This window comes from Janthinobacterium sp. 13, assembly GCF_002749695.1.
GTDB classification, from domain to species: domain Bacteria; phylum Pseudomonadota; class Gammaproteobacteria; order Burkholderiales; family Burkholderiaceae_D; genus Janthinobacterium; species Janthinobacterium kumbetense.
Map to the genome: position 1 here is coordinate 2,004,847 of NZ_PEEQ01000001.1, position 115,343 is coordinate 2,120,189.

Sequence of the window (115,343 nt, forward strand, 5' to 3'; positions counted from 1 at the left end):
GTCGTCCGTGTGCTGCTGGCACAGCTGCAGGTAGCGGAACAGCACGCGCGCACGCGTCAAGGGCGGCGTTGCAGACCAGGAAGGAAAGGCGGCGGCGGCCGCCTGCACGGCCGCATCCACGTCTTCCACGATGCCCAGCGCCACCCGGGCCACGGGTACGCCCAGGGCCGGGTTATACACGTCGCCATAGCGGCCACTATTCGTGTCGACTTTGGCGCCGTTGATGAAGTGGGTGATGGTGTCGAGATCGTTCATGGTGTTCCTTAGTCGAGATTTTTGAGTACCTTGGCCAGCTTGCCAAACAGCTCGTCGACATGCTGTTTTTCCAGCACCAGCGGCGGCGACAGGGCGATGATGTCGCCCGTCGTGCGTATCAGGACGCCGTCGGCGAAGGCCTGCTTGAAGGCGTTGAAGGCGCGCGCACCGGGTTTGCCGGCGATGGGATCGAGTTCGATGCCGGCGATGAGGCCAATGCTGCGCAGGTCGATCACGTGCGGCAAGCCTTTCAAGGAATGCACGGCGTCGCTCCAATACGCCTGCATGCTTTTAGCGTGGCCCAGGATGTCCTGCTCCTCGAACACTTGCAGGGTCGCCAGCGAGGCGGCGCAAGCCAGCGGGTGACCGGAATACGTGTAACCGTGGAACAGTTCGATGCCGGCCGGCGCATCCATGAAGGCGTCGTGGATATACTTTTTGCTGAAGACGGCCCCCATCGGCACCATGCCGTTGGTCAGGCCCTTGGCCGTCGTCATCAGGTCAGGCTCGACATCGAAATAATCAGCCGCGAACGGCGTCGTCATGCGGCCAAAACCCGTGATGACTTCATCGAAAATCAAGAGGATGCCGTGCTTGGTGCACAGCTCGCGCAAACGTTTCAGATAGCCTTTCGGCGGAATCAGCACGCCCGTGGAGCCGGCCACCGGTTCGACGATGACGGCGGCAATCGTCGAGGCGTCGTGCAGGGCGACGATGCGTTCCAGTTCATCGGCCAGGTGGGTGCCGTATTCGGGCTCGCCCACCGTATAGGCGTTCTTGTCCAGGTTATGCGTGTGCGGCAAATGGTCCACGCCGGGCAACAGCGGGCCAAAGGTCTTGCGGTTGCCGCCGATGCCGCCCACGGAAATGCCGCCGAAGCCCACGCCGTGGTAACCGCGTTCGCGGCCGATCAAGCGCGTACGTGCGCCCTCGCCGCGCGCCCGGTGATATGCCAGAGCGATTTTCAGGGCCGTGTCCACCGCCTCGGAACCGGAGTTGGTGTAGAAGACGTGGCCGAACTTGTGGCCCGTGTAGTCCATCAGTTTTTCCGCCAGGTCGAAGGCGGCCGGATGGCCCATCTGGAAGGTCGGCGCGAAGTCGAGCTGGCCCACCATGTCGCGGATGGCGCCGACGATTTTCGGCTGCGCATGGCCGCATGGCACGCACCACAGGCCGGCCGTGCCATCGAGGATGCTGTTGCCATCGACGTCCTTGTAATACATGCCTTCGGCTGACACGAGCAAGCGCGGGTTGGCCTTGAAATCACGGTTGTTCGTAAACGGCATCCAGAATGCCGACATCGATTCCGGCCTTGTTTCGTTCATGACCTTCTCCTTGGGATGGGCTGGCGCGGGGCCAGGATCGTTTTTGACGAAGCGTAAAATAATTTACCAGTTGGCAAAAAGCTGATGTAATAATAGACAGGCCATCCCCAATGGCACAGATACACAAACGGCAAAGTATCCCAACCGTACAGGTCGGAAAATCAGTACAGTTTTGTGCAGGGCAGCATAAGGAGCCACCGTGAAGCACAGCGACAGCACAGACGATGCCCCCGAACAGACCAGCGGCTGGCCCGTGCTGGACATCGACCGCCAGAAAAAGGGCGGTCTGGTCGAGCAGATCGTCATCGCGATCAGCGTCATGGTGGGCAGCCGCGCCCTGCGCATCGGCACGCGCATGCCGTCCGTGCGCCAGTTCGCCCGCAGCAATGGCGTGTCGACGTTTACCGTCGTCGAATCGTATGACCGCCTGGTCAACCTGGGCTTGCTGTCGTCGCGCCGCGGCTCCGGCTATTTCGTCGCGCGCCACGATATCGCCGCCTCGCCGCAGACGGCCGTGCATACGAGTCCCACCGCCATCGACGCCCTCACGCCGGACCTGTATTCGGGCGTGTCCGACGCCCTGCCCGTGGGCGCGGGCTGGCTGCCGCCCGAAATGTATGGCGAAGTGACCGTGCTCGACGCCGTGCGCCAGGCCATGCGCATTCCCGCCAGCCGGCTGCGCGGCTATGGCCATCCGCTGGGCTTTCCCTCGCTGCGCCAGCACCTGGCGACAAGCCTGTCGGAAGAGCTGTTCCAGGTGGAGCCGGACCAGGTCTTGCTGACGCATGGCGCCACGCACGCTTTTGACCTGGTCCTGCGCAGCCTGACCAAGCCGGGCGACACGGTGCTGGTGGAAGACCCAGGCTACAGCAATCTGCAGTCGCTGATCCGCCATCACGGCTGTATCCCCGTGGGCATTGCGCGCGGCGAGGCGGGCCTGGACCTCGATGCGCTGGCCAGCGAGGCTGCGCGCACGCAGCCCAAGTTGATGTTCGTCAACACGGTGCTGCAAAATCCGCTCGGCACCTCGCTCAGCCAGGCGCAGGCGCACCGCTTGCTGGCACTGGCCGAGCAATTCGATTTCTGGCTGGTGGAAGACGATATCTACCGCGAACTGGCGGCGCGCGGCGACGCGTCGCTGGCGGCCATGGATGGCTTGCGCCGCGTGATCCGCGTGGGCAGTTTTTCCAAGACCCTGTCGCCCGTGCTGCGCGTCGGCTCCATCTGCGCCTCGCCTTCGCTGGTGGCCGAACTGGTGCGCGTGAAAATGCTGGCGGGACTGACGACGTCGGAAATCAACGAGCGCGCCGTCTACCACGCCATCTCCGCGCGGCCCTACAAGCGCATGGTGGAACGGCTGGTGGCGCAGCTCGATGCGGCCCGCGAGCGCAGCATCGATTGCCTGGCGCAGGCGGGCATGGCGCCCGTGGCGCGTCCGCGCGGCGGCATGTTCGTCAGCGCCGGCTGGCCCGATGTGCAAACGCCGGAGTGGAATGGCAAGATCATCGCCGACATGGCCTTGAAGGCCGGCATCCTGCTGTCGCCAAACGAATTTTTCATGCTGCGCGCGCCCGAGACGGTGTGGTTCCGCTTCAACGTGGCCTACACCGATACCCCCGTGCTGCAAGCCTTCCTGCAATCGATCCGCCCACGCTAAAGAATCCGCCATGGCCAGCGACAAATCCCCTGCCCTTTCCGTGAAAAATGCCGGCGGCCGGCGCCTGCAAAACCGCGACCGCCTGGAAGCGGACATCCTGGAGCAAGCCGTGCGCGTGTTCGCGGAAAGCGGCTATGAGGGCGCGTCGATCGCCACCATCGCCGAGCGGGCCGGCCTGTCGAAGCAAAACCTGATGTATTATTTCCCGTCCAAGCAGCTGCTGTACCAGCGCGTGCTCGACGACGTGCTCGACGACTGGCTGGCGCGCATGGAATCGCTGGCCAATGAACACGACGAGCCGCGCGACGTGCTGCGCGCCTACATCGGCGCCAAACTGCGTTTTTCGCGCGAACAGCCGTGGGCTTCGCGCGTATATGCGCTGGAAGTGATCAATGGCGCGCCCCTGTACGGCGCGCAGATACGCGACCGGGTCGTGCCCCTGCTGCGCAAGGATATCGCCGTCTTCGAAGCCTGGATCGCCGCCGGCAGGATCGCGCCCGTCAACGCCACGCACCTGATGTTCGCCATCTGGGCCATGACGCAATCGTATGCGGATTTTTCAGCGCAGATGGCCCTGGTGCTGGAGCGCAAGCAGCTCACGCGCAAGGATTACGAGGATGCCGAAATCCTGCTTACGCACATGGTGCAGGCGGCCATCGCCCTGCCTGGGCCAGTGCCTTGCACGTGATGAAATTTCCAATGAACAATCTGACAGTGATAGCATGGCGCGCTGAAGCGTTTGCAATGGCGGCGCAATATCGACAGGATAAGGAACAGGCATGAAACAATGGTCATCGGCGCGCACCGCGTCATTGCTGGGCAAAGCTGCCTGCGCGACGCTGCTGGCAGTGGCGGGCGCGGCACAGGCGCAGACAGTCGGCATGATAGACAACCAGCCTCTGAGCGAAACCTGGCTCAACGCGGGCTTTTATTCGTATCATTTCCAGCGCGACAAGAACCTGAACGACAGCAATCCGGGCCTGGGCGCCGAATACCGCTTTTCCACCGTCGCCTCGGTCACGGCCGGCCGCTTCTACAATAGCGACCGCGCCTATTCGAACTATCTGGGCGTGTACTACCAGCCCATCAAGGTGGGCCCGCTGCGCGTCGGCGCCGTCGTTGGCGGCTTCAGCGGCTATCCGAAGATGCGCGATGGCGGCTGGTTCCCGGCCCTGGTGCCCACCATCAGCTATGAATACCAGCGCGTGGGCGTGAATATCGCCATCGTGCCATCCTACAAGGACCGCCTGTATGGCGCCCTCAGTTTCCAGCTGAAACTCAAGGTGTTTGAATAACCGTTTGTCCCGACCTGTCGCCGTTCGGTCCGCCATTCCTGCCATTCGTCGCATACGCGATGCCTGGCAGCGGGGTTTTGCCTATAGTGGATCCATCGCCAGCTTGCATACGCAGCGGCACCCACACCACAGGAGAACGGTATGAAAGACCTCAATTCGGCACCGGGCAGCACTTCCTTCAGCACTTTCTGGAGCGAGCTGTGCGCTTACACGCGCCAGGGCATGGCCGCCCTGCGCGCCATGTCCTGGCCCATGCTGCTGGCATGCTGCCTGGGCCTGGCGTTCCTGATCACCATCTTGCCGCTGGCCATCATGCTGTTTGCCCTCGTCATGCTGCTGAGATGGGCAAGCAACAGCGATGACATGGACGCGGACACGAAGGCAGCAAACTCTTCGCAGTCGCCGCAATAAAAATTTGCGTAGTAGCAAGAGTGCAATGATTATTCTATGGCACTATGGATGGGCGCGGCACTGACGGGCATCAAACCCCTCCCGATGGATGGTATTGAGACGGAACGCTACGCAAGATTAACAATCGAAGCTACTCCCCCACAGCCATAGGAGTTTTCTGATGACCTCGACTGCAAAAGCCACAACCGGCACGACCATTCCATGCCTGCGCTACCGCGACGCGCCCGCCGCCATCGAATGGCTGTGCAAGGCGCTCGGCTTTGAAAAACAATTGATTGTGCCTGACGGAAACGGCGGCGTCGCCCATGCGCAACTGAGCTTTGGCAATGGCATGGTCATGGTGGCGCCGGCCATCGACAGCGACTATGGTCGCCTGATGAAACTGCCCGGCGACGTCGGTGGCGCGAACACGCAAAACTGCTATCTGGTCGTCAGCGATGCCGATGCCGTCTACCGCAGCGCGCGCGAAGCGGGCGCCGAAATCGTGCTCGACATCAAGGATGAAGATTACGGCGGACGGGGCTTTACCTGCCGCGACCCGGAAGGCCATATCTGGAGCCTGGGCACCTACGATCCATGGTAAGACGGAGAACAATGATTATCAGTACCCTCGCCGCCGCCAGCCTTGCGCTGATCGGCGGTTTCCTGTCCGCTCCCGTCCTCGTCGACGAGCACCTCAACCGCGTCCATCCTCCATCCGGCAAGGCGCCATCGGCAGCCACTGTGGCCCTGCACCAGAGCCTGTGGATCGCCGACCTGCACGCGGACAGCCTGCTGTGGCAACGCAACCTGAACCGCGACAGCCAGCGCGGCCATGTCGACTTCCCCCGCCTGCAGCGGGCCAACGTGGCGCTGCAAGCCTTTTCCGTCGTCACCAAGACGCCGCGCAAGATGAATATCGAGCGCAATGGCAGCGACACGGACAACATCACGGCGCTGGTGGTGGCGCAAGGCTTGCCGCCTGCCACCTGGAACAGCCTGCTGGCGCGCGCCGCCTACCAGGCCGACGAGCTGCGCCAGCAAGCGGCCAAGAGCCAGGGCAAGGTCAGGGTCATCGGCAGCCGCGCCCAGCTGCGCAGCTTCATCGCCGCGCGCGAGCAAGATCCCTCCCTGCTGGCCGGCTGGCTGACGCTGGAAGGCGCGCATGCGCTCGAAGGCAAGCTGGATAATCTCGATACCCTGTACCGGGCCGGCTACCGCATGGCCGCGCCCACGCACTTCTTCGATACGGAACTGTCCGGCTCCCAGCACGGCTTGAAGAAAGGCGGCTTGACGCCGCTGGGCAAGCAATGGCTGCGCGCCATGGAGCAACGCAAGATGATCGTCGACCTGGCGCACGCCTCGCCGGCCACCATCGACGACGTATTGACGATGGCGAAACGCCCCGTAATGGTGTCGCACACGGGCGTGCGCGGCACTTGCGCCAACGGGCGCAACCTCAGCGACGCACAACTGAAACGCATCGCCGCCCAAGGTGGCCTGGTGGGCATCGGTTTCTGGAATACGGCCGTCTGCGGCAAGGACGTGGCGTCCATCGCGCGCGCCATCAAGTACACGGTAAAACTGATCGGTGCCGAACACGTGGCCTATGGTTCGGACTTCGACGGCGCCGTCACCACGGCCATCGATGCGACGGGCTTGCCGCGCCTGACGCAGGCCCTGCTCGACGCAGGCTTGTCGGAAGCGCAGATCCGCCGCGTGGCGGGCGAAAACGTGCGCGACTTTTTACTGAAAAACCTGCCGGACGATGACGCCTAGGCTAGCCTAGCGCCTGGACCAGGGCCTGGTCCAGCACCTGGCGCGGCCGGATGCGTATCAGCTTGCGGTACAGCGGCGGCATCGACTCGCACAGCGCCAGCAGCGCGTCTTCCGCCATGGCGGGTCGCACGTACTGGAATTGCGCCGGATTATTCTCCGGCAGTGCCCCCTCCATGGTGGAGCCGTAGGCGCCCAGGGTCATGAAACTGGCGGCGCTGTCGTCCGGGCCGATGGCCAGCACGAAGGTACCGTGCTTGGGGTGGCCCAGGTAGCTTTTGAATTCTTCCTGCAGCGCCGGCGCCGCATTCGCCATCAATTCAAAGCGCAGCTGCGCGTACTGGCGCGTGCATTCCATGAACGGCGTGCGGATGGCCGATTGCGCCACGTTTCCCGGCATGCACAGCAGCAGGTTGCCAAAGGAATCGAGCAAGGCGGCCGCGTCGCCTTGGCCGCCATCGCGCACATCCTGCTCCATGGCCGCCTGCAGGAATGGCGCCAGGCCCGCATCGGGCACGTGCGGGTCGCAACGGTAAGTGAGGGCATCGGGATAGCGGCGGCGCAGGGCGCGCACCACGGCATGCTCGGATGGCAAGGTGGCAGGATCACGCAGTTGCACGTCGTCGCCGGCGTTCAGCAGCTGCATCACCTGCGCCGATGTCGACTCGAACACGAGCGAGCACAGTGCCTGCGTCGCCTCGTGGATGCTCTTGCCGATGAAAAAAGATTTGGGCGTGGCGCCGGAAGGCAGGCGCGCATACTCGGTGGCGCCGCGCACGGCCGGATAGCAAAAGCTGCGGCCGGCCTGCACCTGCAACGGCGCCGGCAAGGCCGTAAACGTGGCGCTACCATCGTAATTGATGCCCGCCTTGACATCGGGCGCGGCCACCACCACGTTGAAACCGGCCGCCAGAATCGCCCCCGTGCACATGCAGCAGGGGTCGAGCGAGGTGACGATAGTCAGTTCCCCTGGCGGCGGCAAGGGCGTGCCCTTGGCCCGCTCGGCGAAATACCAGTCCACCAGCTGGCGCTCGCCATGCGCCGTGGGGTCAAACACCAGGCCCTGGCGCACGACGTTGTTGTGCATCGATTGCAGCACGTTGCCGGCGCCATCGAGCAGCACGCCGCCCACGCCGAAGGTGCCCTGCGTCTTGGCCGCCATGGCTTCGGCCGCGGCAATCGCCACGGCGGCCTGGATGTCGATCGTCTTGTTCAAGCGGATCCTGTTACTTCATGTCCAGGTCGGAATTGCCGAAGCCATGCGGCAGCAACCAGCCCGCCGTCACTTCCATGACATCGTTTTTCAAGTTCGTCAGGATCACCGGCAAGTCGGCGCCGCCCATCTCGAAGATCACCTGACGGCAGGCGCCACATGGCGAAATCGGTTCCGCCGTGTCGCCCGTGACGGCCAGCTTGGCGAAGTCGCCCGGTTTGCAGCCATGCGCGATGGCGCTGAAAAACGCCGTGCGCTCGGCGCAATTGCACAGGCCATAGGCGGCGTTTTCCACGTTACAGCCACGGAAGACGCGGCCATCCTTGCACAGCAACGCCGCGCCCACCTTGAAACGCGAGTAGGGTGCGTAGGCCAGTTCACGGCCGGCATTGGCTTCGGCGATCAGTTCTTGGTTGTTCATTTTTTCTGCAATACCCTTGAATTCATAAGACTGGGCTCAGACCACCGCCGGCACATAGCTCAGCGCTATCGCAAGCGGGGGTCTGCCCCTGGTTTTCAACTACGGACGAATGGTACGGTAAATCACCGGATTGGCCGCCAGCGCCACCACGCCGATGGCATACGCGTCCTGGATTTCCTTGACGGCTTGCTGCGCCGCCGCTTCCGTGCGCGCGTGCACCATGGCCAGTGGCTGGCCGACAGCAACCTGCTCGCCCAGGCCCACCAGGTCCGTCAGGCCGACGGCGAAATCGATGCTGTCGGTCGGACGGCGGCGGCCGCCGCCCAAGGCGACCACAGCCAGGCCGATGGCGCGGCAATCGCGCACGTTGGCGTAACCGGACGACAGCGCAGGCGCCGGCACGATGAACGGCGCCTGTTCCAGGTGCTTGTCCGGATGTTCGACCAGGTCGGCAGGGCCGCCCAGTGCGGACACCATGCGCGCAAAGCGCTCGGCCGCTTCGCCCGAATCGAGGGCCGCCATCAATTTCACGCGCGCCTCTTCTTCGGTGGCGGCCAGGCCGCCCAGCACCAGCATCTCGGCGCACAGCGCCAGGGTGACTCCATGCAGGCGCGCGGGACGCGAACGGCCCGTCAGGTAATCCATGGCGCCGCGCACTTCCAGCGCATTGCCGGCGTACGGCGCCAGCGACTCGTTCATGTCCGTCAAAATCGCCGACGTCTGCATGCCCGCGCCATTGCCGACGGCGACGATGCTTTCGGCCAGCTCCACCGACTTGTCGTAGGTCGGCATGAAGGCGCCCGTGCCCACTTTGACATCCATCACCAGCGCGTCCAGCCCGGCCGACAGTTTCTTCGACAGGATGGAGCCGGTAATCATGGCCACCGATTCCACCGTGGCGGTGACGTCGCGGATGCTGTAGAAACGCTTGTCGGCCGGTGCCAGCTGCGCCGTCTGGCCGATGATGGCCACGCCAACTTCCTTGACCACCTTGCGAAACAGTTCATTTTCCGGCACCGTGCAATAGCCTGGAATGGCGTCGAACTTGTCCAAGGTGCCGCCCGTGTGTCCCAGGCCGCGGCCCGAGATCATCGGCACGTAACCGCCGCACGCGGCAACCATGGGGCCCAGCAGCAGGGAGACGACGTCGCCCACGCCGCCCGTCGAATGCTTGTCGACGATGGGGCCCGGCAAGTTCAGCGAGCGCCAGTCCAGCACCTGGCCGGAATCGCGCATGGCCAGGGTGAACGCCACGCGCTCGTCCATGTTCATGTCATTGAAATAGACGGCCATGCCCAGCGCCGCGATCTGGCCTTCGCTGACGCTGCCGTCAGTGATACCGCGCACGAAAAACTGGATTTCCTCGGCGCTCAGCACGCCCTTGTCGCGTTTCTTGCGAATGATTTCCTGGGTTAACAACATGGAATAACTCCAATCATGAGATCTGGGGTCAGTCCCTGCGGATCTGACCCCAGCTTTGTAACGCTAGTGACCTATCAGACGCCGTAAGGAATCCACACGTTTTTCACTTGCGACGCATGCGCCAGCACGGCGCGGCCGCCGCTTTGCGCGGCGCTGTACCAGTCGCGGCCCTTGGCGCCGCCGACCCAGGTGCGCTTCAGGGTGCCGGCCGACAGGCGCTCGACTTCCGCGCAACCTTCGGCGGAACCGTCATGGCGCCAGACGGCGTCGATGTCGGCGTGCGTGGCCAGGGTGCGCGCCAGTTCATCGGCGTTGCCGCTGATGATGTTGACGACGCCGCCCGGCAAGTCGGACGTGTCGAACACCTGGTACAGGTCCAGCGCGGAGAGCGGATGCGCTTCCGACGGCACCACCACCACGCGGTTGCCCAGCGCGATGGCCGGCGCCACCAGCGAAATGAAGCCCAGCAAAGGCGCTTCATTCGGGCAGACGATGCCGATCACGCCGACCGCTTCATTGAGCGCCACGGTGATGCCCTTGGTTGGCGGCTGGTGCGCCAGGCCGTCGTACTTGTCGGCCCAGGCGGCGTAGTAGAACAGGCGTTCGATCGATGCCTGCACTTCCTTCTCAGGATTTTTACTGCCCGTCATGGCAGCGATGCGGGCGGCGAATTCGTCGGCGCGCGCAGCGAGGTTTTCGGCGATGTAGTACAGCACTTGCGCGCGGTTGTGCGCCGTGGCGCTGGTCCAACCGGAAGCCTTGTGAGCCGCTTCGACGGCATTGCGGATGTCCTTGCGGCTGCCCACGCCCACTTCGGCCAGCAGGGCGCCATTCGCGCCGAATACCGGGGTGCTGTAAGCGCTGTCAGGGCGCGCCTGCTTGCCGCCGATGTACATCTTGGCCGTGCGGTCGATGGCGAATGGGTCAGCTGCCGCCGGTTTCACATTACCCTTGGCTTTCGCCTCCACCACCGGCAAGGCCGGACGCGCATCTTCGGCCAGGGCCGTCATGTATTCCAGCATGCCTTCGCGGCCACCCTCACGGCCGAAGCCCGATTCGCGGTAGCCGCCGAAGCCGCACGCCGCGTCGAACTGGTTGGCGCTGTTGATCCACACCACGCCGGCCTTGATGGCAGGCGCGATGTCCAGCGCCAGGCTGATCGACTCGGTCCACACGCTGGCGGCCAGGCCATACACCGTGTTGTTCGCCAGTTGCACCGCTTCAGGCGGCGTGCGGAAGCTCATCGCCACCAGCACGGGGCCGAAGATTTCAGCTTGCGCCACGGCGGCGGAAGTGGACGCGCCCGTGATCAGGGTCGGCGGGAACCACGAACCGTCCGCCGGCAATTCGCACGCGGGCTGCCATACGTCGCAGCCTTCGGCACGGGCCGAATCGACCAGCGCAGCGATGCGCTGGCGCTGCACGGGGTCGACCAGCGCGCCCACGTCCATCGATTTGTCCAGCGGCGAACCGAGGCGCAGGTTTTCCATGCGCGCGCGTACCTTGTTCAGGAAGCGCTCCTGGATCGATTCCTGCACCAGCAGGCGCGAACCGGCGCAGCAGACTTGTCCCTGGTTGAACCAGATCGAATCGACCAGGCCTTCCACGGCGCCATCGAGGTCCGCGTCTTCGAAGACGATGAACGGCGACTTGCCGCCCAATTCGAGGGACAGCTTCTTGCCGCTGCCGGCCGTCGCCTCGCGGATCAGGCGGCCCACTTCCGTGGAACCCGTAAACGCGATCTTGTCGACGCCAGGGTGGTTGACGATGGCCGAGCCCACGCGGCCGTCGCCCGTGACGATGTTGACCACGCCGGCCGGCACGCCCGCCTGCAGGCACAGTTCGGCGAACAGCATGGCCGTCAGCGAGGTGAATTCGGCCGGCTTGAAGACCACCGTGTTACCCGCGGCCAGGGCCGGGGCGATTTTCCACGACAGCATCAGCAGCGGGAAATTCCACGGCACGATCTGCCCCACCACGCCCACGGCGCGGTAGTCGGCGAATTCTTCCGACTGCAGCTGCGCCCAGCCGGCGTGATGGTAGAAATGGCGCGCGGCCAGCGGCAAGTCGATATCGCGCGTTTCGCGGATGGTCTTGCCGTTGTCCAGGGTTTCCAGCACGGCGAACAGGCGCGAATGCTTTTGCAGCAGGCGGGCCAGCGCGTACATGACTTTGGCGCGGCCGTGACCACCCATGCCTTGCCATACGGGCAGCGCGCGGCGCGCCGCTTCCACGGCGCGTTCCACGTCGGCATCGGTGGCTTGCGTCAGCTCGGCCAGTTGCGTGCCGTCGGCAGGATTAGTCGAGGCGAACAGCTCGGCCGGTTCGCTCCAGGCATTGTCGATGAACAAACCGAATGTGCGCTGGTGGCCGTCGAGCCACGCCTGCGCTTCTTTTTGACTTTCGGGAGCAGGGCCGTAGTCCATAGTATTGAGAATCTCGTTAATTGTTGGCATGACGATTGTTCTTTAAGGTTGTGCGTGACGATGATTGGCCGAGTAGCTGCCGGTGACGTAGTGCTCGAGCTGGCGCTCGATGTCGGTCAGCAGGCTGGAAGCGCCGATGCGGAACAGGTGCGGCTGCAGCCATTCGTTGCCCAGTTCTTCCTTCATCAGGGTCAGGTATTGCAGCGCGCTCTTGGCCGAGCTGACGCCGCCGGCCGGCTTGAAGCCCACCTGGAAACCCGTCTGCTCGTGGTATTCGCGGATCGTGCGCACCATCGTCAGGGCCACGGGAATGGTGGCGTTCACGCCTTCCTTGCCGGTGGAAGTCTTGATGAAATCGGCGCCGGCCATCATGCAGACCCACGACGCCTTGGCCACGTTTTCCATGGTCAGCAAGTCGCCCGTGGCAAGAATCGCCTTCACGTGCGCTTCGCCGCAAGCCTTGCGGTAGGCCAGCATTTCGTCATACAGCACTTGCCAGTTACCGTTCAGGACGTGCTGGCGCGTGATGACGATATCGATTTCCGAGGCGCCCGCGGCGACCGACAGTTCGATCTCGCGCAGCTTCGTTTCCATGCTCGTCAAGCCGGCGGGGAAACCCGTCGACACGGCGGCGATGGGCAAGCGGCCCTGGATGACTTTCACGGCCGGCTGGATCATCTCGTGGTACACGCACACGGCGCCGGTGCTCAGTTCCGTCAAGCCCAGTGCCTCCATCAGGTCGGCGCGCAGCGGGCGCATGGCCTTCATGCACAGGCGTTCCACGCGGCCCGGCGTATCGTCGCCGCCCAGGGTGGTCAGGTCGATCATCTGGATGGCTTTCACCAGCCAGGCGGCCTGGTATTCCTTTTTCACCGTACGGCGGTTCGCCAGGCTGGCCGCGCGGCGGTCCGTCGCGGCGCGGTTGACGCGGATCTGGTTGATCCAGCCCAGGTCGAGGCCAACGGCCTCGTTACGCTTGAATTCGGGGTGCATGAGTGTCATAACAAGCTGGTTCCATTAGCAAGTGGTGGTACGCCAAGGTGCTTGGCGAGGGTTTGGCCAATATCGGAGAACGTCTCGGAAATGCCCAGTGCGCGCGGAGCGACGCCGGGGCCGAAGAAGATCATCGGAATGTGTTCGCGGGTGTGGTCGGAGCCGTGCCAGGTAGGGTCGCAGCCATGGTCGGCGGTGATCACGACCAGGTCGCCTTCCTTGAGCTTGGCCATGAATTCCGGCAGGCGCGCATCCATTTCGCACAGCGCGTCGGCATAGCCTTCGACGTTGCGGCGGTGGCCGAACGCCTGGTCGAAATCGACGAAGTTCACAAAAGTGAGCGACTTGTCCTGCACTTCATCGGCCGTCTTCAGCAGCGCTTCGAACAGCGCCATGTTGTCGACGCCCTTCACGACGCGCGAGATGCCCTGGGTGGCGAAAATGTCGCTGATCTTGCCCAGGCCGACGACCTCGCCGCCCGCATCCTTGACGTGGTCGAGCAGGGTCTTGCTTGGCGGCGCGACGGCGTAGTCGTGGCGGTTGGAAGTGCGCGTGTAGTTGCCATTGCTGCCGGTGAACGGGCGGGCGATGACGCGGCCGATGTTGTACGGTTCGACCAGCTTGAAGGCCATTTCGCACACCTGGTACAGGCGTTCGAGGCCGAACGATTCTTCGTGCGCGGCGATCTGCATCACCGAGTCGCCCGAGGTATAGATAATCAGCTTGCCGGTGGCGACGTGCTCGTCGCCATGCTTGTTGATGATGTCCGTGCCCGAGGCATGGCAGTCGCCGAGGAAGCCCGGCACGCCGGACATGGCTTTCAGCTTGTCGGTCAGGTCGGCCGGGAACGATGGCGTCGTGCGGGGGAAGTAGCCCCAGTCGAATTCGACGGGCACGCCGGCGATTTCCCAGTGGCCGCTCTGCGTGTCCTTGCCGGTGGAGCGCTCGCGCGCCGCGCCGTAGGCGCCCGTGAAACCGTCGCGCTGGTCGAAGCCCGTGGCCCATTCGCCGCTGGCCAGGTGCGCCGCGGCGCCCAGGCCCAGGCGTTCCATGTTCGGGAGTTTCAAGGTCTTGCCGCTTTTGGCGACAGTGCTGGCAATATGGCCAAAGGTATTGGCACCTGCGTCGCCATACTTGGCGGCGTCTGGCGTCGCGCCAAGGCCGAAGGAATCAAGCAGGAGGATAAATGCGCGTGACATGATAAGGCTCGCTTTGTGGATGATGCGGACAGTGTAGGCCGGATTTTCCCGGCCTGCCGCGCGGCGGCGCCGGTGGCCGGCGCGCCGCTACTGCATAAAAAAGTGCTTAGGCTTGCGGTTTTTCAGCGACTTTGGAGAGGAAAGCCAGGATCAGCTTGACCAGGTCTTTGGCGCCGATGGCCGCGTATTTCAGGGTTTGTTCGTGCGACAGGGCGAATGGCGACATGCCTTCGGCCAGGTTGGTGATGACGGACACGCCAACCACTTTCAGGTCGCAATGACGGGCCGACACCACTTCCGGCACCACCGACATGCCGACCGTGTCGGCGCCCAGGCGGGCCATCATGCGGATTTCCGCAGCCGTCTCGAAGTTCGGGCCTGGGTAGGCGACGAACACGCCTTCATGCAGGGTGATGCCATTCGTGGCGGCCGTGTCCTTGACCAGGTTGCGCAGGTCCGCATCATAGGCGTTGGCCATGCTGAAGAAGCGCGGGCCGAAGCGGTCGTCGTTCGGGCCGACCATCGGCGTGCCTGGCAACAGGTTGATATGGTCGCTGATGGCCACCAGGCTGCCCGCGTCCACTTCTGGGCGCAGGGAACCGGCGGCATTGGTGACGAACAGCATTTCGCAGCCCAGCAGTTTCAGGGTGCGGATGGCGCTCGTCATGACGCCCATGCCATAGCCTTCGTAGAAGTGGCCACGGCCCTTCATGCAGACGACGGCGACGCCCGACAGGGTGCCGACCACCAGTTCGCCGGCGTGGCCGTGCACGGTGCTGATCGGGAAGCCTGGCAATTCGTCAAAGCTGATGCTGACGGCGTCCGTCATCTGCTCGGCCAACACACCCAGGCCGGAGCCGAGGATCATCGCCACGCGCGGCTTGAAATTTGCAGGAGCGCGGGCACGGATGATTTCGGCGGCGTGGAAAGGGCTGTTGTTCGACATGGTTATCCTCTGATTGACTAATGATGATGGGTTGCTGCCTGCGCGGCCGTGCCCGGTGAAGGACTGCGGCCCAGGTATCGGCTAAGTATGGTGTTACAGGTATATCGAAATGCGTATTGCCACTATTTGCCGCCACTATGCATCAAACGGAATATGTATGGCAAATACCATTTTTCTTGCCCATTTATACAATTCAAATATAAATGGCCGACATTATAGTCCAGGCAAGCCCAGACCTGCCATGCCCCGAAAATGCATGCATACAAGCTCCATACGACCGCTTTTCGCGCACGCCTGACACGGGCTTGACATGGGCTTGACACACTTAAAACAAGTGTTTACAGTAACAGACAAATGTTTAAACCTTCAGCGAAAACCTTGTGACCGACACCAATAAAAAAGACCAGCTGTACACGCTGATCCGCAACAACCCCTTCATCTCGCAGCAAGATCTGGCGAGCGAACTGGGCTTGTCGCGCTCGGCCGTCGCCGGCCACATCGCCGGTTTGATCCGCGAACGACGCCTGCTGGGACGCGCCTACGTGCTGCCCGACAGCCGTCCCGTGCTGTGCATAGGCGCCGCTAACCTCGACCGCAAGATGCGCACGCTGGCGACCTTGCAGATGGGCACCTCGAATCCCGTGCGCTCGGAAGAAGTGTTTGGCGGCGTCGGCCGCAACATCGCGGAAAACCTGGCCCGCCTGTCCATTCCCGTCGCCCTGCTGACGGCGCTGGGCGACGATGCGGCCGGCCACGCGCTGCAGACGCACGCGGAAGACGCGGGCATCGACATGCGCGGCAGCTTGCATTTGAGCAACACCAGCAGCGGCACCTACACGGCCGTGCTCGACGAACATGGCGAAATGCTGCTGGCGATGGCCAATATGCAACTCTACGAACAGCTGACGCCCGCCTTTTTGCACAGCCGCCAGCCGCAGCGCGCCGCCGCCGCCCTCACCGTCTGCGACCTGAACCTGGGCCACGACAGCGTGCAGGCGCTGCTGGCCGACGCGCGCCAGGACGCCGCCCATGCGACGCCGCTGGTCATCGTCGCCGTCTCGCAGCCGAAGATGGCGCACCTGCCGCAAGACCTGACGGGCTTGCATTTGCTGATCCTCAACCGTGGCGAACTGGAAACGCGCGTGGCGCGGGCCTTGCCCACGGCGTTCGAAGTGCGCGCCGCCTGCCGCGAAGTGCAGCGCCAGGGCGCGCGCCAGGTGATCGTCACCTGCGGCGGCGAAGGCGTGTACTTCACGGATGGCGACAGCCTGGACGCGCCTGTCGTGCACCTGGCCGCGCGCGAAGTGGACGCCGTCGACGTGACGGGCGCCGGCGACGCGTTTTCCGCCGCCGTCTGCTGGTCGCTCTACCACGACAGCAGCGATTTGAAACTGGCATGCCGGCGCGGCCTGAAACTGGCCGCCATGACCCTGGAATCGGCGGCCACCGTCTCCCCCCAGATTTCTGCCGGCGCACTCGACAACATTGACGACGCCGACCTGGCGCCGCCTCCCCCTACCCTCTTTCAACAGGACTGACATGACCCAATTACAGAATTTCCTCTTGTTCTCGCAAGAAGTGCTCGACGCGCGCGCCGCCGGCAAGGCCATCGTGGCGCTGGAATCGACCATCATTTCGCACGGCATGCCGTATCCGCAAAACGTGGAAATGGCGCGCGAAGTGGAGCAGATCATCCGTGACGGCGGCGCCGTGCCGGCCACCATCGCCATCATCGGCGGCAAGATCTGCGTGGGCTTGTCGCCCGAGCAACTGGAATTGCTGGGCACCTCGCCCGACGCCATGAAAGTCAGCCGCCGCGACCTGCCGTTCGTCCTGTCGCAAGGCAAGCTGGGCGCCACCACCGTGGCCGCCACCATGATCTGCGCGGAACTGGCGGGTATTTCCGTGTTCGTCACGGGCGGCATCGGCGGCGTGCACCGCGGCGCGGAAACGAGCTTCGACATTTCCGCCGACTTGCAGGAACTGGCGCAAACGTCGGTGGCCGTCGTCTGCGCGGGCGTCAAATCCATCCTCGACATCGGCCTGACCCTGGAATACCTGGAAACCCATGGCGTGCCCGTCATCAGCGTGGGCCAGGAAGGCTTCCCCGCCTTCTTCACGCGCGAAAGCGGTTTCAAGGCCGATTTCCGCCTCGATACGGCCGCCGAACAGGCTGCCTTCATCGGCACCAAGTGGCAACTGGGCTTGAAAGGCGGCGTGATCGTCAGCAACCCCGTGCCGGCCGCGCAAGCCATGCCCAAGGAAGAAATCGATGCGATCACCACGCAAGCACTGCAGGAAGCGGACGCGGGCGGCGTGAAGGGCAAGCAAGTCACGCCATTCCTCTTGTCGCGCATCAAGCAGCTGACGGATGGCCGCAGCCTGGCGACGAATATCGCGCTGGTCAAGCACAATGCCCAGGTCGGCACGGCGCTGGCCATTGCCATGCAGGCAGTCGTGGCACGATAATAGGACTGCTGTAAAGAAAGCGCGCATGCCGGCATCCAGGCCTGCGCGCCGTTCCATCGCCTAGCACCACGCAACGCCAAGGAAAGCATGTCCATCGATCTGAAACAGTTAAAGTATTTTCTTGCCGTTGCCGAGGAGAAAAGCTTCAGCCGCGCCGCCGAGCGCCTGCATATCTCGCAGCCGCCGCTGAGCCAGCAGATCATGAAACTGGAAAGCGAACTGGGCGTACGCCTGTTTGCACGCACCACGCGCACGTTCGAACTGACCGTGGCGGGCAAGGCGCTGATGAACGAGGCGGCCGACCTGCTGGCCAAGATGCGCATGACCATCGACACCATCCGCCAGATCGACCGCGGCGAAGTGGGCCGCTTGCGCGTGGGCATCGTCGGCTCGGCCATGTGGGGCCCCATCCCCAGCCTGCTGGAAGAATTCCAGACCAAATTTCCCCGCGTCAGCTGGACCATCCATGAATTTGGTCCCACGGTGCAATACGAAGCCTTGCGCGCCAAGCAAATCGACGTGGGCTTCTGGCGCGAACCCAAGCTCAACGACGACGACTTGCGTCACGACAATTTACGCCAGGAACTGTGTTTCCGCGAAAACGTCTGCGTGGCCGTCAATGAACACCACCCGCTGGCAAAAAACACGTCCATCGAACTGATCGACATCGCCCACGAACCGATGCTGACCCTGAACCTCGACAAATCCGCGTTTCCCCGCTATCTGGTGCAATGCTGCATCAATGCCGGCTTCGAACCCGTGATCTTCCAGGAAGCGAGCGAACCGCAAACCCTGCTGGCCATGGTGGGCGCGGGCCTGGGCGTGACCCTGGTGCCGGAAACGACGAGCCGCATCGGCTGGCCCGGCGTGGTGTTTCTGCCGATCAAGACCAATCCGCCGTCGGCCAACCTGTATATCAGCTACACCACGCTGGACGACGCGCCCGTCGTGCGGGCCTTCCTGAATATCCTGAATCCCCCCGCCGCCTGAAGCCGCAATTTATATGGCTTTCATATAAATAACTAAACAAAAACGTATTTGTCATACATATCTGGCATGATGCATAGTGATTCGGACGCCCATCGCGGCGCCGGTCCCGTGCTTGCCCTGCCCGTCAACTGACGGCGCATCCCAGCCCGCTCCGGCAGCCCCCTTCGATGTTGTACGTATAAAAGACACGGGGTCGACTGTTGCATGAGCATCACATTGTCGACATAAAAGCACACGAGGTCAGCAATGATCTTGTGCAATACAGTGCAATGTTGATAAGGATTTATCACCTCGTGCATCAAAAACAGGCTAAATCGGCCCCAAATTATATGTTTCACCTATAAAAAATATACAATATCGATCTTCCAGGAGCCAATTCATGAAACTTACACAATTTAGTTTGACGATCGCAGCCGTATTTCTGACTGCTCAAGCGTCCGCGGCTACCCCAAAACTGGGTGTCGTGTATGACGCGGGCGGCAAGTTCGACAAGTCGTTCAACCAATCCGCTTTCGAAGGCGCCTCGCGCTTCAAAAAAGACACAGGCATTTCCTTCATCGAAGTGCAAGCCTCCAGCGATACGCAAGCCGAGCAAGTCATGCGTGGCCTGGCCCGCAAGAAACTCGACATGATCGCGGCCATCGGCTTTGCGCAAACGCAAGCCGTGCAAAAGGTCGCCAAGGAATTTCCGAACGTAAAATTCGTGCTGATCGACGGCCAGGCCGCCGGCAGCAACGTCAATTCCGTCGTCTTCAAGGAAGAAGAAGGCTCCTACCTGGTGGGCGTGGCCGCGGCCATGGCCAGCAAGAGCAAGAAGGTCGGCTTCATCGGCGGCATCGATATTCCCCTGATCCGCAACTTCGCCTGCGGCTACGCGCAAGGCGTCAAGGCCGTGAACACAAAGGCGGAAATCACGCAAAACATGGTCGGCACCACGTCCGGCGCCTGGAATGACCCGGCCAAGGGCGGCGAACTGGCCCGCTCGCAATTCGAACGCGGCGTCGATGTCGTCTTCGCCGTCGCTGGTGGCAGCGGCATGGGTACCCTGCAAATGGCCAAGGAAAAAGGCAAGCTGGCCATCGGCGTCGATTCGAACCAGAATCATCTGTATCCAGGCAGCATCCTGACCTCGATGGTCAAGCGCGTCGACAACACCGTCTATGACAGCTTCATGCAAGTCAAGAACGGCACCTGGAAGGGCGGCGTCAGCTATAAAGGCTTGAAAGAAGGCGGCGTGGATTGGGCGCTCGACGCGAACAACCGCAAGCTGATTACGCCGGAAATCGAAAAGCGCGTGTTGGGTGCGCGTAAGGACATTATCGATGGCAAGATCAAAGTGATCGATTACCGCGTCGGCAGCAGCTGCCCGGTTTAATTTTTCTCCGTATCTTTTAGCGCGCCGCCGGGGCCAGTCTCCGCGCGGCGCGTTTCCATGAAACTATCCAGTTATGAACCTATGCAGCCAGCAGTAGAATTTCGCAGCATTTCCAAGCAGTTTGGACATGTGAAGGCGAACGCCGACGTCAGCTTCTCCATCGCCAAGGGCAGTATCCACGGCCTGGTGGGGGAAAACGGCGCCGGCAAATCGACCTTGATGAGCATCCTGTACGGGTATTACCGTGCCGACGGCGGAGAAATCTTGCTCGACGGAAAAGTACAACCGATCCGCAACAGCCAGGAAGCGATCAACCTCGGCATCGGCATGGTGCACCAGCACTTCATGCTGGTCGAGAACTTCACCGTCCTCGACAATATCATGCTGGGCACGGAAGGCGGTTTTCGCCTGGCCAGCCACCGCACGGAAGCGGAAGCGAAGTTGCGCGAGATTTGCGCCCGCTACCGCCTCGACGTCGACCCGCTGGCGAAGATCGAAGACCTCTCCGTCGGCGCGCAGCAGCGCGTGGAAATCCTCAAGCAGATTTACCGCAGCGCCAATATCCTGATCCTCGACGAGCCGACAGCCGTGCTGACGGCCCAGGAAACGGCTTCGCTGTTTGAAATCTTGCGCCTGTTCAAGGAACAAGGCAAGACCATCATCTTGATCACGCACAAGCTGCAAGAGATCCTGGAAATCACCGACAACGTCACCGTCATGCGCGGCGGCACGGTGGTGGGCGCCGTGGCGACCGCCGGCACCTCGAAAGAGGAACTGGCCAACATGATGGTCGGCCGCCCCATCCAGAGCCACTTGCCGCGCGCACCGTACAATCCGGGCGCCACGGTGCTGGAAGTTGACGGTTTACAACTTGCCGACGACCAGCAAGTCAAATTGCTGGCCGACATAGGTTTTAATCTGCGCGCCGGCGAAATCGTCGCCATCGCGGGCGTGTCGGGCAATGGCCAGAGCGAACTGCTGGAAATCCTGTCCGGCATGCGTTTGCCGACGTCGGGCAAGCTGCGCTTCCTGGACAAGGACTTGCCGTTTGCTAAGCGCCACGATGCCGACGGCTTGCCGCTGGCCTTCCGCGAACTGGGCATCGCCCACATTCCGGAAGACCGCTTGCGCGATGGCGTGGTGAAGAATTTTTCCGTCATGCAAAACACCATCCTCGGTTACCAGGACCACCTGAAAAACCGCTGGGGCTTGTTCAACTTCAAGGCCATCGGCGCCCGCTGCGCGCAATTGCTGAAAACCTTCGACGTGCGTCCGGCCAATCCGGACTTGCGCATCGGCTTGTTGTCGGGCGGTAACCAGCAAAAGGTGGTGATCGCGCGCGAAGTGCTGGCCAAGCCGAAACTGATGCTGGTGGGCCAGCCCACGCGCGGCGTCGACATCGGCACCATCGAAAGCATCCATACGCAATTGCTGGCCCTGCGCGACGCGGGCGTGGCGATCCTGCTGGTGTCCGTCGAACTGGAAGAAGTGCGGGCGCTGGCCGACCGCATCCTCGTCATGTGCGGCGGACGCATCACCGGCGAACTGAAAATTGAAGAATTCGATACCACCCGCATCGGTCTGTTGATGGGGGGAATGCATAAATCATGAATAACGACTTGCCACGCTGGGCGACAGCCTTTGTCATGCCCATGTTAAACCTGCTGTCGGCCTTGCTGGTCTCAGCCCTGGTGATTTATATGCTGGGCGAAGACCCGGCCGAATCGCTGGGTATTCTCGTCAATAGCGCCGTCCTCAATCCGGAAGGCTTGAGCTACACCCTGTTCTACGCCAGTACCTTCATCTTCACGGGCCTGTCGGTCTCGGTGGCGATGCAGGCCGGCCTGTTCAATATCGGTTCCGAAGGCCAGATGTACATCGGCGGCCTGGGTATCACATGCGCCATGCTGGCGTTCGATCAATCGCTATCCGCCTGGGCCTTGATTCCCGTGGCCATGATTAGTGCAGCCGTCTTTGGTGCACTGTGGGGTTTCCTGCCCGGCTATCTGCAAGCCAAGCGGGGCAGCCACATCGTCGTCACCACCATCATGTTCAACTACATTGCATCCTCGCTCATGAATTCTGTGATCGTGCGATACCTGATCCCCACGGGCGAGCAGAACACGGCCAGCCGTGTATTTGCGGAAAGCGGCGAAATGCCACGCCTTTCCACCTGGTTCCCGTCGCTGGGCGACACGCCGCTGAACATCAGCTTTATCCTGGCGATCGTCGCGCTGGCGATCTATGGCGTGATGGTCTGGCGCTCGTCGTGGGGCTTCAAGCTGCGCGCCACGGGCCTCAACAAGCATGCGGCCCACTACGCGGGCGTGTCGATCAGCAAGATGATCATCGTCGTCATGCTGATCTCGGGCGCGCTGGCGGGCCTCGGCGCCGTCAATTCCATCATGGGTTCGACGCACTACCTGTCGCTGAACTTCGTCGGCGGCGCCGGCTTCATCGGCATCGCCATCGCCCTGATGGGCCGCCAGCATCCGGTCGGCATCTTCCTGTCGGCCGTGCTGTTCGGCGCGCTGATACAGGGCGGCTTCGACCTATCGCTGGAAAAACCGAATATCCCGACGGAAACGTTCATTTTCATCCAGGGCTTGATCATCCTGTTCTGCGGCGCCATGGAAAACTTCTATGCACCGGCCATTTCCGCCCTGCTCAAGCGTACCAAAGGCTAAACCATGACACTCGACGACTTTCATTTCGCCAGCATCCTGGTATCGACCGTGCGCAATGCGCCCGTCCTGATCTTTGCCGCCATGGCCGGCCTGTTTGCCGAACGCAGCGGCATGATCGACATCGGCCTGGAAGGCAAGATCCTGGCCAGCGCCTTCGCGTCCGCCGCCGTGGCTTACACGACGCAAAACCCGTATTACGGCATGGCTGCCGGCATGCTCGTCTGCGTCGCCCTGGCCCTGCTGCAAGCGTATGTCAGCATCACGCAAAAAGGCAACCAGCTGGTGGCCGGCATGGCGATCAACATCGCCATGAGCGGACTGACGTTTGTGCTGGCGCAATTCTTCTTCCAGCAAGGCGGCCGCACGCCCGACCTCGGTTCGGCGCGGCTGTTCGACGTGGTCTTGCCGGGTACGCAATACGTGGAACATATCCCCTTCGTCGGCTGGGTGTATGCCCACCTGATCGGCGGCCATTCCATTCTCGTCTACGTGGCATTCCTGCTGATTCCGCTCGTGCACTGGCTGCTGTACCATACGCGTTTCGGCCTGCGCCTGCGCGCCTGCGGCGAAAACCCGCACGCGGCCGACTCGGCCGGCGTCAGCGTGGAAGCGACGCGCTACCTGGCCATGCTGGTGGCCGGCATCCTGTGCTCGTTCTCGGGCGCATATCTTGCCATCGTGCAAAGCGGCTTCTTCCTGCGCGACATGTCGGCCGGCGCCGGCTACCTGGCCCTGACGGCCATGGTGTTCGGCAACTGGCGCCCCGTCTACACCTTCCTCGGCTGTTTGATGTTCGGCTTCTTTGCCGCCATCCAGATCCAGATTGAAGGCGTGGACTTGCCGGTCGTGGGCCGCATCCCCGGCTCGCTGATCCAGATGGTGCCGTATGTCGTCACCGTGATCGTGCTGGCGGGCTTGATGGCGAAATCCATCGCGCCGAAGGCCATCGGTATCCCGTTCGTCAAATCGCGTTAATCGCCCACAACACCGGAAAGCGATCACGCTTTCCGGTGCATTTTCCATCCTGCCTCGTTCTGAGAGCTCAGGAACACAAGTGTCGTTCCATACCTGGCGTGCGGTCCTTAAACCTGGGCACCATCCTTCTCGAATAATGATTCATGAACTTGCCCTGCAACCAGGTGGACGACACGGCTCGCCATTTTGATGGTTTCCGGTCGGTGCGCCACCATGATACGTGTCAGGTTCATCTTGTTTATCGCCAGATTGACCTTGTATTCATTTGCAATGTCGAGATGACTGGTAGCTTCGTCGAGCGCCAATATTTTGGGTTGCTTATACAATGCTCTGGCCAGCAAAATACGCTGTTTCTGCCCTCCTGACAAACTGCTGCCCATATCACCGACCAGTGTTTGATATCCCATGGGCATTCTCGCTATTTCTTCATGTATGGCAGCAAGTTTCGCGCACTCTTCGACCGCAGCATACGACATGCTCGTATCAAAAAAACTGATGTTCTCCATGATGGATCCGGCAAGCAACACATCGTCTTGCATCACGGTGCCCACCAGTGTTCGATAGGCCCTCAGCCCGATCTTCTGAATTGGAATATTGTCGATCAGCACTTCACCAGATGACGGCAACAGCAGACCAGTGATGATTTTGCACATGGTTGTTTTCCCGCAGCCACTTGCTCCAACCAAGGCGACACTTTGGCCGGCCGGTATGTGCAAGTTAACGTCCTTCAAGACCCATGGTTCACCTTCTGCGTAGCGGAAACTCACATTTTTCAATGTAATGGCGGGTTGAATGCCCGTTGTATCCAGTTCGAAATCCATTTCAGGCTCCACCGGTTCGAGCACAATATCGGCCAGACGCTCTGCATGCATACCTAGCATTCTGAAGTTGACAAAGACATCGATCAAGCTGAAGACACGACTGGAAAATGTACTGGAATAACTGACGAAGGCCATGAGCATACCCACCGTCATGCTCCCCCCCATGACGGCCATTGCGCCCAAATAAAGCAGACTCAACCCTTGTACTCCAGAAATCAAACCATTGCCAACCTTGAATACAATGCCAAGTTTTTGGGTCTTGATATCTCTATTGATAACATCAAGTTTTAAATTACGCCAATATGCGCCACGTTCGGATTCACGTCCGAATAGCTTCAACGGAGTGATTGCACGTATGGTTTCCAGAAAGTGCGTATTTTCTTTTGAAGAAAGTAGAATCCTCTCCAAAGAAGCTTCGCGCAGGGGTTGATAAAATACCCACCGCAGCAGTGCGTAACATAATGCGGCGATGACAACGATCGCTGTCAAACGTGGGCTATACATGATCATGATGATCAGGGCAAACGAGGCCATCAACCCATCGATAACACTTTCAACAAAAATATTGGTCAACGTAGATTGAATCGCACTCATGCTCGAAAAACGCGACACTACATCACCGACATGCCTTTTTTCAAAATAGGAAATGGGCAGCCGTGTCAGGTGGGCGAACACTCTATTCCCCCATTGAAAACCAATGTCTATGCTCCAACGCATCAGAAACCAGCTGCGGGCCAGTCCAATCGCAGTCTGCGTCAACAGTAGTAAGGAAAAGCCAAGAACCAGAATTTGCAAAAGATCTTTATCACCAGCAACTATCACTTCGTCAATCACAAATTGGTTGAAAAGTGGCATTACAATCGCAAATAATTCAAGTGTAATTGCGAGTAAGAAAATTTGTATCAAAGCCCGACGCAAACCGGAAATTCTTCCAGTCAATGCACGAATGGAGATCTTTTTCTCTTCCTGCTTTACTTCAAACGCATCGTTTGGCGTCAATTCCAGGGCTACGCCAGTGAAATTCTTCGATACCTCATCTATCGAAACAACTCTTTCCCCAATTGCAGGATCAATGATTTTTATAAGCAATTTACCGAAAAATTTTCGTTTGACACTTTTCAAAACGACAAAATGATTCAAATTCCAATGCAAAATGGCGGGACATTTCAGTTCTGCAAGCTGATCCAACTCCAAGCGCAGGGGACGCGCAGCCATGTGCATCGCTCCCGCATATCGTACGAGTTGCGCTAAGGTTGTCCCCTTCAGGCTTATCGAAAACTTTCGGCGCAACTCAGGCAAGCCGACGTGATAGCCAAAATAATTACAAATCATGGCCAGACTAGCAATGCCACATTCGCTTTTTTCAGTTTGGAGTATAGTTTTCATCAAGTCTATATTTTCGTTTGGCTGCTTCTTTATGATGATTAACCATTCAAACGTGTCAACAATGGTTCAGCGATCCACTCCCATATCTGCCGTTTGTCCTGAATAATGTCCGCTTCCAGCGCCATACCTGGTCGCAAGGACTGCCTCTTCCCATTAACCAGGATATAGGAACGTGCCAGCCTTACCTTAATGCGGTAAAGAGCTTCATTGCTGTTAGAGCCTGGTAAGCTCCTTTCCGAGTTACTTAAAATTGTGCTGGCCAGGTTCACTGGTAATTCACTTGGAGCAAACGGCGTGTTGCTGACACCTGTAATGACGCCAGTCTGAAGGCCGAATTTTTGATAAGGGTACGCTTGCAGGCGCATTAATACATCCTGTCCGACGGCAACAAAACCAGTTGTCCGGCTCGGAGCATACAAGTGGACTTCAAGTCCGTCCGCATCTGTCTGCGGTTCGATGGCATCGGGTACGAGTGTCGCAAGTGCCTGCCCACCACTCACGGTCTGTCCTGCCTGATAGGTAATCGTGGTAATTGTCCCGCTGCTGGGGGCGGTGATGAAATTTAATTTTCGATTCTCATTCTCTGCCGCCTCCTGACCAATACTGGCAACAGCACGATCCAATTGCACTAGTTGACCGGTGAGCTCTCCCGCCAGATTCGTACGCTCTGCATCCAAAGCGTAATTCCTGGCTGCCTGCTGAGCCTTTGTTCGCTGCAGACTGCTCAATCGACTTGAGTAATCAATCAACTCTACCTGCTTCTGCTGAACTTGCGCGTCGGAGACATAGCCACTACGCTGCAACGTTTCGTACTTCGCAACGCTTGACTTCGCCAACTCTTCACGTCGTCCCGCCAGCTCCAATTCCACGTTCAATTGACTAATTTCACTGGCTAAAATTCGCTGCCGTTCGTCAATTTGCTGGCCTTTTTCCTTTATTCTCGTAATAAGAACGCGTCGTTCCGCATCCAGCGTCTGCCGTCGGACCGCCAACTGTTGCGCGATCAACCCTGTGATTTCCCCATCACCCGCCTGCCGGGCTGTTGACAATTCAAACAGAGGATCGCCGATCTGTACATGCTGCCCTTCCTTCACAAAATTTTTTGTCAGAACACCTGCAGCAAGTGCGGCAATTCCAAGGCTGCCACCCTGAGGAACAATAATACCCACGACGCGATTTTTTTTTGTAAAGCTACCAAAAGAAATAAACAGAATCAGCAACAGGCCTACGATAAAAGCAATCCCCGCCACCAGCCAGCGTGAAACGGGCTGCGCCAGACTGATGGCTCCGGCCCACTGGCTGCTTCTCGATAGGTGAACTTCCGGTCGGAACAATGGAAGCGGTTGCGATTCCTCATTTTTTGCGGGTGGCACTGTGGCGTCTATCTTCGTTTCCAGAGGCATGTCATGTATGTTCATTGATACCTATACCTTGAAGTCCATTCCCGGACATAAAGCGAATTTCTGATGAGGTTAAACATGCATAAAGCCTGACGGTATTATTTCTGTTCACTCATACTGCGCAGTAAGACATGTATGTGTCTGAGATACATGACCATATTGTTATGTGATCATCAAGCTATCTCACATGGTTAATTCGACAATAAAAATTGTCGACTTTTAGTAGCTTATCCACGGCTGTTTTGGCACAGTTTTCCTCACACTATCAACGGATCAACGGAAAATAATTGTAGCCGATTTTTTTCCACTTCAATTGAATTCTATTGATTTTTCTAAAAAATCAACTTACATTAGATCAGCGTCAGATGAAACAACGCCATGATGCAACGTGAAAATAATTCATATTTTTAACGTGCACCATGATTCTATCCAAATATTTCGTTTTGATATGTTTCTTAACGAATACCCTCCATATTGGAGAAAACTTTCCAGTTCATCCTGGAATGTCAATTCATCTTTGAAAGGCAGTATTCATGCGTATTTTAAATATTCAAGAATTAGAAGCCGTTGCCGGTGCCGGCTCTAGCGACGAAGGCTGGTGGGATTTGACGGAAGATGAACGCCAACGCATCCTGGCCGATGAAGCAGCAGCAGAAGCTGCACAAAATCGCCTGCCCGATTATCAAGCCGGTGCAGGTGGCGGTGCTGGAGACACTGGCGGCGGCGGCTACTCTGATGGCAGCTATTACAGGGATTTGTGGGATATGCAGTTTTAAATTATCATCATCAATCTGAGAAGTAAATATTTATAGATGCAGGGATGGAAGGAAGGGATAAATACCCTCCTTCCGTTTTACAAAACAAGCAATAAAATTAACATTATTTGATATGTAATTTTAAATTCAATATTTTCATGACAAATAATTTTTTAGAAAATATTCTACCAAAATCTTCTTTTGTTGAATTTTCCGCACAAAAACTCACCTCGGCGAAAATAGTCTGGAGCAATCCCTACGGAATATCACCACCTGACCTTGATGAACATGCTTTTTATATTCCTATTGATGGTGATCATCCCTCTGCCTCGTCTGCGAAAGACATCAAGCTATTTCTTGGCGAAAGATATGGCGGCGTAGGTGTAACTTCAAATGGGGGGGGAGCCCGATGTGGCTTGAGAAACAGCATTCAAATTAAAGGAATAGGCAAAAATCCCTTGGCGGGAAGTGCCACGTCTTTCTGGCATTCCTATGGTGGCGAATCTCTGGCCGGCGGGATCAGGGAAGCCATCTGGAGCGAGATAAGCCACAGCGCGCTACCTCACGGCGCCGTCAGGATACACGGCCTCATTGATACCGGCACCCGGGTTCCAGCCTTTTCGTCAGCGGAAGGGACTTCAGAAACAACCCGTCGAGGACTTACTATCCGTGAGGCGGCACTGAGACCCGGCCATTTTGTCCGATCACTTTACTTTTCGCGCCATGATGAGGCGAGACATGGCATGGTGTCGGATGCAGAAAGAACCCGGGCCGCAGTAGTGGCCTTGGCGCAAGCAAGTGACGCAGCCCCTTTCCTGAGCAATTCCAACCACCAGCTGAATAGCTTGCTAATCGCGATGGTTGAACGTTTTGCCGATCAACATGCGGCGGCAACGGCAAAACGCCTGTCACATGGCTTGCAATCTCCGTCCAACATGTGCATGGATGGACGTTGGATTGATTTTGGCACTGCATCAAGCGTTTCAGATTACGGGAAGATCATAGTCGCCAAACATGGGGTTCCTTTTGGCGAAGATAGTCAAATTAAAAATACCATAAATGAAATAGTTCTTTCCATCCAAAGGTATTTGCCTAACGAGAAGAAGAGATTCTTGGTTCCCCCAAACGATATTCTTTCCATTTTCTCAAAAAAGCTTTCTGATAGCATTCAGCTGGAATTTTTAAAACTAACTGGCATACCCGCATGGGATTTACTATCCATTGACAATCATCTAACAAAATCTGCTTTTTCTTGTTTTAAAAAAATAATACTCAAGGGAAATTCCGAACCGTTCAAGCTGTATCCTGCTTGCGCCGGGCAAGATGCTCTCATGCCAGAGAAAATGGGCAGTTACAGCCTGAACTCTTTAATTCGATTGATCAGCCTATGCAAAAATAAACAACAAGCTGAAATTTCTCTTTTCCCAGAATTAAATGACATCCGCCTGCTACATGAATTCATAGATTCATATTGGAATCTGCGTGATGCCTGTCTATTCAAGAAAAACCCTGCCGAAAGGAATTCCGCTCACCTTTTTATCAAGATTAATTCACTCAGGATAAATCAGGGAACCCCTGATCTATACAGGCATACACTCGACAGAACAATCGATATGCATGTTGCATCTGGCCTGGATAGCAAAGATTTCATCAATAACATCATCAATAAAAACAAAATCTCTCTATCCGACCCAATAGACGGAAATATAGACTTAAGCGCATGGATTGGCAAGGGTTCAATCTTCTCGGAGACTATGGCTCCCTTACTCGTGAAAAATGTCGATCAAGAAAATAAATTAATCAATTATTTTCAAAATCGCACATCCAATGACGATGAAAAAAATTTGATGAAAAAATTATGCGAAACAGTTTTTTGAGAGTGTATGACAGACCTGCACAGAAGATACAAGAAACAGCTGAAATTCTGGGCCACATCATTATCATCATGAAGAACAACCCTGCCCATGCTAATAGGGAAATTTCTTATTTATCAAACAACTTACTCAATGCAATATTGCAGAAAAATATAAAAATTTACTTCAATATTGAAGGATTTCCCGTTGGGTATATTGCATGGGCATACCTGGACAGTTCAACGGAACTACGCATCATGAAAACAAACAATGCCAATATCAGCGCGGAAGAGTGGAATTGTGGAAATTCATTATGGATCATGGATTTTCTGGCGCCGTCTGGAAATTTAATGTATATATTAAATGATTTACGCGATGATGTTTTCATTGCCGAGAAAAAAATTCGTTACTTCAGAATAAGGAACGAAGAACGAATTTACAAAGAAATAACCCGAAATAGAAAAAATTACTTTTTCCTCGCACCGTCGCGTGGAATCGGATCCTGTACTTGCGGGAAGTCCGACTGCCCTGCATTCACAAATCTTATTTAGCTAGAACTGTGCATTTCCAAAAGTTTTTCTAATGAGAAATATACGGGTATGCCCGAATGGCGGGCCATGCTGACCATCTGTTCCGCCCCCTGTGATGGCCCACCGATGCGCAGCACGGCATCGCAATGGCTCAATAAACGCGTCGCATGCGCGTGGAATAATTCCTCATACACGGCGTCGCCCACCCGCGTAGAACCGGCCAGCGCCAGCATGGGCAAGGCCAGCCATTCACCGAGCACGGGCATGTGTCCCTTGGCATACAGCGGCAGGCAGACGGCTTGCATGGCGTCCACATTGCGCTGCATCAAGACGGGGTCGTCGCCCGTGCCGGAACGATACGGGCCAGCTACTAAAATCTGCAGGCCCCGTCGCATCTCTTGCGCTGGCGGCATCAAGTGCAACTGCGCATGCTGCAGCAGCATGATGGTCTTGCCGTCGCAGATGCGGCCATCGGCCACCATCTGCAGCGCTTGCGCCAGGGGCAGTTCCAGCACTTCGATATCCTCGCCCTCGTGCGCCAGGCCGCCGCCATCGCCGATGCGGCTGGCCGGATCGTATTCGGCGACAAAGAAATGCAGGCGCTCCGTCACGGAACCGGGGCTCATGAAAGCCTCGAACACTTTATGCACGGCGCCCACCGCATAGCCCGTTTCTTCTTCCACCTCGGCGCGGATGCGCTGTTCCGCGCTGGCCTCTTCCAGCAAGCCGGCCGCCGATTCGATGAGGAAACCGTCGTGGCCTTCGCGGTAGGTGGGAAAGCGGAACTGGCGGATCAAAATCACCGTGCGCTTGACTTTGTTGTAGAGCAAGATGGTGGCGCCATCGCCCCGGTCATAGGTTTCCCGCGTCTGCGTCTGCCACTGCCCATCGCGGCGCAGATAGTCGAACGTGGTTTTCTGCAATAAATACCAGTCGTGCGACAGGGTCTGCACGCCGTGGATGCGGACCCGTTCCTGCTTGCTATTTTCTTCACGCATAGTGTCTCCTTGTGCTTGTATATGCTTGCCTTTGCCGACTTTATCATGCAAACTCGTGTAATATCAAGAAAATACAAGAAAAATCATGCTGACACATCAACGCAAACAATACCTGCTGGACTTGCTCCAGCGCGAAGGCCAGATCGTCGCCAAGGCCGTCAGCGATAGCCTGGGCTTGTCGGAAGACACGATACGCCGCGACCTGCGCGAACTGGCGAAAGAGGGTTTATTGGAGCGCGTGCACGGCGGTGCGCTGCCGTTGCTGCCCCGTTCGCCCGCGCTGGCGCCGTTCGCGGGGCGCGAACAGATTTCGCTGGAAGCCAAGCCCGCCATCGGTCGCGCGGCGGGTGCCATGATACAAACGGGGCAGGTGGTATTTCTCGATGGCGGCACGACGGCAGTGCAACTGGCGCGCCAGCTGCCGCGGGAGTTGCGCGCCACCATCGTCACGCACAGCCCTTCGATTGCCGTCGAACTGGTGAATCACCCCGGCGTCGAGGTGCTGATGCTGGGCGGGCGCCTGTACAAGCACTCGATCGTGGGCGTCGGCGCGGCCACCGTGGAAGCCATCGGCCGCATCCGCGCCGACCTGTACTTCATGGGTGTGTCCAGCCTGCATCCGCAAGCGGGCATCACTACGGGGGACCATGAAGAAGCGTGCGTGAAACGCGCGCTGAGCGAAGCGTCCAGCCGCACTGTCGTGCTGGCTTCACCGGAAAAGTTCAATACGGCCTCGCCGTTTCAAATCCTCCCCTTGAGCCAGGTCAACGACATCATCGTGCACCGCGACGTGGAAGACGCCCTGGTCGCGCCCTACCGCGAGATGGGGATCAGCATCACCCTGGCATGAAAAAAGCGGCCTTCAGGCCGCTTTCGCATGACACTTTACTGCGGCCAGATCGCCTGCAGCACGGCGGCCAGACGATAGCCCGCCTCGATCAGCTGCTGCTTCGCCAGCGCCGAGCTGGGCACGGGATAATTGTCCGGCACGTTCAAGTTCCACACGTTGTAGACATCGCCCTTGCGGCTGGTCTGCTGCGTGGCCGGGCCGGCCACCACGTCCGTGAAGGCAATCTTTGACGCCGCCAGCGAGGCATCGGCCCATTGATACGGCCAGGTGGCGGGGTCGCCGCTATTGGCGCTGACCACAGGCGCGCTGGCGATCACGGTGCGCGCGAACTGCTGCGGCGTGCGCGTGCTCAGGCGGCGCATGGCGTAATCGACGACGGTCGTGTCCCAATATGAATGCAGGGGCTTGGTGGGCGACTTCGGATACGCGCTGGAGGGCTTGGCCGCGCCATCCTCAGCCGGCAGCGGCGCGGGAATCACGGCATCCGATAGCGCCGTCATCTTCGCATCGTCGAGCAACAAGTCGTTGCCGCCGCGCGCATTGAAAATGGTGACATCGTCAATCTGCGCCTGCGTGGCGGGCACGAAAAACTGGCCATCCTTGCCGACAAACGCATTGCCCACATGCAATGGCTGGTGGATATCGCCCACCAGGTGCGTGATCAAAATCAAAGCTTCGCGCTGGCTGAAGCCGTGCGGATTGCTGGCCGCATCATCCTTGCCTTGCAACACCAGGATCGCCTGCTTGAGCGTCTGCACGATATCGACATCGGCCGTGCCCACGCCATGGTCGTGGTAATGCGCGTTCTGGAACGGCACGTTCGTGTAATGGTATTCGCCATGCTTGGGGTTCGCCGCGACATAGGTCAACATTTCGGGCGATTGCGGACCGCAATACGTGCCCTTCACGCAATCGGGCCAGTTGGCGATCTTTTCCAGGCTTTCGCCCCGCAACAGCAATTTCTCCAGCCGCGCCTGCGCCGCGCTACCCTTGAGCAATTGATCGGCGATGGCGCCCACGGCGCGGTGGCCGTCGTTGCCCCAGGCCAGCGCATTGCCGGAGGAGAAAACCGCGCCCAGCGCCAGCACCGTCAACAGTTTTTTCATGTTCACTCCTTGCCTTGCGGCGCAGCCTTGGCCGGCTTCGGATATTGCTTGTTGATATCGATAGGCTGCGCATACGCCGAGCTCCACGTCTGCTCATGCAGCGCGGCAATACGCTGCGCCATGGCATCGTTGCGCAGCACCACTTCCAGGTTGCGCGACAGGTCGAAATAACCGCCCGCCCAATTGCTCGTGCCGACCCAGGCCAGCTTGCCGTCGATGCTCATGGTCTTGCTGTGGATCACGCGCGCGAACGGGATAAAACCCGTCGACGCCGTGGGTATCGTCACGATGCGGATTTCCACGTTCGGCACCAGGGCCAGGCTTTTCAGGTAAGCGATGGCAGGCGCCTCCGTGTTCCAGGCGGACACCATCAGCTTGATTTTCACGCCGCGCTGGGCGGCCGCGCGCACGGCGTTGTCGATCACGGCGTAATACGGCCGCGTGCGGTTCGGGCCGTAGGACAGGGGCGCGTAGTCGAGCAGCTGGATGCGCACTTCGCTTTTCGCTTCCGCCAGCAAGGCGGGCAAGCCCGTTTCCGAGTCCCCCACGCCGGCTGGGTTGTAGGCATTCGGGCTGGCCAGCAGGAAGGCGTTTTGCGCGTAATTGGCCGGCACGATCTTGCTGTTGAGCACCGTGGCGCGGCTGCCTTGCGACGTCAATGCCTGGGCTTGCCAATCCTGCTCGAAAATCGCTTGCACCTGGCTCACCATGGCCGGCTCCGTGATCTTCAAGCCCGTCTCATGGATGTGCTCGAACGAGCGCCAGTCGAAATTCTGGCTGCCGATGTATGCCACCTGGCCATCGACGGCCAGGTATTTCGCGTGCACGATGCCATTGCCCGTGATTTTATTGAAGTCGATGAGGCGCAGATCAAGGTTGGGTATCGCCTTGATCCGGTCGATGGTCGCCGCTTCCGACAGGCCCACGCCCTTCTGGTCCAGCAGGAAGCGGATTTTCACGCCGCGCTGGCCCGCGGCCGTCAGGCTCGCCAGCACTTTTTCAAAGGCCGTGCCCGGCTTGCTGACGGCATAGAACTGGGCGATGACGATTTCTTTCTTGGCCGAATCAAACAGCTCGCTCCACACGGTGACGGGCTCGCGCAGGTCGGGATTGGTCAAGCTCGTTTCCACGGGCGAGGTGTGTACCAGCTCAAAGCCGGGAATCGTGAAATCGGCGTGGGCCGTGCCCGCGAACAGACTGGAGAGAACGACAGAAACAAATAAGCGACGCATGGTTATTCCTTGTAATGTTATTTGACGCGCACGATGCGGCCGGCCGCCGTGGCGCTGCCAGTCGGCTTGCCGGCGCGAGCGCGGTCGATCAGGTAATTACTGAAGGCGTCGATGTCGCGCACGCCCGTGTCCAGGCGGCGCGTACCGGCCGCCAGCACGGTGAAGCGGTCGCCGCCGCCGGCCAGGAAACTGTTGGCGGCGACTCGGTATTGTTGATTGTCTTCAAGAGGAATGCCATTCAGCATGATGCTGCCAGGCAGCACGCGCCGGCCTTGCGGCTGCGTGCTATCCCAACGGTAGCTAAAACCTTGGGACACTTGCAGCAGATTGCCCTCGCCGGCCTCTTCGCCCGGCCATTGCTGCTCGAGCAAGGTACGGATTTGCGCGCCGGAAAGACTCACGACGATCAGGGTATTGCCAAACGGCACCACGGCCTGGTTCTGGCCCACGTTCGTCATCAGGTCGGCGCCCGCTTCCAGGTCCTTGCGGATGCCGCCATTGTTCATCAGGCCAATTTGCGCGCCGGCTGCGCGCGCGCCAAACAGGGTACTGTCGGCCACCAGGTCGCCCAGCGGGGAAGCGCCGCCGCCCTTGGTGCTGCGGCCCACGGTGGGCACGGCGATGGCGGCCACGGGACGCGACAATTCGGCCGCGCTGCGCTGCTTCACCGATTCCAGGTAGGCTGCCACGGCCGGGTCCGGCTCATACATGCCTGGCAGCATGACCACGTTTTGCGCACTGGCATCGATCAGCGCATTCTTGACGGGATCGACCTTGAGCTTGATGCGCGTCAACATGTGTCCGCCCATCTGCGCTTGCGTCACCAGGCGGCCATCGACACGGCACAGATAACCCTGGTGCGAATGGCCGCTGATGACCAACTGAATCGCCGGATCGAGACGTTTCACGACATCCACCACTTCGCCCTTCAGCTGGCTGCAATCGGGCTGGTCGACGGCTTCCTTCGTCTCGCCGCCCTGGTGCAGCAGCACGACGAACACGCCCACGCCCTGCGCGCGCAGCTGCGGCAAGGTGGCGTTGATGGCGTCCGCTTCGTCGCCGAACTGCAAACCGGCAATGCCGGCGGCCGTCACCACGGACGGCGTATCTTTCAGCACGGCGCCGATCAGGCCCACCTTGACGCCATGCGCCTCTTCGATGCGGTAGGCGGGCAGCAAGGACTTGCCCGTCTGCGTGTCGATGACATTGGCCGCCATATAGGTATAGCTGGCGCCCTTGAAATCGGGTGTGAACTTGCATGCCTTGTCGGCGCGCGACGAGTCGCAACCGCCGCGCTGCTGGCGCAACAATTCCGCCTTGCCCTGGTCAAACTCATGGTTGCCGACGGAACTGGCCTTCATGCCCAGCATGTTCATGGCGACGATGCTCGGCTCGTCCGCCCACAGGGCCGACATGGCGGGGCTGGCGCCGACCAGGTCGCCATTGCCGACAAAAATCAGCTGCGCGTCTTCGCGCCGCCACGCCGTCAATGCGCCGGACAAGGTATCGATGCCACCGGCCTGCACCGTCTTGCGCTCGGCATCGGCGACGCTCGTGTAGCTAAATTTTCTGCGGTCGAGATTGCCGTGAAAATCGTTCAGGGCGACCAGGTTGATATCGACGGGCACCGCGGGATGCGTGGCGCAACCGGTCATCAACAGGGCAAGCATGAGCAGACGTGGCAACCTCGATGGAGGCCGGTGGAGGGAAAGGGATGGGATCATGCGGAGACTCCTGGACGGGGCGGCGCCAATGGCAAAGACGGTGAAACATCCTTACCCATAAAAAAAACAGGCCCGAAGGCCTGTACTCTTGCTATCTCAGCCTAGTTGATACAACTCGACGCCGCCCTAACGGGCAGCGCGGAGTTGACAGCCATGCTTAGAAGTCGACGCGCAAGGTGACCGACGCGAAGCGCGGTGCACCCATGTAGTAGGTTGGTGCGCGACCTGCGAACGTACCGGCAGCCGTAACGATATCATTGGCGCCAATACCCGTACCGGAACTTGGGTTGCGGTACTCGCGGTTCAACAAATTCGATACGTTCAGGGTCAGCTTAGGATTCTTGAACATGCCGAAAGTTGGCAACTGATATGCCGCATCCAGGTCAACCAGGGTGTACGCTGGCACTTCCTCGTCGTTCACCAGCGTAGCGTATTGCGAGGCGGTGTAACGGGCTTTTACGCGAACATACCAGGCGTTGGTTTCATAAGAGGCGCTCAAGCCGGCTTTCAGCTTAGGCGACAGGGAGAAATTCTTGCCAGCGGTTGGTGCATAACCAACAATGGTTTTGCCATTGACGGTTTTGGCGACCACGGCCAGATCATCTTCCATCTTGGTCTTCAGGTAGCCGAGCGAACCATAAACCGACCAGCCGTTGATCGGCGTGTTGCCGACTTCCAGCTCAATACCTTTGTTACGCACTTTGCCTACGTTGGTCGTCAGGCTGGTCAGTGTGTTTGGATCGATTGCGGTTGCCTGGCGATCTTTGAAGTCCGTGTAGAAAGCGGTCAGCGAGGTCGAAATATCCTTGGTTTGATGACGGTAGCCAACGTCCAGGCTCCACGACACTTCAGGCTTGACGTCCTTGACGATGGTGGCAACACCATTCGTCACAGTCACGTACGGCGGATTGTTCGGTGCCAGCACGAAGTTGTTCGGCGCACGCATGTTCTTCGCCAGGCTGGCAAAGATCTGGTCGTCGTTGGTAACACGGTAACGCGCGCCCAATTGTGGCAACACATCCGAGTACGTCTTCGACACGTTGTACGTGGTTTGCGAATTGCTGCCTTCGCTGGCGTTATTGGTGAAATCACGCTTGATGTATGGAGCGCGCACACCGATGTTAAGGTTCAGCTTGTTGTCCATCAACGTGATGGTATCTTGCAGGAACGCCTGGTAAGCCGTGCTGATCGTCTCCCAATCGCGGTTTTGATACAAGGTGCCGTCCGGACGGGTAATCAGGTTGTTGCGCAGCCAGATATCCGGTGCGGAGCCATCTGCATTGACCAGTTGGCCAGGTGCCGTTTGACGGTGATTCGCACGCTCGTACCAGATGCCACCCAGGATCTGGTGATCGCCCACGTTATACGTGATCGAAGTCGTGACGCCAGGACGATGAGTACGGGTCAGACTGCCGCGATAGATCGATACGGTGTCGAGGCTGTCGCCGTCGCCGTTCACATCCTTGCTGGCGGCGATCTTGCCGGTGACGGGATTGAGGAAGCCGCCGGCTTCTTTCAGCGTATTTTGCTGCACGCCGCCAGTGCCGAAACCATACCAGTAGTAAGGCACGACTTTCAGATCCAGATCTTCGGCCAGGCGGAATTTACCGATCGCCGACGCGATGACGTTCTCGAATGGGTTCAGGGCCAGCTTGTAGTAAGCGGCTGGCTGGCCGGTGCCTGCCTGTGGACCGGAAGCGCTTGCCTTGCCTGGGCTGAGTGCAGCCTGGCCAGCATAAGTGGAGCTGTAATCAGCGTCGTAACCTTCGGTGGCCAGCTCTTTCAGCGTAAGCGAGCGGAAGTTGTTATTAATCGCGCGGTTATAACCGATAGAAGCGTGAATGTAATTGAAACGGTTCCAGTCGTAATTGAAGCCAACGTCAACGTGAGTACGATCGGCTTTGCCCTTGCCTTTCCATTTATCCGCTTGCGCATTCGACACCGACATGAATGCCTTCGCTTTGTCATTGGCAAAACGGCCGGTATCGACACGCACATACGACTTTGCCAGATTCAACTGGCCCAGGGTTTGCATGACGCGTACACGGAATTTATCTTCTGGATCGCAGGTAGTAATACCAAAGTTACCGCCAGTTGCACCCACTTGTGGAGAATCAACGTCGGTCGAGCCTTGGGTCACAAATTGCGAGCAGGTGTTTTCCTGGTCTACATATTCTTGTGGAAATACAGCGAAGTTACCGGAGTCATTCACTGGCACGCCATTCACCGTCGCGCCGATCTGATCGCTGTTGAAACCGCGCATGGCCAAGCCGCCACCAAACAGACCAGTCGCATCGTAGCCATAGGTGTTCACCGATGGCAACAGAGTCAGGGCATCGTATGCATTGCCGGTTGGACGCTGTTTTGCCAACTCCTCGGCCGTCACGGTACTGCGTGCCTTTGGCGCATCTTCCTGCACCATCAAGCCCATACCAACTTTTTTCCCGGTAACGGTCACCGTCGATGGCGATACCGTGCCTTCAGCACTTTGCGCATGCGCAGTGGAGATGCCGAAGCAAGCCAGTTGGCATGCCACTGCGATCATACTTAGTCGCAATTTTGGTTGTTGAATGAACTGCATTTGAACCCCCTAGAGTGTGTTGTAACTTACAAGATTTTGACTTGCTTATATTGTGGTGAAACACGGAAACTATCCAACTAGACACGGCAGTATAAAGATCGAATATTTCAAATCCGTTACACGGATATGACCGCAATGTGACAGGAGCCGCTAGACATCCTGAATTGTCACAAAAGCGATATCAAAAATGACTTATTCAATTCTTCGCCGTCCAACTATGCATTAAGGTCTGTAGGCTGACAAATACGTTTTTTTTTAATGATTTATATATAAAAAATATAAATCACCGCTGGAAGCCGCATTTTTTGTATCAACCGAGCAAGCTCACCTCATCGGGGCGAAATTATAGATGAGCGGCAAGACTTGGAAATTGTTTCAGAAAATAATTGCAAGAAAGCACTACCAGCGCGTCATTTTGTGTCGTAAAGGCACAACAAAAAGGCTAAAAAGAGGGTTTTGTAACTATGAAGAAGCGGAGGTTACGCGACCGCTAGTTGCGGTCGCGTGGCAGGCAGGAGAGGTGAAATACTTTTATGGTTTTACAACAGTTGCTTTACGATCACTATTTGCGATCAAGGCTTCGAAACGGGTGAAACGGGCATCGAGTGCTTTCAGCAAACGTTGCTTGTCCGCTTCCGCCAGGAACGAGTACCGCAAGCTGTTATACGACAGCTTTTTGACTTCCGCATAATCGGTCTTGTACTGGCTGGCAAACAGCACGTATTCATTCGACAGGGTATTGCGCGAGACGCCCGCGTCATCGGTGGAGATGACGAAGGGCACGCCATATTTGCGGTACAGGGTGATCGGATGGGCCTGGCCCTTGATGCCGAGAATGTAATCGTTGCTGGTCAGGTTCACTTCCACGGGGATGCCCCGTTCGCGCATCTTTTGCATGGTCGCCAGCGCATTGTGCTCGTAGGCGATATCCATGCCGTGACCGATACGGTCGGCGCCCGCCACATCGACGGCTTCGGCGATATGGAAAGCCATGCCTTCCGGCGGCACCATGCCCAGCACCAGCTCGCCGGCGTGCAGGGCGATCTTGACGTTCGGATATTTTGCCTTGAGGAACTTGAACATTTCCATGTGCAGGCTGTAATCGCGCATCGACACGTTCACGCTTTCCTGGCCCACGATGTTCACGCCCACCAGCAAGGGATTCAGGCTCGCTGCCTTGAACGCGGCCACCATCGAGGAAAAAACTTGCGATGGCGACAGGAAACGCAACACATATGCCTGGTAACGCATGGTGAAGTGCGCATCGTCGATGCCGGCGCTGCTGGCGTTGACGTTGTCGTTGTAGGCGGTGATGCTTTTCTGGAAGCCGGCATCCTGCTCCAGGCTGCCTGTCCAGTTGGCCAGCAGCGCTTGCAGCGCGGCCGGCTGCAAGCCCGGCGCCAGTACTTGCTGGTCGAACTGCGCGCTTTGCACGAATGGCGACAGCTCGAAAATCGTTTCGATATAGCTGAGGTTTTCCGCGATGGCGCGCTGCTTCAGGGTTTTCAGGCCATCGGCCGTGTTCGTGGATGCCACGGGGCCGAAATAGCCAAAGGTATCGAAGAAGGTACGGTCCGGCGGCGTCTGGATGGCGCCGTGATTATAGAAATCCTTGGTCGACCAGCGCTGCAGCAATTCCGCATACAGGCCCGCATCGGCAAACACTTCCGTGGACGACAGGCATCCACGCTGCGCGGCCGGCTTGGCGCGCTCAGCCGCCACGACGTCCTTGTTGCTTTCGATGCGATAGGTCGTCTTGTTGACGCAATAGTTTTCCTTGTCGACCCAGTCGAGGAATTGCTCGGCGTAAATGGCGCCCGAGTAATGGTGATGCAAGTCACCACCCTTGGGCATCATGGAAAAGAACAGGCTCAACTCGGCCGTCTTCGGCTGCGCACCGGCAACCAGGGCGGCAAAATGGCGCGCGGTGGCCGCTTCATTGGAAGATGGGGCGGCCTGCGCCGTGCCGGTCAAGGCCAGCGCGGCGCCAAGCGCCAGGCCAGTGAGTTTCTTGTGCATTCGCGTTCTCGCTCAGGATAATTCGTGTTGAACAACGGGTAGGTCAGTCCTGCCCTCGCACATGCACGCATCGGCCGCCTGAATAGGTGGCGGCCACGGCACGGTCGTCGCCCAGCAGCGCAAAGGCAAACAGCAATTCCTCCAGGCTTTGACAGCCGGCCGTGCGGCGCTCGAGCAGCGGCGTCGATTGCTTGTCGAGCACAATAAAATCCGCTTCCGTGCCTGCCGCGAAATTGCCCAGGGTGCCTTCCAGTTGCATGGCCCGTGCAGCGCCCAAGGTCGCCAGATAAAACATGCGCAAGGCGGGCAGATAGCTGCCTTTCAAGCGTGCTACTTTATAGGCTTCGTTCATTGTTTGCAACATCGAGAACGAGGTGCCTCCGCCCACGTCAGTGGCCAGCGACAGCAGCACCCGCGCCGCATCGGCCCGCTCGAAATCGAACAGGCCGCTGCCCAGGAACAGGTTTGATGTAGGACAAATGGCGGCCGCCGACGACGTCTCCGCCATGCGCGCGCGGTCGCGCTCGTCGAGCCAGATGCAGTGCCCGAACATGGCGCGCGGACGCAGCATGCCGTACTGGTCATACACATCGAGGTAGCTGCGCGCCTGCGGGTGCAATTCGCGCACCCAGCGGCATTCATCCGCGTTTTCCGACACGTGCGTCTGCAAATACGTATCCGGATAGGCGCGCGCCAGCTCGCCCGCCAGGTGCATCTGCTCATTGGTGGACGTCGGCACGAAACGGGGCGTGATCGCGTACAGCGAACGGCCGTGCTTGTGCCAGCGCTGGATCAGCTCTTCGCTTTCGCGCGCGCCCGACTCGGCCGTGTCGCGCAGGAACTCGGGGCAATTGCGGTCCATCATGACCTTGCCCGCCACCATGCGCAAGCCGCGCGCCTCGCTGGCGCCAAAGAAGGCATCGACCGATTGCGGATGCACGCTGCCATACACCATGGCCGTCGTGGTGCCGCAGCGCAGCAGTTCATCGAGGAAAAACTCGGCCACATCGCGCGCATGTTGAGGATTCTCAAACGTGCGCTCGGTGGGGAAAGTATAGGTTTCCAGCCACGGCAGCAAACCGGGAGCGGACGAGGCGATCATTTCCGTCTGCGGGAAGTGCAGATGGGTATCGATGAAACCCGGCACGATCAGCTTACCGCGGTAATCGACGATCTCGGTGCCGGGCGGCAAAGTCGCTTGCAGTTGCGCATAATCGCCGGCGGCCACGACCTTGCCATCGGCCACGATCAGCAAGCCATCCGCATGCCAGGCGTGCGCCTCCTCGCTAAAGGCGGGATCGGCGTGGAAGTGCAGCAAGCTGGCACGGTAAGCTTGCAATGTAGCAGGAACAATCGGCATGACTTCTTTCTATAACGGGTGAATGGCGGCGCGTTTCTCGCGTCGCGGTGGCGCGCTGGCAGTAGCCAGCCGCAGCGGTGCGGCCAGGGCGGCCGTGGCCGCTTCCTCCCACACCATGAGTAGTTGACAGGCAACGGACGCGGCGATCACGGCCGGCGCCTTGTTGCGGATACCGAGCATGCCGATCGGACATACCATGGCGGCAATGCGCGCGTCGGGCACGCCGCGCGCCTGCAGGCGGTGCTCGAACTGCTTGCGTTTCGTGTGCGAACCGATCAGCCCAAACCAGCCCGCATCCTCGCGCTCCATGATGGCTTGCGTCAAGCGCTGATCGAGCGCATGGCTATGCGTCATGACGAGAAAACTGCCGCCCGGCGGCGCCATGGCGACAAATTCCTCGGGCGTATCGGTGGCGGCGATGCGCACATTATCCGGTAGTTGCGCAGGAAACATGTCTTCGCGTTCATCCACCCAGGTGATATTGCAGGGCAAGTGGGCCAGCGCGCGCACGATGGCGGCGCCCACATGGCCGGCGCCAAACAAGGTCAAATGGGCGCGCGGCGCCAGGCAGGGATCGACCAGCCAGCGCCGACCGTTGCCATCCTGGGCCACATGGGTACTGCGTTCGCGCGAAAACGTGTCGGGCGCCTGTGCCGCAGTCCCGGCGATCAGGCGACCGCCTGCATCGAACAGCGCCGACGCGGCTTCACCGTCGAGCGCCGTCAAACGCCAGCTGTCTTGCTGGCGGCGTTCGCGCAAGGCGGCCAGCAATTCGTTCAGGCTGGCATCGACATATTCGAATGCCAGATGGACGACGCCGCCGCAGCATTGTCCCAGGCTGGGGCCCAGCGCAAAACGCTCGAGCCGCGCATGGGTCTCGCCCGTGGCCAGCATGGTCTTGGCGATTTCCACGGCGCGCAATTCCAGGTGGCCGCCACCGATGGTGTCCACCTGGCCATCGAGGGTCACGCGCATCTTCGCCCCCGCCTCGCGCGGTCCGGAACCTTCCACCAGGGCAACCGTCACCAGCACGGATGCCTGCGTGTCGTTCTCCATCGCTGTCAGCCAGTCGCTCATGCTGTACTCCTAGGCGCCGGCATGCGCCGCTTGCACGGCCATGACCGCCTTGAGGATTTCCTCGCTGGTGGCGGGGGCATTCAGCGGTGGCTGCACGGCGTGATGGCCCACGCTGGAAATGGCGTCGCGGATGGCGAAGAACACGGAAAACGGCAACAGCAGCGGCGGTTCGCCCACGGCCTTGGAACGGTGGATGCTGTCTTCCACATTGCGATTCTGAAACAGTTTCACACGGAAATCTTCCGGACAATCGGAAATGCCAGGAATTTTGTACGTCGATGGCGCGTGCGTCATCAACTTACCCGCCGCATTCCACCACAGCTGTTCCGTCGTCAGCCAACCCATGCCCTGGATAAATGCCCCCTCCACTTGACCCAGATCAATCGCGGGATTCAATGACTGGCCCGCATCGTACAAGGCGTCCGCACGCAGCAATTTCCATTCGCCCGTCAGGGTATCGACCACCACTTCGGCCACAGCCGCGCCATACGCGTAATACGAAAACGGATGGCCCGTCATCGTCTTCGCATCCCACGACAGGCCGGGCGTGGCATAGAAACCGTCCGACCACAGTTGTACGCGGGCCAGATACGCCTTCTGTACCAGTTCGGCAAACGCGACGACATGGCCATGCACGTGGATATGGTTGTCAAAGAAGCGCACAGCAGCAACGTCGCCGCCGTACAGTTTGACCGCGTAATCGGCCAGGCGTTCACGGATCTGGCGCGCCGCATCCTGCGCCGCCTTGCCGTTCAAGTCGGCGCCGGTGGACGCCGCCGTGGCCGACGTGTTCGCCACCTTGCTGGTATCGGTGGCCGTGGCCCGCACGCGGTCCAGGTCCAGGCCCAGCTCGTGGGCCACCACCTGCATGACCTTGGTATTGATGCCCTGCCCCATTTCCGTGCCGCCATGGTTGACCAGCACGGAGCCATCCACGTACACGTGCACGAGGGCGCCGGCCTGGTTCAGATGCGTGACGTTGAAGGCGATGCCGAATTTCAAGGGCGTGAAGGCCAGGCCCTTCTTCAGGACCGGGCTGGCCTCGTTGTAGGCATCGATGGCGCGGCGGCGCGCGCGGTAATCGCTGCTCTCTTCCAGTTCGGCAACGAGTTCATGGATCACGTTGTCGACGATCTTCTGGCCATATGGCGTGACGTTGCGTCCCTCGGCATCGTTGCGGCCATAGAAATTGAGCAGGCGGATATCGAGCGCATCGCGTTGCAAGTGGCGGGCGATTTCATCGATGACGTACTCGATGGCAATGGCGCCCTGCGGCCCGCCAAAGCCCCGGAATGCCGTGTTCGACTGGGTATTCGTCTTGCCGCAGGCGGCGCGGATATCCACGTCGGACAGGTAATATGTATTGTCGAAGTGGCAGACGGCGCGCGTGGCGACGGGGCCGGACAAGTCGGCCGAATAGCCGGCGCGCGTGGTCATGTCGACCTTGGCGGCAAGGATGCGGCCTTCGTCGTCGTAGCCCACTTCGTATTCATAATAGAAACAGTGGCGCTTGCCCGTTACCAGCATGTCGTCGTCGCGGTCGGCCCGCAATTTGACGGGGCGCTTCAGTTTGGCCGCAGCAATCGATGACGCCGCTGCCCACAGGGCCGACTGCGATTCCTTGCCACCGAAACCGCCACCCATGCGCCGGCACTCGACCGTGATGTTGTGCGAATGCACGCCCAGCGCATGCGCCACCACGTGCTGCATCTCGCTCGGATGCTGGGTCGAACACAGCACCAACATGCCTTGCGCTTCCTTCGGGATGGCGTAGGAAATCTGTCCTTCCAAATAAAACTGTTCCTGGCCGCCCACGTAGAGCTGGCCCTTGACCACATGCGGCGCGCCTTCGAACGCGGCCTGGTAATTGCCGCGCGTCAGCTGCATCGGCGGCAGCACATACGATTGCGCGGCCTTGGCCGCTTGCGGCGTCATGATCGCGGGCAATTCCTCATATGACACTTGCGCCAGGCGGGCGGCGCGGCGCGCATGGTCATGCGTATCGGCCACGACGATGAAGATGGGCTGCCCCACGTATTGCACCAGATCAAAAGCCAGGATGGGATCATCGTGGATAATGGGACCGCAATCATTCGTGCCGGGAATGTCCTGCGCCGTATAGACGGCGACGACACCGCCAGCGGCGCGCACGGCAGACAAATCCATGGCCGTAATGCGCGCGTGCGGCTTTTGCGACAGCCCCAGCGCCGCATGCAAGGTACCCTGCAGTTCGGCGATGTCGTCCGTGTACGTGGCTTGTCCCAGCACATGCAATTGCGCCGATTCATGCGGGCTGGGCTTGCCCACGGCGGCCCAGGCGGCCGCTTGCAGTTCGGGCGTGGCAGGATGGTTCATGCTGGTCCTTTCAGGCGCGGCAAGCGTAGGCGTTGACGGCCGTGCGCAACAAGGGCGCAGCGGGACGTGTTTCCAGCCAGAAGCGGCGCAACAGGTTTTGCGCCGTCGTCATGCGGTAGGTAGTCGACGCGCGCATGTCGGACAGGGGCGCGTAATCGTCGGCCAGCAAGCGCATGGCGATGACGAGGTTCTCTTCCGTCCACGCCTGTCCACGCAAAAATGCTTCCGTTTGCGCGGCACGCTGCGGCGTGGCCGCCATTCCGCCAAAGGCGATGCGCGCATCGACGATATGTTCGCCATCGAGCTGGAACGCGAACGCGGCGCACACGGCCGAAATATCCTGGTCGAAGCGTTTCGCCAGTTTATAGGTACGAAATTGCACGTCGGCACGCGGCAAGGGCACGCGCACGGCTTCGACGAATTCGCCTGGCTGCAGATCTTTCTTTTGGTACCCCTGATAGAAGTTTTCCAGCGGCATGATGCGCTGGCCGGCGGGGCCGCGCAGCACGATCTCGCTGCCCAGCGCAATCAGCCACGGCATCGAGTCGCCGATGGGAGAACCATTGGCCACATTGCCGCCCAAAGTACCGGCGTTACGAATCGGCAAGGAGGCAAAGCGTTGCCACAGTTCCGACAATTCCTCCGGGTAATGCTGGCACAGCGCCCCGTAAGCATCGTTCAGGCTGGCGCCGGCGCCGATGTGCAGCTTGCCGTCAACGAGGGCAATCGTCTTCAGCGCGGTCACGTTGCCCAGATAAATGATGTCGCCCAGGTCGCGCAATTGCTTGGTCACCCACAAGCCCACGTCCGTGGAACCGGCCAGCAGGCACGCTTGCGGCTTTTCCGCGCGCAACGCCACCAGTTCATCGATGCTGCGCGGCGCGTGGAAGTGCTGGCCGCCATGTTCATAGGTCTGCAGGCTGCCGCGCTGCAGCGCCTGCAATTGCCCCCTCAAGGCATCGCGATCAAACGTGACGTGCGGCAATTCCCCCATGCGCCTGGCGGCATCGATGATGGGCCGGTAACCGGTGCAGCGGCATAGATTGCCCGACAGGGTGTCGTCGATTTCGCAGCGCGTGGGCATCTCGCCATTTTTTTTCAGATACATGCCCCACAAGGACATGACAAAACCGGGCGTGCAAAAACCGCACTGGGATCCGTGGCACTCGACCATCGCCTGCTGCACCGGGTGCAGGGCGCCATCCGGCTGCTGCAAGTCTTCCACGGAAAACAGGGCCTTGCCATCGAGGGTGGGCGTGAGCTGAATGCAAGCGTTGACGGCCTTCATCTCGACCTGGCCATCGACCAGGCTGCCGATGACGACGGTGCAGGCGCCGCAATCGCCTTCGGCGCAGCCTTCCTTGGTGCCAGTGCAATGCAAATCCTCGCGCAGGTGCTGCAACACAGTCTGCGTAGGGGCGGCGTTGCGTACTTCCTGTACGGCACCACGGTAATAAAAGCGGATCGGTTCTGACATGCTGGCCTCGGTATAGTCCCAGTATAGGAGATTAACACCGGCATATGGGACAACTATATGCAAAGACTGATTTTACTTATCACCCAATATCAATACCCATCAAGCAGCATAGGGATGCGTCGCATGCCAGTGCTCAGCGATATCGATGCGGCGCGTGATCCACACCTGCTCATGGCCCTGTACATAGTCGAGGAAGCGCGCCAGCGCCGCGGCCCGTCCCGGACGTCCCACCAGGCGGCAATGCAAGCCCACCGACAACATCTTCGGCTGATTCAAGCCGTTCGGATCGCCTTCCGCATACAGCACATCGAAGGCATCCTTCAGGTAATCGAAAAACTGCGTGCCCGAATTAAAGCCTTGCATGGCGGCAAAACGCATGTCGTTCGTGTCCAGGGTGTAAGGCACGATCAGTTGCGGCCGCACGGCCGGCATGCCGGCGGCATCCGTGTACGCCACTTTCTCCCAGAATGGCAGATCGTCGCCATAGTAATCGGCGTCGTAGCGGAAACCGCCATGCTCCACCACCAGTTTGCGCGTATTGGGCGAATCGCGCCCCGTGTACCAGCCTTGCGGGGCGGAACCCGTCAATTCGCGGATGATCTGCACGGCTTCACGCATGTGTTCGCGCTCCGTCGCTTCATCCATGTTTTGGTAGGAAATCCAGCGCAAGCCATGACAGGCGATTTCATGCCCCAGTTGCTGGAACGCGGCCACCGCCTCCGGATTGCGTTTCAAGGCCATCGATACGCCAAATACGGTCAGCGGCAGGCGCCGGTCCTCGAACATGCGCAGCAAGCGCCACAGTCCGGCACGCGAGCCGTATTCGTAGATCGACTCCATGCTCAGGTGGCGCGCGGGAAAAGCGGCCGCACCGATCATTTCCGATAAAAAGGTTTCCGAGGCAGGATCGCCATGCAGCACGCTGTTCTCCGCCCCTTCCTCGTAATTGAGGACGAATTGCAGGGCGATGCGGGCCTTGCCCGGCCATTGCGGATGCGGGGGCGTGCGGCCATAGCCGATCAAGTCGCGTGGATAATCTTCGTAATTGTTCATGCGGAGGCGCGCCTATAGGAGGACAATGTTGGCTATATGCCCAATCATATAGCCAGGCGCAGTCACCGGTATATGATTTGCACGATAAGCACATTCACTCACCCTATATACAGGATAGCAAATGGGAAAACTCAGCACGCATGTACTCGATATCGCCCACGGCAGGCCGGGAGCCGGCGTCAAGGTGGCCCTGTTTTCAGTTGCGCCGGAAGGAAAAGTGCTATTGAAGATGGATATGACCAATAGCGATGGCCGCTGCAGCACGCCATTACTGGAAGGCGAGAGCATGAAAGCGGGTCAATATGAACTGGTGTTCAACGCAGGCGACTATTTCGCCGCCCAGGGAGTGGAACTGCCTTCGCCCCGTTTCATCGATCTGGTCACCCTGGCCTTCGGCATTGCGCATACGGACGAGAACTACCACGTGCCGCTGGTAGTGTCGCCGTGGTCGTATTCGACCTATCGCGGAAGTTAAGCGACGTTACATGACAAAGGCAGCGCGCAGCGCTGCTTTTTTTACGCCTGTCTGCTGACAAAACCACCAGACGAAAAAAAACCCGCTCATTGCTGAGCGGGTTTTTCTCTTACTGCGAATAACAAGCCTGACGATAACCTACTTTCACACTGGTTGCAGCACTATCATCGGCGCAAAGTTGTTTCACGGTCCTGTTCGGGATGGGAAGGGGTGGGACCAACTTGCTATGGTCATCAGGCATAACTTGTACTGGCGTTTGTCCTCGGTGGAGCGACAAAGCCTGAATCTGGAAGAAGCAAAGATTGGGATAATGACTGGTTGTATCAACACACACGCAACGTTGTACCGTCTTATCCGCTGTACCTGCTAAGGTTATAGGGACAAGCCGTACGGGCAATTAGTACTGGTTAGCTTAATGCATTACTGCACTTCCACACCCAGCCTATCAACGTCCTGGTCTCGAACGACCCTTCAAAGAGCTCAAGGCTCTGGGAAATCTCATCTCAAGGCAAGTTTCCCGCTTAGATGCTTTCAGCGGTTATCTCTTCCGAACTTAGCTACCCGGCAATGCCACTGGCGTGACAACCGGTACACCAGAGGTTCGTCCACTCCGGTCCTCTCGTACTAGGAGCAGCCCCCTTCAAATTTCCAACGCCCACGGCAGATAGGGACCAAACTGTCTCACGACGTTTTAAACCCAGCTCACGTACCACTTTAAATGGCGAACAGCCATACCCTTGGGACCGGCTACAGCCCCAGGATGTGATGAGCCGACATCGAGGTGCCAAACTCCCCCGTCGATATGAACTCTTGGGAGGAATCAGCCTGTTATCCCCAGAGTACCTTTTATCCGTTGAGCGATGGCCCTTCCATACAGAACCACCGGATCACTATGTCCTACTTTCGTACCTGCTCGACTTGTCAGTCTCGCAGTTAAGCACGCTTATGCCATTGCACTATCAACACGATGTCCGACCGTATCTAGCGTACCTTCGAACTCCTCCGTTACACTTTAGGAGGAGACCGCCCCAGTCAAACTGCCTACCATGCACTGTCCCCGATCCGGATAACGGACCAAGGTTAGAACCTCAAACAAACCAGGGTGGTATTTCAAGGTTGGCTCCACGAGAACTAGCGTCCCCGCTTCAAAGCCTCCCACCTATCCTACACAGATTGGTTCAAAGTCCAATGCAAAGCTACAGTAAAGGTTCATGGGGTCTTTCCGTCTAGCCGCGGGTAGATTGCATCATCACAAACATTTCAACTTCGCTGAGTCTCGGGAGGAGACAGTGTGGCCATCGTTACGCCATTCGTGCAGGTCGGAACTTACCCGACAAGGAATTTCGCTACCTTAGGACCGTTATAGTTACGGCCGCCGTTTACTGGGACTTCAATCAAGAGCTTGCACCCCATCATTTAATCTTCCAGCACCGGGCAGGCGTCACACCCTATACGTCCACTTTCGTGTTTGCAGAGTGCTGTGTTTTTATTAAACAGTCGCAGCCACCAGTTTATTGCAACCCTTTCACCCTCATGGAGTAAACCAATCAAGCTACCGGGGCGTACCTTTTCCCGAAGTTACGGTACCAATTTGCCGAGTTCCTTCTCCCGAGTTCTCTCAAGCGCCTTAGAATACTCATCTCGCCCACCTGTGTCGGTTTGCGGTACGGTCTCGTATGACTGAAGCTTAGAGGCTTTTCTTGGAACCACTTCCGATTGCTTCGTGCACAAGTGCACTCGTCTCAACCCCTTGAATTCCGCGCCCGGATTTGCCTAAGCGCCTTCTATGAGCCAAAAACCAACTATTCCAACAGTTGGACAACCTTCCGCGATCCGTCCCCCCATCGCATCATACGACGGTGCAGGAATATTAACCTGCTTCCCATCAGCTACGCATCTCTGCCTCGCCTTAGGGGCCGACTCACCCTGCTCCGATGAACGTTGAACAGGAAACCTTGGGCTTACGGCGTGGAGGCTTTTCACCCCCATTATCGCTACTCATGTCAGCATTCGCACTTCTGATACCTCCAGCATCCTTTACAAGACACCTTCGCAGGCTTACAGAACGCTCTCCTACCATATATATTGCTATATATCCGCAGCTTCGGTGACTGGCTTAGCCCCGTTACATCTTCCGCGCAGGACGACTCGATCAGTGAGCTATTACGCTTTCTTTAAATGATGGCTGCTTCTAAGCCAACATCCTGACTGTTTTAGCCTTCCCACTTCGTTTTCCACTTAGCCAATCTTTGGGACCTTAGCTGGCGGTCTGGGTTGTTTCCCTCTTGACGCCGGACGTTAGCACCCGACGTCTGTCTCCCAAGCTCGCACTCATCGGTATTCGGAGTTTGCAATGGTTTGGTAAGTCGCAATGACCCCCTAGCCATAACAGTGCTCTACCCCCGATGGTGATACTTGAGGCACTACCTAAATAGTTTTCGGAGAGAACCAGCTATTTCCAAGTTTGTTTAGCCTTTCACCCCTACCCACAGCTCATCCCCTAATTTTTCAACATTAGTGGGTTCGGACCTCCAGGGCGTGTTACCGCACCTTCATCCTGGCCATGAGTAGATCACTTGGTTTCGGGTCTACACCCAGCGACTGATCGCCCTATTCGGACTCGATTTCTCTACGGCTTCCCTATCTGGTTAACCTTGCCACTGAATGTAAGTCGCTGACCCATTATACAAAAGGTACGCAGTCACGGAACAAGTCCGCTCCTACTGTTTGTATGCACACGGTTTCAGGATCTATTTCACTCCCCTTCCGGGGTTCTTTTCGCCTTTCCCTCACGGTACTGGTTCACTATCGGTCGATTACGAGTATTTAGCCTTGGAGGATGGTCCCCCCATATTCAGACAGGATGTCACGTGTCCCGCCCTACTTGTCGTACGCTTAGTACCACCGGTCCGATTTCACATACGGGGCTATCACCCGCTATGGCTCCTATTTCCAGAGGATTCTGTTATCGGTCCGACTATCACGTACAGGCTCTTCCCATTTCGCTCGCCGCTACTTTGGGAATCTCGGTTGATTTCTTTTCCTGCAGCTACTTAGATGTTTCAGTTCGCCGCGTTCGCCTTGCATACCTATGTATTCAGTATGCAATACCCTAAAAGGGTGGGTTGCCCCATTCGGAAATCTGCGGATCAAAGTGTGTTTGCTCACTCCCCGCAGCTTATCGCAAGCTACTACGTCCTTCATCGCCTGTAATCGCCAAGGCATCCACCATGTGCACTTATTCGCTTGTCCCTATAACGTTAGCCTCTTCATTCTTTCAAACGAAAAGAGCGCTACAGGGATAAGAAAGTACAACGTTGTTGCTTGTTTGTTGATACATACAATCATTACCCATCGATTTACCTTTTACGGCAAACCGATCAATAAATAATCTTTACTTCTTCCAGATTGTTAAAGAACGAAACAGCTTTGATCGCTAAAAGATCAAACCTAAACCTAACGGCTTACGTTTGCACTTTCGAGTAAAACTTTGGTGGAGGATGACGGGATCGAACCGACGACCCCCTGCTTGCAAAGCAGGTGCTCTCCCAGCTGAGCTAATCCCCCTGGGTAATGACTGGTAGGGCTGGTTGGACTCGAACCAACGACCCCCGCGTTATCAACACGGTGCTCTAACCAGCTGAGCTACAGCCCCAACGCGGTGCTACTACGACTACTGTTTCTTCTCTTACTAACAGCCGATAAGTGTGAACATTTGATGCGTGAATCATTTCTGATTCGTGCAAACTCTAGAAAGGAGGTGATCCAGCCGCACCTTCCGATACGGCTACCTTGTTACGACTTCACCCCAGTCACGAATCCTACCGTGGTAAGCGCCCTCCTTGCGGTTAAGCTACCTACTTCTGGTAAAACCCGCTCCCATGGTGTGACGGGCGGTGTGTACAAGACCCGGGAACGTATTCACCGCGACATGCTGATCCGCGATTACTAGCGATTCCAACTTCATGCAGTCGAGTTGCAGACTACAATCCGGACTACGATACACTTTCTGCGATTAGCTCCCCCTCGCGGGTTGGCGGCGCTCTGTATGTACCATTGTATGACGTGTGAAGCCCTACCCATAAGGGCCATGAGGACTTGACGTCATCCCCACCTTCCTCCGGTTTGTCACCGGCAGTCTCATTAGAGTGCCCTTTCGTAGCAACTAATGACAAGGGTTGCGCTCGTTGCGGGACTTAACCCAACATCTCACGACACGAGCTGACGACAGCCATGCAGCACCTGTGTACTGGTTCTCTTTCGAGCACTCCCCAATCTCTCGGGGATTCCAGCCATGTCAAGGGTAGGTAAGGTTTTTCGCGTTGCATCGAATTAATCCACATCATCCACCGCTTGTGCGGGTCCCCGTCAATTCCTTTGAGTTTTAATCTTGCGACCGTACTCCCCAGGCGGTCTACTTCACGCGTTAGCTGCGTTACCAAGTCAATTAAGACCCGACAACTAGTAGACATCGTTTAGGGCGTGGACTACCAGGGTATCTAATCCTGTTTGCTCCCCACGCTTTCGTGCATGAGCGTCAATCTTGACCCAGGGGGCTGCCTTCGCCATCGGTGTTCCTCCACATATCTACGCATTTCACTGCTACACGTGGAATTCTACCCCCCTCTGCCAGATTCTAGCCTTGCAGTCTCCAATGCAATTCCCAGGTTGAGCCCGGGGATTTCACATCAGACTTACAAAACCGCCTGCGCACGCTTTACGCCCAGTAATTCCGATTAACGCTTGCACCCTACGTATTACCGCGGCTGCTGGCACGTAGTTAGCCGGTGCTTATTCTTCAGGTACCGTCATTAGCAAGAGATATTAGCTCTCACCGTTTCTTCCCTGACAAAAGAGCTTTACAACCCGAAGGCCTTCTTCACTCACGCGGCATTGCTGGATCAGGCTTTCGCCCATTGTCCAAAATTCCCCACTGCTGCCTCCCGTAGGAGTCTGGACCGTGTCTCAGTTCCAGTGTGGCTGGTCGTCCTCTCAGACCAGCTACTGATCGATGCCTTGGTAGGCTTTTACCCTACCAACTAGCTAATCAGATATCGGCCGCTCCACGAGCATGAGGTCTTGCGATCCCCCACTTTCATCCTTAGATCGTATGCGGTATTAGCGTAACTTTCGCTACGTTATCCCCCACTCCAGGGTACGTTCCGATATATTACTCACCCGTTCGCCACTCGCCACCAGAGCAAGCTCCGTGCTGCCGTTCGACTTGCATGTGTAAGGCATGCCGCCAGCGTTCAATCTGAGCCAGGATCAAACTCTTCAGTTTAATCTCTGTTACTTTGCCGTTTTACCGGCACCATCATTGCTGATGGGTCGCTCACTCAAAAAACTGACAGACTACTTCCGAAGAAGTATCCTATTTCATTATTTCTTGTGAACATTTGATATATTTTAAGTATTACGCCAATCCGAAGATTGACGCTGCACCTACATCAAATGCCCACACTTATCGACTGTTAATTGTTAAAGAACTGTATTCGGTACTGCTTTCGCGCTATCGACAAAGCGTTGTGTTTGTCAGCTGCGAAGAAGGAAGAGTATGAAGCATTTCGCTACGTCCGTCAACCCCGTTTTTCAGCGCATTGCGCTTAAAAACTTTTCTCACTTCACGCTGCATTTGCATGCGTCGTTCAGCGAGGGGGCGAATTATAGCCGTGCCCTGCGCACCCCGCAAGCGCTATTTTTTGCGCCAGATCAAAGGCAATAGGCCTGGCACCGCAATTGCTTATATGAACACATGCACCGACCACCAAGGGAAGCAACTCTGGGCCAGGCAGCAACACTGGGGATAGCCCGGTTCGCTTTGCTTTGCTCCCATCTGTGACAGGTGCTACATTATGGAACACTCTCGATATTCAAAAGAGCGCCGCAGTACAGGGCCCAACGGAGGCAACGAGATCATGTATCAACCGTCAGCTACTTACCGTAGCGCACCGTTTTCGTCCATCGCGGACGCGAACATTTTGCCGGCAGGACAAGACAACGTCCCCGTCATCATCGAAACTTCCCATCAGCGTTCCGTCGCCTTTGGCCTGTCGCCCACGGCCACGCCCGACTTCACGCCGGCGGGCAAGTCCGACCTGTCCTTGCTGATCGAGCAAAACCGCATGCTGCACACGCACGCGCTGCCGGCCATGGAAACCCTGTACCAGCAAATCGTCAACACGCACAATATGGTGATTCTCACGGATGCCAACGGCGTGATCGTGCATTCGCTGGGCGACGATGATTTCCTGGAGAAAGCCAACCGGGTCGCCCTGCAGCCAGGCGTAGCATGGTCGGAACAAAGCCGCGGCACGAATGCCATCGGCACGGCCATCACGGAAAAAGTACCGACTTTGGTCCATGCGGACCAGCATTACCTGGCCGCCAATCATTTTTTGACGTGCTCCGCGGCACCGATCACCGACCACCGGGGCAACGTCATCGGCGTGCTGGACGTCTCGAGCGACCAACGCAGTTTCCACAAGCATACGATGGCTCTCGTGCGCATGTCGGCGCTGATGATCGAAAACCAGTTGTTTTCCGCCACGTTCGAGGATGCCATCACCGTGCACTTCCACGCGCGCCCCGAATTCATCGGCACCTTAATGGAAGGCATCGCCTCGTTCACGCCGGGCGGACGGTTTTTATCCGCCAATAAAAACGGCTTATTCCAGCTGGGCCTGTCATTTGCCGCACTGCAATCACATACCTTCAGCTCCCTGTTCGGCTTGCCCGTGTCTGCCCTGTACGACCATTACCGCACGGCAGCCCCCGGTTTGCTGAACCTGTGCATGCACAGCGGCGTGCGCGTATATGGGCGCGCGCAGTTGCGCCTGTCCAATAGCGTCTTCCAGCACGGCTTTACTGCCAGCACCGACCATAGCGATATCAACGCCGTGCCGGCACAGGTTCCCGCGTCCGCCAGCCATGCGGCCAACGCGGCGCGGCGCCTGTCCGGCTTGCGCTACCTGCGCACGGGCGATCCGCAACTGGAACTGGTGATCGAAAAGGTCAACAAGGTGCTGGGGCGCGACATCCCCATCCTCGTCATGGGCGAAACGGGGACCGGCAAGGAATTGCTGGCGCAAGCCATCCACAACGACTCGCCGCGGGCCATGGGACCGTTTATCGCCGTCAACTGCGCCTCGATCCCGGAAACCCTGATCGAATCCGAACTGTTCGGCTATGAAGACGGCGCCTTTACGGGCGCGCGCAAGAAAGGCGCGATCGGCAAGATCCTGCAAGCCAATGGCGGCACCCTGTTCCTCGATGAAATCGGCGACATGCCGTTTGGCTTGCAGGCGCGGCTGTTGCGCGTGTTGCAGGAACGCATGGTCACGCCCCTGGGCAGCAGCAAATCGATCACCGTCAACGTGGAACTCATTTGCGCCACGAATCACAACTTGCGCGAACGCATGGCCAAGGGACTGTTTCGCGAAGACTTGTATTACCGCCTGAATGGCCTGGTGGTAAAACTGCCGCCGCTGCGCGAACGCACGGACCTGGACACGGTCGTGAAAAAAATCCTCGCAACGGAAGCGCCCGACACGCGCTACACGGTGGCGCCGGACATCTTGCGCATGTTCCACCAGCATAAATGGCCGGGCAATTTCCGCCAGCTGACCAATCTCTTGCGCACGGCCATCGTCATGGCCGGCGACGAGCATGAAATCTGTTTGCGCCACATGCCTGATGATTTCCTCGACGATATTGAGATGACGCAAGCGACTGCCGCCAGCGCCAGCACGGACCGCATGATCGCCGCCGGCGCCAACCTGGAAGAGATGGAGCAAAGCGTGATCCTCAAGTCGCTCGATGCCCACGGCGGCAACGTCTCGGCCACGGCGCGGGCACTGGGCGTGTCGCGCAACACGATCTATCGCAAGGTGCCGCACCTGAAATAGCCTAGAGTAAACGGGAAAAGCCAGGCGACATCGCGCGCCGGCCCCGCTTGTCGATGGTCATCAGGTCGACGCCCTCCATGTGCGCGGCCATGGCATGCGCGCGTGCGGCTCCCGTGACCATGAAGGTGGTCGACAAGCCATCGGCCAGCAAACCCGTGGGCGCCAGCACGGTCACGCTGGCCAGTTCACGCGGCGAATCGCCCTTCGATGGGTCGAAGATGTGGTGATGCGCGAAGTCGGGCGTGAACGTGCATTCGTAGTCGCCCGACGTGGCCACGCTGCGCCCCTCCACTTTCAAGGTGGCCGCCAGGATTTCCGCGTCGCGCGGATCCTGGATGCCCAAGGTCCACGGACGGCGCACGGAGCGCTGCCCACGCGCAACGAATTCGCCCGTATCGAGCAGCGCGTGCCGTATGCCGCGCGCCTGCACGGCTGCCAGCGCCATGTCCGCCGCGTAGCCTTGCGCCAGGCCATTCAAGGTCAGCGCCATGCCAGGCTGCAGAAAACGCACTTCCCGGCTATCCCACGCCAGTTGCCGCCAGCCTACCCGCGCCTGCGCCGCGCGGCGCAAGGTGTCCGTCGGCAAGCTTGCCTGGTCTGCCGCCGCGCGAAACAGCTGCCATAAAGGTTGCACCGTGATATCAAACGCCCCATCGCTCCATTGCGACAAGGCATGCGCCTGCGTCAGCACGGCCAGCAAATGCGCATCCGGCCGGGCCAGGCGGCCGTCGCGGTTCAGCTGGAAGACTTGGCTGGCCGGGCTGTAAATGCTCATCAGGCGGTCGATATTCCTCGCTGCATGCAAGGCGTCCTCGATGGCCAGTTCGGCCTGGCGCTGATCGTGGTGCAACACGGTGACGGCGATGGTCGTGCCAAACGCCAGCGCGGCACCGCGATAAGGGCGCACGCCGGATGCCGTGGCCGTGCCCCGCGCCATGCTGCCCGGCAAAGACAAGCCCGCCATGCCGGCCACGCTGCCGATGGCGGCGGAAATAAAGGTTCTACGCTGCATTGCTGCTCTCCTCTGGCGTGGCCCGGGCGATGGGAATGGTGCGGGCACGCTTGATTTCCAGCATCAACGGTGCGCATTTTTCATCGCTGGCGTAAATCACCACGCAATCCATGCACTGGAAACACTCGCCATAATCGACTTTCCCGCCAGGCGCGATGGCGTGGTACTCGCAACGGTGACGGCAAGTCTGGCAAGGCGTGCCGCACTCCTTGCGACGGGGAATCCAGTTGAACAGGCGAAAACGTCCCAGCAGCGCCAGCGCCGCGCCAAACGGACACAGGTAGCGGCAAAAAAATTTGTAGGAAAAACCACTGAGCAGCAGCAAGCCCGCGGCATATGCGACGAACGGCCAGGCCCGCACGAAGTTCAGGGTAATCGCCGTCTTGAACGGTTCCAGTTCCACCAGCTTGTCCGTGATCTGGCTGGAAAACACGCTGCTGCCAAGAATGGCCGCCAGCAAGCCATACTTGATCCATTTCAAGCGCCCATCCAGGCGCGGCTTGATTTTCCATTGAGGCAAGCGCAGCCACTGGCCCAGCTTGCCAGTGAGTTCCTGCAGGGCGCCAAACGGACACAGCCAACCACAAAACGTGCCGCGCCCCCAGATCAGCAGGCTGAGCAGCACGAACGCCCACAGGATCACCGTCATCGGGTCGAACAGGAAAAAGCCCAGGCTGCGCCCGGCCAGCAGGGCCTGGATGACGCCTGTGATGTTGACGATCGATAACTGCCCTTGTGCGTAATAGCCGATGAAGCCCACCGCAAACAACAGGAAAAGGCGGCGGAACCAGACAAATTGGCGGCCATCGCGCACGAGGCGTTTCTGCCAGGCCAATGCGCCGGCCAGCAGCGCCAGCCCGGCGAGCAACAGCAACAATTCCGTCTTGCGCCCTTTCCACGTGCCGCGCCACGTGGCATCGTCGCCTTGCGGCGCCGTGTAAAAATCGGCCGGCAGGCGGTAATTGACATCCACGTTGCGCGCGATGCGTTCCGGATACACGATGCCCTTGCTGCGCGTGATCGGTAGGGTAAAAGCCAGCGGACTGGCCGCATCGAGCCCCGCCTGGCTGATGACGCGCAAGACGGCGACATTTTCCGTCGGCAACAGCGTCGTATCCGCCAATTGCAATTCCAGGTCCAGGTCGCGCATGTCGATGGGCAAGCCATCCTGCTTCAGCAATAGCCGGTCCGGCACCGTGCCGCGCACGAAATCGTCGCCCAGCACGCTGTAGCGACCACGCGACATGACGAGGATGGCGTGGTCGCCTTCGTCCAGCCGGTTGCGCAATTTGTTCCAGCTGCGTTCCGTCAACAGATTGCGCCCCACGCTGGGCACGGACACATACGCCAGGTACAGGTCGATAAACACTTCATCCGGCGCGCGCGTGGCTTCCGCATCGAGTCCCGCGCCGGGGCTGCCGGCAAACAGGCTTTCAATCTCCTTGTTGCTCAAGCGCAGATGCTGGATCAAGCCCTGCTTTAACATTTGCGCGACATCAAGCTTTTCGAACACGTCCATGCGGATGCGCGCGATCTGGTCCGGGTCACGGCCTTGCGCAAAGCCCAGTTTTTTACGCGACACTTTCAAGGCCGAGGCCAGCACGCTCTGGTTGATGATACGCACGGAAGCCGTGGCCTTCGACACGCCATCGATATCGGCATGGGTGGCATCCGTGGCGCGTTTCTTCCTGGCATCGATAGCGATATTCTGCTTCAGCGACAGTCCCTGATACTGTTTGACGAACTGAAATAAAGGCGCTTCGCCCAGGCCATCGAGAAACACGGGTTCGTGCTGCGACAGCACGGCCACGTCCAGAAAACTCCCTTGGGGATTGATAGCGATCAATAAATTGACGGGAACACCGGAAAAGCCGGGGATCGGCGCCAGGTCCACGGATTCAAAAACGTAACCGACCAGCTCCGTGGCCGTGGCGTTTTGCCGGAACAATGGCCAGACGGGCAAGTCGGTCTCCTTGTCGCCCACGACGATGGGAGCAGGAAAGCGCCGAGCCAGCTCGGCCTTGGCGAGCACGCCCGCCCACGCCTGTCCCAGGATAAACAGGAATAGCCAGCATCCGATGAACAACCGCATTATCCGCATGCATTGCGCTCCGTGCGGCGCCTTGTCGCAAGGCGCCGCGTTCATGTATTAGAAGAAAATAATGCCGCCCAGGGACACGCCATTCATCTTCGCTTCGCCGCCCGTAAATCCTTTCGAGCGCGTCTGGCCCAGTTCGCCCACCAGGGTGATCGCGCTGTTGAGCGAGTAATACGCGCCCAGGGTCAGGTTGGCGTTCGACTTCAAGCCGCCCGTGCCGGCCGTGTTGTCGTCGTTCTTGCTGATGCCGTAGGACAAGCCCAGTTTCAGCTTGTCTGTCGTCTTGTACGTGCCTTGCAGCAGCCAGTTCTTCGACTTGGTATCGCCCTGGTCCGCATCGGACAAGATGCCCAGCCCCTTGCCGCCCTGGAAGTTGAGCAGCACGCCAGCCGGGCCCATCTGGTACGAACCGCCCACTTCCACGCCGCGCATGGTCAAGTCATCGACGCCCGGCGTTTTCGACGTGAATTTTTGCGACTTCACGCCCAACCAGGCTTTCAAGCCTTCCTGCGCATACGTCAGCTGCGCCTGCACTTGCGGACTCGACTTTGAAGAATAGGTCGAGCCTGCCACGATGGGCGTATCGGAGACGGGGCTGACCAGCGCCACATCGGCGCCAAAGCCGCCCGACTTCGGCGAGCTGTACATGATCTGGCCATAGTTGCCCAGATAGGTGTAGCCGGCGCCGATATGGCCCAGGGTCACCCGGCCCCGCTGCGTCGCCTGCACGGGTGCGCCCGAGCCCAGCAAGGTCATGTCGGACAAAATCGCATTCGCGCCGAAGATGCCATAGTCGCGGCCCAGCTTGAAAGTGCCCATGTGTTCATTGCCAAACGTAAAGAATGCCTGGCGCACATCGACCACGCTGTTCTGGCTGATGGCGCTGTCCGTGGCCGTCGAGTTGTAGATGCCGATCAAGGCTTTCACGTCGTACTCGCCCAGCCGCGAACTTGCCGAGGTGATCAAGCCATTCGGCAGCAAGCCGTTGCCGATGGTCGTACGGTCTTTCTCGCCGCCGCAACCGAGCGCCTGGCCGCCCAGCGCCAGCCCGCCCACGGCATCGCCCGAACACGACACTTGCGTGTAATAAGCGTTGACGATGCCGCCCACCGACACGGTCCAGTCGCCAGCCTTGATATCGACGGCGTGTGCCTGTCCCACCGCTGCGATTGTCATGACACCCAGGCTCCCCAGCTTGATCAATGTATTCATTGCTTCTCCTCTTTCTTCTCTGTTTTTAGTGTGCACACCAGTGATTGATGTACCTCAAGCTTTGGCAATAAGCGTGCCCAGCAAGGCTCAGAGGGAGAAAGAGAAAAAGCACATTTAACGTGTGCAACGGCGGATCAATCGCCACTGATAGTGTTCATTTTTTGACCGCAAGTTTGCATCGCGGGCATCCAGGTAAACAAAAAACTGACGGCCTGGGCCGTCAGCAAAAAGAAAACACCCGGCGGACAGGGAGACACCCATCCGAGTGGCCCGGATGCTTCACCCCGTTACTTCGATGCCAGCTTGAAGACCCACACAGAACCGCCCTGTTCCAGGAAGTTGACCTTCTTCGCCACCTCGCCGCCCCACAGCGGCACGGCGCCACCCCAGCCGGAAACGACGGCCACATATTGCGTGTCGCCATCCTGCCAGGTGACGGGCGGCGCCACGACGCCGGAGCCCGTCTGGAATTTCCACAATTCCTTGCCCGTCTTCGCGTCGACGGCTTTCAGGAAGCCTTCCGGCGTGCCGTAGAACACCAGGTTGCCGGCGGTACTCATCACGCCGCCCCACAGCGGCGCGTTGTTCTTGATTTCCCAGACGATCTTGCCCGTCTTCGGATCGACGGCGCGCATGGCGCCGATGTAGTCGTCAAACAATGGCTTGATGGTGAACCCCGCGCCGAGGAAGGCGCCGCCCTTCTTGTAGCTGATCGGCTCGTTCCAGATATCCATGCCCCATTCGTTCGCGGGAACGTAGAACAGCTTGGTTTGCGGCGAGTACGCCATCGGCATCTGGTTTTTGGCGCCGAGGAAAGCGGGCGCGGCAAACACGGTCGTGCCCTTCTTGCCTTCCTCTCCCTTGGTGGGGTCGCCAGGCCGGCCGGCGGCAATGAAATTCGGCCGGCCCGTCTTCAGGTCGATGCTGCTGGCCCAGGTGATTTTCTTCACGAATGGAAAGGCGTTCTGCAGCTTGCCCGTGTTGGCGTCGATCACATAGAAGAAGCCGTTGCGGTCGGCCTTGCCGCCGTAGCGCTTGCCATCCATGTCGAAGGTGACGAACTCGTTGGCGCCATCGAAATCCCAGGCATCGTTCGGCGTATTCTGATACGCCCACTTGATCTGGCCCGTTTTCACGTCCAGCGCCACGGTGGATGACGAGTACAGGTTGTCGCCGGGACGCAAGTGGCTGTTCCACGGCGCCGGGTTGCCCGTGCCAAAGTAGGCGAGCTTGGTTTGCGGATCGTAGGTGCCGCCCATCCAGGTCGAGGCGCCGCCCGTTTTCCACAGGTCGCCCGGCCACGTCTTGTTCGCCGTGCCGGACACGCCGTTGTCGATGGCCTTGCCGTCCTTGTCGTAGCGGTGACCCATATGGCCCTCTACCGTCGGACGGCTCCACACGAGGTCGCCCGTCATCGGATTGCGCGCTTCCACCCGGCCGACGATGCCGAATTCCCCGCCCGACACGCCCGTCAGCAGCAAGCCTTCGGCGATCAGCGGCGCGGCCGTCATCGAGTAGCCGGCCGCGTAATCGTCCACTTTTTCTTTCCAGACGATCTTGCCCGTATTCTGGTCCAGCGCCACCAGGTAGGCGTCCAGGGTACCGAAGATCACCAGGTTGCCATACAGGGCTGCGCCGCGGTTGACCACGTCGCAGCACGGCATGATGCCGTCCGGCAAGCGATGCTCATATTTCCACAGCTTGGCGCCCGTTTTCAAGTCGACGGCAAAGATGCGCGAATACGATGCCGTGACGAACATCTTGCCGTTGTGAATCAACGGCTGCGATTCCTGGCCCCGCTGTTTTTCGCCGCCGAACGAGAACGACCAGGCCGGCACCAGCTTGGCCACGGTCTTGTCATTGATCTGCGTCAATGGCGAATAGCGCTGGCCTTGCGTGCCCATGCCAAACGACAGGACGCTGGCCGGATTCTTCGCCGTGCTGTCGAGCATGGCATTGGTGACATTGCCCACGTCGGCCGCCTGGGCCAGCGATGCCAAACCCAAACTGATGAGTATCCCCATGATTTTTTTCTGCACAATCATCTCCCTCTGTTTTATTAGTATGTGTGTATCAAGTCTTGCGGTGCTCATGCGGCTGGGCATGCAACAGCGCGCACTCTTCATCGGTGAACAGGCGCGAGCGCGTCAAAAAGCGCTTGCCCGTGCCGTTGTCGAGTGAAAACATGCCGCCATTGCCATCGACCACATCGATAATCAACTGGGTATGCTCCCAGTACTCGAATTGCTCGAGTCCCATGTAGAACGGTGTGCCATTCAAATTGCCGAGATAAATGTCGGTGTCGCTGACATCGAACTCGCCCAGCGCGTAGCACATGGGCGCACTGCCGTCGCAGCAGCCGCCCGACTGGAAAAACATCAGCGGGCCGTGACGCTGGCGCAACTTGTCCATCATTTCCAGCGCCGCATCGGTGGCGACCACCCGGGCAATTGCTGCACTCATGGCATCCCTTTCTGCGCGCCGCGCCTGGACTGCAGGCGCGGCGCCTGTTGCCGGTTTAGAAGAAGCCCAGCGCTTTCGGGCTATAGCTCACCAGCAAGTTCTTCGTTTGCTGGTAATGGTCGAGCATCATCTTGTGGTTTTCGCGGCCGATACCCGATTGCTTGTAGCCGCCGAACGCGGCGTGGGCCGGATACAGGTGGTAGCAATTGGTCCACACGCGGCCCGCCTGGATGGCGCGTCCCATGCGGAAGGCGCGCGAACCGTCGCGCGTCCACAGGCCGGCGCCCAGGCCGTACAAGGTATCGTTGGCAATCGCCAGCGCGTCGGCCTCATCCTTGAAGGTGGTCACGGACACGACGGGTCCGAAGATCTCTTCCTGGAAGATGCGCATCTTGTTATTGCCCTTGAACACGGTCGGACGCACGTAATAGCCGCCTTCCAGGTCGCCCGCCTGCGTGTTGCGCTCGCCACCGGCCAGCACTTCCGCGCCTTCCTGGCGGCCGATGTCGAGGTAGGACAGGATTTTCTCCAGCTGCTCCTGCGACGCCTGGGCGCCGATCATGGTGGCAGAGTCGAGCGGATTGCCCTGCTTGATGGCAGCCACGCGTTTCAAGGCCCGTTCGATGAATTTCTCGTAGATCGATTCCTGGATCAGCACGCGCGATGGGCAGGTGCACACTTCGCCTTGATTCAGCGCAAACATCGCAAAACCTTCCAGGCACTTGTCGAAATAATCATCGTCGGCATCCATCACGTCTTCAAAGAAGATGTTCGGCGACTTGCCGCCCAGTTCCAGGGTGACGGGAATCAGGTTTTGCGCCGCATAGCCCATGATCAGACGGCCCGTGCCCGTTTCACCCGTAAAGGCGATCTTGGCGATGCGCTTGCTCGACGCCAGCGGCTTGCCCGCTTCCAGGCCGAAACCATTGATGATGTTCAGCACGCCAGGCGGCAGCAAGTCGCCGATCAGCTCGATCAACACCATGATGGAAGCCGGAGTCTGCTCGGCCGGTTTCAAGACGACGCAATTGCCGGCGGCCAGGGCTGGCGCCAGTTTCCACACGGCCATCAGGATAGGGAAATTCCACGGGATGATCTGGCCCACGACGCCCAGCGGCTCATGGTAGTGATAGGCATAGGTTTCCGCATCGATTTGTGCGACGGAACCTTCCTGGGCGCGGATGCAGCCGGCGAAGTAACGGAAATGGTCGATGGCCAGCGGAATGTCGGCATTCATCGTTTCGCGGATCGGCTTGCCGTTGTCGATGGTTTCCGCCGTGGCGATCAGGCTCAGGTTCTGTTCGATGCGGTCGGCGATGCGGTTCAGGATATTGGCGCGCTCGGCAGGCGAAGTCTTGCCCCATGCCTCCTTGGCGGCGTGCGCGGCGTCCAGCGCCAGCTCGACGTCTTCCGTCGTGGAACGGGCGATTTCGCAAAACGGCAAGCCCGTGATCGGGGTGATGTTAGGAAAGTATTCACCTTTTACTGGTGCAACGAATTTGCCGCCGATGTAATTGTCATAGCGTTGTTTGAAGGGATTGGCTACGCCCAGTTTGCTGATGTCTGCGAGATTCATGTCGTCCTCTATCGGGTTAATTAGAATGGAAATACTTAATTAAAATCAAACGTCCTGGTACAGATGGGGTGAGTACACGGAGTCTTCCGCAAATGCCGTGCCAGCTCGCCGTCCCACTACAAACTTAGCCGGTTTTGCCCCCGTTACAAGGGCGTGGCGTCAATCCCGGCCCGCTTTTCAGCGCATGCCCCGGACTTGGGTGGGGGCGTGGCTCTGTTTGCGTTTTGAACAAGGTGGCGGCATCCTGTTCCAATCCGGGCCAGCCCTGCTTTGCCGCCACGCCGCCGCTGCACAATGGAACAGGTGTACCAGACTGGAACACCTGCGCCTGTGCCATGAAGGAATCAACGAATCACCACGCCCCATGGCAATTCACCCACGGCAATATCGGCCACCTTGCGCGCGCTGGCCGTGTCGATGACGGACACGCTGTTCGAGCGGCCATTGGCCACGTACAGCTTGGCGCCGTCCGGCGTGATGGCCATGTTCCACGGGCGCTTGCCGACGCCAATCGTGGCCGTGACCTGATTGCTGGCCGTGTCGATCACCATCACCGTTCCGTCGATGCCGTTCGAGACATACACCTGTTTGCCGCCGGGATGGACGGCGATGCCATTCGCATTCTTGCCCGCTGGAATGGTGGCAATCGCCTTGCGCGCGGCCATGTCGATCACGTAGACGGCATTGACCAGTTCGCACGCCACGTAGGCGCGGCCCGAGTCCGGACTGAAACCGATGCCGCGCGGCCGCAATCCCACGGCGATGGAAGCGACCTGGCGGCGTTGCGCCACATCAATGACATCGACTTGCTCCGCCTCTTCCGCGCTGACCAGCAGCCAGCGCCCATCCGGGCTGAAGACGGCGTGTTCCGGATTGCGTCCCTGCACCTTGATATCGGCGAGCAAGGTACCTGTCTGGCCATCGAGCAAGGCCACGCTATTGTTTTCCTCGACGGCAACGGCCACGTGACTACCGTCTTGCGAGGCACTGACGCCTTCGGGCGACTTGCCCAGCGCCACCGTGCGCACGGGCGCGCCGCCAGCATTGTCGATCAGCAGCAAGGCGCTGCTGGCGGCATCCGTGACAAACAATTGCCGCCCGGCGGGGTCGGCGGCGATGCCACGCGGACGCTTGCCTGCGGCGATCTGGCGCACCACCTGGTCGGTCGCCGTGTCGATCACGCTCAAGGTGCCCGACTTTTCATTGGGAACGTAGGCAAAAGGAGCGGCCTGGACAGCGGTGCTGGCGAGCGCCGGCAGCAGCCAGCACACCTGGCGCAAGCGCGAGAAGAAGTTGGGCATAATCACCTTTTCAATGGCAAAACGAGGGAAAAGCGCGCCGCATCGGCGCCTCTGACAATTACCGTATGCAAACGCCGTGCCACTGACACGCGTATAATTTCAGCCCACCAATGGAGACATGGCAGGCATATTGCTTGATACACCTACGCAGACCTGTACCGCGCACGCGATCAAGCAGGCTTTTATTCACATTGGAGAATCCGCATGCAGCATCGTTTCCGCCTGAACACCATCGCCAGCCTGTTTGTCGCCGGCAGCGCCACCCTCGCCCCCCACGTCTTTGCCGCCGAGGCAGCTGCCCCGGCCAACGGACAATTCATGGATACGGTGGTCGTCAGCGGCAGCCGCATCGCCCACCCCAGCCAGGAAGTGCCGGCGTCCATCGACGTGGTCGACAGCGCGCGCATCCAGGATGGCCAAATCCGCGTCAACGCGTCGGAAGCGCTGGCCGCCGTGCCGGGCCTGGTCGTGCAAAACCGCCAGAACTACGCACAAGACTTGCAAATCTCGTCGCGCGGCTTCGGCGCCCGCTCGGCCTTCGGCGTGCGCGGCGTCAAGCTGATCAGCGATGGCATTCCCGCCAGCATGCCCGACGGCCAGGGCCAGGCCGCCACCTTCAACCTCGATACGGCCGAGCGCATCGAAGTGCTGCGCGGACCGTTTTCTGCCATCTACGGCAACCATTCGGGCGGCGTGATCCAGCTGTTTTCCAAGGATGGACAAAATCCCCCTTCCGTCGAACTGAATGTGACGGGCGGCAGCTACGGCACCAGCAAGGTGGACTTGACGGCGCAAGGCCAGGCAGGCGGCATCGGCTACGTGCTCGACGGCTCGCGCTTCCGCACGGACGGCTTCCGCGACCACAGCGCCGCCACGCGCGAACAAGCGTTCGGCAAGATCACCGTCAAGCCCACCGCGGACAGCAAGCTGACCATCGTCGCCAACAGCTTGCACCAAGGCAACACGCAAGATCCGCTGGGCGCCACTTGGCCCACGTTTGCCGCCAACCCGCGCGCCGGCGAAATCGACACGACGGACACGCAAAACCCGAAACGCACCCTGGCCGACCGCTACAACACCCGCAAGAGCATCGACCACCAGCAGATCGGCGCCACTTATGAACAGTCGTTCGGCGATGACCGCCTGCACGTGATGGTGTATGGCGGCAACCGCGACGTGATCCAGTACCAGGCGTTTACCAAGGGATTCCAGGCGCCGCCCAGCCATTCGGGCGGCGTGGTCGATTTCCAGCGCCAGTTCTATGGCATCGACACCAACTGGCTGCACGTGAACCAGCTGGCCGGAGGCAAGCTGAGCACGACTATCGGCATCGACTATGGCCGCTCCAGCGACGACCGTACCGGCTATGAAAATTTCATTGGCAATAGCTTTGGCGTAAAAGGCAAGCTGCGCCGCGACGAGCAGGATGTCGTCTCCAGCCTCGATCCGTATATCCAGGCGGAATGGCAAGGCGGCCCGTGGCTGCTCAGCGCAGGTATGCGCTACAGCAAGATGAAAGTGGCTGTCGACGACCATTTCCTCAGCAACGGCAACGATAGCGGCAGCCTGGAATTCAGCCACACGACGCCCGTGCTGGGCCTGCTGTATAAACTGACGCCGAACGTCAACGTCTACGCCAGCGCCGCGCGCGGTTTCGAAGCGCCCACCCTGAATGAACTGTTTTACTCGGGCACAGGCGGCGGCTTCAATTTCAACTTGAAGCCCGCCACCAGCACCAACCTGGAAGCCGGTGTCAAGGCCAGGATCGCCAACAACACGCACGTGAATGCGGCCTTGTTCCAGATCAAGACCAACGACGAACTGGTGGTCGACAAGTCCAGCGGCGGGCGCACCAGCTATCGCAATGGGGGTAAAACCTTGCGCCAGGGCATGGAAGTGTCGCTGGATTCGAACCTGCCATATGGCTTCACGACCAAAGTGGCGCTCACCAGCCTGCATGCCGTGTATGACCAGGCATTTGGCGGCGTGCGCGAAGGCAGCCGCTTGCCGGGCGTACCCAGCGCCAACCTGTTTGCGGAGCTGGCCTGGAAAGATACGTTCGACCGCTTTGGCGCAGCGCTGGAAAGCGTGGCCAGCAACCAGGTCTACGCGGAAGACAGCAACATCGAAAAACCGGCGCCCGGCTACACGGTATTCAATGCGCGCGTCAACGCCAGGCAAAACGTGGGCAATTGGCGCTTCAAGGAGTTTGCCCGCCTGAACAACCTGTTCGACAAGACCTACGTGGGTTCCGTCATCGTCGGTGACAGTAACAAGCGCTACTATGAAGCGGCGCCGGGACGCAATTGGTTGCTGGGCGTCAGCGCCCAATATAGTTTCTAAAACTAAAAAGCCCGCGCCTCTTCCGATGCGCGGGCTTTATTGTCATTCAACATGGCCTGCTACGGCCGTGCTTCCTTCACCCCATATTTCTCGAAGATGGCTTTCAATTCGCCGCTGGCCGCCATTTCGTTCATGGCTGCCTGCAGCAACTTGCCCACGTCGAGCTGCTGGCGGCTGACGGCCAGGCCCACCGCCCAGCCCGCACGCGGCAGGCGGGCGAACGCCACTTCGCTCATGGGGAAAGCGGGATCGCTTTTCAGTACCGATTCGATTTCCGAACGGTTGGCCAGCACGGCGTCGAGCTTGCCCGCCTGCAATTGCTGCAAGGCTTCGGCTGCCGTATCGAAGATGCGCACGTCGTCGCGGTACTTGCCATTGTCTTCGCCCAGCATCAGCATGGCCGCGATCGACACCTTTTCCACGCCGATGCGCTTGCCGGCCAGCGAGGCGACGCCATCGAATTGCGGCACGGCTTGCGCACTGCGCGCCAGGCGCACGGTTTCCACATAGTATGGCGCGAAGATCTCGACCTTGTCGTTGTCCGCCATCAACCTCTTGTCGACCGGCACATGCAACATCACATCGGCGGGGCCATAACCGAGGTAATGTCCCTTCCACACCATATTGCGCAAATCGTCGTTGAGGTTTTCGCCGGCGGGAAATGGCAGCAAGCTCAGTTTCAGCCCCAGCTTTTTCGCCAGCGCTTCGGCAATATCGATATCGATGCCCGTACCCTTGTCGGAAAACGGCGCGAATTCGTTGTACACAGCCACTTTCAGGCTGCCCGACTGCTGCACCTTTTGCCAGTCGGCGCGCGCCGGCGCGGTGGCGCACAGCGCCAGGCAAGCGAGCGAGATCATCGCGCGCGCGCCCCGGAATTGAATTGAACGCATGGGACTCCTTTGTGATCAGTTCGACTTAATTCGATTCGCGGCGCGTTTCCAGGTAAGTCTTGATGGCCCACATGGCTTCCTGGTTGAACACGCCTTCGAACGGCGGCATGTACACGGCCCCATTGCGCACTTTACCGTGGCGGATGGTAGTCAGGTAGTAATTGTCCGTTTCCTTGTAGCACGCCTGTTTCTTTGTCTCATTCTTGATACCGAAGCAATCACGGTCCAGCTGGCGCAAGTCGGGCGCGATGCCGCCGGAGATGGCTTCGATGCCGTGGCAACGGGCGCAATTCTGGTTGTAGGCCGATGTGCCCACCGTCAAGGCCAGTTTGTTGCCCCGATACGGGTTTTGCTCGAGCCACTTGTCGCCCACCTTGGGCAAGCCCGTGGTATCGACGCCTTGCGGCGTGACATTGCCGTGCGCATAGGCATGCGGCAAGGTCAGCAGGGACGTGAGGGCAACGGCGCCGGCGGCGGCCACGCCGAGCAGGGTACGAATGGAATAGGTCATGCTGGTCTCCTTGGTTTTTTAGTCAATACCAAAGAAGAGCAAATGCCATGCCATGCGTCTATGCCCCACATCCGGCCGCCCATGTATCAATTTGGAACAGCTGCAACACGTAGTTGTGTCACCGCGTGCCTCAGGCGGCGGCCACCGTGCAGATGCTGCCGCGCGCCTGCTGCTCGAAAGTGATACGCACGGGCAAAAATCGGGCAATCACCTCCGCATTCGTCAGCGCGTGCTGCGACACCTTGTTGCAGCTGAAGGTACCGCCGCCCGCCAGCGCCATGGGCAGCAAGAGCTGGTCGGCCAGGTGCTCGCCGACGGCCGCGTCCGTCTTGAGATAGGCGCGCACCTCGTTCAACAGGCGCTTGGCCACGGACTCGGCCAGCAAGGACTTTTCGCCGAACGAAGTAAACACTTCCGTGACATGCTCATGCTCCAGGGTCAGCAGCAGGACGTTGCCCGGCCCCTGCTCCGCCGGCAAGCCGACGAGGCGCAGCTGCTTGCCGCTCCAGCCCATGCCGCTGGCGACACGCTCGAGCTCGCGCTGCGCCACCTGCACATGCACGCCCGCCACCACGCTTTCCGCATACCCCGCCTTCCGTTCGCCGCGCTGCAGCAGTTGAATCGGCTGCAAGCGCCGGCACGGTTGCACGGTGGCCGTCACCTCGCCGCCGCCCGCAGGATGAAAGCCGTAGCGTTGCAGCGCGATCTCCACCTCGGCGCCCATCTGCTGCAGGATGCGGCCATACGCGCGCTGCAAAAAATGCACGGGCGGCGCCATGGCATTGTGCGTGCCGCCAGTGATGCGCACGGTGGATGGCCCATCCGCATGCAGCAGGGCCGGCAGCAAGGTTTGCAGCACCAGGGTGCAGCTGCCGGCGCTGCCGATGGCAAAGCGGTAATCGCCGCCGCGCAGGGGGCCGGGAACGAATTCCAGGCTCGACGCGCGCAGCGCCACCGGCGTCGTGCGCGCCCCGCAAATGGCGGTTGCCGCCTGCACGGCCAGCAGATGCTGGCGCAGCAAGCCGGGCTTTTCCCGTCCCGCGCGAATGTTACTCAGCCGAAACGGTTGCCCCGTGATCATCGACAGGCTCAGCGCCGAACGTAAAATCTGTCCGCCGCCTTCGCCTTGCGCTCCATCTATTTCTATCATCTCTCTTATCCTTTGACGCAGACGACCTGCTTCAAGATATGCACGACATCGACCAGCTCGCGCTGCGCCAGCATCACCGCATCGATATCCTTGTAAGCCATCGGGATTTCATCGATCACGTTTTCATCCTTGCGGCACTCCACGCCTTGCGTGGCGCGGATCTGGTCATCCAGGTTGAAGCGCCGCTTCGCTTCCGTGCGGCTCATCGTGCGTCCCGCACCGTGGCTGCAGCTATGGAAACTCTCCGCATTGCCTTTGCCGCGCACGATAAAACTCTTCGCGCCCATGGAGCCGGGAATGATCCCCAGTTCGCCCGCGCGGGCCGACACGGCGCCTTTGCGCGTGATCAATACATCCTTGCCGAAGTGGTGCTCCTTCTGCACATAGTTATGGTGGCAGTTGACGGCCTCCACGTGCGTCTGGAACGGTTTATGGATGACCGTGCGCACGGCGGCGATCAAGTTCTGCATCATCACTTCGCGGTTGTTGCGGGCGAAACGCTGGGCCCAGCCCACCGCTGCCACGTAATCGTCGTAGTGCTGCGTTCCCTCGGCCAGGTAAGCCAAATCCTGGTCGGGCAGGTTGATGAAGTGGGTGCGCATATCCTGCTTGGCCAGTTCGATGAAATGGGTGCCGATGGCATTGCCCACGCCGCGCGAACCGGAATGCAGCATGAACCATACGGAACCCTGCTCGTCGAGGCACACTTCGACGAAGTGGTTGCCGCCACCCAAGGTTCCCAGGTGGCGGTAATTGTTCGTATTTTTCAGCTTTGGCGTTTTCAGGCAAATCGCATCGAATTCATCCTTCAATTGCAGCCACGCCGCATCGACCACCGATGGCGGCGTATGCCAGGAACCCTCGTCGCGGCCGCGGTGGCCGCGCGTCTTCGGCGACATCCCGTGCGGAATGGCGCGTTCGATGGCGCTGCGCAGCGGTCCCAGGTTATCGGGCAGATCGTTCGTCGTCAGCGTGGTTTTCGCCGCCATCATGCCGCAACCGATATCCACGCCCACGGCCGCCGGAATCACGGCGCCCAGGGTGGGAATCACGCTGCCGATGGTCGACCCCTTGCCCAGGTGGACGTCGGGCATGACGGCGATATGCTTGTAAATGAACGGCAGGGTCGCCGTGTTGCGCAATTGTTTTTTAGCCGCTTCTTCGACGGGCACGCCACGCGTCCACATTTTCACTGGACGGCTGCCTTCGGTATGCAGGACTTCGTATTCTTCGTTTTTCATCGCTATTCTCTTCTTCTATTGTATAGGGGGTGATGACCAGGGTTGGTGAAACAGTTGCCGACGTATCGGCCCAGGATGTAGTTCCACCGGCATTCATCAGTACGACAACCCGACAAGGGGGGACAGGATTTCTGGCAGACGCACTGCGCCTGCCAGGCCGGTCTGACGCGGCTGATCGATGTAATCCTGTCGGCATTCGGGGTACTACGGCGCATGACAAGCGTGGACAGGACGCCTGTTATGTAGTCTTGTCCGCATTCATGCGCTTTGCTTCAACAACCTGGTGCCGCGATATCGATGGCGGCGATTTCTCCCACCCAATGGGCGGGATCCAGCTGGCCGGCGGCAAAGGCGGCGATGATCTTGAAGACGTCGTCGGAAAAACCGCCGATATTCAGAATATCCTCGCGCTCCATCGCCTGCGTGGTGGCATGCGGCGCAATATCGATGCACACCAGCTTTGCTTGCGGATTGCGCTGCTTGAAGACATTCCACTGTCCCATCGTCGCCGTGGCGCCGCTGCGTTTGGCGTCGATCCACGATTCGTTATCGGACACATAGATCACCAGGTCGGCCAGCTCCTTCTTGCTGTTCATGCGCAGCAGCGGCGCGCTGCAATTGGTACCGCCGCCACCGATGGCTGCCAGCCTGGCCGCGTTGCTCATCACGCTATCATCCGCGCCGAGTCCGCACTGCACCACGCTGTGCTCGAACGGCAGCACCATGGCATCCGGATTCTTGCGCAACATGGCCGCCGCCACCAGCGCCGCCACATCGATGCAACGCACGCTGGACGTGGCGCTGCCGCGAAAACCGCTGACGGGCGAGGACATCGAACCGGAAACATCGGGGCACACCACCACCTTGCCAGCGATCTGCGGCACGTTCAGCAGCGATATTTCCAGCGCCTGTTCCAGCGCATCGCGCACGATGGCCGGCACGTGCTCGCTGGCCGCCATGCAAGCCGACATCAGCTGGTACGGAAACACCCGTGCCCGGCCAATCGCCTCGGGATCGCGCAGCTTGGCGGCGATCAGCTCCGGCATGCCGGCTATCGCATACACGCCGTGGCGGCCAAAGGTATTCAGATTCATGCGCACCATCTGCCAGCTGCCCTGGCGGGCGATCTGCGCCCAATCCTGTCCGCTCAAGGGCAGCGCCGTCAGCATCTGGAAGGGCACGTCCGGTATCGTTTGCGCTGGATCAAGCTTGTAAGCTTCGAACGCGGCCAGCGCCGGCGGCAAGGCCGCGGCATCGTACGGCTTGCTGATCAGCCAGGCGAAGAAGGCCGCGCGCCACGCTTCCTGCGGTTTCGGATGCACCATCTTGACCACGTCGGCCAGCGATGGCGCATTGCCCACGGCCGCGGCCAGCAATGCTTGTTCCGACGCGCCGTTCAGCCATGCCTGCACCAGCTTTTTCGGACGCGATCCCAGCGACTTGCGGCCCACTGCCCCCGAGCGCATGATTTGCACGAAGTTACGCAGCATCTTGCCGTTGTTAATCACACGCTGAAAGGCCGGCGCACATTCCGCGGCGCCCTGCCCCGCCAGCATGGCCACCAGCAAGGCCGGCATGTCTTTCATGTAGCCCCGTTCGCGGCAGTACACGGCCGTCTGCGCAATGAAGGCCGGCTCGACCGCCTGGCACAGCTCGCGTACTTTCGCCAGTTGCGCTTCGGCGCCGGCATAAAACGTCGCATTCAGGCAACCGGTGGCCGCGTACTGCGCCAGCTGATGCCGGGGCGTCAGCGCGTAAGCGGATGCGCCTTCGGCATTGCGTGCCAGCGCCGCTGGCATGGTTGCTGTCTGTTGCGCGCTCTGGAATAACTGGGCGTTGGCCATTTTTCGTCCCTCTCTGCTCTCTACGTTTATCTCGTTGGTATCTCCTCTATTGCAAGCGCTGTGCCAGCTTTCAATATTTCCTCAAAAATTCCCATAACTCATTGATTTTATTAAATAATATTTAAATACAAGCTGTTCACTGAAAATATCCCTGTCACTGCAATTTGGAATACAATTATCTTTTCAGATAAATTTTTATCCCAGATATGCAAGCAAAACGCACCGTCGTCATCGGTTTTCTCGGTACGCAGCTCGACAATGGCAGGGGAGCGGCACGCTGGGAAAAGTGGCGTCCCAGCATCGCCCTGACCCAGCACGAAGACAAGATCATCGACCGCTTCGAGTTGCTGTACGCGGGCAGCCAGTTTGACAACCTGGTACGCCAGGTGTCGCAGGATATTGCCAGCGTCTCGCCTGAAACCAGGCTGATCTCCCATGAACTGCCCATCAGCGATGCCTGGGACTTCGAGAATGTGTATGGTGCGCTCTATGATTTTGCCAATAGCTACCCCTTCGATCCGGACAAGGAAGACTATTGGATCCACATCACCACCGGCAGCCACGTGGTGCAGATATGTATGTTCCTGATGACGGAAGCGCGCTATTTTCCCGGCCGTCTCGTGCAAACGTCGCCGCCGAAGCGCCAGGCCACCGGCAATCCCGGCAGCTACGCATTGATCGACCTCGATCTGTCGCGCTACGACCAGATTGCCCAGCGTTTTACGCGCGAGCAGGCCGAAGGCGTGGCCTTCCTGAAGTCCGGCATCGCCACGCGCAATGCGAAATTCAATGGCATGATCGATGAAATCGAGCGCGTCGCCATCAAATCGAAAGCTCCCATGCTGCTGATGGGACCTACCGGTGCCGGCAAATCCTTCCTCGCGCGCCGCGTGTATGAACTGAAAAAATCGCGCCACCAGATCGATGGCAAATTCATCGACCTCAATTGCGCCACCCTGCATGGCGATGGCGCAGCCTCCACCTTGTTCGGCCATATCAAGGGCTCCTTCACAGGCGCAGGCTCGGATCGGCCCGGCTTGCTGCGCAGCGCGCACAAGGGCTTGTTGTTTCTCGATGAAATCGGCGAACTGGGGCTCGACGAGCAGGCCATGCTATTGAAAGCGATCGAGGAAAAACGCTTTTTCCCCGTCGGTGCGGACACCGAGGTGCAAAGCGACTTCCAGCTGATCGCCGGCACCAACCGGGACCTGGGCAAGGAAGTGATGGCCGGCCGCTTCCGCGAAGACCTGTATGCGCGCATCAACCTGTGGACATACGAATTGCCGGGCCTGGCGCAGCGACCGGAAGACATCGAACCGAACCTGGAATACCTGCTGACACAATACAGCGCGGAAACGGGCGAACGCGTGCGCTTCAACAAGGAGGCACACGAACGTTTCATGCGTTTCGCCACCCTGCCCACCTCGGCATGGAAGGGTAATTTCCGCGATTTGTCCGCCGCTGTCACGCGCCTGGCCACCCTGTCGGAAGCGGGCCGTATCACGGATGCTGTCGTCGATGAGGAAATCCGGCGCCTGAAACGGCTATGGCAGCATCATGACAAGCCTGCCGGGGGCATGGAAATCGACCTGGCCGATATCATGGGAAGCGAGGCAGCCACGCAGCTCGACCTGTTTGATGCGCTGCAGCTGCAGGCAGTGATCAAGATTTGCCGGCAATCGAACAATATGTCCGATGCCGGCCGCACCCTGTATGCCGTATCGCGCGCGGCAAAAGCCAAACCCAACGATGCAGACCGGCTCAAAAAATACCTGGCCCGCTTTGACCTTGATTGGGATAGGGTCTGCCAACTTAATTAAATGAAAAAAGCAGCGCTTGGCGCTGCTTTTTTCACGCCTATCTGCTGACAAAACCAAACCGCCAGACGTAAAAAAACCCCAACCGGATCACCGGAAGGGGTTTTTTCGAATAACAAGCCTGACGATAACCTACTTTCACACTGGTTGCAGCACTATCATCGGCGCAAAGTTGTTTCACGGTCCTGTTCGGGATGGGAAGGGGTGGGACCAACTTGCTATGGTCATCAGGCATAACTTGTACTGGCATTTGTCCTCTATGGAGCGACAAAGCCTGAATCTGGAAGAAGCAAAGATCGGGGTAATGACTGGTTGTATCAACACACACGCAACGTTGTACCGTCTTATCCTCTGTACCTGCTAAGGTTATAGGGACAAGCCGTACGGGCAATTAGTACTGGTTAGCTTAATGCATTACTGCACTTCCACACCCAGCCTATCAACGTCCTGGTCTCGAACGACCCTTCAAAGAGCTCAAGGCTCTGGGAAATCTCATCTCAAGGCAAGTTTCCCGCTTAGATGCTTTCAGCGGTTATCTCTTCCGAACTTAGCTACCCGGCAATGCCACTGGCGTGACAACCGGTACACCAGAGGTTCGTCCACTCCGGTCCTCTCGTACTAGGAGCAGCCCCCTTCAAATTTCCAACGCCCACGGCAGATAGGGACCAAACTGTCTCACGACGTTTTAAACCCAGCTCACGTACCACTTTAAATGGCGAACAGCCATACCCTTGGGACCGGCTACAGCCCCAGGATGTGATGAGCCGACATCGAGGTGCCAAACTCCCCCGTCGATATGAACTCTTGGGAGGAATCAGCCTGTTATCCCCAGAGTACCTTTTATCCGTTGAGCGATGGCCCTTCCATACAGAACCACCGGATCACTATGTCCTACTTTCGTACCTGCTCGACTTGTCAGTCTCGCAGTTAAGCACGCTTATGCCATTGCACTATCAACACGATGTCCGACCGTATCTAGCGTACCTTCGAACTCCTCCGTTACACTTTAGGAGGAGACCGCCCCAGTCAAACTGCCTACCATGCACTGTCCCCGATCCGGATAACGGACCAAGGTTAGAACCTCAAACAAACCAGGGTGGTATTTCAAGGTTGGCTCCACGAGAACTAGCGTCCCCGCTTCAAAGCCTCCCACCTATCCTACACAGATTGGTTCAAAGTCCAATGCAAAGCTACAGTAAAGGTTCATGGGGTCTTTCCGTCTAGCCGCGGGTAGATTGCATCATCACAAACATTTCAACTTCGCTGAGTCTCGGGAGGAGACAGTGTGGCCATCGTTACGCCATTCGTGCAGGTCGGAACTTACCCGACAAGGAATTTCGCTACCTTAGGACCGTTATAGTTACGGCCGCCGTTTACTGGGACTTCAATCAAGAGCTTGCACCCCATCATTTAATCTTCCAGCACCGGGCAGGCGTCACACCCTATACGTCCACTTTCGTGTTTGCAGAGTGCTGTGTTTTTATTAAACAGTCGCAGCCACCAGTTTATTGCAACCCTTTCACCCTCATGGAGTAAACCAATCAAGCTACCGGGGCGTACCTTTTCCCGAAGTTACGGTACCAATTTGCCGAGTTCCTTCTCCCGAGTTCTCTCAAGCGCCTTAGAATACTCATCTCGCCCACCTGTGTCGGTTTGCGGTACGGTCTCGTATGACTGAAGCTTAGAGGCTTTTCTTGGAACCACTTCCGATTGCTTCGTGAATAAATTCACTCGTCCCATCCCCTTGAATTCCGCGCCCGGATTTGCCTAAGCGCCTTCTATGAGACAGAAACTGACTATTCCAACAGTCAGACAACCTTCCGCGATCCGTCCCCCCATCGCATCATACGACGGTGCAGGAATATTAACCTGCTTCCCATCAGCTACGCATCTCTGCCTCGCCTTAGGGGCCGACTCACCCTGCTCCGATGAACGTTGAACAGGAAACCTTGGGCTTACGGCGTGGAGGCTTTTCACCCCCATTATCGCTACTCATGTCAGCATTCGCACTTCTGATACCTCCAGCATCCTTTACAAGACACCTTCGCAGGCTTACAGAACGCTCTCCTACCATATCCAATAAAGGATATCCGCAGCTTCGGTGACTGGCTTAGCCCCGTTACATCTTCCGCGCAGGACGACTCGATCAGTGAGCTATTACGCTTTCTTTAAATGATGGCTGCTTCTAAGCCAACATCCTGACTGTTTTAGCCTTCCCACTTCGTTTTCCACTTAGCCAATCTTTGGGACCTTAGCTGGCGGTCTGGGTTGTTTCCCTCTTGACGCCGGACGTTAGCACCCGACGTCTGTCTCCCAAGCTCGCACTCATCGGTATTCGGAGTTTGCAATGGTTTGGTAAGTCGCAATGACCCCCTAGCCATAACAGTGCTCTACCCCCGATGGTGATACTTGAGGCACTACCTAAATAGTTTTCGGAGAGAACCAGCTATTTCCAAGTTTGTTTAGCCTTTCACCCCTACCCACAGCTCATCCCCTAATTTTTCAACATTAGTGGGTTCGGACCTCCAGGGCGTGTTACCGCACCTTCATCCTGGCCATGAGTAGATCACTTGGTTTCGGGTCTACACCCAGCGACTGATCGCCCTATTCGGACTCGATTTCTCTACGGCTTCCCTATCTGGTTAACCTTGCCACTGAATGTAAGTCGCTGACCCATTATACAAAAGGTACGCAGTCACGGAACAAGTCCGCTCCTACTGTTTGTATGCACACGGTTTCAGGATCTATTTCACTCCCCTTCCGGGGTTCTTTTCGCCTTTCCCTCACGGTACTGGTTCACTATCGGTCGATTACGAGTATTTAGCCTTGGAGGATGGTCCCCCCATATTCAGACAGGATGTCACGTGTCCCGCCCTACTTGTCGTACGCTTAGTATCACCGGTCCGATTTCACATACGGGGCTATCACCCGCTATGGCTCCTATTTCCAGAGGATTCTGTTATCGGTCCGACTATCACGTACAGGCTCCTCCCATTTCGCTCGCCGCTACTTTGGGAATCTCGGTTGATTTCTTTTCCTGCAGCTACTTAGATGTTTCAGTTCGCCGCGTTCGCCTTGCATACCTATGTATTCAGTATGCAATACCCTAAAAGGGTGGGTTGCCCCATTCGGAAATCTGCGGATCAAAGTGTGTTTGCTCACTCCCCGCAGCTTATCGCAAGCTACTACGTCCTTCATCGCCTGTAATCGCCAAGGCATCCACCATGTGCACTTATTCGCTTGTCCCTATAACGTTAGCCTCTTCATTCTTTCAAATGAAAAGAGCGCTACAGGTATAAGAAAGTACAACGTTGTTGCTTGTTTGTTGATACATACAATCATTACCCATCGATTTACCTTTTACGGCAAACCGATCAATAAATAATCTTTACTTCTTCCAGATTGTTAAAGAACGAAACAGCTTTGATCGCTAAAAGATCAAACCTAAACCCGAGTCTATTTGACCGGCTTACGTTTGCACTTTCGAGTAAAACTTTGGTGGAGGATGACGGGATCGAACCGACGACCCCCTGCTTGCAAAGCAGGTGCTCTCCCAGCTGAGCTAATCCCCCTGGGGTATTACATTACTGGTAGGCCTGGCTGGACTAGCGTCCACCTTACCTCCGGGTTTGTTTTACTGGTAGGGCTGGTTGGACTCGAACCAACGACCCCCGCGTTATCAACACGGTGCTCTAACCAGCTGAGCTACAGCCCCAACGCGGTGCTACTACGACTACTGTTTCTTCTCTTACTAACAGCCGATAAGTGTGAACATTTGATGCGTGAATCATGACTGATTCGTGCAAACTCTAGAAAGGAGGTGATCCAGCCGCACCTTCCGATACGGCTACCTTGTTACGACTTCACCCCAGTCACGAATCCTACCGTGGTAAGCGCCCTCCTTACGGTTAAGCTACCTACTTCTGGTAAAACCCGCTCCCATGGTGTGACGGGCGGTGTGTACAAGACCCGGGAACGTATTCACCGCGACATGCTGATCCGCGATTACTAGCGATTCCAACTTCATGCAGTCGAGTTGCAGACTACAATCCGGACTACGATACACTTTCTGCGATTAGCTCCCCCTCGCGGGTTGGCGGCGCTCTGTATGTACCATTGTATGACGTGTGAAGCCCTACCCATAAGGGCCATGAGGACTTGACGTCATCCCCACCTTCCTCCGGTTTGTCACCGGCAGTCTCATTAGAGTGCCCTTTCGTAGCAACTAATGACAAGGGTTGCGCTCGTTGCGGGACTTAACCCAACATCTCACGACACGAGCTGACGACAGCCATGCAGCACCTGTGTACTGGTTCTCTTTCGAGCACTCCCCAATCTCTCGGGGATTCCAGCCATGTCAAGGGTAGGTAAGGTTTTTCGCGTTGCATCGAATTAATCCACATCATCCACCGCTTGTGCGGGTCCCCGTCAATTCCTTTGAGTTTTAATCTTGCGACCGTACTCCCCAGGCGGTCTACTTCACGCGTTAGCTGCGTTACCAAGTCAATTAAGACCCGACAACTAGTAGACATCGTTTAGGGCGTGGACTACCAGGGTATCTAATCCTGTTTGCTCCCCACGCTTTCGTGCATGAGCGTCAATCTTGACCCAGGGGGCTGCCTTCGCCATCGGTGTTCCTCCACATATCTACGCATTTCACTGCTACACGTGGAATTCTACCCCCCTCTGCCAGATTCTAGCCTTGCAGTCTCCAATGCAATTCCCAGGTTGAGCCCGGGGATTTCACATCAGACTTACAAAACCGCCTGCGCACGCTTTACGCCCAGTAATTCCGATTAACGCTTGCACCCTACGTATTACCGCGGCTGCTGGCACGTAGTTAGCCGGTGCTTATTCTTCAGGTACCGTCATTAGCAAGAGATATTAGCTCTCACCGTTTCTTCCCTGACAAAAGAGCTTTACAACCCGAAGGCCTTCTTCACTCACGCGGCATTGCTGGATCAGGCTTTCGCCCATTGTCCAAAATTCCCCACTGCTGCCTCCCGTAGGAGTCTGGACCGTGTCTCAGTTCCAGTGTGGCTGGTCGTCCTCTCAGACCAGCTACTGATCGATGCCTTGGTAGGCTTTTACCCTACCAACTAGCTAATCAGATATCGGCCGCTCCACGAGCATGAGGTCTTGCGATCCCCCACTTTCATCCTTAGATCGTATGCGGTATTAGCGTAACTTTCGCTACGTTATCCCCCACTCTAGGGTACGTTCCGATATATTACTCACCCGTTCGCCACTCGCCACCAGAGCAAGCTCCGTGCTGCCGTTCGACTTGCATGTGTAAGGCATGCCGCCAGCGTTCAATCTGAGCCAGGATCAAACTCTTCAGTTTAATCTCTGTTACTTTGCCATTTTATTGGCACCATCATTGCTGATGGGTCGCTCACTCAAAAAACTGACAGGCCACTACTTTCGTAGCGCCTATTTCATTATTTCTTGTGAACATTTGATATATTTTAAGTATTATCAGCAATCCGAAGATCGCTGCTGCACTTACATCAAATGCCCACACTTATCGACTGTTAATTGTTAAAGAACTGTATTCGGTACTGCTTTCGCGCTATCGACAAAGCGTTGTGTTTGTCAGCTGCGAAGAAGGAAGAGTATGAAGCATTTCGCTAAATCCGTCAACACCTTCTTTACTACTTATCGCCGTTTCCGGTGATCCTCAACTGCCGCATTTGACTGCGTCTCATTGGGGAGGCGAACTATAGCAAAGCCGTCCACGCCCCGCAAGCGCTATTTTGCAGTTGGGCAAATATTGCTGTGTGATATCGTAGCGCCGACCATACCCTGCCTCATCCACATAGATTCCCATGCCTATCCCACACATCAGCCCTACCGCCAATCCCGCCCTGGCCAGCGCACTCGAACATGCCATCAACAGCAAGACCAAGCCATTGGGCAGCCTCGGCATGCTGGAAACCCTGGCCCGTCAAATCGGCCTGATCCAGCAAAGTACGCAACTGGCGCTGCACCAGCCCGCCATCATCGTTTTCGCGGCCGACCATGGCGTCGTCGCCGAAGGCATTTCCGCCTATCCACAAAGCGTGACCTGGCAGATGGTGGAAAACTTCCTGGGCAACGGCGCCGCCATCAATGTCTTTGCCCGCCAGAACGATTGCACCTTATATATAGTAGACGCTGGCGTAAACCACGATTTCGGCCCGCGCGACGGCTTGCTTGACCGAAAACAAGGCCCCGGCACCCGCAACTTTGCCAAAGAGTCCGCCATGAGCCGGGAACAGTGTCTGGCCGCCATGCAGGCGGGGATGGACCTGGTCGCTAGCCTGGACGGCAATGTGCTGGGCTTTGGCGAAATGGGTATCGGCAACACCACCGCCGCGGCAGCACTGATGCACAAACTGACCGGCACGCCCGTTGCCGATTGCGTGGGCGCCGGCACCGGCCTGTCCAAGGAAGGCGTATTACACAAACAGCAAGTGATCGAAGCGGCCGTCGCCCATCATGCGGCAGTCGATGAGCCGCTCGACGTGCTGGCCACCTTCGGCGGTTTCGAAATCGCCATGATGGCCGGCGCCATGCTCAAGGCGGCCGAACGGCGCATGATTCTGCTGATCGATGGCTTCATCGTCAGCAGCGCCCTGCTGGTGGCGGCCCGTTTGCAGCCAGCCATTCTCGATTACTGCGTGTTTTCGCACTGCTCCGATGAAAACGGTCACCGCCAACTGCTGGCCAGCCTTGGCGCGCGTCCGCTACTGCACCTCGATTTGCGCCTCGGTGAAGGCACGGGTTCCGCGCTGGCCTTGCCGCTGCTGCACGCGGCCGTCAACTTCATGCGCGAGATGGCGACCTTCGCCTCGGCCCAGGTCAGCGAAAAGTCCACGCCAGACTAATACCATGGCCAATCCCGTTTCCGCCGCAATCCACCAGTGCCGTCTGTTCTTCATCGCGCTGCAGTTCTTCACGCGCCTGCCCATCCCGCGCTGGGTGGGCTTCGAGCCGGCTTGGCTGCAGCACGCCTCGCGTTACTTCCCCCTGGTGGGTCTGGTGGTGGCAGCCATCAGTGGCGCCGTGTATCTGTTGGCCAGCTGGCTGCTGCCTTCTGCGGTGGCCGTGCTGCTGGCCATCGCCGCCGGCATTTACCTGACGGGCGCCTTCCATGAAGATGGTTTCGCCGACATGTGCGACGGCTTTGGCGGCGGCTTGACGCGCGAGCGTGTACTGGAAATCATGAAGGACTCGCGCATCGGCGCGTATGGCGCCATCGGCATCGTCTGCCTGCTGGCCATCAAGTGCACGGCGCTGGCCTCGTTGCCGCCACACATCGTCGTGGCGACACTGTGCATCGCCCATCCTTTGTCCCGCCTGGCCGCCGTCTCGCTGATCCGGTTCATGGACTATGCACGCGACGAAGGCAAGTCCAAGCCCATGGCGCAGGAAATGCGCACGGGTGAATTCATCATCGCCACCGTCTGCGGCCTGCTGCCCGTCATCGTGTGCGGCGCTCTGGGGATATTCGACTGGGCCACGCTGGTCTTTGCCGTCGTGGTGGCGGCAGCTGCCGCTTTCTGGCTGGGCCGCAAATGCCAGCGCCGCCTGCAAGGCTACACGGGCGACTGCCTGGGCGCCGTGCAGCAGGTGGCGGAAGTGGCGGTCTATCTGGCCATCCTCTCCAGCTTTCAGCCTCCACTGCGCTTCTACTGAACAAGCATGCGCCTGATCCTCGTCCGCCACCCCGCGCCGCAGGTGACCAGCGGTACCTGCTATGGCCGCAGCGACGTGGCGGTGGCGCCTCACGAAATGGCCATGGTGTGCGCCAGCTTGCAGGCAACCTTGCCGCCGCATGTACCGCTGTATGCCAGTCCGCTGCGCCGCTGTGCCGACCTGGCGACAGCCTTGGCGCAGGACTTGCCCGCAAGCGCCCTGCGCTTCGACGCGCGGTTGGCGGAGATGGATTTCGGCGCGTGGGAAATGCAGCCCTGGCACGCGATTGCGCGCGCGGAAATCGATGCCTGGGCAGCCGACCTGGCCTGGCACCGCCCCGGCGGGGGCGAGAACGTGCTGGCGATGGCCGCCCGCATCGACGCGTTTCTAGGCGATCTGTTGCGCGAACAACACGAAACGGTCGTCATCATCTGCCATGCGGGCACCATCCGCCTGCTGTCGGCACTGCAAGCCCGGCTGCCATTGGAGGAAACAGCCCTGCTGGCCGCCCATTCTGCCCATAAAATCGCCTACGGTGCGACGGTCGTCGTCGATTTCTGATACTGAATTGTCCAGCCGACCATGTCAGTCCATGCCTGCTGCACGTATAATGGCGGGGTTTTGGTGCCCGCGTTCATGTCCATGAGCGCAGTTAAACGGGAAACACGATGCCGCGATCGCGGCGAGCGTGTGCTGCCCCCGCAACGGTAAGCAAGTGTCGCCCCTCCCTACCGGAAACGGGCGACAAGCTATCTCTGACAACCACTGTGCTTGCAATCATCGAGCATGGGAAGGTGAGATAGCCGTACTTGCCAGCCCGGATACCGGCCAGGACAGGTGGAAGTGTGCGAACGGGGATGTTCGCGATCCGAATGGCCGACTGGCCGTCTTCGATCGTCATCTTCAGTTCCCACTTCTGTTCAATCTGGCCTACGGGGACGTCGGCTGGTTGCATATTACTTACTGAAAATTATCATGACCCATGCTGTTTCCCGCCACGCGGCCCTCACGTCGCTCGCGCTAGCCATTGCCGCGCCTGCCGCTTTCGCCCAGACCACGTCAAACACATTCGATCCGGTGATCGTCACCGCGACCCGCACTCCACAAAAAGCCAGCGAATTGCTGGCCGATACGAAAATCATCACCAGCGAAGATATCGCCCGTTCGGGCGCAGGCTCGGTCACCGAGTTGCTGCAAAAACAGCGCGGCATCGAAGTGACGCGCAATGGCGGCGCAGGCACGGCGTCGTCTGTATACATCCGTGGCGCGAACAGTACCCAAAATATCGTTCTGGTGGACGGCGTCCGCATCGGTTCCTCGACACTGGGAACCGCCACCTGGAGCCCGGTTCCACTGGCCAATATCGACCGTATCGAGATCATCTACGGCCCTTTGAGCACCCTGTACGGCGCCGACGCCATCGGCGGCGTCATCCAGATTTTCACCAAAAAGGGGAGCGGCACACCCGTGGTTGGCGCATCGGTCGGCTTTGGCAGCGATGCCACGCGTCAATATGACGCCAGCGTTTCGGGTGCAACCGGTGGCTACAATAGCCTGAGCTACTCGCTGAACGTCAGCAAGGAAAAAAGTGACGGCTTTTCGGCCACCAAACCAGGTAATTCCTATTACAACGCCGACAAAGACGGCTACGACAAGAAAAGCGTCACGGGCCAGCTTGGCTTCCAGTTGGCCAAGGGGCACGACCTGGGCCTGATGTTCATGAACAGCAAACTTGAAGCACAGTACGACAGCGGGCCTGGCTACGATACGCGCAGCAATCAAAAACTGGAAAACATCGGCGTATTCATGAACAATGAATTCGTTCCAGGCTGGCACAGCAAGGTACAAGTTGCCGAAGCACGCGACAAGGCCAACGAGGACACCTCTGCGGGCGCGGCCGGCAAGAGTTCTCTGGAAACCAAGCAATCGACTTTCGACTGGCAAAATGACATCGCCATCGGCGTCGACACGCTGCAATTGCTGGCCAGCTACCGCAAGGAAGAAGTCGTCTCCAGCGCCAAGCCGATCTTGAATCGTGCCCGCGACACCAAGTCGCTGGCAGCTTCCTACACCATGAAGCGCGACCAGCACCTGCTCAGCGCCAGCCTGCGCCGCGACAAGATGTCGGAAAGTGGTTCGACCACCACCGGCAGCCTTGGTTACGGCTACCAGATCAACAATGCCTTGCGCGCTACCGCCAGCTATGGCACCAGCTTCCGCCAGCCGACCTACAATGAACTGTATTACCCAGGTTATGGCATTGCCAGCAACCGTCCTGAAAAGGGCCGCAATGCGGAAATGGGCCTGCGCTACGATGATGGCAAGACGCAGTTGAGTGCCGTGTATTACCATAACCGCGTGACCGATCTGTTGATCTATGCAAACACATGCCCGGTTGAAGCATCGACCCATCCTTATGGCTGCGCCTATAACGTCAACAAGGCCTTGCTGGAAGGTCTCACCTTGGCCGGCCGCCATCAGTTCGGCGCCTTTGGCATCAGCGGCAATATCGACCTGCAAGATCCGCGTGATGAAACCACCGACAAGCTGCTGGTGCGCCGCTCGAAAAAGCACGCCAACTTTGCAGCCGACTACAGCATCGCCAAGCTGAAAACCGGCGCCGAACTGCAATTGTCGGGCAAGCGCTATGACGATATCGACAACAAGACCCGACTGGGCGGCTATGGCTTGCTAAACCTGTTTGCCACCTACCAGGTAGCGCAGGACTGGTCGGTCCTGGCGCGCTGGAACAATATCACTGACAAGAAATATGAACTGGCACGTGACTACAATACCGCTGGTTCCAACTTCTTCGTCGGCCTGCGTTACGGCTCGAAATAACCATGTTGTAATGATGTAAGCTGCGGGCGATGGCATGCCGCCATCGCCCGCAGATGCAGTTCTGCAGTCCCCGTTTTTAAGGCAGTACATGCACCCATTTTTCCGCAATATGCGCCACCGCGCCACCGTAATCCTCACGGTGCTGATCGCGTGCGCGGTTGCCAGCCTGATTTTCTCCGGCATGATCGGTTCGATCGCGATCCCGCTCGCCGACCTGCCTTCCGCCCTGTTCCATGTCGTGCAGGGCAAGACCGATACCCTCGCCGCCACCTTGCTCGACCTGCGCCTTGGCCGCGCGCTGACCGCTTTTGTCACCGGCGCGGCACTGTCGCTGGCCGGCCTGATGATGCAGGCGCTGCTGCGCAATCCCCTGGCCGATCCGTACGTGCTGGGCATTTCCGCCGGCGCCTCCGTCGGCGCGCTGGCCGCGCTGCTGTTCATGTGCGCGCTGTGGGTGGTCGACGCAGCGGCCTTTGCCGGTGCCGTCGGGGTGTCCATGCTGCTGTACTTTTTTGCGCGCCGCGACCTGCGCGGCGGTACGGCGGCCGAAGGCGGCGCCTCGCTCTTGCTGCTGACGGGCGTGATCCTGGCCTCGGCCTGCATGGCCATCGTCACCCTGATGCTGTCCATCGCCCCGGAAAGCCGCTTGCGCAGCATGGTGTTCTGGATGATCGGCGACCTGTCCGGCGCGCCCGCGCGGCTGATGCCCTGGCTGGTCCTGGCCGGTGCCCTGGTCTTCGCCTTGCGCTGCGCGCGCTCGCTGAACGTCATGGCGCTGCACGCGGAGGCGGCCAGCACCCTGGGCGTGCGCGTAGGCGCCCTGCGCAAGGGTCTGTTCTTCTGTTCCGGCCTGCTCACGGCCAGCGCCGTCACCAGCGCCGGCAGCGTGGGTTTCGTCGGCCTGATCGTGCCGCATGCGCTGCGCTTTGCCTGCGGCCCCGATCATCGCCTGCTGATACCGGCCGCCGCACTGGTCGGCGGCACCTTCCTCGTGCTGGCCGACACGCTTGCGCGCACCGTGCTGGCACCGTTGCAGCTGCCCGTCGGCGTGGTCACGGCCATGATAGGCGCGCCCGTCTTCCTGTACCAGCTGCACCGGTTGCGACGCACATGATACGTACCTACCAACTTGGCCTGAAGGCAGGCACGCGCTCCCTCGTGGAAAACCTCACCTGGCAAATCAGGGATGGCGAATGCTGGAGCGTGATCGGCCGCAATGGCGCGGGAAAAAGCACCTTGCTGCGCACCCTGGCCGGCTTGCGCGAACCGGATGCGGGCCACGTGACCATACAGGGCCGCGCCCTGGTCGACTGGCCGCTCGACGAACTGGCGCGCGAACGGGCCTTCCTGGCGCAGGCGCGGCACGATGCGTTCTCGTACCGCGTCATCGAAACCGTGCTGTCGGCGCGCCACCCGTATCACGACAACCATTACTGGGAAGGCAGCGACGACCAGCGCATCGCCCTGGCGGCGCTGGCGGCGATGGAAGTCGAACACCTGGCCGAGCGCGACGTGCGCAGCCTGTCGGGCGGCGAGCGCCAGCGCGTGGCCATCGCCGCCATGCTGGCGCAGGACACGCCCTTGCTTCTGCTGGACGAACCGGCCAATGCGCTGGACCTGGCGCACCAGGTCAGCGTCATGGGCCTGCTGTCAAAGCTGTGCCGCGAACAGAGTAAAACCGTGGTGATGGTGGGGCATGACCTGAACCTGGCGCACCGCGTCTCGACCCATGCGCTACTGCTGATGGGCGACGGCGGCTGGCTGGCCGGTCCGGTGGCCGAGGTAATGCGGGCATCCATCCTGGGCGACTACCTGGGCCACCCGATCGAGATCATCGATCACGGCAAACGCAAGATATTCATACCGAAAGAGGACTGACATGAGCGACAAGAAGACAATCGATGCGGACACCGCGGCCATCAACGAACGCCACCGCGTACGCATGGAACGCAAAAAAGCCATCATCGACGCGGCCATCGCCAAGGCCGACAAGGAAATCGGCATCATCATCGTCAACACGGGCAATGGCAAGGGCAAGAGTTCGAGCGGCTTCGGCATGGCCATCCGCGCCATGGGTCACGGCATGAAAGTGGGCGTGGTTCAGTTCATCAAGGGCGCCATGTCGACGGGCGAAGAAAAATTCCTGCGCCGCTTCCCCGATGAAATCAGTTTTCATGCGATGGGCGAAGGCTATACCTGGGAAACGCAAAACCGCGAACGCGACATCGAAAAGGCCGAACTGGCGTGGGAACAGGCGAAGACCTTCCTGGCCGACCCCAGCTACGGCCTGGTGCTGTTCGACGAGCTCAATATCGCCCTCAAGTACAACTACCTCGACGTGCATAAAGTCATCGCCGACCTGCTGGAACGCCCGGCCATGCAACACGTGGTCATCACGGGCCGCGGCGCTCCGGACGAACTGATCGCCATCGCCGACACCGTCACGGAAATGGCCGTTGTCAAGCATGCCTATGCGGCCGGCATCGGCGCGCAAATCGGCACCGAGTGGTAACAGCGCCATGACGCGCACCCTGGTCTTCGGCGGCGCCCGTTCCGGCAAGAGCGCCCATGCGGAAACGCTGGCCCGCGAGTCCGGCAAGGAAGTGATCTACATCGCCACCGCGCAGGCGGGCGATGCTGAAATGGCCACGCGCGTCAGGCACCACCGAGCACAACGCCCGGCCGAGTGGGTAACCCTGGAAGAACCGCTGCGCCTGGGCGACGCCATCCTGCGGGAAGCACTGCCAGGCCGGCTGCTGCTGGTCGACTGCCTGACCCTATGGTTGACGAATCTGATGTTTTCCAGCGGCGAGACCTATCCGGACGTAGGCGACATCGCCCTGCCTGAACTGTTCCACAGCGAGCGCGCGCACCTGCTGTATGCGCTGGCCGAAAGCGAAGACACCGGCTGCGACCTCGTTCTCGTGTCGAACGAAGTGGGCATGGGCATCGTGCCCTACGGCGCCATCTCGCGCTGCTTCACCGATGAAGCGGGCCGTTTGAACCAGGCCGTGGCGGCCGTGTGCGACAAGGCTGTCTTTGTGGCCGCCGGCCTGCCCCTGTACCTGAAAGGCGGCCCATGCTGAGCGGCTTGTCGCTGCCCATGCTGGCTGCTTTGATGACGGCCGGCGTGCTGCTCGACCTGCTGTTAGGCGAGACGCGCCGCTGGCATCCGCTGGTGGGCTTTGGCCGCCTCGCCAGCGCGCTGGAGCGCCTGCTGAACCGGGGCCGTGGGCGCTTCCTGCGCGGCGTGCTGGCGTGGTCGCTGGCCGTGCTCCCCATCAGCTATGCCGCCTACTGGCTGTGCGGCCTGGCGGGCGCCGCCCTCCACGTTTTCCTGCTGTACCTATGTCTGGGCCTGCGCAGCCTGCGCGACCACAATCAGCCCATCGCCGACGCCCTGGCCATCGATGACCTGGACAACGCGCGCCTGCTGACGGCGCGCATCGTCAGCCGCGACACGGCCAATGCCGACGCGGCCAGCCTGGCCAAGGCCAGCACCGAATCCCTGCTGGAAAACGGCAACGACGCCGTGTTCGGCACCCTGTTCTGGTTTGCCGTGGCGGGCGGCCCCGGCGCCGTGCTCTTCAGGCTGGCCAATACCCTCGACGCCATGTGGGGCTACCGCAATACACGCTACGACTGGTTCGGCTGCTGCGCCGCGCGCATCGACGACCTGTTGAATTATCTGCCGGCGCGCCTGACGGCCCTGTCGTACGTCTTGCTGGGCAAGACCATGGCGGACAAACAGCGCGCGTGGCAATGCTGGCGCAGCCAGGCACCCAACTGGGGCAGCCCGAATGCGGGCCCCGTGATGGCCAGCGGCGCCGGCGCCCTGGGCCTGGCCCTCGGCGGCGACGCCATCTACGACGGCGAGCTGGAACACCGCCCGCCTTTGGGTAGTGGCCGTCCCGCCGAAGCGCGCGATATCGACCGCGCCTGGCGCCTGGTGGCCGAAACGGCCGTGCTGTGGCTGATCTGGGTGGCGCTGCTGGCAAGCCTGTTCTACCTGAAGGGAAAATACCTTGCTTGAACATGGCGGCAACCTGCGCGACGCCGCGCGCGAATACGGCAGGCCACTGGAAGACTGGATCGACCTGTCGACCGGCATCAACCCGCACTGGTATCCAGCGCCAGCACCGAACGCCAACGCCTGGCACCGGCTGCCGGAAGCCGATCCCGCGCTGGCCGCTGCCGCCTGCGCGTATTACGACGCGCCAGCCATGCTGCCCGTGGCCGGCACGCAGGCTGCCATCCAGGCCCTGCCCCGGCTGCGCGCGCCGTCGCGCGTGGTGGTGGCCGCGCCGTCGTATGCGGAACATGCGCACCACTGGGGCCAGCACGGCCACCAGTTGCGCCAAGTGCCGTATGCACAGCTGGCCGATGCGGTGGAGCATTGCGACGTGCTGGTCGTCTGCAACCCGAACAATCCCACGGGAGAGCGCATCGCGCCCGAGCTGCTGCTGGAGTGGGCAGGCAAGCTGGCCGCGCGCGGCGGCTGGCTGGTGCTCGATGAAGCGTTTGGCGACACGGAAGCGTGCGCCAGCCTGGGCTCCCACTCTGCCCGGCACGGACTCATCGTGCTGCGCTCCATCGGCAAATTCTTTGGCCTGGCGGGACTGCGCCTGGGCTTTGTCGCCGCCCATCCAGCCTTGCTGGCACAGCTGGCCGACCTGCTGGGCCCATGGACCGTCAGCGGCCCGGCGCAGCACGTGGCGCTGGCCGCCCTCGCCGACACGCATTGGCAGGACGCGATGCGCGAGCGCCTGCGCGGCGAAGGCACGCGCCTGCGCCAGCTATTGGCAGCGCACGGCATCGCCAGCAGCGGCACGGCGCTGTTCCAGTGGTGGCCGGAAGAGCGCGCCGAGGCGTTCTGGCGCCACATGGCGGAATCAGGCATCTGGGTGCGCCTGTTCCGCCACGCCGCCCACGGCATCCGCCTGGGCCTGCCCCCCGACGAACACGCCTGGCTGCGCCTGCAGCAGGCCCTCACCACATGGAAACACATATGAATCACTTGAAAACAGCACTGCTGCTGGCCGGACTGGTCTCGCTGCAGGCGCAGGCCGCCATCACCGTGCGCGACGACGACGGCAATGCCGTCACCGTGGAAAAACCGGCGCGGCGCATCCTGGCGCTGGCGCCGCATGTGACGGAACTGCTGTTCGCGGCCGGTGGCAGCGACAGGATCGCCGGTGTCGTCAGCTACAGCGACTACCCGGAAGCTGCAAAGAAGATCACGCAAGTGGGTGACAACCGCCAGTACGACATGGAACGCATCATCGCCCTGAAGCCGGACCTGATCGTCGTGTGGATGCATGGCAGCGCCGAGCGCCAGATCGCCATGCTGCGCCAGTTGAAGGTGCCCATCTATCACAGCGAACCGCGCAAGCTGGCCGATATCCCCGACAGCATGGAGCGCCTGGGGCAGTTGATGGGAACGGAAAAAACCGCCAAACCGGCGGCGGCCCAGCTGCGCGCCAAACTGGCCAGCCTGACGGCGCAATACGCGCAGCGCCCGCCCGTGCGTGTGTTTTACCAGGTGTGGGACAAACCTTTATATACCTTGAGCGGCGCGAGCATCATCAGCGATTCCATGCGCGTGTGCGGCGGCCAGAACGTGTTTGCCGCGATGAAGGTGGTGGCGCCCGTTGTCACGCCGGAAGGCGTGCTGCAGGAAGACCCTGAAGTCATCTTCGGCACCAGCGAAAAAAGCGATCCGCGCAGCGAAGGCGGCCTGGCCATGTGGCGCGCCTTCCCGTCGATGACGGCCGTGCGCAAGAATAATCTGTTCCGACTGAATGGCGACCTGCTGAACCGCGCCGGCCCGCGCATGATCGAGGGCACGGCCGCCATGTGCGAGCAGCTGGAAGTGGCACGCCAGCGCCGCAACACGCCCGCCGCCAAGGCCGCGCCATGAGTCACGCAGCGAGTCACTACCAGCGCATCGCCTGCCTGTCGACGGAAGCCGTGGAGACGCTGTATGCGCTGGGCGCGGAAGACGTCATCGCGGGCATTTCCGGCTTTACCGTGCGCCCTCCCCGCGCGCGCGAGGAAAAGACCAGGATCAGCGGCTTTTCCTCTTCCAGCCTGGAGCGCATCCTGGCCGTCCAGCCCGATCTCGTGATCGGTTTTTGCGACATGCAGGCCGATATCTGCCGCGACCTCGTCAAGGCTGGCATCGAAGTGCACCAGTTCAACCAGCGCACGGTGGAAGGCATCCTGCGCATGATCGGCGTGCTGGCCGCACTGGTACAGCGCGAGGAAGCGGGACGTGAACTGGTCGCCAGCCTGCGCGCCGACATCGCAGCCGCCCGGGCCCGCGCCGCAGCCTGGACGCGCAAGCCCGTGATTTACTTTGAAGAGTGGAACGATCCGCTGATGAGCGGCATCGGCTGGGCGGCGGAATTGATCGACATCGCCGGCGGCACGGACGCCTTCCCGGAATTGTCCGCGCAGCCGGGCGCGAAAGAGCGCATCATCGCCGATCCGCAAGAAGTGGTGCGACGCGCGCCCGACATCATCATCGCCACCTGGTGCGGCAAGAAGTTCCAGCCGGCGCAGCTGACGGCACGTCCGGGCTGGGATGCGATTCCCGCCGTACGCAATGACATGCTGTTCGAGATCAAGTCGCCCGACATTCTTTCGCCCGGTCCAGCCGCCATCACGCAAGGCTTGCGCCAGATCAGCGACATCATCGCGCAGTGGCAGGAGAATCAGAAAGAGCAGCAAGCATGAAGAGTCCCTTCCCCGCCCTGATGGTGCAAGGCACGACGTCGGACGCGGGCAAGAGCACCGTCGTCGCGGCCCTGTGCCGCCTGTTGAAACACCGTGGCGTGACGGTGGCGCCGTTCAAGCCGCAAAACATGGCCTTGAACAGCGCGGTGACGAGCGACGGCGGCGAGATCGGCCGCGCGCAAGCCTTGCAGGCGCTGGCCTGCGGCATCGCGCCCCACACGGACATGAATCCGGTGCTCCTGAAACCATCGTCGAACACGGGTGCGCAAGTGATCATCCACGGCAAAGTGCGCGCCGAGATGGATGCGCGCGACTACCAGCAATATAAAACCATCGCCATGGGCGCCGTGCTGGAATCGTACGCGCGCTTGCGCCAGCAGTACGATGCCGTCGTCGTCGAAGGCGCGGGCAGCCCCGCCGAAGTCAATTTGCGCGCGCGCGACATCGCCAACATGGGGTTTGCGGAAGCCGTCGACTGTCCCGTGATCCTGGTGGCCGACATCGACCGTGGCGGCGTCTTCGCCCACATCATCGGCACCCTGGCCTGTTTGTCCGACAGCGAACGGGCGCGCATCCTTGGCTTCGTCATCAACCGCTTCCGCGGCGATATCTCGCTGCTACAACCCGGCATCGAGTGGCTGGAACAGCAGACGGGCAAACCCGTGCTGGCCGTGCTGCCCTACCTGCAAGGCCTGTTCCTCGACGCAGAGGACGCCGTCGAAGCCATGCAAGCCGAACGCGGCGCCTTCAAGGTGGTGGTGCCGCAAACGCCGCGCATCAGCAACCACACGGATGTCGACGCGCTGCGCGCCCATCCCGATATCGACCTGCAATTCATCAAACAGGGACAGCCGATTCCAGCGGCCGACCTGGTGATCCTCCCCGGCAGCAAAAACACGCGCGGCGACCTGGCGTGGCTGCAGCAGCAAGGCTGGCCCGCCTACCTGGCAAAACACCTGCGCTACGGCGGCAAGGTGCTCGGCATTTGCGGCGGCTTCCAGATGCTGGGGCAAAGCGTGTGCGATCCGCTGGGCGTGGAAGGCGCGGCGGGAGAGTCGGCGGGACTGGGTATGCTCGACATGGCGACGGAGCTGACGCGCGACAAGCGGCTGGAACAGGTGCGCGGCCACTGCGCGTTTGCCGGCGCGGCCGCTGCGCCCGTGGCAGGCTATGAAATCCACATGGGTGTCTCGCATGGCGCCGCGCTGGCGCAGCCGGCCTTCCTCATCGACGGCCGTCCGGAAGGGGCGGTATCGGGCGACGGGCAAATCCTCGGCAGCTATTTGCACGGCATGTTCGACACGCCCGCCGCGTGTGCGGCGCTGCTGCGCTGGGCGGGGCTGGACTCCGGCCACACGGTGGATACCGCCGCCCTGCGCGAGGCCAGCCTCGAACGCATCGCCGATGCGGCCATCCCGCTGCTGGCGGCCCTGGATCGCATCAATCGCTAACGATTATTTTTTCAGGCACATGCCCATGTACGAGCGGTCGGTCGAAAATTCGACGGCCATGCTCGATGACACGGGCATGAACATCGAATAGTCGGCCGGCACGTCGGCGGGGTCCTTGAACACGGCAATGCCATCGACATCGACGGCCTGCGCACCCAAGCCCAGCTTGTTCAGGGTCACGTTTTCCGCGTGCACCTTGCCCGTGCCGTTATTGGTGATGGTCGCCACATTGCTGGCGATGTCGATCTTGCCCGTCGTGCCACCCTGCGCCGCACAGGCGTAGCTGCCATTGATTTCCGTGCCGATTTTCTGCTGTCTGGCCGCCACGATGGTGCCCACGCGCAGGACGTTTTCCTGATTACGGCTGTAGCGGTCGATGAACAGCGCCAGCCCCCGGTCCCCCGCATGCACGTGCACGATGCCGAAGTCCTGGCTGCCCTGGCGGGCGACGAGCAAGCCGTTCTTCGCATCCTTGACCAGGGTCAGGCTGGCGTTTTCCGCTTCCAGCAGCGGCGATACTGGCGAGCACACGCCTTGCGCGTTGAACACACCGCCATTGCACAGTTGGGCCCCTCCGTCGGCAGCGATCTTGAGACTGCCTTTCGGATTGAAACGGTCACCGCCGTTCGAGGCATTGCGCATACCGCCCAGGAAGATATAGTTGCCGGCCAGCTTGGCCACGTCACCCACCGCATAGCCGGTGCCGCTGACGGTCGAGACCATGTTGCCCAATTTGATATTGCCAGACAGAAGACGCGTGCGCGCATCGACGGCGACGCTGAAATCCGTTGCCGTGTAAGTGGTGAGATTGCCGGTGGTGGACGCGGTAAACGTGCCGCTGCGGTCGCTCAAGCCGAACTGCGTCGACAGCACGCGGATGGCATAGGTTTTCTTGACGCTGTCGAACGTGATGCGCCAGGTGTCGCCGATATCGGCAGCCACGTCATACACGCTTTCATCGGCGCTGGCGCCGGCAATGACGCTCAAGCCGGCGTCCCTGGCCACGGCAACTGACGCCACCGTCACGCTGTCGGCGGGAACGACGGGAGGCGTCACGACGGCCGGCGGTGTCACCGGCGTCGCTGGCGTGCCGCCATCGCTGCCGCCACCGCATGCGGACAGGGCCGCGCCCAGGACAAGGAACGTAAGTGCATTTTTCATGCGGAGTGACTTTCGGGGAAAAGAGGTAGGAGCTGCCAGAAAACACATGCTAGCCTTGCCAGCAATCTATTGCCATAGAACAAATGTTCCATGGACTACGCCCCCGGCACGTTGCCAAAAGGGAAGGCGCGGGCGGCACGCCTGCGTCATTTATGTGACAATTCATCGTACTGTCGGCTCCGTTTCTCCTCTTCAGGCTCGCATCCATGACCAGTTCCCCCATTAAAAGCTACCTTCCCTGGGTGGTTGCCACCGCCCTGTTCATGGAGCAACTCGACTCCACCATCGTCAACACCGCCATCCCCGCCATGGCCGCCAGCCTGAATGTGACGCCGCTGAGCCTGAAAGCCGTCGTCACCAGCTACATCCTGAGCCTGGCCGTGTGCATTCCCATCAGCGGCTGGATGGCCGACCGCTTCGGCACGCGGCGCGTGTTTTCCGCCGCCGTCGCCATCTTTACCCTCGCCTCCATCCTGTGCGGCCTGTCCGTGAATGCGCCCATGCTGGTGGCCGCGCGCCTGCTGCAAGGAGTGGGCGCGGCCATGATGATGCCGGTGGGCCGGCTCACCATCATCCGCACCTTTCCCAAGTCGCAACTGCTGGCGGCCATGAATTTCGTCATCATCCCCGCGTTGATCGGTCCCCTGCTGGGGCCCACGGTGGGCGGGCTGATCGTGCACTGGCTGTCGTGGCGCGAGATTTTCTTCGTCAACGTGCCTGTCGGCCTGGTGGCGCTGTACCTGGCGCACCGCTACATGCCCGATTACTACGGTGACAAGCCCCGTCCGCTGGACCTGATCGGCCTCGTGCTGTTCGGCACGGGCATCGCGCTGCTGTCATGGCTGCTGGAAATTTTTGGCGAACACCGCATCGACGGCACCTCGTTTGCCGTGCTGCTGTTCATCTCCATCAGCCTGCTGGCCGCGTATGTCTGGCATTCGAGCGAAGTGCTGCATCCGCTGCTGCGCCTGACCCTGTTCAAGATCCGCACCTTCCGCGTTTCCGTGGTGGGCGGCTTCGTCACGCGCCTGGGCGTGGGTGGCCTGCCCTTCCTGCTGCCGCTGCTGTACCAGCTGGGCCTGGGCTTGCCCGCCTGGCAATCGGGCTTGCTGATGATGCCGTCGGCCGCTGCCGCCATGGGCATGAAATTCATTTCCGCGCGCGTGCTGGCCCGCTTCGGCTATCGCCAGGTACTGATCGTCAACACCGTGCTGATCGGCGTGACCATCGCCATGTTTTCGCAGGTGAGCGCGGGCACGTCCCTGTACGTCATCGTGGCCATCAGCCTGTGCATGGGCTTTTTCAATTCGCTGCAGTTTTCCAGCATGAATACCATCGCGTATGCCGACGTCGACAAGAACGATTCGAGCATGGCCAGCACGATCGCCAGCTCGATGCAGCAACTGTCGATGAGCTTTGGCCTCGCCTTCGGTTCGCTGATCACGGGCTGGTACCTGGGCGACATGCCGCAGTCGGACCGCGCCATGCTCAGCACGGCCCTGCACCACGCCTTCCTCACCTTGGCCGCCCTGACGGTGCTGTCCTCGCTGACCTTCTGGACCTTGCGCCGCGACGATGGCGAAAGCATCAGCAAGGGCACGGACAGCGACGAGGAGGATGCGGCCGACGTCAAGGCCCAGGCCGCTGTGCAGACGGAAGTGCAAACCACGAAAGGCTGAGCCACATCAAGCTTGCCGCCAGCGCCGCTGGTACTTTTTCCTGACGCTGCTATCGTGATGACAGGAGGTGCACATGGCGGCCGAGCGGCGCTTTGCGTGGAAGGGCACGGACCGCCATGGCAAGCCGGTCGATGGTGTCTTGCGCGCCGCCGACGCCTGCGCTGCCAAGGCAATATTGAGAAGCCAGGGCATCCTGGCCACCCGGGTGCAGGCTGCGCGCAGCGCACCCGGCAAGGCCATCACGCGCAAGGATATCGCGCTGTTTACGCGCCAGCTGTCGACCATGATGGCGGCTGGCGTGCCGCTGCTGCACGCCTTCGACATCGCCGGCAAGGGCCATGCCAAGCCTGCGATCACGGCGCTGATGCGCGACTTGCGCCACGACATCGAAGCGGGCAGCAGCCTGCAGCAGGCGTTCCGCCAGTTCCCGCTGCTGTTTGACGAACTGTATTGCAACCTGCTGGCGGCAGGCGAACAGGCAGGCATCGTGCAAGACTTGCTGGCGCGCCTGGCCACGCACCAGGAAAAGGCCATCGCCCTGCGGCGGAAGGTGCGCGGCGCGCTGATGTATCCGCTGGCCATCGTGCTCGTCGCCATCGTCGTCACGGCCATCATCATGAGCGTGGTCGTGCCCGCTTTCCGCCAGGTCTTCGACAGCTTCGGCGCGCCCTTGCCGCTGCCCACCCTGCTCGTCATGGGCGTGTCCGCCTTTGTAGTCCGCTACTGGCTGGCCTTGCTGGCGGTGCTCGTGCTCGCTTGCGTGCTGCTGCACCTGGCCTGGCGCCGCTCTCCCGCGTGGCGGCGCAACACGCAACTGCGGGCGCTGCGCCTGCCCGTGTTCGGTCCCCTCTTGCGCAAGGCGGCGATCGCCCGCTGGACGCGCACCCTGGCCGCCATGTTCGCCGCCGGCGTACCGCTGCTCGACTCGCTCGGCCTGGTGGGCGCCGCCTCCGGCCACGCGCTGTACCAGGAAGCGACGACGCGCATCGAACGCGAAATCCGCGCCGGCGGCAGCCTGGCCCTGGCCATGGAACACAGCGGCGTGTTCCCTCCCTTGCTGACGCAGCTGGCCCTGATCGGCGAGGAGTCCGGCGCGCTCGACGCCATGCTGTCGCGCGCGGCCGACATCATCGAGGCGGACATCGACGCTATGGTCGCCACCCTTTCCACGCTGCTGGAACCGGCGCTGATGGTGGTGCTTGGCGTGCTCGTCGGCTCCCTCGTGATCGCCCTGTATTTGCCGATTTTCAAGCTGGGGGCCGTGATTTGACCATTCACCCGCCTAAAACGTCCCCATGTGCCGGCGGATGTTTTACACTGCGGCAGTGCCAGGCAATGTTTGCACGGCAACATTCATCACCTCAGACAAATTCACCATGCTGCAAGATACCCTGCTGTTCGCCGCGCCCGGCAATCTGCCCGTCGCCCTCGTTGCCGCCCTGTTCGGCCTGATCGTCGGCAGCTTCCTGAATGTGGTGATCCACCGCGTGCCGAAAATGATGCAGCGCGAATCCGACAATTATGTGGCGGAAGAAAGCGGCTTGCCCTTGCCGCACACGGACCGCTACAACCTGATGCTGCCGCACTCGAACTGCACCGCTTGCGGCCACCGCATCACGGCCATGGAAAACATTCCCGTCGTCAGCTATCTGCTGTTGCGCGGCAAATGCAGCGCCTGCAAGGCGCCCATCTCCGTGCGCTATCCGCTGGTCGAGCTGCTGACGGGCGCGCTGTCGGCCCTCCTGGTCTGGCACTTCGGCAGCGGCTGGACGGGCCTGGCCACGCTCGTGTTTGCATGGCTGCTGATCGCCATGACCTTCATCGACGCCGATACGCAAATGCTGCCCGACGACCTCACCTTCCCCCTGCTGTGGGCCGGCTTGCTGATCAATATCAATGGTACTTTCGTGCCCCTGCAAGACGCCGTCATCGGCGCGGCCGCCGGCTATCTGGCCCTGTGGGCCGTGTACTGGGCCTTCAAGCTGGCGACAGGCAAGGAGGGAATGGGCTATGGTGACTTCAAATTGCTGGCGGCGCTCGGTGCGTGGCTGGGCTGGACCATGCTGCCGACGATCATCCTGTTGTCGTCGCTGGTGGGCGCCGTGGTCGGCATCGGCCTGATCGTGTTTGCCAAGCGGGGGCGCGACAAACCGATTCCGTTCGGCCCCTACCTGGCGGCGGCAGGCCTGATCGCGCTGCTGTACGGCACGCCCCTGTCGCGCCTCACGCTGGGCCTGACCAGCTGACCCGCGCAACACTGCCCCTATGGAAAAACACATGCAACTTCATAACGCACCGTATTTCAGCGTGGGTCTCACCGGCGGCATCGGTTGCGGCAAGAGCACCGTGGCCGACCAGTTCGCCGCGCTGGGCGCCTCCATCGTCGACACGGACCAGATCGCGCACAGCCTGACGGCGCCCAATGGCGCTGCCATGCCGGCCCTGGTGGCGGAATTTGGCCCCGACTACACCGATGCGCGCGGTGCCCTCGACCGCACAAAAATGCGCAACCTCGTATTCGCCGACGCCGCCGCCAAGGCAAAACTGGAAGCCATCCTGCACCCGCGCATCCGCCAGGCGACCCTGGTGGCCGCCGCCGAAGCGACGGGCAGCTATGTGATCTTTGCCGTTCCCCTGCTCGTCGAGTCCGGCGGATGGGTGGAACGCGTCAACCGGGTGCTCGTCATCGATTGCCTGGAAAGCCTGCAAGTGTCGCGCGTGATGGCGCGCAATGGCTTATCGGAAGAACAAGTCAAAGCCATCATGGCCACGCAGGCCACGCGCGCCATGCGCCTGGCGGCGGCGGACGATGTGATCGACAATAATGGCGATTTGGTCGCCCTGGCGCCGCAGATTGCCCAGTTGCACGATTTATATCTGGCATTTTCAAAAAGAATGGCCGGAATCGGGCCGCAACGTTTGTAATTTGTCGACGCTTGGTTCAAAATCACGGGATTGTTTGCAGGTCCTTACTTAAGGGAATTATTTTGATTGTCTACGAATACCCTTTCAACGAACGCATACGTACCTTGTTGCGGCTGGAAGACCTGTACGACAAATTCAAGTTCTTCATCCAGCAAGAGCATGCAATGCAACACCATGTTGCCTTGGCAACTATTTTCGATATGCTCGAAGTGGCTGGCCGCGCCGACCTGAAGTCCGACCTGCTGCAGGAACTCGAGCGCCAGCGCCAAAGCCTGCTCGGTTACCGCAGCAATCCAAATGTGGAACCGGAAACGCTCGATGCCATCCTTGGCGAACTCGACAGTGTCAGCGGCGCCCTGGTGGCGGCGCAAGGCAAGACGGGCCAGAATATCCGCGACAATGAATGGCTGATGAGCATCCGCGGCCGCACCATCATCCCCGGCGGCGCCTGCGAATTCGACTTGCCGTCCTACTTTGCCTGGCAAAAACGCAGCTCGGAACAGCGCTTGACCGATATCCACGCCTGGTTCGCCCCGCTCGCCCCGCTGTTCGACGCGCTGGCCCTCGTATTGCGCCTGCTGCGCGATTCCGGCGGACCCGTTAAACTGATCGCCAATGGCGGCAGCTACCAGCAAATGCTGCAAGGCAAGGTATACCAGATGCTGCGCCTGAGCCTGGACGAAAGCAGCGGCGCCATCCCAGAAATTTCCGCCAACAAATACATGCTGTGGGTACGCTTCACTACCCAGGGCGGCGACTTGAAGCCCAAGCCGCTGGAAGAAGATGTCCCATTCGAGCTCACGCTCTGTAATTTTTAACTGTTACTTATTTGCCCCATCATGACCGTCGTTAATTGCCCTACCTGTGCCGCCAAAGTCGAATGGACTGAAGCCAACAAATTCCGCCCCTTCTGCTCGGAACGCTGCAAGCAGATCGACTTGGGTGCCTGGGCCGAAGAGAAATACACGATCCCCGCCGCCGACCCGTTCGAAGATCCGCTGGCAGACGAAGACAACAAGCCGCAATAATTCTCAGCGAAACGGATTTTCCAGGCGCAGCCCCTGCGCCATGAAACTGTCGAGCCTGCCACTGACCACCGTCAAGCCATAGGCGATGCCCATCGCCGCGATCTGCCCATCGACGCCATGCGCATGGCCCCGCTCACACAGGCGTGCGCACACGAGGGCGCAATCGAGGTCGAATTCCAGCAGCCGCGGCGCATAGTCCGCCAGCACTGCTTCCAGCCAGCCTTCCAGCGCCAGTGCTTCCAGCGCCGCTTCGCGCCGCCAGCTGCGCTGTATGCCTGCGCGCAACTGCGCGATCACCTGTACCGGCACATAGCGCATTTCCGGCGCCACCCGTTCAAAAAAAGTGCGCACACCCTCCGGCGCAGCGCTGCCCTTGCGCGCCGCAACGATCACATCCGTGTCGACCAGGTAGGCGGACATCGCACGTCAAGTGCGGCGCTCGAAATCCGCATCAAGCCCCACGTCGGGCATGCCGCGCAAAATATCGTCGAGCGGACGCTTCGACAGCGGCCGCAAGGCGCTGCGCAGAATGTCGCGGTGCTCGTCTTCGATGCTGCGGCCATGCGCGCGCGCACGCTTGTGCAGGGCGGCAATCAGCAATTCATCGGTATCGGTAAAGGTCAGTGTCAGCGGCATGCGCAACTCCCAATGCTAGATGAAAGCACTGTAGCGCAAAGCGCGCGCGATACAAGGAAAGTAACAGGAAAGCTTGCGCCAGCACGCAGCATGGTGCTGCCCGCTGGCACAAGTGTCAATCAGGCAAGCGCCAGCGATTCCCGGCGTACCTCGTCCAGCCATTCCAGCAAGGGAATGGTGGCCGGCAGCAAGGGTTCCACGCCGACCGTGCCCTGCCAGGCGAACGCCTGCCCTTCCAGGCTTTGCGGCTCGCCCCGCCACTCTCGGCTGATATAGAAATGCAGGCGCACGTGGGCGTGCGGATACACATATTCGACGCCGCACCAGGCCTCGGCACTGTCGATATATAAACCCAGTTCCTCGACAAACTCGCGCTTCAAGGCGTCAAAAATGGCTTCGCCCGGCTCGACTTTGCCGCCAGGAAACTCCCAATAGCCGTCATACGGCTTGCCGGCCGGGCGCTGGCCCAGCAACACGTCGCCATTCGGCTTCATCAGGATGCCGACGGCGACATCCACCGGTGTGACTTTCACTTCGCTCATTGCGGCAACTTTCCCGCAGGTAGTTTCCCAGCATAGTCGCGCGCGAATTGCCACGCCACCCGGCCCGAACGGGAACCGCGCTGCAAGGCCCAGCGCAGGGCGTCGCCGCGCGCCTGCACGATCTGTTCCGGCGTGCAGCCGAACGAAGCGAGCCAGTGCGCTGCGATATCGAGGTAGTCATCCTGCTTGAACGGGTAGAACGACAGCCACAGGCCAAAGCGCTCGGACAGCGAGATTTTCTCTTCCACCGTCTCGCCCGGATGCAAATCGCCGTCATCGTCCGTCTTGTAGCTGCTGTTGTCGGACATGCGTTCCGGCATCAGGTGACGGCGGTTCGACGTGGCGTAGATCAGCACATTGTCCGATTGCGCGGCGATGCTGCCGTCGAGCGCCACTTTCAGCGCCTTGTAGCCGCTCTCGCCCTCTTCGAACGACAGGTCGTCGCAAAAGATGATGAAGCGCTCGGGGCGTGCCGCCACCAGGTCGACGATGTCGGGCAAGTCGGCAAGATCCGCCTTGTCCACTTCGATCAGGCGCAGGCCTTGATCGGCGAACTGGTTCAGGCATGCCTTGATCAGCGACGACTTGCCCGTGCCGCGCGCGCCCGTCAACAGTACGTTGTTGGCGGGGCGTCCGCTGACGAACTGGCGCGTATTTTGCTCGATCTGCGCCTTTTGCGTGCCGATATTGTGCAAGTCATCCAAGGCGATGGACGACACGTGGGCCACGGCCTGCAGATGGCTGGCCGCGCCCTGGCGCCGGCGCCAGCGGAAGGCAAAGCTGTTCCAGTCCGTCGCCGGCAAGGCCGGCGGCAAGATCGACTCGAGGCGCGCCAGTACCCGTTCGGCGCGGATCAGGAATTGATCGAGGCCGGTCATGAGCGGTAGTCGGCGTTGATCGACACGTAGTCATGCGACAAATCGCACGTCCACAGGGTAGCCGTGGCATCGCCGCGCGCCAGTTTCACGCGGATGGTGATTTCGCTTTGCTGCATCACGCGCTGGCCATCCTGTTCCTGGTAGTCCGGGTTGCGGCCGCCGTTCTTGGCCACCCACACGTCGTCCAGGTACAGGTTCAATTGACCCACATCAAGGTCGTCCACGCCCGCGTAGCCGATGGCGGCCAGGATGCGGCCCAGGTTCGGGTCGGAGGCAAAGAACGCCGTCTTCACCAGCGGCGAATGGGCGATGGAATAAGCGATCTTGCGGCACTCTTCCACGTTGCGGCCGTCTTCCACGGTCACGGTCATGAACTTGGTGGCGCCTTCGCCGTCGCGCACGATGGCTTGCGCGAGAAAAGTAGACAGTTCGGTGACGGCAGCGGCCAGTTCCGCATAGTGCGGCGAATCGATGGAATCGATGACCAGGCTGCCGGCGCCCGTGGCCACCAGCATGAACGAGTCATTGGTCGACGTGTCGCCGTCGATGGTGATGCAGTTGAACGATTTGTCGGCCGCCTGTTTCACCAGCTGGTCCAGCACCGGTTGCGCCACGGTGGCGTCAAACGCGAGGAAACCCAGCATGGTGGCCATGTTCGGCTTGATCATGCCGGCGCCCTTGCTGATGCCCGTCAGGGTGACCGCGTGATCGCCGATGGTGACGGTGCGCGAGCCGGCTTTCGGCTGCGTGTCGGTGGTCATGATGGCTTCGGCGGCCGAGAACCAGTTATCCGGCGTCAGTGCGGCCACGGCTTGCGGCAAGCCGGCGACCAGGCGCTGCACGGGCAAGGGTTCCAGGATCACACCGGTGGAAAACGGCAGAATTTGCTGCGGCGTGCAGCCCAGCAGCTTGGCCAGCGCGGCGCAGCTGGCCTGCGCGTCGGCCAGGCCCGATTCGCCCGTGCCCGCATTCGCGTTGCCCGTATTGACCAGCAGCGCGCGGATCGGCGCGGCGCCGGCCGTCACGGCGGCCAGGTTGGCCTTCGAGATTTGCACGGGCGCGGCGCAGAAGCGGTTCAAGGTGAACACGCCGGCCACGGTGGCCGTCGGCGCCAGTTTCAATACCAGCAAATCCTTGCGGTTGGGTTTCTTGATGCCGGCTTCGGCAACACCGATTTCAATGCCGGCGACGGCTTTCAAGTCGGCGGCGACGGGCTTGGGGGAATTGACGGCCATGGTGATTTCTTCTGCGAGGGAAAAGGGAAGCGCTATTGTAGCGCCTTCGCGGCGCCGGTGAACATGCGGCAAGGAATAGTCGCGCCGGCCAGGGCAGTCGCGAAGCGGGTCGGCAACATGACCAGGCTTGCGATTTATCAGAACGCCGCCGCCTGGCGGCGCTAAGGTATAGGAACAGACGATCACGCGTCTCGCACAAGCGCCCGGGGAGGGAATGTCATGGCGCATGGAAAATCCTACCGCATGCATCGCAGCGATTCAGGCTCGTCACGCCCGTTGCGTCTATGGTGTTTATGCTGCCTGCTTTGCCTGCTGGCCTCGTTGACGGCCTGTACGCTGCCAGGCGAACCGGCCGATCATGCCATTGGCCACGCCACCGATCTGGCATCCACAGCGCCGCCGGCCGCTGAAACGCCGCCAGCCGCAGAATTTCCACCCGCGACCGGGGTGGGACGACCACCGCCAACCTTCCCATGGAACAGCTCATGGTTAGGCATCGGCGGCTTTGTCGGCAATCTGGGCAACCTGGCCGGCAGCAGCGGCATGCTCACGGGCAGCAGCGGCATGGCCAAGCCTGGCAACGATCCACCGCCGGCCGGCGCCGTGCACGTCACCGTGTACTACGCCACCGACAGGCAATTCCAGGCCAGCAGCCGCAGCTATGGCTGGCAGCCCAACCGCGCCGCGCCCCACCTGAGCTACGGCAGCGTCCTCGTCAGCATCCCGGAAAAAAGAGCGCCGGGCGAACTGCCGCTGCCGCCGTGGTACGCCATCCTGTCCGGCGACGATGCGCAAAAATATGTGCTGATCAAGGGAACCACGCGCCTGTCGCGCGCGGATTTCCTCGCCACCGTCAAGGCAAGCATTCAAGCCGCACCGGAACGCCGCGCCGCCTTCATCTATATCCACGGCTACAGCAATTCCTTTGACGACGCCGCCCGGCGCACGGCGCAGATGGCGGTCGACCTCGATATCGGCGCCCTGCCCGTGTTCTACAGCTGGCCATCGAAAGGCTCGATGGCCGGCTACGAATACGACCAGAATTCCGCCGAATGGACGCAGGCGCACCTGCAGGCGTTCCTGGCCGATTTCGCGGAGCACTCCTCGGCCACCGATATCTACCTCATCGCCCACAGCATGGGCAACCGTCCGATGACCGTGGCCCTGGCCAACCTGCTGGAAAAGCGCCCCGACCTGCTGCCCCTGTTCAAGCAGGTGGTGCTGGCGGCGCCGGACATCAATGCCGATGTCTTCCGCGACCAGATCGCCCCCCGCTTTGCCAGCCTCAAGCTCTCCGCCACCCTGTACGCGTCCGCGAACGACAAGGCCATCCGCGCTTCCTACAATTTTGCCGACTGGGACAGGATAGGCGATATCCGCGGCCCCGTCGTCGGCATTCCCGGCATGGAGCTCGTCGATGCCTCAGCCGTCATCATGAACTTCATGGGGCACGATTACTTCGCCAGCAACCGCGTCTTGCTGACCGATATCGCCACCATGATCAAGACGGGGCAACGGGCAAAAAACCGCGGCGGCTTGAAGGGCATTCCCTCGCAGGCGCCGCAATACTGGGCCTTTCCCTGAGCCGGGGCCGGGCAAGGCATGTCGGACATAAAAAAACGGAGACCGCGGTCTCCGTTTTTGTTCAGGCCATGCAGCGGGCTTTACGCCAGCTTGCCGTGGCAAGCCTTGTACTTCTTGCCGCTGCCGCAAGGGCATGGGTCGTTACGGCCCACTTTGACGCCCATGCTCACGCTCATGTCGTCGACGTTGTCCATGTTGCCGCCGGCCGAAGGAGCCAGCAGTTCTTCCGGCGCCGCGTTCGGGTCGAATTCGGCGTGCTGGTAGTGCACGTTTTCCACGTGCGACTGCTGCATCGCCTGTTCGGCCGCATCGACTTCTTCGCGCGACTGGATACGCACCGTCATCACGTGTTTCGTGACGTCGTTCTTGATCATGTCGAGCATCTGGCCAAACAGTTCAAACGCTTCGCGCTTGTATTCCTGTTTCGGATTCTTCTGCGCATAACCGCGCAGGTGAATACCCTGGCGCAGGTGATCGAGCGCCGCCAGGTGTTCACGCCAGTGGCTGTCCACGCTTTGCAGCATGACATTGCGTTCGAAGCCGCCGAACGATTCCTTGCCGACGATATCGATCTTCGACTGGTACACGGCATCGGCCGCGGCCAGCACTTTTTCCAGGATCTCTTCGTCCGTCAGGGTCGAATCGGCTTCCAGCATTTCATGCAGCGGCAAGTCCAGCTGCCATTCGCTCGCCAGGGTATTTTCCAGGCCCTTGATATCCCACTGCTCTTCCACCGATTCATGCGGCACGTACTCGTGCACCAGGTCGGTGAACACGCCATGACGCAAGGAAGCGATCATGTCGGAAATATCGGTCGTTTCCAGCAATTCGTTACGCTGCTGGTAGATGACCTTACGCTGGTCGTTGGCGACGTCATCGTATTCCAGCAATTGCTTGCGGATGTCGAAGTTGCGCGCTTCGACCTTGCGCTGGGCCGATTCGATCGAACGCGAGACGATGCCTGCCTCGATCGGTTCACCTTCCGGCATTTTCAAACGGTCCATCACGGCGCGCACGCGGTCGCCGGCGAAGATGCGCAGCAGCGCGTCGTCGAGCGACAGGTAGAAGCGCGACGAACCCGGATCACCCTGGCGGCCGGCACGGCCGCGCAGCTGATTGTCGACGCGGCGCGATTCGTGGCGTTCGGTGCCGATGATGTGCAAGCCGCCCGCATTGACCACGTGGTCGTGCAGGGATTGCCATTCATCGCGCAAGGTCTGCGACTGGGCTGCCTTGTCGGCGTCGCTCAGCTCAGGATTGGCTTCGATGAACTTGATCTGGTTCTCGACGTTACCGCCCAACACGATGTCCGTACCGCGACCGGCCATGTTGGTGGCGATGGTGATGGCTTTCGGACGGCCTGCCTGGGCGATGATTTCCGCTTCGCGCGCATGCTGTTTCGCGTTCAGCACGTTATGCGGCAAACCGGCCTTGGTCAGGATGCCAGACAACAGTTCCGAGTTCTCGATCGAGGTGGTACCCACCAGCACGGGCTGGCCGCGCTCGTAGCAGTCGCGGATGTCGTTCAACATCGCGTTGTACTTTTCCGCCGACGATTTATAGACCTGATCCTGGCGGTCCTTGCGCTGCAGCGGACGGTTTTGCGGAATCACAACCGTTTCCAGGCCGTAGATTTCCTGGAATTCGTACGCTTCCGTATCGGCCGTACCCGTCATGCCGGCCAGCTTGGCGTACATGCGGAAGTAGTTCTGGAAGGTGATCGAGGCCAGGGTCTGGTTCTCGTTCTGGATCTTGACGCCCTCTTTCGCTTCGACGGCCTGGTGCAAGCCATCGGACCAGCGGCGGCCCGTCATCAGACGGCCCGTGAATTCATCGACGATCACCACTTCATTGTTCTGCACCACATAGTGCTGATCCTTGAAGTACAGCGCATGCGCGCGCAAGGCCGCATACAGGTGATGCACGAGGGTGATGTTGGCCGAGTCGTACAGCGAGGCGCCTTCCGGCAGCAGGCCCATCTCCATCAGGATGCCTTCGGCCTTTTCGTGGCCGGCTTCCGTCAGCAGCACCTGGTGCGCTTTTTCATCCTTGGTGTAGTCGCCCGGCACTTCAACCTTGCCCTTGCCGTCCGGCGTTTCTTCGCCGATCTGCAAAGTCAGGCGCGCAGGCACTTCATTGATCTTGTGATACAGGTCCGTATGGTTCTCGGCCTGGCCCGAAATGATCAGCGGCGTACGCGCTTCATCGATCAGGATCGAGTCGACTTCATCGACGATGCCGAAGTTCAGGCTGCGCTGCACGCGCTCGCGCGCTTCGTAGACCATGTTGTCGCGCAAGAAGTCGAAACCGAATTCGTTATTCGTGCCATACGTGATGTCGGAGTTGTACGCCTGCTGCTTGGCGCTGTGCTCCATCTGCGACATGTTTACGCCAGTCGACAGGCCCAGCCATGCATACAGGCGGCCCATGGTCTCGGCATCGCGCTGCGCCAGGTAATCATTGACGGTGACGATATGCACGCCCTTGCCCGACAAGGCATTCAGGTAGGCTGGCAACGTTGCCATCAGGGTCTTGCCCTCGCCCGTGCCCATCTCCGCGATCTTGCCGAAATGCAAGACCATGCCGCCGATCATCTGCACATCGAAATGGCGCATGCGCAGGACGCGCTTGCTGGCCTCGCGGCAGACGGCAAAGGCTTCCGGCAACAAGGCATCGAGCGATTCGCCCGCGGCGATGCGTTCCTTGAAGGCAGGCGTCTTCGCTTGCAGCTCGGCATCCGACAGCTTTTCGATGGCCGGCTCGAGCGCATTGATCTCGCGTACCGTTTTTTGGTATTGCTTGAGCAGCCGCTGGTTGCGGCTACCGAAAATCTGGGTCAGTAATGACATGCTTGAATTCTTGAAAAAACGCCGTTAAAAAAAGCTCGGTAGGGAACAACGCGGTAGTAATCGCGTCACCGCACGGAGTTCGACTATGGCAAAAGACGATGATTTTATCATGCGTTCCCGACATGGTTGGGGTAATGCGCCATATAACAATAGCTTAATGACAAACAAATAGCAGAAATTGCGGACATTTTCCATACTGTAAGGCAATACGGTCCGCCCGCCTGCACCGCACCCGCCGCCGCACTCGTCATGCGCGGGCTAGTGTGCTATGTTCCGGCCATGCGAACTCCCACTTATTCTCCGGCGCCGCGCCGCGGCTACGGCTTTGCCCGCTCCGGCCCGGCCGTCACGGGCGCAACCGATTTTCTGCGCGGCAATGCGACGATGGCTTCCCTGATGCCCACCGTCACGCGCCTGGCCGCCCTGCAAAAAGATTGCGCCAAGGCCTTGCCGGCCATGTTCGAGCATTGCGACATCCTGCAGTTCGAGAGCGGCCAGTTGGTGCTGGCCACGCCGAACGCGGCGCTGGCGGCCAAGCTCAAGCAGCAATTGCCAAAGTTACAAGGGGAACTGGAAAGAAAAGGCTGGCAGATTTCAGGCATCAAGCTGAAAGTGCAAGTGATCAAGAGCATCGCGCCCATCGTGCATACGCGGGCACTGGTCTTGCCGGAAAAAGCCATGTCGGCCCTGGAAGAGCTGAGCACGGCCCTGCCAGCGTCGAAGCAGAACGAGCAGTTGATCGCGGCGCTACGCAATATGGTGCGCCACCACCGCGAACCGAAGGATTAACTCAGGTCAAAGACCACTCGCGCTCCATTTGACGCAGGTACGATTGCGGCGCCGCCTCATTGGTATCAAAGGAAACGATTTCATACGATTCCGGCTGTTCCAGCAGCGCCAGCAGCAGTTGGTTGTTCAGCGCGTGGCCGGACTTGTGCGCCGTGTAATACGCGAGCAAGGGGTGGCCCACCAGGTACAGGTCGCCGATGGCGTCGAGGATCTTGTGGCGCACGAACTCGTCTTCATAGCGCAAGCCATCGGCGTTGAGGATGCGGTACTCATCCATCACGATGGCGTTTTCCAGCGAACCGCCACGCGCCAGACCCATGCCGCGCAAGCTTTCCACGTCCTGCATGAAGCCAAACGTGCGCGCACGCGCCACGTCGTGCACATACGACACGTCGCCGAAATCGACGGAGGCGCGCTGCATCGTGCCATCGACGGCCGGGTGATTGAATTCGATAAAGAAATCGAGCTTGAAGCCGTCATACGGCGACAAGCGCGCCCATTTCTCCGCGTCACCCTTGCCGTGACGCACTTCCACAGGCTTGATGACCTTGATAAATTTCTTTGGCGCTTGCTGCTCTTCCACGCCAGCCTGCTGCAGCAGGTAGACGAAGGACGAGGCGGAACCGTCCATGATGGGGATTTCTTCCGCATTCACGTCGATATACATATTGTCGACGCCCAGGCCGGCCGCAGCCGACATCAGGTGTTCCACTGTAGAAACCCTGGCGCCATCCTTGATCAGCACGGAAGCCATGCGCGTATCGCCCACGGCCATGGCGCTAGCGGGGAACTCGACGATGGGATCGAGGTCGATGCGGCGAAACACGATGCCCGTGTCGATCGCGGCAGGACGCAGAGTCAGCTCGACCTTGGTGCCAGAATGCAAACCGACACCGATGGTGCGGACCTGTTGTTTGATGGTGCGTTGTTTTAACATCTGTCGATTATATCTATTTGCCGGATTTTCGTTGCGGCGCGGCATGGCCCACGCCAGAAATACCACAACCGCTACTCATGGATGCTCGCTCTCGGCGTGGACAGCCTCCCTGCGCACGAGGTAAATGCCGCTGCCGATGATGATGGCCGCACCGATCAGGGTGTATTCGTCGGGCAAGGCGCGCCACAGCATCCAGTCCAGGGCCATGCCCCAGGCCAGGGCCGAGTATTCGAATGGCGCCACGCTGGACGCCTTGCCATGGCGAAACGCTTCCGTAATCGCCAGCTGCCCCAGGAAGCCACTCAGCGACAAGCCCGCCAGCAGCCACCAGTCTTCGCGGCGGATGCTCACCCACTCGTGCGCCGACAGGGCCACGCCGCCGAGGGCCATCATCACCATCAGCCAAAAGACCATGCTTTCGCTGGCGTCCGTGCGGCTGAGGATGCGGCCCGTGACGGCGGAAATGGCGTAACAGGCGGCCGAGCCCAGCACGGCCAGCCCGGCCACCGAAAAGAATCCCGAACCGTCGGGGCGCAGCGCCACCAGCACGCCCAGCAAACCCACGGCGATGGCGCACCAGCGCGCGAAGTCCACTTTTTCCTTCAGGATAAAAACCGACAGGACGGTAATCAGCAAGGGGGCGACGAAGAACAGCGCATACGTCTCGGCCAGCGACATGCGCTTCAGGCCGTAGGCAAACAGGGTGATCATCAGCACGCCCAGGACGCCGCGCAACAGGTGCAGCGGCCAGCGCACCTTCAGCACGTTCTTGAAGGCGCCGCGGTACAGCAGGTACAGGCAGACGAGCGGCAACGACGACAGGGCGCGCAAGGCCGTCACCTGCATCGGAGGATAATGGGCGGACAACAGCTTCATGGCTGTGTCCATCAGGGAAAACATGGCGACGGCGACCAGCATCACATAGATGCTGCGCAGGTTGGGATTGCGGGGTAACAGGACAGACTCCTGGCGAAAGAGCGGGACCGTCATCATGGCGACGGCCGGAGCCAGGACAGCATGGTCTGGAAAGGCAGGGCCAGGCGGTCAGTCCGATTATAACAAGCGCGGCCGTTTTACATTTTCAAAGGGGCAACTATACGGGCAGCAGCATCACCAGTTTCAAGTCGTGCTGGCGCGCCAGGTGCAGGGTCACTTGATTGAACGCAAGCAGGCCCTGTTGCGCATGCCGGAACTGGCGCAAGCCGCCATCACGGCCCTGCACCTGCTGCGCGCCCCACCACTGGCGAAATTCAGGGCTGGCATCGGCCAGTTCGGCGATCAGGCCAGCCAGCGGTGCCTGGTCCGCCTGCCGGCCGATATCGGCGCGAAACTCCGCCACCAGGCGCTGCGCCCGCTCGGGCCAGCCGACGACCAGATCGCGCGCACCAGGTTCCAGGAACATGAAGCGCAACTGGTTCGGCGCGTCCCCGTCGCCGTGCAGCCAGCCCGTAAACAGCGTGGACGCCGCCCCGTTCCACGCCACGGCATTCCATGCGCGGTCCAGGATATACGCGGGCGCGTCGATGGCGGCGACGATGGCGGCCAACTCGGCGGCGGCAGGTCCCCCGCCCTCGCCTGCGCCATGGCTGGGGTCATGCTTGTCTGCCACCTCGAACAGGTAGGCGCGCTCGGCCGCGCTCAGCTGCAGCACCTGCGCCAGGCGCGCCAGCATCTTGGCCGATGCCGACACGGGCCGCCCCTGCTCCAGCCACGTCAGCCAGGTGGGACTGACATCGCACAGCTGTGCCAGCTCTTCGCGCCGCAAGCCAGGCGTGCGCCGCCGTCCGCCGCCGGGCAAGCCGGCCATGGCGGGGGTGACGGTTTCGCGCCGGGCGCGGATGAATTCAGCAAGTTTGTTCGACATGACGGGGAAGCATGGTAGTAGATATACCAGTATAAGTTATGGTCTTGTTACAGGATAATTTTATCCCTATTCTGCAGGAACTCAGCCATCCACAGGAGAAAACCATGCAGCAGCACGATGTCGTTACCGAACAGTTTGGCAAGACGGCCAATGCCTACCTGAGCAGCGCCGTACACGCGCAAGGCGCCGACCTGGTGCTGATGCAGGAATGCGCGCGCCGCCACGGCAAGCCGGTGGTACTGGACCTGGGCTGCGGCGCCGGCCACGCCAGCTTCGCCGTCGCCCCCGTGGCGCAATCGGTGGTCGCCTATGACCTGGCGCAGCCCATGCTCGACGTGGTCGACTGCGCCAGGGTGCAGCGCGGCTTGCACAATATCAGCACGCAACAGGGCGACGTGGCCCGCCTGCCGTTTGCCGACGCCAGCTTCGACATGGTCGTCACGCGCTTTTCCGCGCACCACTGGAACGACGTGGCGGGAGCCCTGGCAGAAGCGTGGCGCGTGCTGCGCCCGAACGGCACCTTATTAGTGGTCGACATCGTCGCGCCCAAGACGGCCCTCTACGACAGCACCTTGCAGGCGGTGGAAATGCTGCGCGACGCGTCCCACGTACGCGACTACCGCAGCTGCGAATGGGGCGCCAAGTTTAACAACGCAGGTTTTACGCACAGCTTGCGCAGCGTGTGGAAACTGACCATGCAGTTCGACGAGTGGGTGGCCCGCATGCGCACGCCAAGCGAAAGAGTGGCGGCCATCCGCAACCTGTTCGATGGCGCGCCCGAGGAAGCGCGCCGGTATTTCGCACTGCAGGACGATTATTCGTTCAGCATCGATGCGGCCATGTTCGAGGCGAGCAAGCCGTCGGTACAATAAAAAAACGGCACCGATGGCGCCGTTTTTACGTCAAAAAAGGACAAGTCCCTGAAAAATGTTCAGGGCAAGGCGCATTGCCGCAGGCAGTACGAGTAGTACGCCAAGGCAGTGCAACGCCGCCATGGACTTTTTCTCAGGGACTTAAGCCAGTTGGCCCAGCAAGGTTTCCGCGTTCGACACTTCAAACTTGCCGCCTTGCTCGATGTTCAATTGCGTCACGACGCCATTGTCGACCAGCAGCGAGTAGCGCTGCGAGCGCGTGCCCATGCCGTGCTTGGAAAAATCGGCGTCCAGGCCCAGGGCCTTGCTGTAGGCGGCGTTGCCGTCAGCCATCATGCGCACGACGCCGGTAGCTTTCTGGTCGCGGCCCCAGGCGCCCATCACGAACGCGTCGTTGACGGAGATGCACCAGATTTCATCGACGCCCTTGGCTTTCAGGTCGGCGGCGTGCTTGACGTAGCCCGGCACGTGCTGTGCGGAGCAGGTCGGGGTGTAGGCGCCTGGCAGGCCGAAGATAGCGATCTTCTTGCCCTTGACCAAGTCTTGCACGTTGAACGTATTCGGGCCCAGTGCGCAACCTTCGGTTTCGCTTTCGATGAATTCGGCCAGGGTGCCTTCTGGCAGGGTGTCGCCGATCTTGATGGTCATGTTGACTCCTTGTGTACTGTCGGTTGAAGACGCCACCCGTTCCATGGAGCGGACAGCGCCCGTGATCTGGTTCTGCCGGCATGCTGCCGACACTGCGCGATAGTATGCCTGACTTGCCGTATTTGTGCAGAAAGTGGCAGGAAAGGCAAAGGCAAAAGTCAAAAAACCGGCAAAAAAAACGGCGACCCTCAGGCCGCCGTCATGTTTGCTGACATCAGATCACCTCCGGTCACCTAATCACATGAAAAATGCGCAGGGCAAGGCGCATGGCCGAAGACAGTACGACTGTACGGCAAGGCTATGCAACGCCGCCATGGGCTTTTTTCACTGTGATTAGTCGGCTTGTTTGCGCAGGAAGGCTGGAATGTCATACGTCTCCATGCCATTCTTTTCCATCGCGCGCACCTGCTCGGAAGCCGATTCGCGGCGCCATACCGCCGGCGCTTTCATGCCGTCGAAACCGGCAGCCGGCGTAGCCACGCCAACCGTCGTCGTCGCCGCTTGCGCGCTACCCATGGCAGCCGATGGGGTCAACGGGCTGTTGTGCGTACCGGTGCGCAGCACTTGCTGCGGTACCAGCTGGATGTTTTTCTTTGCGCGGCCCAGGCCCGTGGCCACCACGGTAACGCGGATGTCGTCGCCCATGGCGTCGTCGTAGGCGATACCTTGCGCGATCGATGCGTCCGGCGCGGCAAACGCGCGCACGGCGGCCATGACTTCCTTGATTTCTTTACCTTTCAAGCCACGGCTGGCCGTGACGTTGACCAGCACG

At 59.8% G+C, this 115,343-nt stretch carries 88 protein-coding genes, 4 tRNA genes, 6 rRNA genes, 1 pseudogene and 1 riboswitch (2 of these 100 only partly in view); of the genes and pseudogenes, 43 read left to right on the top strand and 56 right to left on the bottom strand.

Translation table 11 applies throughout. From position 1 onward, the window contains the following. Positions 1-255: the start of a CoA-acylating methylmalonate-semialdehyde dehydrogenase gene (locus CLU94_RS08745; protein ID WP_099665359.1), read on the bottom strand. The gene continues 1,248 nt to the left of window position 1, outside the view; 255 of the gene's 1,503 nt are visible here — the first part of the coding sequence; the start codon lies at positions 253-255; the stop codon falls past the left edge of the window. 8 nt (positions 256-263) lie between these two features. Beyond that, a complete protein-coding gene (locus tag CLU94_RS08750; RefSeq protein WP_099665360.1) occupies positions 264-1,580 on the bottom strand; it encodes an aspartate aminotransferase family protein in 1,317 nt (438 codons plus the stop codon). Between the two features lie 199 nt (positions 1,581-1,779). On the opposite strand from CLU94_RS08750, the gene CLU94_RS08755 reads away from it, so the two are divergent. The 6 genes from CLU94_RS08755 (at position 1,780) to CLU94_RS08780 (ending at position 6,701) form a co-directional block, all read left to right on the top strand. Continuing rightward, positions 1,780-3,237 (top strand): aminotransferase-like domain-containing protein, encoded by a 1,458-nt coding sequence (locus CLU94_RS08755; protein WP_099665361.1) that lies wholly within the window; start codon positions 1,780-1,782, stop codon positions 3,235-3,237. A gap of 10 nt (positions 3,238-3,247) precedes the next feature. Next, positions 3,248-3,925, top strand: coding sequence for a TetR/AcrR family transcriptional regulator (locus CLU94_RS08760; RefSeq protein ID WP_099665362.1), 678 nt, complete (start codon positions 3,248-3,250; stop codon positions 3,923-3,925). A 91-nt stretch (positions 3,926-4,016) separates the two neighbouring features. Next, positions 4,017-4,532, top strand: coding sequence for a hypothetical protein (locus tag CLU94_RS08765; protein WP_099665363.1), 516 nt, complete (start codon positions 4,017-4,019; stop codon positions 4,530-4,532). 141 nt (positions 4,533-4,673) lie between these two features. After that, positions 4,674-4,943: a hypothetical protein gene (locus CLU94_RS08770; RefSeq protein WP_099665364.1), complete on the top strand. Its 270-nt coding sequence runs from the start codon at positions 4,674-4,676 to the stop codon at positions 4,941-4,943. Between the two features lie 160 nt (positions 4,944-5,103). After that, positions 5,104-5,526 carry a VOC family protein gene (locus CLU94_RS08775; protein WP_099665365.1) on the top strand — a complete coding sequence of 141 codons (423 nt, stop codon included), beginning with the start codon at positions 5,104-5,106 and terminating at the stop codon, positions 5,524-5,526. Between the two features lie 11 nt (positions 5,527-5,537). After that, positions 5,538-6,701, top strand: a complete 1,164-nt coding sequence (locus CLU94_RS08780; protein WP_099665366.1) for a dipeptidase — start codon at positions 5,538-5,540, stop codon at positions 6,699-6,701. A gap of 1 nt (position 6,702) precedes the next feature. Here CLU94_RS08780 and CLU94_RS08785 read toward each other — a convergent pair whose 3' ends face one another. The 7 genes from CLU94_RS08785 to xapA form a co-directional block, all read right to left on the bottom strand. Further along, the gene (locus CLU94_RS08785) at positions 6,703-7,920 is read right to left on the bottom strand and encodes a nucleoside deaminase (protein WP_180278815.1); all 1,218 of its coding nucleotides are present in this window, start codon (positions 7,918-7,920) and stop codon (positions 6,703-6,705) included. A 4-nt stretch (positions 7,921-7,924) separates the two neighbouring features. After that, complete coding sequence (locus CLU94_RS08790) at positions 7,925-8,332, bottom strand: cytidine deaminase (protein WP_034754695.1); 408 nt, start codon at positions 8,330-8,332, stop codon at positions 7,925-7,927. A gap of 99 nt (positions 8,333-8,431) precedes the next feature. Then, positions 8,432-9,754, bottom strand: a complete 1,323-nt coding sequence (gene deoA, locus CLU94_RS08795) for a thymidine phosphorylase (protein ID WP_099665368.1) — start codon at positions 9,752-9,754, stop codon at positions 8,432-8,434. Positions 9,755-9,828: 74 nt separating this feature from the next. After that, the gene (locus CLU94_RS08800) at positions 9,829-12,210 is read right to left on the bottom strand and encodes an aldehyde dehydrogenase family protein (protein ID WP_373609985.1); all 2,382 of its coding nucleotides are present in this window, start codon (positions 12,208-12,210) and stop codon (positions 9,829-9,831) included. Positions 12,211-12,222: 12 nt separating this feature from the next. Further along, a complete protein-coding gene (gene deoC / locus CLU94_RS08805; protein WP_099665370.1) occupies positions 12,223-13,182 on the bottom strand; it encodes a deoxyribose-phosphate aldolase in 960 nt (319 codons plus the stop codon). Further along, positions 13,179-14,372: a phosphopentomutase gene (locus tag CLU94_RS08810; protein ID WP_099665371.1), complete on the bottom strand. Its 1,194-nt coding sequence runs from the start codon at positions 14,370-14,372 to the stop codon at positions 13,179-13,181. Before CLU94_RS08810 ends, deoC begins: the two co-directional genes overlap by 4 nt. 106 nt (positions 14,373-14,478) lie before the next feature. Next, positions 14,479-15,318: a xanthosine phosphorylase gene (xapA, locus tag CLU94_RS08815; RefSeq protein WP_099665372.1), complete on the bottom strand. Its 840-nt coding sequence runs from the start codon at positions 15,316-15,318 to the stop codon at positions 14,479-14,481. 380 nt (positions 15,319-15,698) lie between these two features. Between xapA and CLU94_RS08820 the strand changes: the two genes are divergently transcribed. From CLU94_RS08820 to CLU94_RS08850, 7 genes are all read left to right on the top strand, one after another. Then, complete coding sequence (locus CLU94_RS08820) at positions 15,699-16,856, top strand: carbohydrate kinase (RefSeq protein ID WP_099665373.1); 1,158 nt, start codon at positions 15,699-15,701, stop codon at positions 16,854-16,856. Between the two features lies 1 nt (position 16,857). Then, a complete protein-coding gene (locus CLU94_RS08825; RefSeq protein WP_099665374.1) occupies positions 16,858-17,787 on the top strand; it encodes a pseudouridine-5'-phosphate glycosidase in 930 nt (309 codons plus the stop codon). 87 nt (positions 17,788-17,874) lie between these two features. Continuing rightward, positions 17,875-18,777, top strand: a complete 903-nt coding sequence (locus CLU94_RS08830; RefSeq protein WP_077400023.1) for a LysR family transcriptional regulator — start codon at positions 17,875-17,877, stop codon at positions 18,775-18,777. A gap of 379 nt (positions 18,778-19,156) precedes the next feature. After that, positions 19,157-20,152 (top strand): BMP family lipoprotein, encoded by a 996-nt coding sequence (locus CLU94_RS08835; RefSeq protein ID WP_071325222.1) that lies wholly within the window; start codon positions 19,157-19,159, stop codon positions 20,150-20,152. Positions 20,153-20,233: 81 nt separating this feature from the next. Continuing rightward, on the top strand, positions 20,234-21,763 hold the full coding sequence (locus tag CLU94_RS08840) for an ABC transporter ATP-binding protein (RefSeq protein ID WP_099665375.1): 1,530 nt from the start codon (positions 20,234-20,236) through the stop codon (positions 21,761-21,763). Beyond that, positions 21,760-22,839, top strand: a complete 1,080-nt coding sequence (locus CLU94_RS08845; RefSeq protein WP_099665376.1) for an ABC transporter permease — start codon at positions 21,760-21,762, stop codon at positions 22,837-22,839. Before CLU94_RS08840 ends, CLU94_RS08845 begins: the two co-directional genes overlap by 4 nt. Positions 22,840-22,842: 3 nt before the next feature. Beyond that, positions 22,843-23,814: an ABC transporter permease gene (locus tag CLU94_RS08850; protein WP_099665377.1), complete on the top strand. Its 972-nt coding sequence runs from the start codon at positions 22,843-22,845 to the stop codon at positions 23,812-23,814. A gap of 107 nt (positions 23,815-23,921) precedes the next feature. On the opposite strand, the gene CLU94_RS08855 is transcribed toward CLU94_RS08850, so the two are convergent. Beyond that, entirely contained in the window at positions 23,922-26,021 is a 2,100-nt protein-coding gene (locus CLU94_RS08855; protein WP_099665378.1) for a peptidase domain-containing ABC transporter, read from the bottom strand. 38 nt (positions 26,022-26,059) lie between these two features. Continuing rightward, complete coding sequence (locus CLU94_RS08860; RefSeq protein ID WP_099665379.1) at positions 26,060-27,439, bottom strand: HlyD family secretion protein; 1,380 nt, start codon at positions 27,437-27,439, stop codon at positions 26,060-26,062. Between the two features lie 515 nt (positions 27,440-27,954). Between CLU94_RS08860 and CLU94_RS28000 the strand changes: the two genes are divergently transcribed. From CLU94_RS28000 to CLU94_RS08865, 3 genes are all read left to right on the top strand, one after another. Then, a complete protein-coding gene (locus CLU94_RS28000; protein ID WP_143451385.1) occupies positions 27,955-28,197 on the top strand; it encodes a hypothetical protein in 243 nt (80 codons plus the stop codon). 137 nt (positions 28,198-28,334) lie between these two features. Further along, complete coding sequence (locus CLU94_RS28005; protein WP_143451386.1) at positions 28,335-30,053, top strand: hypothetical protein; 1,719 nt, start codon at positions 28,335-28,337, stop codon at positions 30,051-30,053. After that, complete coding sequence (locus CLU94_RS08865; protein ID WP_099665380.1) at positions 30,035-30,580, top strand: toxin-activating lysine-acyltransferase; 546 nt, start codon at positions 30,035-30,037, stop codon at positions 30,578-30,580. The genes CLU94_RS28005 and CLU94_RS08865 overlap by 19 nt, the downstream gene beginning before the upstream one ends. A 392-nt stretch (positions 30,581-30,972) precedes the next feature. Here CLU94_RS08865 and CLU94_RS28660 read toward each other — a convergent pair. Then, positions 30,973-31,557, bottom strand: a pseudogene (locus tag CLU94_RS28660) (NUDIX domain-containing protein); the annotation flags it as partial. 85 nt (positions 31,558-31,642) lie between these two features. Between CLU94_RS28660 and CLU94_RS08875 the strand changes: the two are divergent. Then, positions 31,643-32,407, top strand: a complete 765-nt coding sequence (locus tag CLU94_RS08875; protein WP_099665382.1) for a DeoR/GlpR family DNA-binding transcription regulator — start codon at positions 31,643-31,645, stop codon at positions 32,405-32,407. A 35-nt stretch (positions 32,408-32,442) separates the two neighbouring features. Here CLU94_RS08875 and CLU94_RS08880 read toward each other — a convergent pair whose 3' ends face one another. The 10 genes from CLU94_RS08880 to puuE form a co-directional block, all read right to left on the bottom strand. Then, complete coding sequence (locus CLU94_RS08880; protein WP_099665383.1) at positions 32,443-33,513, bottom strand: S1/P1 nuclease; 1,071 nt, start codon at positions 33,511-33,513, stop codon at positions 32,443-32,445. A 2-nt stretch (positions 33,514-33,515) separates the two neighbouring features. Then, positions 33,516-34,745 (bottom strand): phospholipase D-like domain-containing protein, encoded by a 1,230-nt coding sequence (locus CLU94_RS08885; protein ID WP_099665384.1) that lies wholly within the window; start codon positions 34,743-34,745, stop codon positions 33,516-33,518. A 17-nt stretch (positions 34,746-34,762) separates the two neighbouring features. Then, positions 34,763-36,415 carry a bifunctional metallophosphatase/5'-nucleotidase gene (locus tag CLU94_RS08890; RefSeq protein WP_257218730.1) on the bottom strand — a complete coding sequence of 551 codons (1,653 nt, stop codon included), beginning with the start codon at positions 36,413-36,415 and terminating at the stop codon, positions 34,763-34,765. A gap of 211 nt (positions 36,416-36,626) precedes the next feature. Next, on the bottom strand, positions 36,627-39,050 hold the full coding sequence (locus tag CLU94_RS08895) for a TonB-dependent receptor (RefSeq protein ID WP_099665385.1): 2,424 nt from the start codon (positions 39,048-39,050) through the stop codon (positions 36,627-36,629). Positions 39,051-39,581: 531 nt separating this feature from the next. Continuing rightward, positions 39,582-41,069: an adenosine deaminase family protein gene (locus CLU94_RS08900; RefSeq protein WP_099665386.1), complete on the bottom strand. Its 1,488-nt coding sequence runs from the start codon at positions 41,067-41,069 to the stop codon at positions 39,582-39,584. Between the two features lie 43 nt (positions 41,070-41,112). Next, positions 41,113-42,429 (bottom strand): guanine deaminase, encoded by a 1,317-nt coding sequence (gene guaD / locus CLU94_RS08905; RefSeq protein ID WP_099665387.1) that lies wholly within the window; start codon positions 42,427-42,429, stop codon positions 41,113-41,115. Between the two features lie 9 nt (positions 42,430-42,438). Next, a complete protein-coding gene (gene xdhC / locus CLU94_RS08910; protein WP_099665388.1) occupies positions 42,439-43,506 on the bottom strand; it encodes a xanthine dehydrogenase accessory protein XdhC in 1,068 nt (355 codons plus the stop codon). Between the two features lie 9 nt (positions 43,507-43,515). Beyond that, entirely contained in the window at positions 43,516-45,861 is a 2,346-nt protein-coding gene (gene xdhB / locus CLU94_RS08915) for a xanthine dehydrogenase molybdopterin binding subunit (protein ID WP_099665389.1), read from the bottom strand. Positions 45,862-45,871: 10 nt separating this feature from the next. Further along, entirely contained in the window at positions 45,872-47,338 is a 1,467-nt protein-coding gene (gene xdhA, locus CLU94_RS08920; RefSeq protein WP_099665390.1) for a xanthine dehydrogenase small subunit, read from the bottom strand. 99 nt (positions 47,339-47,437) lie between these two features. Further along, positions 47,438-48,391 (bottom strand): allantoinase PuuE, encoded by a 954-nt coding sequence (gene puuE / locus CLU94_RS08925; protein ID WP_099665391.1) that lies wholly within the window; start codon positions 48,389-48,391, stop codon positions 47,438-47,440. Between the two features lie 121 nt (positions 48,392-48,512). Here puuE and uraH point away from each other — a divergent pair, with 121 nt between their 5' ends. Then, complete coding sequence (gene uraH, locus CLU94_RS08930; RefSeq protein ID WP_070303439.1) at positions 48,513-48,866, top strand: hydroxyisourate hydrolase; 354 nt, start codon at positions 48,513-48,515, stop codon at positions 48,864-48,866. 125 nt (positions 48,867-48,991) lie between these two features. Here the strand turns inward: uraH and rrf (CLU94_RS08935) are convergent. The 5 genes from rrf (CLU94_RS08935) to CLU94_RS08955 all read right to left on the bottom strand — a co-directional run bounded on the left by rrf (CLU94_RS08935) (position 48,992) and on the right by CLU94_RS08955 (position 54,150). Then, positions 48,992-49,104 (bottom strand): 5S ribosomal RNA (gene rrf, locus CLU94_RS08935). A 138-nt stretch (positions 49,105-49,242) separates the two neighbouring features. Then, positions 49,243-52,118, bottom strand: a 23S ribosomal RNA gene (locus CLU94_RS08940). Positions 52,119-52,357: 239 nt separating this feature from the next. After that, positions 52,358-52,433: transfer RNA gene (locus CLU94_RS08945), tRNA-Ala, on the bottom strand. 11 nt (positions 52,434-52,444) lie between these two features. After that, positions 52,445-52,521, bottom strand: a tRNA-Ile gene (locus tag CLU94_RS08950). 98 nt (positions 52,522-52,619) lie between these two features. Beyond that, positions 52,620-54,150 (bottom strand): 16S ribosomal RNA (locus CLU94_RS08955). Together the 16S, 23S and 5S rRNA genes with 2 tRNA genes alongside form the textbook arrangement of a ribosomal RNA operon. Positions 54,151-54,784: 634 nt before the next feature. On the opposite strand from CLU94_RS08955, the gene CLU94_RS08960 reads away from it, so the two are divergent. Then, positions 54,785-56,773: a sigma-54-dependent Fis family transcriptional regulator gene (locus tag CLU94_RS08960; protein ID WP_233516386.1), complete on the top strand. Its 1,989-nt coding sequence runs from the start codon at positions 54,785-54,787 to the stop codon at positions 56,771-56,773. A gap of 1 nt (position 56,774) precedes the next feature. Here CLU94_RS08960 and CLU94_RS08965 read toward each other — a convergent pair whose 3' ends face one another. The 7 genes from CLU94_RS08965 to CLU94_RS08995 all read right to left on the bottom strand — a co-directional run bounded on the left by CLU94_RS08965 (position 56,775) and on the right by CLU94_RS08995 (position 66,435). Beyond that, the gene (locus CLU94_RS08965; protein WP_099665392.1) at positions 56,775-57,785 is read right to left on the bottom strand and encodes an FAD:protein FMN transferase; all 1,011 of its coding nucleotides are present in this window, start codon (positions 57,783-57,785) and stop codon (positions 56,775-56,777) included. Further along, positions 57,775-59,877 carry a 4Fe-4S binding protein gene (locus tag CLU94_RS08970; protein WP_257218733.1) on the bottom strand — a complete coding sequence of 701 codons (2,103 nt, stop codon included), beginning with the start codon at positions 59,875-59,877 and terminating at the stop codon, positions 57,775-57,777. The genes CLU94_RS08965 and CLU94_RS08970 overlap by 11 nt, the downstream gene beginning before the upstream one ends. A gap of 57 nt (positions 59,878-59,934) precedes the next feature. After that, positions 59,935-61,095, bottom strand: coding sequence for a porin (locus CLU94_RS08975; RefSeq protein ID WP_257218735.1), 1,161 nt, complete (start codon positions 61,093-61,095; stop codon positions 59,935-59,937). 287 nt (positions 61,096-61,382) lie between these two features. Further along, positions 61,383-63,119 carry a PQQ-dependent methanol/ethanol family dehydrogenase gene (locus tag CLU94_RS08980; protein ID WP_099668224.1) on the bottom strand — a complete coding sequence of 579 codons (1,737 nt, stop codon included), beginning with the start codon at positions 63,117-63,119 and terminating at the stop codon, positions 61,383-61,385. Positions 63,120-63,168: 49 nt separating this feature from the next. Next, complete coding sequence (locus tag CLU94_RS08985; protein WP_034756816.1) at positions 63,169-63,558, bottom strand: DUF779 domain-containing protein; 390 nt, start codon at positions 63,556-63,558, stop codon at positions 63,169-63,171. A gap of 55 nt (positions 63,559-63,613) precedes the next feature. Continuing rightward, positions 63,614-65,134, bottom strand: a complete 1,521-nt coding sequence (adh, locus tag CLU94_RS08990; RefSeq protein WP_099665393.1) for an aldehyde dehydrogenase — start codon at positions 65,132-65,134, stop codon at positions 63,614-63,616. Positions 65,135-65,478: 344 nt separating this feature from the next. Further along, positions 65,479-66,435 (bottom strand): beta-propeller fold lactonase family protein, encoded by a 957-nt coding sequence (locus CLU94_RS08995; protein ID WP_099665394.1) that lies wholly within the window; start codon positions 66,433-66,435, stop codon positions 65,479-65,481. Positions 66,436-66,639: 204 nt separating this feature from the next. Here CLU94_RS08995 and CLU94_RS09000 point away from each other — a divergent pair, with 204 nt between their 5' ends. Continuing rightward, a complete protein-coding gene (locus CLU94_RS09000) occupies positions 66,640-68,778 on the top strand; it encodes a TonB-dependent receptor family protein (RefSeq protein WP_099665395.1) in 2,139 nt (712 codons plus the stop codon). 59 nt (positions 68,779-68,837) lie between these two features. Here CLU94_RS09000 and CLU94_RS09005 read toward each other — a convergent pair whose 3' ends face one another. The 5 genes from CLU94_RS09005 to CLU94_RS09025 form a co-directional block, all read right to left on the bottom strand. After that, on the bottom strand, positions 68,838-69,671 hold the full coding sequence (locus CLU94_RS09005) for a substrate-binding periplasmic protein (RefSeq protein ID WP_257218737.1): 834 nt from the start codon (positions 69,669-69,671) through the stop codon (positions 68,838-68,840). A 25-nt stretch (positions 69,672-69,696) separates the two neighbouring features. Beyond that, positions 69,697-70,182 (bottom strand): cytochrome c-550 PedF, encoded by a 486-nt coding sequence (pedF, locus tag CLU94_RS09010; protein ID WP_035824926.1) that lies wholly within the window; start codon positions 70,180-70,182, stop codon positions 69,697-69,699. 130 nt (positions 70,183-70,312) lie between these two features. Continuing rightward, positions 70,313-71,332, bottom strand: a complete 1,020-nt coding sequence (gene rtcA / locus CLU94_RS09015; protein WP_099665397.1) for an RNA 3'-terminal phosphate cyclase — start codon at positions 71,330-71,332, stop codon at positions 70,313-70,315. A gap of 5 nt (positions 71,333-71,337) precedes the next feature. Further along, on the bottom strand, positions 71,338-72,573 hold the full coding sequence (locus tag CLU94_RS09020) for an RtcB family protein (RefSeq protein WP_099665398.1): 1,236 nt from the start codon (positions 72,571-72,573) through the stop codon (positions 71,338-71,340). 272 nt (positions 72,574-72,845) lie between these two features. Next, the gene (locus CLU94_RS09025; RefSeq protein ID WP_099665399.1) at positions 72,846-74,417 is read right to left on the bottom strand and encodes a vWA domain-containing protein; all 1,572 of its coding nucleotides are present in this window, start codon (positions 74,415-74,417) and stop codon (positions 72,846-72,848) included. A gap of 206 nt (positions 74,418-74,623) precedes the next feature. Between CLU94_RS09025 and rtcR the strand changes: the two genes are divergently transcribed. Then, on the top strand, positions 74,624-76,237 hold the full coding sequence (rtcR, locus tag CLU94_RS09030) for an RNA repair transcriptional activator RtcR (RefSeq protein WP_099665400.1): 1,614 nt from the start codon (positions 74,624-74,626) through the stop codon (positions 76,235-76,237). Positions 76,238-76,353: 116 nt separating this feature from the next. On the opposite strand, the gene rrf (CLU94_RS09035) is transcribed toward rtcR, so the two are convergent. The 5 genes from rrf (CLU94_RS09035) to CLU94_RS09055 all read right to left on the bottom strand — a co-directional run bounded on the left by rrf (CLU94_RS09035) (position 76,354) and on the right by CLU94_RS09055 (position 81,578). Next, positions 76,354-76,466 (bottom strand): 5S ribosomal RNA (gene rrf, locus CLU94_RS09035). 138 nt (positions 76,467-76,604) lie between these two features. After that, positions 76,605-79,480: ribosomal RNA gene (locus tag CLU94_RS09040) — 23S ribosomal RNA — on the bottom strand. Positions 79,481-79,730: 250 nt separating this feature from the next. Further along, positions 79,731-79,806: transfer RNA gene (locus tag CLU94_RS09045), tRNA-Ala, on the bottom strand. A 66-nt stretch (positions 79,807-79,872) separates the two neighbouring features. Then, positions 79,873-79,949 (bottom strand) — tRNA-Ile (locus CLU94_RS09050). 98 nt (positions 79,950-80,047) lie between these two features. After that, positions 80,048-81,578, bottom strand: a 16S ribosomal RNA gene (locus CLU94_RS09055). Positions 81,579-82,062: 484 nt separating this feature from the next. Here CLU94_RS09055 and cobT point away from each other — a divergent pair. The 13 genes from cobT to CLU94_RS09120 all read left to right on the top strand — a co-directional run bounded on the left by cobT (position 82,063) and on the right by CLU94_RS09120 (position 94,944). Next, positions 82,063-83,103: a nicotinate-nucleotide--dimethylbenzimidazole phosphoribosyltransferase gene (gene cobT, locus CLU94_RS09060; RefSeq protein ID WP_099665401.1), complete on the top strand. Its 1,041-nt coding sequence runs from the start codon at positions 82,063-82,065 to the stop codon at positions 83,101-83,103. 4 nt (positions 83,104-83,107) lie between these two features. Beyond that, positions 83,108-83,914, top strand: coding sequence for an adenosylcobinamide-GDP ribazoletransferase (locus CLU94_RS09065; protein ID WP_099665402.1), 807 nt, complete (start codon positions 83,108-83,110; stop codon positions 83,912-83,914). A gap of 6 nt (positions 83,915-83,920) precedes the next feature. After that, positions 83,921-84,475, top strand: coding sequence for a histidine phosphatase family protein (locus tag CLU94_RS09070; RefSeq protein WP_099665403.1), 555 nt, complete (start codon positions 83,921-83,923; stop codon positions 84,473-84,475). 44 nt (positions 84,476-84,519) lie between these two features. Further along, positions 84,520-84,761: riboswitch (cobalamin riboswitch) on the top strand. Then, entirely contained in the window at positions 84,752-86,755 is a 2,004-nt protein-coding gene (locus CLU94_RS09075; RefSeq protein ID WP_306558299.1) for a TonB-dependent receptor domain-containing protein, read from the top strand. (Overlaps the previous riboswitch by 10 nt.) 88 nt (positions 86,756-86,843) lie before the next feature. Beyond that, positions 86,844-87,869, top strand: coding sequence for a FecCD family ABC transporter permease (locus CLU94_RS09080; protein WP_099665405.1), 1,026 nt, complete (start codon positions 86,844-86,846; stop codon positions 87,867-87,869). Beyond that, positions 87,866-88,633 carry an ABC transporter ATP-binding protein gene (locus CLU94_RS09085; protein ID WP_099665406.1) on the top strand — a complete coding sequence of 256 codons (768 nt, stop codon included), beginning with the start codon at positions 87,866-87,868 and terminating at the stop codon, positions 88,631-88,633. Before CLU94_RS09080 ends, CLU94_RS09085 begins: the two co-directional genes overlap by 4 nt. Position 88,634: 1 nt before the next feature. After that, a complete protein-coding gene (cobO, locus tag CLU94_RS09090) occupies positions 88,635-89,267 on the top strand; it encodes a cob(I)yrinic acid a,c-diamide adenosyltransferase (protein ID WP_099665407.1) in 633 nt (210 codons plus the stop codon). A 7-nt stretch (positions 89,268-89,274) separates the two neighbouring features. Next, a complete protein-coding gene (gene cobU, locus CLU94_RS09095; protein WP_099665408.1) occupies positions 89,275-89,841 on the top strand; it encodes a bifunctional adenosylcobinamide kinase/adenosylcobinamide-phosphate guanylyltransferase in 567 nt (188 codons plus the stop codon). Beyond that, the gene (cbiB, locus tag CLU94_RS09100; protein WP_099665409.1) at positions 89,835-90,788 is read left to right on the top strand and encodes an adenosylcobinamide-phosphate synthase CbiB; all 954 of its coding nucleotides are present in this window, start codon (positions 89,835-89,837) and stop codon (positions 90,786-90,788) included. The genes cobU and cbiB overlap by 7 nt, the downstream gene beginning before the upstream one ends. Beyond that, positions 90,781-91,767 (top strand): threonine-phosphate decarboxylase CobD, encoded by a 987-nt coding sequence (cobD, locus tag CLU94_RS09105; protein WP_099665410.1) that lies wholly within the window; start codon positions 90,781-90,783, stop codon positions 91,765-91,767. The genes cbiB and cobD overlap by 8 nt, the downstream gene beginning before the upstream one ends. After that, positions 91,764-92,675: a cobalamin-binding protein gene (locus tag CLU94_RS09110; RefSeq protein ID WP_099665411.1), complete on the top strand. Its 912-nt coding sequence runs from the start codon at positions 91,764-91,766 to the stop codon at positions 92,673-92,675. Before cobD ends, CLU94_RS09110 begins: the two co-directional genes overlap by 4 nt. Continuing rightward, complete coding sequence (locus CLU94_RS09115) at positions 92,672-93,493, top strand: ABC transporter substrate-binding protein (protein ID WP_099665412.1); 822 nt, start codon at positions 92,672-92,674, stop codon at positions 93,491-93,493. The genes CLU94_RS09110 and CLU94_RS09115 overlap by 4 nt, the downstream gene beginning before the upstream one ends. Further along, the gene (locus CLU94_RS09120) at positions 93,490-94,944 is read left to right on the top strand and encodes a cobyric acid synthase (RefSeq protein ID WP_257218738.1); all 1,455 of its coding nucleotides are present in this window, start codon (positions 93,490-93,492) and stop codon (positions 94,942-94,944) included. The genes CLU94_RS09115 and CLU94_RS09120 overlap by 4 nt, the downstream gene beginning before the upstream one ends. Positions 94,945-94,947: 3 nt before the next feature. On the opposite strand, the gene CLU94_RS09125 is transcribed toward CLU94_RS09120, so the two are convergent. After that, positions 94,948-96,105 carry a hypothetical protein gene (locus CLU94_RS09125; protein ID WP_099665413.1) on the bottom strand — a complete coding sequence of 386 codons (1,158 nt, stop codon included), beginning with the start codon at positions 96,103-96,105 and terminating at the stop codon, positions 94,948-94,950. Positions 96,106-96,311: 206 nt separating this feature from the next. Between CLU94_RS09125 and CLU94_RS09130 the strand changes: the two genes are divergently transcribed. The 6 genes from CLU94_RS09130 to yacG all read left to right on the top strand — a co-directional run bounded on the left by CLU94_RS09130 (position 96,312) and on the right by yacG (position 101,737). Continuing rightward, a complete protein-coding gene (locus CLU94_RS09130) occupies positions 96,312-97,784 on the top strand; it encodes a DHA2 family efflux MFS transporter permease subunit (RefSeq protein ID WP_251351090.1) in 1,473 nt (490 codons plus the stop codon). Positions 97,785-97,857: 73 nt separating this feature from the next. Further along, a complete protein-coding gene (locus CLU94_RS09135) occupies positions 97,858-99,054 on the top strand; it encodes a type II secretion system F family protein (RefSeq protein WP_099665415.1) in 1,197 nt (398 codons plus the stop codon). Between the two features lie 106 nt (positions 99,055-99,160). Next, on the top strand, positions 99,161-100,030 hold the full coding sequence (locus tag CLU94_RS09140; protein ID WP_099665416.1) for a prepilin peptidase: 870 nt from the start codon (positions 99,161-99,163) through the stop codon (positions 100,028-100,030). A gap of 31 nt (positions 100,031-100,061) precedes the next feature. Further along, positions 100,062-100,709 (top strand): dephospho-CoA kinase, encoded by a 648-nt coding sequence (gene coaE, locus CLU94_RS09145; protein WP_099665417.1) that lies wholly within the window; start codon positions 100,062-100,064, stop codon positions 100,707-100,709. A gap of 62 nt (positions 100,710-100,771) precedes the next feature. Then, positions 100,772-101,527: a cell division protein ZapD gene (zapD, locus tag CLU94_RS09150; RefSeq protein ID WP_077399896.1), complete on the top strand. Its 756-nt coding sequence runs from the start codon at positions 100,772-100,774 to the stop codon at positions 101,525-101,527. An 18-nt stretch (positions 101,528-101,545) separates the two neighbouring features. Further along, entirely contained in the window at positions 101,546-101,737 is a 192-nt protein-coding gene (gene yacG / locus CLU94_RS09155; protein WP_034748814.1) for a DNA gyrase inhibitor YacG, read from the top strand. A 3-nt stretch (positions 101,738-101,740) separates the two neighbouring features. On the opposite strand, the gene CLU94_RS09160 is transcribed toward yacG, so the two are convergent. From CLU94_RS09160 to argJ, 5 genes are all read right to left on the bottom strand, one after another. Further along, complete coding sequence (locus CLU94_RS09160; protein WP_099665418.1) at positions 101,741-102,157, bottom strand: PIN domain-containing protein; 417 nt, start codon at positions 102,155-102,157, stop codon at positions 101,741-101,743. A gap of 6 nt (positions 102,158-102,163) precedes the next feature. After that, complete coding sequence (locus tag CLU94_RS09165) at positions 102,164-102,373, bottom strand: FitA-like ribbon-helix-helix domain-containing protein (RefSeq protein ID WP_099668226.1); 210 nt, start codon at positions 102,371-102,373, stop codon at positions 102,164-102,166. A gap of 119 nt (positions 102,374-102,492) precedes the next feature. After that, positions 102,493-102,915: an NUDIX domain-containing protein gene (locus CLU94_RS09170; RefSeq protein ID WP_099665419.1), complete on the bottom strand. Its 423-nt coding sequence runs from the start codon at positions 102,913-102,915 to the stop codon at positions 102,493-102,495. Next, positions 102,912-103,793, bottom strand: coding sequence for an ATP-binding protein (locus CLU94_RS09175; protein ID WP_099665420.1), 882 nt, complete (start codon positions 103,791-103,793; stop codon positions 102,912-102,914). Before CLU94_RS09175 ends, CLU94_RS09170 begins: the two co-directional genes overlap by 4 nt. Continuing rightward, positions 103,790-105,028: a bifunctional glutamate N-acetyltransferase/amino-acid acetyltransferase ArgJ gene (argJ, locus tag CLU94_RS09180; RefSeq protein WP_099665421.1), complete on the bottom strand. Its 1,239-nt coding sequence runs from the start codon at positions 105,026-105,028 to the stop codon at positions 103,790-103,792. Before argJ ends, CLU94_RS09175 begins: the two co-directional genes overlap by 4 nt. 447 nt (positions 105,029-105,475) lie before the next feature. Here argJ and CLU94_RS09185 point away from each other — a divergent pair, with 447 nt between their 5' ends. Further along, entirely contained in the window at positions 105,476-106,612 is a 1,137-nt protein-coding gene (locus tag CLU94_RS09185; protein WP_180278622.1) for an alpha/beta hydrolase, read from the top strand. An 80-nt stretch (positions 106,613-106,692) separates the two neighbouring features. On the opposite strand, the gene secA is transcribed toward CLU94_RS09185, so the two are convergent. Continuing rightward, positions 106,693-109,461 (bottom strand): preprotein translocase subunit SecA, encoded by a 2,769-nt coding sequence (gene secA / locus CLU94_RS09190; protein WP_099665423.1) that lies wholly within the window; start codon positions 109,459-109,461, stop codon positions 106,693-106,695. Between the two features lie 279 nt (positions 109,462-109,740). Here secA and CLU94_RS09195 point away from each other — a divergent pair, with 279 nt between their 5' ends. Next, a complete protein-coding gene (locus tag CLU94_RS09195) occupies positions 109,741-110,250 on the top strand; it encodes a DciA family protein (protein ID WP_099665424.1) in 510 nt (169 codons plus the stop codon). Between the two features lies 1 nt (position 110,251). Here the strand turns inward: CLU94_RS09195 and lpxC are convergent, their stop codons facing one another. The 3 genes from lpxC to CLU94_RS09210 all read right to left on the bottom strand — a co-directional run bounded on the left by lpxC (position 110,252) and on the right by CLU94_RS09210 (position 113,051). Continuing rightward, on the bottom strand, positions 110,252-111,187 hold the full coding sequence (gene lpxC, locus CLU94_RS09200) for a UDP-3-O-acyl-N-acetylglucosamine deacetylase (RefSeq protein WP_077399869.1): 936 nt from the start codon (positions 111,185-111,187) through the stop codon (positions 110,252-110,254). 75 nt (positions 111,188-111,262) lie between these two features. After that, the gene (locus CLU94_RS09205) at positions 111,263-112,105 is read right to left on the bottom strand and encodes a DMT family transporter (RefSeq protein ID WP_099668227.1); all 843 of its coding nucleotides are present in this window, start codon (positions 112,103-112,105) and stop codon (positions 111,263-111,265) included. Positions 112,106-112,280: 175 nt separating this feature from the next. Next, entirely contained in the window at positions 112,281-113,051 is a 771-nt protein-coding gene (locus CLU94_RS09210; protein WP_099665425.1) for a helix-turn-helix transcriptional regulator, read from the bottom strand. Positions 113,052-113,155: 104 nt separating this feature from the next. On the opposite strand from CLU94_RS09210, the gene CLU94_RS09215 reads away from it, so the two are divergent. Next, a complete protein-coding gene (locus CLU94_RS09215) occupies positions 113,156-113,923 on the top strand; it encodes a class I SAM-dependent methyltransferase (protein WP_099665426.1) in 768 nt (255 codons plus the stop codon). Positions 113,924-114,064: 141 nt separating this feature from the next. Here CLU94_RS09215 and CLU94_RS09220 read toward each other — a convergent pair whose 3' ends face one another. Together CLU94_RS09220 and ftsZ are read right to left on the bottom strand one after the other, a co-directional pair. Then, positions 114,065-114,571, bottom strand: coding sequence for a peroxiredoxin (locus CLU94_RS09220; protein WP_034784976.1), 507 nt, complete (start codon positions 114,569-114,571; stop codon positions 114,065-114,067). 333 nt (positions 114,572-114,904) lie between these two features. Then, on the bottom strand, positions 114,905-115,343 hold the 3' portion of the coding sequence (gene ftsZ, locus CLU94_RS09225) for a cell division protein FtsZ (protein ID WP_034748865.1). Its footprint extends 770 nt past the window's final position; 439 of the gene's 1,209 nt are visible here — the last part of the coding sequence; the start codon falls outside the window, past its right edge; the stop codon is at positions 114,905-114,907.

Excerpts from the sequence above, each read along its gene's own strand:
- CLU94_RS08750 (WP_099665360.1), bottom strand. The coding sequence starts at position 1,580 with ATGAACGAAACAAGGCCGGAATCGATGTCGGCATTCTGGATGCCGTTT.
- CLU94_RS08760 (WP_099665362.1), top strand. The coding sequence starts at position 3,248 with ATGGCCAGCGACAAATCCCCTGCCCTTTCCGTGAAAAATGCCGGCGGC.
- CLU94_RS08765 (WP_099665363.1), top strand. The coding sequence starts at position 4,017 with ATGAAACAATGGTCATCGGCGCGCACCGCGTCATTGCTGGGCAAAGCT.
- CLU94_RS08770 (WP_099665364.1), top strand. The coding sequence starts at position 4,674 with ATGAAAGACCTCAATTCGGCACCGGGCAGCACTTCCTTCAGCACTTTC.
- CLU94_RS08775 (WP_099665365.1), top strand. The coding sequence starts at position 5,104 with ATGACCTCGACTGCAAAAGCCACAACCGGCACGACCATTCCATGCCTG.
- CLU94_RS08780 (WP_099665366.1), top strand. The coding sequence starts at position 5,538 with ATGATTATCAGTACCCTCGCCGCCGCCAGCCTTGCGCTGATCGGCGGT.
- CLU94_RS08790 (WP_034754695.1), bottom strand. The coding sequence starts at position 8,332 with ATGAACAACCAAGAACTGATCGCCGAAGCCAATGCCGGCCGTGAACTG.
- deoA (WP_099665368.1), bottom strand. The coding sequence starts at position 9,754 with ATGTTGTTAACCCAGGAAATCATTCGCAAGAAACGCGACAAGGGCGTG.
- CLU94_RS08800 (WP_373609985.1), bottom strand. The coding sequence starts at position 12,210 with ATGCCAACAATTAACGAGATTCTCAATACTATGGACTACGGCCCTGCT.
- deoC (WP_099665370.1), bottom strand. The coding sequence starts at position 13,182 with ATGACACTCATGCACCCCGAATTCAAGCGTAACGAGGCCGTTGGCCTC.
- CLU94_RS08810 (WP_099665371.1), bottom strand. The coding sequence starts at position 14,372 with ATGTCACGCGCATTTATCCTCCTGCTTGATTCCTTCGGCCTTGGCGCG.
- xapA (WP_099665372.1), bottom strand. The coding sequence starts at position 15,318 with ATGTCGAACAACAGCCCTTTCCACGCCGCCGAAATCATCCGTGCCCGC.
- CLU94_RS08825 (WP_099665374.1), top strand. The coding sequence starts at position 16,858 with ATGACCCAATTACAGAATTTCCTCTTGTTCTCGCAAGAAGTGCTCGAC.
- CLU94_RS08830 (WP_077400023.1), top strand. The coding sequence starts at position 17,875 with ATGTCCATCGATCTGAAACAGTTAAAGTATTTTCTTGCCGTTGCCGAG.
- CLU94_RS08835 (WP_071325222.1), top strand. The coding sequence starts at position 19,157 with ATGAAACTTACACAATTTAGTTTGACGATCGCAGCCGTATTTCTGACT.
- CLU94_RS08840 (WP_099665375.1), top strand. The coding sequence starts at position 20,234 with ATGCAGCCAGCAGTAGAATTTCGCAGCATTTCCAAGCAGTTTGGACAT.
- CLU94_RS08845 (WP_099665376.1), top strand. The coding sequence starts at position 21,760 with ATGAATAACGACTTGCCACGCTGGGCGACAGCCTTTGTCATGCCCATG.
- CLU94_RS08850 (WP_099665377.1), top strand. The coding sequence starts at position 22,843 with ATGACACTCGACGACTTTCATTTCGCCAGCATCCTGGTATCGACCGTG.
- CLU94_RS08855 (WP_099665378.1), bottom strand. The coding sequence starts at position 26,021 with ATGAAAACTATACTCCAAACTGAAAAAAGCGAATGTGGCATTGCTAGT.
- CLU94_RS08860 (WP_099665379.1), bottom strand. The coding sequence starts at position 27,439 with ATGAACATACATGACATGCCTCTGGAAACGAAGATAGACGCCACAGTG.
- CLU94_RS28000 (WP_143451385.1), top strand. The coding sequence starts at position 27,955 with ATGCGTATTTTAAATATTCAAGAATTAGAAGCCGTTGCCGGTGCCGGC.
- CLU94_RS28005 (WP_143451386.1), top strand. The coding sequence starts at position 28,335 with ATGACAAATAATTTTTTAGAAAATATTCTACCAAAATCTTCTTTTGTT.
- CLU94_RS08865 (WP_099665380.1), top strand. The coding sequence starts at position 30,035 with ATGCGAAACAGTTTTTTGAGAGTGTATGACAGACCTGCACAGAAGATA.
- CLU94_RS08875 (WP_099665382.1), top strand. The coding sequence starts at position 31,643 with ATGCTGACACATCAACGCAAACAATACCTGCTGGACTTGCTCCAGCGC.
- CLU94_RS08880 (WP_099665383.1), bottom strand. The coding sequence starts at position 33,513 with ATGAAAAAACTGTTGACGGTGCTGGCGCTGGGCGCGGTTTTCTCCTCC.
- CLU94_RS08885 (WP_099665384.1), bottom strand. The coding sequence starts at position 34,745 with ATGCGTCGCTTATTTGTTTCTGTCGTTCTCTCCAGTCTGTTCGCGGGC.
- CLU94_RS08890 (WP_257218730.1), bottom strand. The coding sequence starts at position 36,415 with ATGCTTGCCCTGTTGATGACCGGTTGCGCCACGCATCCCGCGGTGCCC.
- CLU94_RS08895 (WP_099665385.1), bottom strand. The coding sequence starts at position 39,050 with ATGCAGTTCATTCAACAACCAAAATTGCGACTAAGTATGATCGCAGTG.
- CLU94_RS08900 (WP_099665386.1), bottom strand. The coding sequence starts at position 41,069 with ATGCACAAGAAACTCACTGGCCTGGCGCTTGGCGCCGCGCTGGCCTTG.
- guaD (WP_099665387.1), bottom strand. The coding sequence starts at position 42,429 with ATGCCGATTGTTCCTGCTACATTGCAAGCTTACCGTGCCAGCTTGCTG.
- xdhC (WP_099665388.1), bottom strand. The coding sequence starts at position 43,506 with ATGAGCGACTGGCTGACAGCGATGGAGAACGACACGCAGGCATCCGTG.
- xdhB (WP_099665389.1), bottom strand. The coding sequence starts at position 45,861 with ATGAACCATCCTGCCACGCCCGAACTGCAAGCGGCCGCCTGGGCCGCC.
- xdhA (WP_099665390.1), bottom strand. The coding sequence starts at position 47,338 with ATGTCAGAACCGATCCGCTTTTATTACCGTGGTGCCGTACAGGAAGTA.
- puuE (WP_099665391.1), bottom strand. The coding sequence starts at position 48,391 with ATGAACAATTACGAAGATTATCCACGCGACTTGATCGGCTATGGCCGC.
- uraH (WP_070303439.1), top strand. The coding sequence starts at position 48,513 with ATGGGAAAACTCAGCACGCATGTACTCGATATCGCCCACGGCAGGCCG.
- CLU94_RS08960 (WP_233516386.1), top strand. The coding sequence starts at position 54,785 with ATGTATCAACCGTCAGCTACTTACCGTAGCGCACCGTTTTCGTCCATC.
- CLU94_RS08965 (WP_099665392.1), bottom strand. The coding sequence starts at position 57,785 with ATGCAGCGTAGAACCTTTATTTCCGCCGCCATCGGCAGCGTGGCCGGC.
- CLU94_RS08970 (WP_257218733.1), bottom strand. The coding sequence starts at position 59,877 with ATGCGGTTGTTCATCGGATGCTGGCTATTCCTGTTTATCCTGGGACAG.
- CLU94_RS08975 (WP_257218735.1), bottom strand. The coding sequence starts at position 61,095 with ATGAATACATTGATCAAGCTGGGGAGCCTGGGTGTCATGACAATCGCA.
- CLU94_RS08980 (WP_099668224.1), bottom strand. The coding sequence starts at position 63,119 with ATGGGGATACTCATCAGTTTGGGTTTGGCATCGCTGGCCCAGGCGGCC.
- CLU94_RS08985 (WP_034756816.1), bottom strand. The coding sequence starts at position 63,558 with ATGAGTGCAGCAATTGCCCGGGTGGTCGCCACCGATGCGGCGCTGGAA.
- adh (WP_099665393.1), bottom strand. The coding sequence starts at position 65,134 with ATGAATCTCGCAGACATCAGCAAACTGGGCGTAGCCAATCCCTTCAAA.
- CLU94_RS08995 (WP_099665394.1), bottom strand. The coding sequence starts at position 66,435 with ATGCCCAACTTCTTCTCGCGCTTGCGCCAGGTGTGCTGGCTGCTGCCG.
- CLU94_RS09000 (WP_099665395.1), top strand. The coding sequence starts at position 66,640 with ATGCAGCATCGTTTCCGCCTGAACACCATCGCCAGCCTGTTTGTCGCC.
- CLU94_RS09005 (WP_257218737.1), bottom strand. The coding sequence starts at position 69,671 with ATGCGTTCAATTCAATTCCGGGGCGCGCGCGCGATGATCTCGCTCGCT.
- pedF (WP_035824926.1), bottom strand. The coding sequence starts at position 70,182 with ATGACCTATTCCATTCGTACCCTGCTCGGCGTGGCCGCCGCCGGCGCC.
- rtcA (WP_099665397.1), bottom strand. The coding sequence starts at position 71,332 with ATGATAGAAATAGATGGAGCGCAAGGCGAAGGCGGCGGACAGATTTTA.
- CLU94_RS09020 (WP_099665398.1), bottom strand. The coding sequence starts at position 72,573 with ATGAAAAACGAAGAATACGAAGTCCTGCATACCGAAGGCAGCCGTCCA.
- CLU94_RS09025 (WP_099665399.1), bottom strand. The coding sequence starts at position 74,417 with ATGGCCAACGCCCAGTTATTCCAGAGCGCGCAACAGACAGCAACCATG.
- rtcR (WP_099665400.1), top strand. The coding sequence starts at position 74,624 with ATGCAAGCAAAACGCACCGTCGTCATCGGTTTTCTCGGTACGCAGCTC.
- cobT (WP_099665401.1), top strand. The coding sequence starts at position 82,063 with ATGCCTATCCCACACATCAGCCCTACCGCCAATCCCGCCCTGGCCAGC.
- CLU94_RS09065 (WP_099665402.1), top strand. The coding sequence starts at position 83,108 with ATGGCCAATCCCGTTTCCGCCGCAATCCACCAGTGCCGTCTGTTCTTC.
- CLU94_RS09070 (WP_099665403.1), top strand. The coding sequence starts at position 83,921 with ATGCGCCTGATCCTCGTCCGCCACCCCGCGCCGCAGGTGACCAGCGGT.
- CLU94_RS09080 (WP_099665405.1), top strand. The coding sequence starts at position 86,844 with ATGCACCCATTTTTCCGCAATATGCGCCACCGCGCCACCGTAATCCTC.
- CLU94_RS09085 (WP_099665406.1), top strand. The coding sequence starts at position 87,866 with ATGATACGTACCTACCAACTTGGCCTGAAGGCAGGCACGCGCTCCCTC.
- cobO (WP_099665407.1), top strand. The coding sequence starts at position 88,635 with ATGAGCGACAAGAAGACAATCGATGCGGACACCGCGGCCATCAACGAA.
- cobU (WP_099665408.1), top strand. The coding sequence starts at position 89,275 with ATGACGCGCACCCTGGTCTTCGGCGGCGCCCGTTCCGGCAAGAGCGCC.
- cbiB (WP_099665409.1), top strand. The coding sequence starts at position 89,835 with ATGCTGAGCGGCTTGTCGCTGCCCATGCTGGCTGCTTTGATGACGGCC.
- CLU94_RS09110 (WP_099665411.1), top strand. The coding sequence starts at position 91,764 with ATGAATCACTTGAAAACAGCACTGCTGCTGGCCGGACTGGTCTCGCTG.
- CLU94_RS09115 (WP_099665412.1), top strand. The coding sequence starts at position 92,672 with ATGAGTCACGCAGCGAGTCACTACCAGCGCATCGCCTGCCTGTCGACG.
- CLU94_RS09120 (WP_257218738.1), top strand. The coding sequence starts at position 93,490 with ATGAAGAGTCCCTTCCCCGCCCTGATGGTGCAAGGCACGACGTCGGAC.
- CLU94_RS09125 (WP_099665413.1), bottom strand. The coding sequence starts at position 96,105 with ATGAAAAATGCACTTACGTTCCTTGTCCTGGGCGCGGCCCTGTCCGCA.
- CLU94_RS09130 (WP_251351090.1), top strand. The coding sequence starts at position 96,312 with ATGACCAGTTCCCCCATTAAAAGCTACCTTCCCTGGGTGGTTGCCACC.
- CLU94_RS09135 (WP_099665415.1), top strand. The coding sequence starts at position 97,858 with ATGGCGGCCGAGCGGCGCTTTGCGTGGAAGGGCACGGACCGCCATGGC.
- CLU94_RS09140 (WP_099665416.1), top strand. The coding sequence starts at position 99,161 with ATGCTGCAAGATACCCTGCTGTTCGCCGCGCCCGGCAATCTGCCCGTC.
- coaE (WP_099665417.1), top strand. The coding sequence starts at position 100,062 with ATGCAACTTCATAACGCACCGTATTTCAGCGTGGGTCTCACCGGCGGC.
- CLU94_RS09160 (WP_099665418.1), bottom strand. The coding sequence starts at position 102,157 with ATGTCCGCCTACCTGGTCGACACGGATGTGATCGTTGCGGCGCGCAAG.
- CLU94_RS09165 (WP_099668226.1), bottom strand. The coding sequence starts at position 102,373 with ATGCCGCTGACACTGACCTTTACCGATACCGATGAATTGCTGATTGCC.
- CLU94_RS09170 (WP_099665419.1), bottom strand. The coding sequence starts at position 102,915 with ATGAGCGAAGTGAAAGTCACACCGGTGGATGTCGCCGTCGGCATCCTG.
- CLU94_RS09175 (WP_099665420.1), bottom strand. The coding sequence starts at position 103,793 with ATGACCGGCCTCGATCAATTCCTGATCCGCGCCGAACGGGTACTGGCG.
- argJ (WP_099665421.1), bottom strand. The coding sequence starts at position 105,028 with ATGGCCGTCAATTCCCCCAAGCCCGTCGCCGCCGACTTGAAAGCCGTC.
- secA (WP_099665423.1), bottom strand. The coding sequence starts at position 109,461 with ATGTCATTACTGACCCAGATTTTCGGTAGCCGCAACCAGCGGCTGCTC.
- CLU94_RS09195 (WP_099665424.1), top strand. The coding sequence starts at position 109,741 with ATGCGAACTCCCACTTATTCTCCGGCGCCGCGCCGCGGCTACGGCTTT.
- lpxC (WP_077399869.1), bottom strand. The coding sequence starts at position 111,187 with ATGTTAAAACAACGCACCATCAAACAACAGGTCCGCACCATCGGTGTC.
- CLU94_RS09205 (WP_099668227.1), bottom strand. The coding sequence starts at position 112,105 with ATGCTGGTCGCCGTCGCCATGTTTTCCCTGATGGACACAGCCATGAAG.
- CLU94_RS09210 (WP_099665425.1), bottom strand. The coding sequence starts at position 113,051 with ATGTCGAACAAACTTGCTGAATTCATCCGCGCCCGGCGCGAAACCGTC.
- CLU94_RS09215 (WP_099665426.1), top strand. The coding sequence starts at position 113,156 with ATGCAGCAGCACGATGTCGTTACCGAACAGTTTGGCAAGACGGCCAAT.
- CLU94_RS09220 (WP_034784976.1), bottom strand. The coding sequence starts at position 114,571 with ATGACCATCAAGATCGGCGACACCCTGCCAGAAGGCACCCTGGCCGAA.